The organism is Nocardia sp. IBHARD005, from assembly GCF_052814245.1.
Genome location: NZ_CP199935.1, coordinates 3492461 through 3606634, shown reverse-complemented (window position 1 = coordinate 3606634; position 114174 = coordinate 3492461). Strand labels below are relative to the sequence as shown.

At 67.4% G+C, this 114174-nt stretch carries 112 protein-coding genes and 1 pseudogene (2 of these 113 only partly in view); 32 read left to right on the top strand and 81 right to left on the bottom strand.

Going from position 1 to position 114174, the window contains the following annotated elements:
• Positions 1 to 374, bottom strand: partial view of an aa3-type cytochrome oxidase subunit II gene (ctaC, locus tag ACTWPB_RS16815; RefSeq protein WP_446226372.1) — the 5' portion only. 616 nt of this gene lie to the left of the window's left edge; the window shows 374 of its 990 coding nt (coding positions 1-374); it begins with the start codon at positions 372 to 374; its stop codon lies beyond the left edge, outside the window.
• A gap of 482 nt (positions 375 to 856) precedes the next feature.
• Here ctaC and asnB point away from each other — a divergent pair, with 482 nt between their 5' ends.
• Entirely contained in the window at positions 857 to 2800 is a 1944-nt protein-coding gene (gene asnB, locus ACTWPB_RS16810; protein WP_446226371.1) for an asparagine synthase (glutamine-hydrolyzing), read from the top strand.
• A 130-nt stretch (positions 2801 to 2930) separates the two neighbouring features.
• On the opposite strand, the gene ACTWPB_RS16805 is transcribed toward asnB, so the two are convergent.
• On the bottom strand, positions 2931 to 3857 hold the full coding sequence (locus ACTWPB_RS16805; RefSeq protein ID WP_446226370.1) for a carbohydrate kinase family protein: 927 nt from the start codon (positions 3855 to 3857) through the stop codon (positions 2931 to 2933).
• Positions 3858 to 4089: 232 nt separating this feature from the next.
• Positions 4090 to 4446 carry a HesB/IscA family protein gene (locus tag ACTWPB_RS16800; RefSeq protein ID WP_446221592.1) on the bottom strand — a complete coding sequence of 119 codons (357 nt, stop codon included), beginning with the start codon at positions 4444 to 4446 and terminating at the stop codon, positions 4090 to 4092.
• Positions 4447 to 4761: 315 nt separating this feature from the next.
• Here ACTWPB_RS16800 and ACTWPB_RS16795 point away from each other — a divergent pair, with 315 nt between their 5' ends.
• Entirely contained in the window at positions 4762 to 5361 is a 600-nt protein-coding gene (locus ACTWPB_RS16795) for a DUF3043 domain-containing protein (RefSeq protein ID WP_446226369.1), read from the top strand.
• A gap of 204 nt (positions 5362 to 5565) precedes the next feature.
• Here ACTWPB_RS16795 and ACTWPB_RS16790 read toward each other — a convergent pair whose 3' ends face one another.
• Complete coding sequence (locus ACTWPB_RS16790; RefSeq protein WP_446221591.1) at positions 5566 to 5733, bottom strand: hypothetical protein; 168 nt, start codon at positions 5731 to 5733, stop codon at positions 5566 to 5568.
• A gap of 85 nt (positions 5734 to 5818) precedes the next feature.
• On the opposite strand from ACTWPB_RS16790, the gene ACTWPB_RS16785 reads away from it, so the two are divergent.
• On the top strand, positions 5819 to 6772 hold the full coding sequence (locus tag ACTWPB_RS16785) for a helix-turn-helix domain-containing protein (protein WP_446221590.1): 954 nt from the start codon (positions 5819 to 5821) through the stop codon (positions 6770 to 6772).
• A gap of 150 nt (positions 6773 to 6922) precedes the next feature.
• Here the strand turns inward: ACTWPB_RS16785 and ACTWPB_RS16780 are convergent, their stop codons facing one another.
• Complete coding sequence (locus tag ACTWPB_RS16780) at positions 6923 to 7177, bottom strand: hypothetical protein (RefSeq protein WP_446221589.1); 255 nt, start codon at positions 7175 to 7177, stop codon at positions 6923 to 6925.
• A gap of 259 nt (positions 7178 to 7436) precedes the next feature.
• Here ACTWPB_RS16780 and ACTWPB_RS16775 point away from each other — a divergent pair, with 259 nt between their 5' ends.
• The 5 genes from ACTWPB_RS16775 (at position 7437) to ACTWPB_RS16755 (ending at position 11743) form a co-directional block, all read left to right on the top strand.
• Positions 7437 to 8291 (top strand): alpha/beta hydrolase, encoded by an 855-nt coding sequence (locus ACTWPB_RS16775; RefSeq protein ID WP_446221588.1) that lies wholly within the window; start codon positions 7437 to 7439, stop codon positions 8289 to 8291.
• A 102-nt stretch (positions 8292 to 8393) separates the two neighbouring features.
• Complete coding sequence (locus ACTWPB_RS16770) at positions 8394 to 8930, top strand: bifunctional adenosylcobinamide kinase/adenosylcobinamide-phosphate guanylyltransferase (protein ID WP_446221587.1); 537 nt, start codon at positions 8394 to 8396, stop codon at positions 8928 to 8930.
• A 39-nt stretch (positions 8931 to 8969) separates the two neighbouring features.
• Positions 8970 to 10085 carry a nicotinate-nucleotide--dimethylbenzimidazole phosphoribosyltransferase gene (gene cobT, locus ACTWPB_RS16765; protein WP_446221586.1) on the top strand — a complete coding sequence of 372 codons (1116 nt, stop codon included), beginning with the start codon at positions 8970 to 8972 and terminating at the stop codon, positions 10083 to 10085.
• Between the two features lie 61 nt (positions 10086 to 10146).
• A complete protein-coding gene (locus tag ACTWPB_RS16760) occupies positions 10147 to 10893 on the top strand; it encodes an adenosylcobinamide-GDP ribazoletransferase (RefSeq protein ID WP_446221585.1) in 747 nt (248 codons plus the stop codon).
• Between the two features lie 136 nt (positions 10894 to 11029).
• On the top strand, positions 11030 to 11743 hold the full coding sequence (locus ACTWPB_RS16755) for an MBL fold metallo-hydrolase (protein ID WP_446221584.1): 714 nt from the start codon (positions 11030 to 11032) through the stop codon (positions 11741 to 11743).
• A gap of 80 nt (positions 11744 to 11823) precedes the next feature.
• On the opposite strand, the gene ACTWPB_RS16750 is transcribed toward ACTWPB_RS16755, so the two are convergent.
• The 4 genes from ACTWPB_RS16750 to mqo form a co-directional block, all read right to left on the bottom strand.
• Positions 11824 to 13158: an IS4 family transposase gene (locus tag ACTWPB_RS16750; RefSeq protein ID WP_446221583.1), complete on the bottom strand. Its 1335-nt coding sequence runs from the start codon at positions 13156 to 13158 to the stop codon at positions 11824 to 11826.
• A gap of 184 nt (positions 13159 to 13342) precedes the next feature.
• Positions 13343 to 14998, bottom strand: a complete 1656-nt coding sequence (locus ACTWPB_RS16745) for an ISAzo13 family transposase (RefSeq protein WP_446221582.1) — start codon at positions 14996 to 14998, stop codon at positions 13343 to 13345.
• Positions 14999 to 15269: 271 nt separating this feature from the next.
• Complete coding sequence (locus ACTWPB_RS16740) at positions 15270 to 15731, bottom strand: GNAT family N-acetyltransferase (protein ID WP_446221581.1); 462 nt, start codon at positions 15729 to 15731, stop codon at positions 15270 to 15272.
• Positions 15728 to 17338 carry a malate dehydrogenase (quinone) gene (gene mqo, locus ACTWPB_RS16735; RefSeq protein ID WP_446221580.1) on the bottom strand — a complete coding sequence of 537 codons (1611 nt, stop codon included), beginning with the start codon at positions 17336 to 17338 and terminating at the stop codon, positions 15728 to 15730. The genes ACTWPB_RS16740 and mqo overlap by 4 nt, the downstream gene beginning before the upstream one ends.
• Positions 17339 to 17491: 153 nt before the next feature.
• Between mqo and ACTWPB_RS16730 the strand changes: the two genes are divergently transcribed.
• Positions 17492 to 18514, top strand: coding sequence for an alpha/beta hydrolase (locus ACTWPB_RS16730; protein WP_446221579.1), 1023 nt, complete (start codon positions 17492 to 17494; stop codon positions 18512 to 18514).
• 83 nt (positions 18515 to 18597) lie between these two features.
• Here the strand turns inward: ACTWPB_RS16730 and ACTWPB_RS16725 are convergent, their stop codons facing one another.
• The 7 genes from ACTWPB_RS16725 to ACTWPB_RS16695 form a co-directional block, all read right to left on the bottom strand.
• Positions 18598 to 19161: an alpha/beta hydrolase gene (locus ACTWPB_RS16725; protein WP_446221578.1), complete on the bottom strand. Its 564-nt coding sequence runs from the start codon at positions 19159 to 19161 to the stop codon at positions 18598 to 18600.
• Between the two features lie 205 nt (positions 19162 to 19366).
• A complete protein-coding gene (locus tag ACTWPB_RS16720; protein WP_446221577.1) occupies positions 19367 to 20965 on the bottom strand; it encodes a cobyric acid synthase in 1599 nt (532 codons plus the stop codon).
• A 154-nt stretch (positions 20966 to 21119) separates the two neighbouring features.
• Positions 21120 to 21983, bottom strand: coding sequence for a type I methionyl aminopeptidase (gene map / locus ACTWPB_RS16715; RefSeq protein ID WP_446221576.1), 864 nt, complete (start codon positions 21981 to 21983; stop codon positions 21120 to 21122).
• 77 nt (positions 21984 to 22060) lie between these two features.
• Positions 22061 to 24337 carry an FdhF/YdeP family oxidoreductase gene (locus tag ACTWPB_RS16710; protein ID WP_446221575.1) on the bottom strand — a complete coding sequence of 759 codons (2277 nt, stop codon included), beginning with the start codon at positions 24335 to 24337 and terminating at the stop codon, positions 22061 to 22063.
• Between the two features lie 144 nt (positions 24338 to 24481).
• Complete coding sequence (locus ACTWPB_RS16705; protein WP_446221574.1) at positions 24482 to 25453, bottom strand: AAA family ATPase; 972 nt, start codon at positions 25451 to 25453, stop codon at positions 24482 to 24484.
• Between the two features lie 4 nt (positions 25454 to 25457).
• On the bottom strand, positions 25458 to 25883 hold the full coding sequence (locus ACTWPB_RS16700) for a ribulose bisphosphate carboxylase small subunit (RefSeq protein ID WP_446221573.1): 426 nt from the start codon (positions 25881 to 25883) through the stop codon (positions 25458 to 25460).
• Positions 25884 to 25896: 13 nt separating this feature from the next.
• Complete coding sequence (locus ACTWPB_RS16695; RefSeq protein WP_446221572.1) at positions 25897 to 27360, bottom strand: form I ribulose bisphosphate carboxylase large subunit; 1464 nt, start codon at positions 27358 to 27360, stop codon at positions 25897 to 25899.
• A 103-nt stretch (positions 27361 to 27463) separates the two neighbouring features.
• Between ACTWPB_RS16695 and ACTWPB_RS16690 the strand changes: the two genes are divergently transcribed.
• Both ACTWPB_RS16690 and ACTWPB_RS16685 read left to right on the top strand, forming a co-directional pair.
• Positions 27464 to 28378: a LysR family transcriptional regulator gene (locus ACTWPB_RS16690; RefSeq protein WP_446221571.1), complete on the top strand. Its 915-nt coding sequence runs from the start codon at positions 27464 to 27466 to the stop codon at positions 28376 to 28378.
• 35 nt (positions 28379 to 28413) lie between these two features.
• Positions 28414 to 29409 (top strand): class I fructose-bisphosphate aldolase, encoded by a 996-nt coding sequence (locus ACTWPB_RS16685; protein ID WP_446221570.1) that lies wholly within the window; start codon positions 28414 to 28416, stop codon positions 29407 to 29409.
• Between the two features lie 109 nt (positions 29410 to 29518).
• Here the strand turns inward: ACTWPB_RS16685 and ACTWPB_RS16680 are convergent, their stop codons facing one another.
• Both ACTWPB_RS16680 and ACTWPB_RS16675 read right to left on the bottom strand, forming a co-directional pair.
• A complete protein-coding gene (locus ACTWPB_RS16680; protein ID WP_446221569.1) occupies positions 29519 to 30691 on the bottom strand; it encodes a GAF domain-containing sensor histidine kinase in 1173 nt (390 codons plus the stop codon).
• Positions 30688 to 31356 carry a response regulator gene (locus ACTWPB_RS16675; RefSeq protein ID WP_446221568.1) on the bottom strand — a complete coding sequence of 223 codons (669 nt, stop codon included), beginning with the start codon at positions 31354 to 31356 and terminating at the stop codon, positions 30688 to 30690. Before ACTWPB_RS16675 ends, ACTWPB_RS16680 begins: the two co-directional genes overlap by 4 nt.
• Before the next feature lie 106 nt (positions 31357 to 31462).
• On the opposite strand from ACTWPB_RS16675, the gene tkt reads away from it, so the two are divergent.
• Positions 31463 to 33574 carry a transketolase gene (gene tkt / locus ACTWPB_RS16670; protein ID WP_446221567.1) on the top strand — a complete coding sequence of 704 codons (2112 nt, stop codon included), beginning with the start codon at positions 31463 to 31465 and terminating at the stop codon, positions 33572 to 33574.
• The gene (locus tag ACTWPB_RS16665) at positions 33571 to 34260 is read left to right on the top strand and encodes an HAD-IA family hydrolase (RefSeq protein WP_446221566.1); all 690 of its coding nucleotides are present in this window, start codon (positions 33571 to 33573) and stop codon (positions 34258 to 34260) included. The genes tkt and ACTWPB_RS16665 overlap by 4 nt, the downstream gene beginning before the upstream one ends.
• Before the next feature lie 19 nt (positions 34261 to 34279).
• On the opposite strand, the gene ACTWPB_RS16660 is transcribed toward ACTWPB_RS16665, so the two are convergent.
• The 3 genes from ACTWPB_RS16660 to ACTWPB_RS16650 form a co-directional block, all read right to left on the bottom strand.
• Positions 34280 to 35155 carry a phosphoribulokinase gene (locus ACTWPB_RS16660; protein ID WP_446221565.1) on the bottom strand — a complete coding sequence of 292 codons (876 nt, stop codon included), beginning with the start codon at positions 35153 to 35155 and terminating at the stop codon, positions 34280 to 34282.
• Positions 35156 to 35166: 11 nt separating this feature from the next.
• Complete coding sequence (locus ACTWPB_RS16655; RefSeq protein WP_446221564.1) at positions 35167 to 36243, bottom strand: class 1 fructose-bisphosphatase; 1077 nt, start codon at positions 36241 to 36243, stop codon at positions 35167 to 35169.
• A gap of 82 nt (positions 36244 to 36325) precedes the next feature.
• Positions 36326 to 36796: a hypothetical protein gene (locus ACTWPB_RS16650; RefSeq protein ID WP_446221563.1), complete on the bottom strand. Its 471-nt coding sequence runs from the start codon at positions 36794 to 36796 to the stop codon at positions 36326 to 36328.
• Positions 36797 to 37026: 230 nt separating this feature from the next.
• On the opposite strand from ACTWPB_RS16650, the gene ACTWPB_RS16645 reads away from it, so the two are divergent.
• Positions 37027 to 38037, top strand: coding sequence for an LLM class flavin-dependent oxidoreductase (locus tag ACTWPB_RS16645; protein WP_446221562.1), 1011 nt, complete (start codon positions 37027 to 37029; stop codon positions 38035 to 38037).
• Positions 38038 to 38050: 13 nt separating this feature from the next.
• Here ACTWPB_RS16645 and ACTWPB_RS16640 read toward each other — a convergent pair whose 3' ends face one another.
• A complete protein-coding gene (locus ACTWPB_RS16640; protein WP_446221561.1) occupies positions 38051 to 38659 on the bottom strand; it encodes a DUF4126 domain-containing protein in 609 nt (202 codons plus the stop codon).
• A gap of 278 nt (positions 38660 to 38937) precedes the next feature.
• On the opposite strand from ACTWPB_RS16640, the gene ACTWPB_RS16635 reads away from it, so the two are divergent.
• Positions 38938 to 39621: a hypothetical protein gene (locus tag ACTWPB_RS16635; RefSeq protein ID WP_446221560.1), complete on the top strand. Its 684-nt coding sequence runs from the start codon at positions 38938 to 38940 to the stop codon at positions 39619 to 39621.
• Positions 39622 to 39749: 128 nt separating this feature from the next.
• Here ACTWPB_RS16635 and ACTWPB_RS16630 read toward each other — a convergent pair whose 3' ends face one another.
• The gene (locus tag ACTWPB_RS16630) at positions 39750 to 40184 is read right to left on the bottom strand and encodes a hypothetical protein (protein ID WP_446221559.1); all 435 of its coding nucleotides are present in this window, start codon (positions 40182 to 40184) and stop codon (positions 39750 to 39752) included.
• Between the two features lie 411 nt (positions 40185 to 40595).
• On the opposite strand from ACTWPB_RS16630, the gene ACTWPB_RS16625 reads away from it, so the two are divergent.
• Complete coding sequence (locus ACTWPB_RS16625; protein ID WP_446221558.1) at positions 40596 to 41783, top strand: esterase/lipase family protein; 1188 nt, start codon at positions 40596 to 40598, stop codon at positions 41781 to 41783.
• 7 nt (positions 41784 to 41790) lie between these two features.
• Positions 41791 to 42069, top strand: a complete 279-nt coding sequence (locus tag ACTWPB_RS16620) for a hypothetical protein (RefSeq protein ID WP_446221557.1) — start codon at positions 41791 to 41793, stop codon at positions 42067 to 42069.
• Positions 42070 to 42386: 317 nt separating this feature from the next.
• Here the strand turns inward: ACTWPB_RS16620 and ACTWPB_RS16615 are convergent, their stop codons facing one another.
• On the bottom strand, positions 42387 to 42851 hold the full coding sequence (locus ACTWPB_RS16615) for a hypothetical protein (protein ID WP_446226552.1): 465 nt from the start codon (positions 42849 to 42851) through the stop codon (positions 42387 to 42389).
• Between ACTWPB_RS16615 and ACTWPB_RS16610 the strand changes: the two genes are divergently transcribed.
• Entirely contained in the window at positions 42803 to 43480 is a 678-nt protein-coding gene (locus tag ACTWPB_RS16610; RefSeq protein ID WP_446221556.1) for a GntR family transcriptional regulator, read from the top strand. The two genes, ACTWPB_RS16615 and ACTWPB_RS16610, sit on opposite strands and share 49 nt — an antisense overlap.
• Before the next feature lie 4 nt (positions 43481 to 43484).
• Here ACTWPB_RS16610 and ACTWPB_RS16605 read toward each other — a convergent pair whose 3' ends face one another.
• Positions 43485 to 43844, bottom strand: a complete 360-nt coding sequence (locus ACTWPB_RS16605) for a DUF4254 domain-containing protein (RefSeq protein ID WP_101468584.1) — start codon at positions 43842 to 43844, stop codon at positions 43485 to 43487.
• A gap of 397 nt (positions 43845 to 44241) precedes the next feature.
• Between ACTWPB_RS16605 and ACTWPB_RS16600 the strand changes: the two genes are divergently transcribed.
• Positions 44242 to 45120, top strand: a complete 879-nt coding sequence (locus ACTWPB_RS16600; RefSeq protein ID WP_446221555.1) for a helix-turn-helix domain-containing protein — start codon at positions 44242 to 44244, stop codon at positions 45118 to 45120.
• A 51-nt stretch (positions 45121 to 45171) separates the two neighbouring features.
• On the opposite strand, the gene ACTWPB_RS16595 is transcribed toward ACTWPB_RS16600, so the two are convergent.
• The 3 genes from ACTWPB_RS16595 to ACTWPB_RS16585 form a co-directional block, all read right to left on the bottom strand.
• Positions 45172 to 46083 carry a thioesterase domain-containing protein gene (locus tag ACTWPB_RS16595; protein WP_446221554.1) on the bottom strand — a complete coding sequence of 304 codons (912 nt, stop codon included), beginning with the start codon at positions 46081 to 46083 and terminating at the stop codon, positions 45172 to 45174.
• A gap of 66 nt (positions 46084 to 46149) precedes the next feature.
• Complete coding sequence (locus ACTWPB_RS16590) at positions 46150 to 46626, bottom strand: hypothetical protein (RefSeq protein WP_446221553.1); 477 nt, start codon at positions 46624 to 46626, stop codon at positions 46150 to 46152.
• Between the two features lie 302 nt (positions 46627 to 46928).
• A complete protein-coding gene (locus tag ACTWPB_RS16585; protein WP_446221552.1) occupies positions 46929 to 48275 on the bottom strand; it encodes a TIGR03118 family protein in 1347 nt (448 codons plus the stop codon).
• Between the two features lie 115 nt (positions 48276 to 48390).
• On the opposite strand from ACTWPB_RS16585, the gene ACTWPB_RS16580 reads away from it, so the two are divergent.
• Complete coding sequence (locus ACTWPB_RS16580; protein WP_446221551.1) at positions 48391 to 48888, top strand: peroxynitrite isomerase; 498 nt, start codon at positions 48391 to 48393, stop codon at positions 48886 to 48888.
• A 264-nt stretch (positions 48889 to 49152) separates the two neighbouring features.
• Complete coding sequence (locus ACTWPB_RS16575; protein ID WP_446221550.1) at positions 49153 to 49356, top strand: hypothetical protein; 204 nt, start codon at positions 49153 to 49155, stop codon at positions 49354 to 49356.
• On the opposite strand, the gene ACTWPB_RS16570 is transcribed toward ACTWPB_RS16575, so the two are convergent.
• The 5 genes from ACTWPB_RS16570 to dxr form a co-directional block, all read right to left on the bottom strand.
• Positions 49350 to 51140 (bottom strand): penicillin-binding transpeptidase domain-containing protein, encoded by a 1791-nt coding sequence (locus ACTWPB_RS16570; RefSeq protein WP_446221549.1) that lies wholly within the window; start codon positions 51138 to 51140, stop codon positions 49350 to 49352. The two genes, ACTWPB_RS16575 and ACTWPB_RS16570, sit on opposite strands and share 7 nt — an antisense overlap.
• 56 nt (positions 51141 to 51196) lie before the next feature.
• Positions 51197 to 52051, bottom strand: coding sequence for a GNAT family N-acetyltransferase (locus ACTWPB_RS16565; protein WP_446226368.1), 855 nt, complete (start codon positions 52049 to 52051; stop codon positions 51197 to 51199).
• Positions 52052 to 52125: 74 nt separating this feature from the next.
• Positions 52126 to 53280 carry a flavodoxin-dependent (E)-4-hydroxy-3-methylbut-2-enyl-diphosphate synthase gene (ispG, locus tag ACTWPB_RS16560; RefSeq protein WP_446221548.1) on the bottom strand — a complete coding sequence of 385 codons (1155 nt, stop codon included), beginning with the start codon at positions 53278 to 53280 and terminating at the stop codon, positions 52126 to 52128.
• A 225-nt stretch (positions 53281 to 53505) separates the two neighbouring features.
• Positions 53506 to 54702, bottom strand: coding sequence for a M50 family metallopeptidase (locus tag ACTWPB_RS16555; RefSeq protein ID WP_446221547.1), 1197 nt, complete (start codon positions 54700 to 54702; stop codon positions 53506 to 53508).
• A gap of 248 nt (positions 54703 to 54950) precedes the next feature.
• Positions 54951 to 56144, bottom strand: a complete 1194-nt coding sequence (gene dxr / locus ACTWPB_RS16550; protein WP_446221546.1) for a 1-deoxy-D-xylulose-5-phosphate reductoisomerase — start codon at positions 56142 to 56144, stop codon at positions 54951 to 54953.
• A 95-nt stretch (positions 56145 to 56239) separates the two neighbouring features.
• On the opposite strand from dxr, the gene ACTWPB_RS16545 reads away from it, so the two are divergent.
• On the top strand, positions 56240 to 56509 hold the full coding sequence (locus ACTWPB_RS16545) for a DUF2631 domain-containing protein (protein WP_378912383.1): 270 nt from the start codon (positions 56240 to 56242) through the stop codon (positions 56507 to 56509).
• Between the two features lie 67 nt (positions 56510 to 56576).
• Here ACTWPB_RS16545 and ACTWPB_RS16540 read toward each other — a convergent pair whose 3' ends face one another.
• The 4 genes from ACTWPB_RS16540 to ACTWPB_RS16525 form a co-directional block, all read right to left on the bottom strand.
• Entirely contained in the window at positions 56577 to 57539 is a 963-nt protein-coding gene (locus ACTWPB_RS16540) for a LysR family transcriptional regulator (RefSeq protein ID WP_446221545.1), read from the bottom strand.
• A 43-nt stretch (positions 57540 to 57582) separates the two neighbouring features.
• Positions 57583 to 58740 (bottom strand): protein kinase domain-containing protein, encoded by a 1158-nt coding sequence (locus ACTWPB_RS16535; RefSeq protein ID WP_446221544.1) that lies wholly within the window; start codon positions 58738 to 58740, stop codon positions 57583 to 57585.
• 127 nt (positions 58741 to 58867) lie between these two features.
• On the bottom strand, positions 58868 to 60523 hold the full coding sequence (locus ACTWPB_RS16530) for a serine/threonine-protein kinase (protein WP_446221543.1): 1656 nt from the start codon (positions 60521 to 60523) through the stop codon (positions 58868 to 58870).
• Positions 60524 to 60784: 261 nt separating this feature from the next.
• Positions 60785 to 61207: an uL11 family ribosomal protein gene (locus ACTWPB_RS16525; RefSeq protein WP_446221542.1), complete on the bottom strand. Its 423-nt coding sequence runs from the start codon at positions 61205 to 61207 to the stop codon at positions 60785 to 60787.
• 115 nt (positions 61208 to 61322) lie between these two features.
• Between ACTWPB_RS16525 and ACTWPB_RS16520 the strand changes: the two genes are divergently transcribed.
• Entirely contained in the window at positions 61323 to 62126 is an 804-nt protein-coding gene (locus ACTWPB_RS16520; protein WP_446221541.1) for a transglutaminase-like domain-containing protein, read from the top strand.
• A 42-nt stretch (positions 62127 to 62168) separates the two neighbouring features.
• Here the strand turns inward: ACTWPB_RS16520 and rlmN are convergent, their stop codons facing one another.
• Positions 62169 to 63278 carry a 23S rRNA (adenine(2503)-C(2))-methyltransferase RlmN gene (rlmN, locus tag ACTWPB_RS16515; protein WP_446221540.1) on the bottom strand — a complete coding sequence of 370 codons (1110 nt, stop codon included), beginning with the start codon at positions 63276 to 63278 and terminating at the stop codon, positions 62169 to 62171.
• Positions 63279 to 63379: 101 nt separating this feature from the next.
• Between rlmN and ACTWPB_RS16510 the strand changes: the two genes are divergently transcribed.
• Complete coding sequence (locus tag ACTWPB_RS16510) at positions 63380 to 63757, top strand: LapA family protein (protein ID WP_446221539.1); 378 nt, start codon at positions 63380 to 63382, stop codon at positions 63755 to 63757.
• A 3-nt stretch (positions 63758 to 63760) separates the two neighbouring features.
• Here the strand turns inward: ACTWPB_RS16510 and ACTWPB_RS16505 are convergent, their stop codons facing one another.
• The 5 genes from ACTWPB_RS16505 to rpsB all read right to left on the bottom strand — a co-directional run bounded on the left by ACTWPB_RS16505 (position 63761) and on the right by rpsB (position 68226).
• Positions 63761 to 64699 carry a phosphatidate cytidylyltransferase gene (locus ACTWPB_RS16505; RefSeq protein ID WP_446221538.1) on the bottom strand — a complete coding sequence of 313 codons (939 nt, stop codon included), beginning with the start codon at positions 64697 to 64699 and terminating at the stop codon, positions 63761 to 63763.
• Between the two features lie 51 nt (positions 64700 to 64750).
• Entirely contained in the window at positions 64751 to 65308 is a 558-nt protein-coding gene (gene frr / locus ACTWPB_RS16500; RefSeq protein WP_378912390.1) for a ribosome recycling factor, read from the bottom strand.
• A 49-nt stretch (positions 65309 to 65357) separates the two neighbouring features.
• Positions 65358 to 66086 carry a UMP kinase gene (pyrH, locus tag ACTWPB_RS16495; protein ID WP_378607015.1) on the bottom strand — a complete coding sequence of 243 codons (729 nt, stop codon included), beginning with the start codon at positions 66084 to 66086 and terminating at the stop codon, positions 65358 to 65360.
• A 167-nt stretch (positions 66087 to 66253) separates the two neighbouring features.
• Entirely contained in the window at positions 66254 to 67078 is an 825-nt protein-coding gene (gene tsf, locus ACTWPB_RS16490) for a translation elongation factor Ts (RefSeq protein WP_446221537.1), read from the bottom strand.
• Positions 67079 to 67356: 278 nt separating this feature from the next.
• Positions 67357 to 68226 carry a 30S ribosomal protein S2 gene (gene rpsB, locus ACTWPB_RS16485; RefSeq protein ID WP_378928507.1) on the bottom strand — a complete coding sequence of 290 codons (870 nt, stop codon included), beginning with the start codon at positions 68224 to 68226 and terminating at the stop codon, positions 67357 to 67359.
• 415 nt (positions 68227 to 68641) lie between these two features.
• Between rpsB and ACTWPB_RS16480 the strand changes: the two genes are divergently transcribed.
• The 3 genes from ACTWPB_RS16480 (at position 68642) to ACTWPB_RS16470 (ending at position 70487) form a co-directional block, all read left to right on the top strand.
• A complete protein-coding gene (locus ACTWPB_RS16480) occupies positions 68642 to 69241 on the top strand; it encodes a hypothetical protein (protein WP_446221536.1) in 600 nt (199 codons plus the stop codon).
• 198 nt (positions 69242 to 69439) lie between these two features.
• Positions 69440 to 69913, top strand: a complete 474-nt coding sequence (locus ACTWPB_RS16475) for a M23 family metallopeptidase (RefSeq protein ID WP_446226367.1) — start codon at positions 69440 to 69442, stop codon at positions 69911 to 69913.
• Between the two features lie 61 nt (positions 69914 to 69974).
• Positions 69975 to 70487, top strand: a complete 513-nt coding sequence (locus ACTWPB_RS16470; protein WP_446221535.1) for a DUF1990 family protein — start codon at positions 69975 to 69977, stop codon at positions 70485 to 70487.
• 185 nt (positions 70488 to 70672) lie between these two features.
• Here the strand turns inward: ACTWPB_RS16470 and ACTWPB_RS16465 are convergent, their stop codons facing one another.
• The 19 genes and pseudogenes from ACTWPB_RS16465 to ACTWPB_RS16375 all read right to left on the bottom strand — a co-directional run bounded on the left by ACTWPB_RS16465 (position 70673) and on the right by ACTWPB_RS16375 (position 89742).
• On the bottom strand, positions 70673 to 71014 hold the full coding sequence (locus tag ACTWPB_RS16465) for a hypothetical protein (protein ID WP_446221534.1): 342 nt from the start codon (positions 71012 to 71014) through the stop codon (positions 70673 to 70675).
• Positions 71015 to 71321: 307 nt separating this feature from the next.
• Positions 71322 to 71621, bottom strand: coding sequence for a DUF202 domain-containing protein (locus ACTWPB_RS16460; protein ID WP_446221533.1), 300 nt, complete (start codon positions 71619 to 71621; stop codon positions 71322 to 71324).
• Complete coding sequence (locus ACTWPB_RS16455; RefSeq protein WP_446221532.1) at positions 71618 to 71983, bottom strand: YidH family protein; 366 nt, start codon at positions 71981 to 71983, stop codon at positions 71618 to 71620. Before ACTWPB_RS16455 ends, ACTWPB_RS16460 begins: the two co-directional genes overlap by 4 nt.
• A gap of 347 nt (positions 71984 to 72330) precedes the next feature.
• Positions 72331 to 73254 (bottom strand): tyrosine recombinase XerC, encoded by a 924-nt coding sequence (locus ACTWPB_RS16450; protein ID WP_446221531.1) that lies wholly within the window; start codon positions 73252 to 73254, stop codon positions 72331 to 72333.
• Between the two features lie 155 nt (positions 73255 to 73409).
• A complete protein-coding gene (gene dprA / locus ACTWPB_RS16445) occupies positions 73410 to 74591 on the bottom strand; it encodes a DNA-processing protein DprA (protein WP_446221530.1) in 1182 nt (393 codons plus the stop codon).
• Positions 74588 to 76096, bottom strand: a complete 1509-nt coding sequence (locus ACTWPB_RS16440) for a YifB family Mg chelatase-like AAA ATPase (RefSeq protein ID WP_446221529.1) — start codon at positions 76094 to 76096, stop codon at positions 74588 to 74590. Before ACTWPB_RS16440 ends, dprA begins: the two co-directional genes overlap by 4 nt.
• Positions 76096 to 76428 carry a YraN family protein gene (locus tag ACTWPB_RS16435; RefSeq protein WP_446221528.1) on the bottom strand — a complete coding sequence of 111 codons (333 nt, stop codon included), beginning with the start codon at positions 76426 to 76428 and terminating at the stop codon, positions 76096 to 76098. The genes ACTWPB_RS16440 and ACTWPB_RS16435 overlap by 1 nt, the downstream gene beginning before the upstream one ends.
• Positions 76425 to 78755 carry an XRE family transcriptional regulator gene (locus tag ACTWPB_RS16430; RefSeq protein WP_446221527.1) on the bottom strand — a complete coding sequence of 777 codons (2331 nt, stop codon included), beginning with the start codon at positions 78753 to 78755 and terminating at the stop codon, positions 76425 to 76427. Before ACTWPB_RS16430 ends, ACTWPB_RS16435 begins: the two co-directional genes overlap by 4 nt.
• Entirely contained in the window at positions 78752 to 79078 is a 327-nt protein-coding gene (locus tag ACTWPB_RS16425) for a helix-turn-helix domain-containing protein (protein ID WP_446221526.1), read from the bottom strand. The genes ACTWPB_RS16430 and ACTWPB_RS16425 overlap by 4 nt, the downstream gene beginning before the upstream one ends.
• Positions 79075 to 80103 carry a tyrosine-type recombinase/integrase gene (locus ACTWPB_RS16420; RefSeq protein ID WP_446226366.1) on the bottom strand — a complete coding sequence of 343 codons (1029 nt, stop codon included), beginning with the start codon at positions 80101 to 80103 and terminating at the stop codon, positions 79075 to 79077. Before ACTWPB_RS16420 ends, ACTWPB_RS16425 begins: the two co-directional genes overlap by 4 nt.
• Before the next feature lie 245 nt (positions 80104 to 80348).
• Positions 80349 to 80480, bottom strand: a pseudogene (locus ACTWPB_RS16415) (YraN family protein); the annotation flags it as partial.
• A gap of 91 nt (positions 80481 to 80571) precedes the next feature.
• Positions 80572 to 80877 (bottom strand): DUF2469 domain-containing protein, encoded by a 306-nt coding sequence (locus ACTWPB_RS16410; protein WP_011210678.1) that lies wholly within the window; start codon positions 80875 to 80877, stop codon positions 80572 to 80574.
• Positions 80878 to 80923: 46 nt separating this feature from the next.
• Complete coding sequence (locus ACTWPB_RS16405; RefSeq protein WP_446221525.1) at positions 80924 to 81628, bottom strand: ribonuclease HII; 705 nt, start codon at positions 81626 to 81628, stop codon at positions 80924 to 80926.
• 131 nt (positions 81629 to 81759) lie between these two features.
• Entirely contained in the window at positions 81760 to 82524 is a 765-nt protein-coding gene (lepB, locus tag ACTWPB_RS16400; RefSeq protein WP_446221524.1) for a signal peptidase I, read from the bottom strand.
• 86 nt (positions 82525 to 82610) lie between these two features.
• The gene (gene rplS / locus ACTWPB_RS16395; protein WP_062986944.1) at positions 82611 to 82952 is read right to left on the bottom strand and encodes a 50S ribosomal protein L19; all 342 of its coding nucleotides are present in this window, start codon (positions 82950 to 82952) and stop codon (positions 82611 to 82613) included.
• A 157-nt stretch (positions 82953 to 83109) separates the two neighbouring features.
• A complete protein-coding gene (locus ACTWPB_RS16390; RefSeq protein WP_446221523.1) occupies positions 83110 to 84000 on the bottom strand; it encodes a hypothetical protein in 891 nt (296 codons plus the stop codon).
• Positions 84001 to 84024: 24 nt separating this feature from the next.
• Complete coding sequence (locus ACTWPB_RS16385; protein WP_446221522.1) at positions 84025 to 86409, bottom strand: Tex family protein; 2385 nt, start codon at positions 86407 to 86409, stop codon at positions 84025 to 84027.
• 61 nt (positions 86410 to 86470) lie between these two features.
• Positions 86471 to 88129: an AMP-binding protein gene (locus ACTWPB_RS16380; RefSeq protein WP_446221521.1), complete on the bottom strand. Its 1659-nt coding sequence runs from the start codon at positions 88127 to 88129 to the stop codon at positions 86471 to 86473.
• Positions 88129 to 89742 carry an AMP-binding protein gene (locus ACTWPB_RS16375; protein ID WP_446221520.1) on the bottom strand — a complete coding sequence of 538 codons (1614 nt, stop codon included), beginning with the start codon at positions 89740 to 89742 and terminating at the stop codon, positions 88129 to 88131. Before ACTWPB_RS16375 ends, ACTWPB_RS16380 begins: the two co-directional genes overlap by 1 nt.
• Before the next feature lie 96 nt (positions 89743 to 89838).
• On the opposite strand from ACTWPB_RS16375, the gene ACTWPB_RS16370 reads away from it, so the two are divergent.
• On the top strand, positions 89839 to 90684 hold the full coding sequence (locus ACTWPB_RS16370) for a LuxR C-terminal-related transcriptional regulator (protein WP_446221519.1): 846 nt from the start codon (positions 89839 to 89841) through the stop codon (positions 90682 to 90684).
• 398 nt (positions 90685 to 91082) lie between these two features.
• Entirely contained in the window at positions 91083 to 91451 is a 369-nt protein-coding gene (locus tag ACTWPB_RS16365) for a VOC family protein (RefSeq protein ID WP_446221518.1), read from the top strand.
• 1 nt (position 91452) lies between these two features.
• On the opposite strand, the gene trmD is transcribed toward ACTWPB_RS16365, so the two are convergent.
• The 8 genes from trmD to ACTWPB_RS16325 all read right to left on the bottom strand — a co-directional run bounded on the left by trmD (position 91453) and on the right by ACTWPB_RS16325 (position 97246).
• The gene (gene trmD / locus ACTWPB_RS16360) at positions 91453 to 92130 is read right to left on the bottom strand and encodes a tRNA (guanosine(37)-N1)-methyltransferase TrmD (RefSeq protein ID WP_446221517.1); all 678 of its coding nucleotides are present in this window, start codon (positions 92128 to 92130) and stop codon (positions 91453 to 91455) included.
• A 3-nt stretch (positions 92131 to 92133) separates the two neighbouring features.
• Positions 92134 to 92658, bottom strand: coding sequence for a ribosome maturation factor RimM (rimM, locus tag ACTWPB_RS16355; protein WP_446221516.1), 525 nt, complete (start codon positions 92656 to 92658; stop codon positions 92134 to 92136).
• Positions 92659 to 92901 (bottom strand): RNA-binding protein, encoded by a 243-nt coding sequence (locus ACTWPB_RS16350; RefSeq protein ID WP_056811833.1) that lies wholly within the window; start codon positions 92899 to 92901, stop codon positions 92659 to 92661.
• On the bottom strand, positions 92901 to 93338 hold the full coding sequence (gene rpsP, locus ACTWPB_RS16345; protein ID WP_427903323.1) for a 30S ribosomal protein S16: 438 nt from the start codon (positions 93336 to 93338) through the stop codon (positions 92901 to 92903). Before rpsP ends, ACTWPB_RS16350 begins: the two co-directional genes overlap by 1 nt.
• A 202-nt stretch (positions 93339 to 93540) precedes the next feature.
• A complete protein-coding gene (locus ACTWPB_RS16340; RefSeq protein WP_446221515.1) occupies positions 93541 to 94182 on the bottom strand; it encodes a Uma2 family endonuclease in 642 nt (213 codons plus the stop codon).
• Positions 94183 to 94270: 88 nt separating this feature from the next.
• Entirely contained in the window at positions 94271 to 95365 is a 1095-nt protein-coding gene (locus tag ACTWPB_RS16335; RefSeq protein WP_446221514.1) for a metal-dependent hydrolase family protein, read from the bottom strand.
• Positions 95366 to 95459: 94 nt separating this feature from the next.
• A complete protein-coding gene (locus ACTWPB_RS16330) occupies positions 95460 to 96278 on the bottom strand; it encodes a DoxX family protein (RefSeq protein ID WP_446221513.1) in 819 nt (272 codons plus the stop codon).
• 98 nt (positions 96279 to 96376) lie between these two features.
• On the bottom strand, positions 96377 to 97246 hold the full coding sequence (locus tag ACTWPB_RS16325; RefSeq protein ID WP_446221512.1) for a sigma-70 family RNA polymerase sigma factor: 870 nt from the start codon (positions 97244 to 97246) through the stop codon (positions 96377 to 96379).
• Between the two features lie 84 nt (positions 97247 to 97330).
• On the opposite strand from ACTWPB_RS16325, the gene ACTWPB_RS16320 reads away from it, so the two are divergent.
• Complete coding sequence (locus tag ACTWPB_RS16320; RefSeq protein WP_446221511.1) at positions 97331 to 97795, top strand: DoxX family protein; 465 nt, start codon at positions 97331 to 97333, stop codon at positions 97793 to 97795.
• Between the two features lie 22 nt (positions 97796 to 97817).
• Here the strand turns inward: ACTWPB_RS16320 and ACTWPB_RS16315 are convergent, their stop codons facing one another.
• On the bottom strand, positions 97818 to 98636 hold the full coding sequence (locus ACTWPB_RS16315) for a nuclear transport factor 2 family protein (RefSeq protein ID WP_446221510.1): 819 nt from the start codon (positions 98634 to 98636) through the stop codon (positions 97818 to 97820).
• A gap of 104 nt (positions 98637 to 98740) precedes the next feature.
• On the opposite strand from ACTWPB_RS16315, the gene ACTWPB_RS16310 reads away from it, so the two are divergent.
• Entirely contained in the window at positions 98741 to 99532 is a 792-nt protein-coding gene (locus ACTWPB_RS16310; RefSeq protein ID WP_446221509.1) for a 3-oxo-5-alpha-steroid 4-dehydrogenase, read from the top strand.
• Between the two features lie 169 nt (positions 99533 to 99701).
• Here ACTWPB_RS16310 and ACTWPB_RS16305 read toward each other — a convergent pair whose 3' ends face one another.
• The 6 genes from ACTWPB_RS16305 to ftsY all read right to left on the bottom strand — a co-directional run bounded on the left by ACTWPB_RS16305 (position 99702) and on the right by ftsY (position 107988).
• Complete coding sequence (locus tag ACTWPB_RS16305; RefSeq protein WP_446221508.1) at positions 99702 to 101342, bottom strand: signal recognition particle protein; 1641 nt, start codon at positions 101340 to 101342, stop codon at positions 99702 to 99704.
• 80 nt (positions 101343 to 101422) lie between these two features.
• The gene (locus tag ACTWPB_RS16300) at positions 101423 to 101737 is read right to left on the bottom strand and encodes a hypothetical protein (RefSeq protein ID WP_446221507.1); all 315 of its coding nucleotides are present in this window, start codon (positions 101735 to 101737) and stop codon (positions 101423 to 101425) included.
• A gap of 132 nt (positions 101738 to 101869) precedes the next feature.
• A complete protein-coding gene (locus ACTWPB_RS16295) occupies positions 101870 to 104314 on the bottom strand; it encodes a [protein-PII] uridylyltransferase (RefSeq protein ID WP_446221506.1) in 2445 nt (814 codons plus the stop codon).
• Between the two features lie 92 nt (positions 104315 to 104406).
• Positions 104407 to 104745, bottom strand: a complete 339-nt coding sequence (locus ACTWPB_RS16290) for a P-II family nitrogen regulator (protein WP_110036141.1) — start codon at positions 104743 to 104745, stop codon at positions 104407 to 104409.
• Between the two features lie 5 nt (positions 104746 to 104750).
• On the bottom strand, positions 104751 to 106067 hold the full coding sequence (locus ACTWPB_RS16285; protein ID WP_446226365.1) for an ammonium transporter: 1317 nt from the start codon (positions 106065 to 106067) through the stop codon (positions 104751 to 104753).
• A gap of 364 nt (positions 106068 to 106431) precedes the next feature.
• On the bottom strand, positions 106432 to 107988 hold the full coding sequence (gene ftsY, locus ACTWPB_RS16280) for a signal recognition particle-docking protein FtsY (protein ID WP_446221505.1): 1557 nt from the start codon (positions 107986 to 107988) through the stop codon (positions 106432 to 106434).
• Between the two features lie 154 nt (positions 107989 to 108142).
• On the opposite strand from ftsY, the gene ACTWPB_RS16275 reads away from it, so the two are divergent.
• Positions 108143 to 108532 carry a DUF2237 family protein gene (locus ACTWPB_RS16275; RefSeq protein ID WP_120041702.1) on the top strand — a complete coding sequence of 130 codons (390 nt, stop codon included), beginning with the start codon at positions 108143 to 108145 and terminating at the stop codon, positions 108530 to 108532.
• A 196-nt stretch (positions 108533 to 108728) separates the two neighbouring features.
• On the opposite strand, the gene smc is transcribed toward ACTWPB_RS16275, so the two are convergent.
• From smc to ACTWPB_RS16255, 4 genes are all read right to left on the bottom strand, one after another.
• On the bottom strand, positions 108729 to 112355 hold the full coding sequence (smc, locus tag ACTWPB_RS16270; RefSeq protein ID WP_446221504.1) for a chromosome segregation protein SMC: 3627 nt from the start codon (positions 112353 to 112355) through the stop codon (positions 108729 to 108731).
• Positions 112356 to 112588: 233 nt separating this feature from the next.
• Positions 112589 to 113032: a DUF1707 SHOCT-like domain-containing protein gene (locus ACTWPB_RS16265; protein ID WP_446221503.1), complete on the bottom strand. Its 444-nt coding sequence runs from the start codon at positions 113030 to 113032 to the stop codon at positions 112589 to 112591.
• Positions 113033 to 113120: 88 nt separating this feature from the next.
• Positions 113121 to 113576: a DUF350 domain-containing protein gene (locus ACTWPB_RS16260; RefSeq protein WP_446221502.1), complete on the bottom strand. Its 456-nt coding sequence runs from the start codon at positions 113574 to 113576 to the stop codon at positions 113121 to 113123.
• 35 nt (positions 113577 to 113611) lie between these two features.
• On the bottom strand, positions 113612 to 114174 hold the final stretch of the coding sequence (locus tag ACTWPB_RS16255) for a glutathionylspermidine synthase family protein (RefSeq protein WP_446221501.1). Its footprint extends 601 nt past the window's final position; only the last 563 of its 1164 coding nucleotides appear in the window; its start codon lies beyond the right edge, outside the window; it ends in the stop codon at positions 113612 to 113614.

The window sequence follows — 114174 nt, the reverse complement described above, 5'->3', positions numbered from 1 at the left end:
CCGAACTTCCAGTTCCACTGGAAGGCGGTCACGTCGACGGTGACATCCGGATTGTCGACCTTCTCGTGCACGTAGTTCTGCACGACGACGGTGAAGTAGAACAGCACCGCGATGATCACGAACGGGATCGCCGTGTAGGTCAGCTCCAGCGACACGTTGTACCCGGTCTGGCGCGGGAACTCCGGGGAGTTCTTGCGCTTGCGGTGGAAGATGACCGTCCAGAAGGTCAGACCCCAGACCAGCACGCCCATGGCGAGCGCGGCCAGCACCGACCAGGTCCACAGCTCACGCATCCGGGTGGCCTGCGGGGTGATACCCGACGGCCAGCCGAACCGGAGCCAAACATTGTCGATCGAGCAGCCCGAGACGAGCATCGCGGTGATCCCCAAGGACACCGCCAGCCCGGCCCGCCGAAGGATCCGGCCCTGCCGACCCTTCTCGGGTCGTGCCCCGATCTCTTCGCTCGCCTTGTGCGCCACGCTCACGCCTTCCTGGTCGCCACACATTCCGACACATTGCGTCGTCCGGGCGGCGATTCGCCCGTTCCGACACCTCTTCACAGCAGTTTCAGGCCTGGTCGAAGTATTGCCGCTGTGACGCCTGCACACCTGAGAAGGACCTGAGTACTACGCAGCGTAGACCAAAGGGGGCACTGTCTTGTCGCGGGGTCACTTTCGACACTCCGCCGTGACGGCACCGATCATCGCGACCTGCGGTTTGATCGCCGCCTGGTCGCTACGCACCCCGCGCGAGCGGGCGAGCGCGGCGTGTCGGGCAGCTGTGCGGCATACTCGGACACAGCGTTTCGGCCCGTTGTGGCCACCCATCATCGAACGAGAGAAGGTTGGGCGACACCGTGTGCGGACTGCTCGGATTCCTGACAGCTGATTCCGCGACGACCGCGGTGGTCGATCAGGTGTACGACGCGCTGCACTGCCAGCGGCATCGTGGGCCTGATGAGTTGGGCACCTGGCACGACGATCACATGATCTTCGGGTTCAATCGCCTGTCCATCATCGATATCGAGCACTCGCACCAGCCGCTGCGCTGGGGCCCCGCGGACAACCCGCAGCGCTACGCGATGACCTTCAACGGCGAGATCTACAACTATCTCGAGCTGCGCGAGCAGTTGGCCACCGAACACGGCGCCGAATTCCCCGATGCCAAGATCTTCGCCACCGACGGTGACGGCGAGGCCATCGTGGCCGCCTTCCACTTCTGGGGCCCCGAGGCCGTGCGCAAGCTGCGCGGCATGTTCGCCTTCGCGATCTGGGACACCGAGACCTCGGAACTGTTCCTGGCGCGCGATCCGTTCGGCATCAAGCCGCTGTTCATCGCGACCGGCACCGGCGGCACCGCCTTCGCCAGCGAGAAGAAGAGCCTGCTGGAACTGCTGAGCCCGCTCGAGCTGTCCGATGAGCTCGACCCGCGCGCGCTCGAGCACTACACGGTGCTGCAGTACGTGCCGGAGCCCGAATCACTGCACCGCAACATCCGCCGCCTCGAATCCGGCACCTACGCCACGGTGAAGCTCGGCCAGGAGCCGGTCACAACCCGCTACTTCCGGCCCGACTTCCGGGTTCGCCCGTTCGCGCAGGGTTCGGAGAAGGCCCGCTACGCCGAGATCGCCGCCGCGCTGGAGGACTCGGTCGCCAAGCACATGCGCGCCGACGTCACCGTTGGTTCGTTCCTGTCCGGCGGCATCGACTCCACCGCCATCGCCGCGCTGGCCATGCGCCACAACCCGAAGCTGATCACCTTCACCACCGGCTTCGAGCGCGAGGGGTACTCCGAGGTCGACGTGGCCGCCGAGAGCGCCGAGCTGATCGGCGCCCGCCACATCGTCAAGGTGGTCTCCCCCGCCGAGTTCGCCGCCGCGATTCCCGAGATCGTCTGGTACCTCGACGATCCGGTCGCCGACCCCGCCCTTGTCCCGCTGTACTTCGTGGCCAAGGAAGCCCGCAAGCACGTCAAGGTGGTGCTCTCCGGCGAGGGCGCCGACGAGCTGTTCGGCGGCTACACGATCTACCGGGAACCGCTGTCGCTCAAGCCCTTCGAATACCTGCCCGCCGGTGCGCGCAAGCTGCTCGGCAAGCTCGGCGACAAGATCCCCGACGGCAAGCGCGGCAAGTCGCTGCTGCAGCGCGGCTCGCTCAGCCTCGAAGACCGCTACTACGGCAACGCCCGCAGCTTCAACGACGCACAGCTGCGCTCGGTCCTGCGCGATTTCCGCCCCGAGTGGACCCACCAGGACGTGACCGCCCCGATCTACGCCCAGTCCGCCGGCTGGGATCCGGTCGCGCGCATGCAGCACCTCGACCTGTTCACCTGGCTGCGCGGCGACATCCTGGTCAAGGCCGACAAGATGACCATGGCCAACTCACTGGAACTGCGCGTGCCGTTCCTGGACAACGAGGTCATGCGCGTCGCCGAAGGCATCCCCTTCGATCAGAAGATCACCAAGGAAACCTCGAAGTACGCGCTGCGCCAGGCCCTGGACGGGATCGTCCCCGACCACGTCCTCCACCGCGCCAAGCTCGGCTTCCCGGTCCCCCTGCGCCACTGGCTGCGCGGCACCGAACTCTACGACTGGGCCGAAACCCAGATCGCCGAGTCCCAGACCGACCACCTGCTGAACAAGCCGGCCATCCTCCAGATGCTCCGCGACCACAAAGCAGGCCTGTCCGACCACAGCCGCCGCCTCTGGACCGTCCTGGTCTTCATGGTCTGGCACGGCATCTTCGTAGAAGACCGCATCAAGCCCGAAATCCAGGAACCGACCTACCCGGTCTCCCTGTAAACGCACGCGAACGCCCCCTGGACCGAAAGATTCAGGGGGCGTTCGCGTATCGACTTCAAGATCATCAGGCCATGGCGTAGATCGCCTCTCGGGCGATGCCTACGCCATGGCCTGGTGATCAACGGTCCAGCTAGAGCAGCGTGGCCAGTTCGTCGGCGGCGTCGGTGCCGTAGGCCTTGGTGAGGCGCTCGAGGGCGTCTTCGGTGTTGAGGGTCCACTCCTGGGTGCCGGTGGTTTCCAGGATGAGGACGGCGATCAGGGAGCCGAGCTGGGCGGCGCGTTCCAGGCTCAAGCCGGCGCGGTGGGCGGTGAGGAAGCCTGCGCGGAAACCGTCGCCGACACCGGTCGGGTCGACCTTGGCCACCTCGGGCACCACGCCGACGCGGACCTCGGTGCCGTCGGCGTCGACGACGAGCACACCTTCGGAGCCCAGCGTGGTGACCCGGATGCCGACCTTGGCGGTGATGTCGGCTTCGCTCAGCCCGGTCTTCTGCTGCAGCAGCGCCCACTCGTACTTGTTGGTGAACAGGTAGGCGGCGCCGTCGATCAGTTCGCTCGCCTGCTCGCCGTCGAGGCGGGCCAGCTGCTGGGACGGATCGGCGGCGTAGGCGATGCCCTGCGCCTTGGCCTGGCGAGTGTGCGCGACCATCGCCTCCGGATCGTTGGCCCCGACCAGCACCAGGTCGACATCGTGCGCGGCGGCGATCGCGGCGATATCGATATCGCGCGCCTCGCTCATCGCGCCCGGGTAGAACGACGCGATCTGCGCCATCGTCTCATCGGTGGTGCACACGAACCGCGCGGTGTGCGACGTCGTGGAGACGTGCACCGCCGAGCAGTCGACGCCGCTGGCCTCCAGCCACTGCCGGTACTCGGCGAAATCGGCGCCGACGGCACCGACGAGCACCGGACGCTGCTTCAGCAGACCCATCGCATAGGCGATGTTGCCCGCCACTCCGCCACGGCGGATCTGCAGATCGTCGACGAGAAAGCTCAGGGACACATGATCGAGTTGATCAGCGAGCAGCGCATCGGCGAACCGGCCGGGAAAGCGCATGAGGTGGTCGGTGGCAATGGATGCGGACACGGCAACAGACACGAGGCAGGGCCCCTTCGACGCTAGAGGTAGGAAAACAAAGAAGTCCGGGATCACCGGATCCCGGACTTCAACGTTAGCAAGCGCTACCGCCTGTGGTTCACCTGTTCGCTACCTCGCCACGCAACCACAATGTTCGCGGCGGTGGTTTGGCGGGCGAGGTTACGGCGCCGCCAACTCGCGGCGCCGAACATCAGTTGAAGCTATCGCCGCAGGCGCAAGAGCCGGTGGCTTGCGGGTTGTCGATCGTGAAGCCCTGCTTCTCGATGGTGTCGACGAAGTCGATCGAGGCACCGTCGATGTACGGGGCGCTCATGCGGTCGACGGCCAGCTTCACACCGGCGAAGTCCACGACGATGTCACCGTCGAGGATGCGATCGTCGAAGAACAGCTGGTAGCGCAGACCGGCACAGCCACCGGGCTGCACGGCGATCCGCAGGGCCAGATCGTCGCGGCCCTCCTGGTCGAGCAGCGCCTTCGCCTTGATGGCGGCAGCTTCGGTCAGCGTCGCACCGTGGGTCTCGGTGGCGGTCTCGTTCTGCACAGTCATGGACACTCCTAGTTCGACTCAGCCCGTCAACGGACCTCAGGTGCACAGCGCACGACTGAGTTCAACGCTGTCGCAGCAACTGCTATTCCTATTTTGCCACCCTCGGCGCAGCCAGTAGACCCGACCTGGGTGCTTGTGCCCACACTACGCCCTGTGACGGCGTGATCTGCGTCGCAGCCCACCGTGCGGTGAGACCGGGCCCACGGCTGAGCGGACCGCATTTCCCGATGGTCGGCATCATCGAATAGCCTGGTGAACGTGAAATTGTTCCGTCGCGACGAGTCCAGCACCACCGACGAGTCCGTCGACCCGTCGGTGTCCGGCTCCGAACAGGCCGCCGCCGCCACTTCGACCACCCCAGGTAAGGGCAAGCCGACGCCGAAAAGGCGTGAGGCCGAAGGCAAGCGGCGCGGCCCTGTCGCGCCCGCTCCACTGACCGCCAAGGAAGCCCGCGCTCGCCGCAAGGCCGTCAAGGGCACCAAACAGGACCGCAAGGCCGCCGCCGCCGACCGCCGCGCCGCCGTGCAGGACCGCCGCGCCCGCATGCTCGCCGGCGAGGACAAGTACCTGCTGCCCCGCGATCAGGGCCCGGTCCGCGCGTACGTGCGCGACCTGGTGGACGCCCGCCGCAACCTGGTCGGCCTGTTCATGCCGATGGCACTGGTGCTGATCCTGTCGATGTTCGTTGCCCCCGGCCTGCAGACCATTGTGACCCTTGCCATGCTGGTGATGATGGTCTTCATGATCATCGAGGGCTTCGTCCTCGGCAAGATCGTGAACAACCGGGTGATCGAACGCTTCCCCGACACCACCGACACCGGCTTCAAGCTCGGCTGGTACGCCTTCGTCCGCGCCTCCCAGATCCGCAAGATGCGCGCCCCGAAGCCCCGGGTCGGCCCCGGCGACGCGGTGTAGCTGTATTTTTGGCGGCTGGCGCCGCGGGTTTTCGGCCTCGTAACCCCGGATCCGAGGGGCGATACTGCGCCTTCGGCGTTCCGTCTCGCCCCTCGGATCCGGGGCGGCCGAAAACGTGGGGGCTGGGCTGGGAGTCCGTAGGTGGTTATGGAAGGCGCGGCGATTCGCTCGTGAGGGTGGTCTTCCGACGCGGTTGCGCAGTTTTCAGTGATGACTGGGGCGGATGTAGTCGGCATAGCCCGCGATGGCGTTCAGTTCGGCGTTCATGCGCTGGGCGTCGCGGTCGATGATTCCGGTGGATCCGGCGGTGCCGCGGCCGATCAGTACCGCGAGTCCGATGATGGCGGCGAGGACGATCAGAAAAGTAAGCATGGCAGTAATTTTGCGCTCGATGATTTTCAGCCGAAAGTGGCTGTTCTGTCATTGTGCGTAAAGATTCAGCCAGCTACGATGGGGCATGCTCTCGAACGTTGCCGTAGTCCTCAACGACCGGCTCGCCATGTTCGAATTCGGTGTCGTCTGTGAGGTTTTCGGCCTCGACCGCACCGCCGACGGCCTACCCGGCTTCGACTTCCGGGTCTGCGGCGCCGAGCCCGGCAAGCCACTGCGCTCTACCACCCCCGGCATCTCCGTCACCCCCGACTTCGGCCTCGACCAACTCGCGACGGCCGACCTGGTCGCCATCCCCGCCTCCCCGATCGGCAGCTACGACGACCGGGTCCTCGAAGCGGTGCGCAACGCCGCCGATGCGGGCGCGACCGTCCTCACCGTCTGCTCGGGCGCGTTCCTCGCCGGCGCGGCGGGTCTGCTCGACGGCCGCAAGTGCACCACCCACTGGTGTTATGTCGACAAACTCGCCGCGATGTTCCCTGAGGCCACCGTCGACCCCGACGTCCTGTTCGTCGACGAGGGCAACCTGATCACCAGCGCGGGCACCGCCGCGGGCATCGACGCCTGCCTGCACCTGGTCCGCCGCGAGATCGGCACCGCCGCCGCCAACGGCATCGCACGCCGCATGGTCGTTCCACCGCAACGCGACGGCGGCCAGCGCCAGTTCATCGAACAGCCGGTTCCCGAGTGCAGCTCCGCCGGCCTGTCCACCACCCTGGCGTGGCTCACCGAGAACCTCGCCCACCCGCACACTGTCGACGAACTCGCGGCCCGCTCCAGCATGTCCACCCGCACCTTCGCCCGCCGCTTCGCCGCCGAGACCGGCACCACCCCGGTCAAGTGGCTCACCACCCAGCGCGTCCTGTTCGCCAAGCACCTGCTCGAAACCACCGACATGGCCTTGGAGCGGATCGCCGACGAGTCCGGTTTCGGCTCCGGCGCCCTGTTGCGCCACCACTTCCAGCGCCAGGTCGGGATCGCTCCCACCGAATACCGGCGCCGCTTCGGCGCGGCCGGTTGAGCCGGGATTCACTCCGTCGCCCAATCCCGCTTTCCGAAGCGGCCGGTGACCCGGAATCCCTCGCGAGCATTGAGTCACATGAGCACGATATTGGTCGCACCGGCGAGCAATTCCAGCGCCTGCACGCCGTAGAACAGCGGCCCGAACGCATCACGGCCGGCGAGCGAGAGTGATCGCCGAGGGGATCAGCACGAGTAATCCATTCCCCGCGATGAAGGGCATCCGACGCTTTTCGGCGAGAATGCCGAGCATCGCCGCATCCCCCGCCAGCCGGAAGCCGGTGCCGCCGGTGATGGCCGCGATCAACGCGGTGCGCAGTGGACGGGAGCGGTCAATGAGGCTGATCAGCGACCGCCTACCGTCGCGCGGGTCGGCGATGCGCTGAACCAGGCTGTCCCGCTCCATCCGTGTGAGTGTGTGGGCCTACCCGATACCGCACAGGCTCGCATCGGCGAATTCGGCGCGGCAGGCACTATCGGATGCTGTGAAGCCCCACAATCGACTTGACTCGACCGGCGGGAACTGGTCGGCTAGCAAGGTGTTTCGCGCTGGGTGGGGAAGAATTCGTCGGCTGAGCAGAGCTCTCACGATCGTCGCGGCGGCCGTGGTCGTGTCGACCGTCGGCACGTCCGCGGCCGTTGCCATACCGATCACGGCACCGGTGATGCGTACGCCCGCAGGCGGTTTCGAGGAACTGATCGTTCCGTCGAGCATGGGCCCGATCAAGGTTCAGGTGCAGTGGGCGGCGCGCGGGGGCAGCTCCGCGCTGTATCTGCTCGACGGTCTGCGCGCCCCCGCCGACCACAGCCAGTGGACCACCGACACCGACGCGCTGCGCCAATTCGCCGGTGACAACGTCACTCTGGTGTTCCCGATCGGTGGCCACTCCAGTTTCTACACCGACTGGTACCGGCCCAGCAGCACCAACGGCCAGAAGACGACCTACAAGTGGGAAACATTCCTCACCCGTGAACTCCCCGATTTCCTTGCCGGATACGGGGTCTCACGCACCAACAACGCGATCGTCGGCGCGTCCATGGGCGGCAACGCCGCACTGGCCCTCGCCGCCCACCACCGCGACCAGTTCCGCTTCGCCGGTTCGTTCTCCGGCTTCGTCAACCCGACCTATCCGATGTGGAACGAGGCCATGCGCGCCGCCATGCGCGACGAGGGCAACTTCAACGTCGACGACATGTGGGGCCCGGCGAGCGACCCTGCGTGGGCCCGCAACGACGCCACCGTCCAGATCGAGCGCCTGCGCGGTCTGCCCCTCTACGTCACCACCGGCAACGGCATCCCCGGCTCCGCCGACGTCCCCTACGGTCTCGGCAACACCCTCAACGCGATGAGCCTCGAGGCGTTGACCGTGGTCGCCGCGGGCATCTTCCGCGACCGTGCCACCGCCCTCGGCGTCTCCGCCCGCGTCGACATCGTCAACGGCACCCACAACTGGCCGTACTGGCAGCAGGCACTCACCAACGCCCGTCCGATGATCTTGGACGCTCTCGGGGGACGATGACAACTGCGCTGGGCGCACACAATCCGACCATTCGGTGCATATTCTGACCATCGCACCGATCAGTGAGCGCTCAGCGCAGTCACCGATTGCTACCGTCCTCGAATGCCAGCCACGCCCAGACCACCCCGCGTCCTCGTACTCGGTGGTGCCCGCTCCGGTAAGTCCGCCTTCGCCGAGAACCTCCTCACCGAAGCGCCCACAGTCCGCTACCTGGCGACCGCCGTCCTCGATCCCGCCGATCACGACTTCGCCGACCGGATCGCCGTCCACCGCGACCGGCGCCCCGAGCACTGGACGACCGTCGAGAACATCGAGCCCGCAACGGTTCTCGCCACCGGAGCACCCGCGACGCTGCTCGATGACATCGGCACCTGGATCACCGCGCGTCTGGATGCCCGCGAGGCCTGGGACGCGCCGCGCGGCACCGTCGGCCCCGACTGTGATGCGCTCGTCGAGGCCGTCGAGGTCTACCGCGAGCGGTTGGTGATCGTATCGCCCGAGGTGGGAATGGGCGTCATTCCCGCGACCCGCTCGGGGCGGCTTTTCCGCGACGAGATCGGCATGCTGAACCAGCGTCTCGCGCGGGCGTGCGACGAGGCGTATCTCCTTGTCGCCGGGCTGCCGATTCGATTGAAATGAGCCGGGTCGGTCGGCGCCGCGCGCTGTGATCCGGGCAAGATGAGCGTCGAACACCCTGTACCACCTCCGAAAGGCTTGCCAGTGACTCACGGATTCGACCCGGTCGCGGCCCCGGACGCGCAGGTGCGCGCGGCGGCCGAGCAGCGTCAGACGCAGCTCACCAAACCGGCCGGATCGCTGGGACGGCTAGAGGAACTCGGCAACTGGGTCGCCGCGTGCCAGGGCGTGTGCCCGCCCGAGCAGTTCGAACGCGCCAGGGTGGTGCTGTTCGCGGGCGATCACGGGGTGGCTGCGCACGGTGTTTCGGCGTACCCGAGCGAGGTCACCGCGCAGATGGTGGCCAATTTCCTGGCGGGCGGCGCGGCCGTGAACGCACTGGCCGCCGTAGCGGGCGCGACCGTGCGCGTCGTCGATATCGCCGTCGACGGCGACACCGAACCCTCGGTGTCCCAGCACAAGGTGCGCCGGTCGAGCGGTTCCATCGATCGCGAGGACGCCCTCACCGAAGCTGAGGTCACCGCCGCGCTGGCCGCGGGGCGCGCGATCGCCGACGAGGAGATCGACGCGGGCGCCGACCTGCTCATCGCCGGTGACATGGGTATCGGCAACACCACCCCCGCCACCGTCCTGATCGCCGTCCTCACCGGCACCGAACCCGTGGCCGCGGTCGGTCGCGGCACCGGCGTCGACGACCAGGGCTGGATTCGCAAGGTCGCCGCCATCCGTGACGGCATGCGCCGCGCCCGCCCCGTCGCCACCGACCCCGTCGACCTGCTCCGCGTCGCCGCGGGCGCCGACTTCGCCGCCATGGCCGGTTTCCTCGCCCAGGCCGCCATCCGCCGCACCCCTGTTCTGCTCGACGGCGTGGTGGTCACCGCCGCGGCCTTGGTCGCCGAAGACATCGCCGCGGGCGCGAAAGCCTGGTGGCTCCCGGCCCACCGCTCCACCGAACCCGCCCACGACCTGGCCTTGAAGCACCTGCGCTTGACCCCGCTGATCGATCTCGAGATGCGCCTCGGCGAAGGCTCCGGCGCCCTCACCGCCCTCCCGATCCTGCGCGCCGCCGTCGCTACCCTCGCCGAAATGTCGACCTTCGCCGACGCGGGCGTGAGCACGGGCGCCGCGGAATCGGACACCGTCGACCTCGCGAAGTGAGCAAGTTCCGCTGGGCAATCGAGACGCCCGCTCGGAGGCCCGACCCCGCAGAGACCTCGCCATGGACGCCCTGAGACTGGCGGTCTCCTGGCTCTCGGTCATCCCGGTGCCAGGCCCCGCGAAGGTGGACCGGCGGATCGCGGGCCACGCGATCACCCTCGCTCCCCTGATCGGCCTCGCGATGGGAGCGGCGGCGACGGCCGCCCTCTGGCTTCTGGTCAGCGCGGGCCTGACCACGCTTCTCGCCGGTCTGCTCACCGTAGGTCTGCTCGCCCTGCTCACCCGGGGCATGCACCTCGACGGCCTGGCCGACACCGTCGACGGCCTCGGGAGCTACGGCCCACCCGCGCGCGCTCGCGAGATCATGAAGTCCGGCGGCGCGGGCCCGTTCGGCGTCGCCGCCCTCATCTTCGCCATCGCGGTCCAATCGGTTGCCTTCGCGACCCTGGCCGATCAGCAGCGCTGGGTCGCGGTCGTCCTCGCCGTCGCCGCGGGCCGAGTCGCCGTCGTCCTGGCTTGCCGCACCGGCATCCCCGCCGCCCCCGACGCGGGTTTCGGCGCGTTGGTCGCGGGCACTCAGCGCCGCGGCGCTGTGCTGATCTGGTCGGCGCTCGCGGTTGTCACCGCGGTCGCGGCGGTGCCGGCCAACCTCTGGCTCGGCCCCGTTGTGGTGATCGCCGCCCTCGCGCTGACCGTCGCGATCACCCGCCACTGCGTCCGCCGTTTCGAAGGCCTCTCCGGCGATATTCTCGGCACTGTCATAGAGATCACGGTTTCGGTTGCCGCGGTGGGCTTCTCGCTGGCGTGATAGCCGATCGCGCAGTATCCCCACACTCCGACCAGCCACAAGTCCGGGATATCGGCGGTTGTGTGGTCCCACAGACCGTCCGGTCAACGGTACTCGGGTGGGTCGCCAGCACACCGGTGGCAATACAGTGGAGCGCATGTCATCCGAGCGCCTCTACTTCCGCCAGCTGCTGTCCGGCCGGGATTACGCCGTCGGCGATCCGATCGCCACGCAGATGCGCAACTTCGCGTATCTGATCGGCGACCGGGAGACCGGCGAGACCCTGCTGGTCGATCCCGCCTACCAGGCCGCCGACCTGGTCGACGTCGCGGCGGCCGACGGCATGCGCGTGTCCGGCGTACTCGCCACCCATCATCATCCCGACCATGTGGGCGGCACCATGCTCGGTTTCACCCTCGGTGGCGTGGCCGAACTGCTCGAGAAGACCAGCGTCGAAGTGCACGTCAACAAGCTCGAACTGGACTGGGTCGCCCAGACCACCGGCATCGCCCCCAGCGAGCTGACCGGCCACGACCACGGCGACAAGGTGAAGGTCGGCGCCTTCGACATCGAGTTACTACACACGCCCGGCCACACCCCGGGCAGCCAGTGCTTCCTGTTCGACGGTCGCCTCATCTCCGGCGACACCCTGTTCATCGACGGCTGCGGCCGCACCGACTTCCCCGGCGGCGACTCCGACGAGATGTTCCGCAGCCTGCGCCAGCTCGCCGCCCTTGACGGCAACCCCGTCGTCTACCCCGGCCACTGGTACTCCGAAGCCCCGAGCGCCGCACTGACTTCCGTGTGCGACAGCAACTACGTCCTGCGCCCGAAGTCCCTCGGCGAATGGCAGGCGTTGATGCCGGGATAAACAACTCCCGTAAACCCAAGCCCGCCATGACCGCACACCCAGCCACCGCACTCCCGACCCTTAGGGACAATGCCGCGCAGTTAAGGCGCCATGGTCGATGTCAACCCGGGTAACTCACACAAGCTGATCGAGATCGAGACAGACGAGTAGTTGGTGCGATCGAGGGCGCCTTTAGCCCGGTGTTTGGACAATGCCCGTTTCACCACGCGCGGGCATTGGCGTGATCGTCGCGGCGGCAATAGCTCGGCCAAGACCGCCGCGCCGATCTTGCCGACGAGGTCGATGCTCGTTCCAGCCACGACACCGGCCGCGTGAACGAGCTGGTCACGAGCGGTATTGACAGCGATACCGAAACTACCCCGCAACGGTGTGACACCGGGATCGGTGAGAGTGGCATCAGCGATAGCGATCCGTAACGCTTGATAGGCGATCAACAACGCATAGACCTCCTGCTCGACTCCGGCGGGAGTCCGAGCGCGTAGCACCCGACCACCGAGCATGCTCGATTTGAGTTCGGCGTAGGCAGTCTCGATCTCCCACCGCTGGTGGTAAAGCCGCACCAACTCCATCGCTGGATAGCGGCGGTAGTCGGTCAGAGTGGTCAGCAACCGGTACCGCACCGTGCGGGCGGCTCCGCCGGTATCCACGACGATCTCGGCGTCGATGACCCGCACCACGACTGGTCCTTTCACGCTGAGCCATGAACCATCGCTTAACCGCTCGATCATGGGCATCGTGTGTCCTGCTTTTCCACGGATCAGCAGGTCAGCTTTCGTTTCCGCGATCGCCCCGATCAACGCCGCGACCGCGAAGTTCCGGTCGGCCAGCACCACCATGCCCTCGCGTAACGAGGCGAAAAGTCTTGGGGCGTAGGCGATCTCGGAGACACCGAAACTACCGAACACGGCATCGATCACGGTGCGGGTGCCACACGCCACCACGGTCACCAATCGAATCATCAGATATCCCGAATCGAGATCGCCGCTGTGTAGTCGGTAGAAGGCGCCACGGTTGGGGTCGCTGTTGGGGACCGACATGGAGGTGCCGTCGATGGCGCAGACCAGCAATCCCCGCCAGCGTGTCGCGCCCGTGACTGGACCGGCGAGTAGACCGAACAACTCTCGTAGCGGAGTGGGCCCGACTCGGCGTCGGGCCTGAGCCAGCGCCGAGGACCCTGGGTTGGCGACAGTCAGCCCGTCCAGACCCGAGACCATCCGCGCCCATACCTGCGTGTATCCGAGCTCGGCGAACAGTGCTGCGGCGATCAGCAGATAGACCACGACTCGGGAGGGCAGCTCGCGGACTCGGGTGGGGCCGGTCGTGGTCGATTCCAACGCGGCATCGACCATCTCGAAGGGCACGATCTGGGTCAGCTCGCCCACATGTCCGGGCGCGAATGCCCCGGACGCGACCATGGACACAGGATTGATGGCAGACTGAGTAGGCAGCGGAACTCCTGGTGAGTGGTTTGTCTTGGAGGACAAAACCTCTCTACCAGTGGTTCCGCTGTTCTAGTTTGGTGAATGGTCAAGGCTGACAGGGCAACTCGCTTGACAGGTCTATCCATCCGCTAAGGGCCTGTAATTAATTAACCCGAAATTACTCGGATTCGGTTGTGGTGTCGTGGTATTGGATGACCGATTGGGCGTCGGCGAGGGTGATTCCTGTCGGCCCGGTGGTGTGTGCGGCCAGGTCGAGCAGAGGTCGGGTCTGCTGGATCGTTGTGTGGATGGATTGCTGGGTGACGTCGAACAGCACGGCCAGGGCTCGTTGGCGTGTGGCGAACCGCAGGTGAAGTAGGGTGATGGCGACACGATCCTCGAGAGTGAGGACGGATTTGCGGCCGGTTCCGGGCGCGGCCTGGCGGGTGCCTCCGCGTCGCTGATGCAAGTGGAGTTCGCGTTGGGCGTGACGGGTCACGGTCAGTTTGTTGATGAGCGCGTCCCACTGCGGGGGAGTCAGTCCGGTCAGTGCTGGGGTGCGCAGCCAGGCGGTGTCGGGTCGAGTCGGTTGGGGTGCGCTGTCGCCATCAGCCATGATGAGGCGGACGGGTTCGGGGCCGATGGTGTAGTTCCAGTCGCCGTGCCAGTCGTGGCGGGTGATCGACACGGCGGCGAACTGGTCGTCGGTGATCTTCACACCCTTCGGGTACTCGCCCTGGTCGAGTTCGGCGTGAACCCGTAACCCGGTGCGGGTGGTGGTGGCCGCGATCGAGTTGACGACGACCTCGTGGCTCGTTAGTGGTTGTCCCCGCCAGTTCATCGAGATGTGTGAGAACAACCGGTGTTCGATTGTGTTCCATTTGGAGGTGCCGGGCGGGAAATGGCAGACCGTGACCTTCAGGCCGGTCTCGGCCGCGAACCGGGCGAGTTCGGTTTTCCAGGCCCTGGTGCGATAACCGTTGGAGCCCCCGGCGTCGGCCGTGACCAGCAGTTCGGTAGCGCCGGGATAGGCGGCGGCACCGACACCGCGCCACCAGCGGCGCACCGACTCCACGGCGAACGCAGCGGTGTCGTGGTCGGTGCCGACATTGACCCATCCCGTGTTGTTGGTCATGTCATAGACCCCATAGGGCGAGACCTTGCCCGAGTCACCGGGAAAGTCGTGGTCGTTGACCTCGACCGGATGGCCCTTGCGGCGCATCGTCTCACCGGCGTTCTTGTACTGCCCGATCAATTCCTTCTTCTTGGTGTCCACGCTGATGACCGGCTGTCCCGCCGCTTGGCGGGCCTTGACCTGCTCGTTGATGTAACGGAACTGCGCGTCACGATCCGGGCTCTGCTTGCCCTCCAACGTCTTCGCGTTGGCCTGCAAACTGAAACCCAACGCCCGCAACAGATTCCCCACCAAATCTGCCGCCGCCGGATGCCCGCGGGCCGTCAACTCGTCGGCAAGGTTGCGGGTCGACCGGATCGTCCACCGCAACGGCGACATCGGATCCCCCCGCATATCGGGCTCCACCAACTCCAACAACGCCGCGACCAACCCCTCGTCAACCACCGTCGCGGGCTTGCGGCCGCCCCCGACCCGACGAGCCCGCTCCAACGGAGCCTCCCCGGACTCCAACTCCTTCGCCCCCAGCGATACCGTCGCCTCTCGTACCCCGGCCGCACTGGCGACCAACCGGCCCCCACCCCGCCCGAGCATCCGGGCATCCGCACCCAGAAGCAACCGGCGCTGCCGCTCATTCAGGTGCGGAAACAACACCTCATACTTGAACGCGAGGTCATCGACGGTCACCACGAAATCACCCATACCACAACATCTTTCAAAATCTCGGGATGTTACGGGTTGATTAATTACAGGCCCTAACTGCGCGGCATTGCCCCTAGGGACCACGAAGTGGCCGGTCCGCGGCCGGGTCGCCGGTTAGCGCTCGAAAGCGCTGAGCCGAAGGCTCTAGTCTCGAGCGCTAACCGGCGGCCCTCAGGGCCGCGGACACGCGCGCGCCAGCGCGCCAACAAACACAGCGTGGGACTACCGAACCCAGGTTCTGCTCCACCCTTCGCCCCGCCGACCCCACCCATCAGCGCGAAGACGGAACGGTCTCACCGCGCCGCATCGGCACGTGCATGATCCCGTCGTCGTCGTATTCCGGCCCGTCGACGACGAACCCGAACTTCGCATACATGCCGACCAGATGCGACTGAGCATCCAATCGCACAGTGGCCGAACCGGTTTCAGCGAGCGCGGCCTGCATCAGACGGGTGGTGTACCCGTGTTTACGAGCGGACCGCGCCACACACACCCGGCCGATGCGATAACTGCTCACCCCGTCGACGAACTCTTCGAGCAGGCGCACAGTGCCGAGCACAGACCCGTCGTCGAGCCACAGGTGCCGGGTCGTCGGCAGCAGGTCACGCCCGTCCAGTTCCGGATAGGCGCATTCCTGCTCCACGACGAACACCTCAACGCGAAGTCGCAGCAGTCGGTAGAGGGTGGCGGCGTCCAGATCCGCCGCCCACGACCGTCTCAGCTCGACGGTCACACCTGAGCGAAGCTCGGCGCCTGCTCGTGCGCGGGCGCGGTGTTGCGGTCCAGCTTCAGCGACTTGCTGGTCCAGTCCCACACTTCCTGGAACAGGGCCTGGTTCTCCGACAGCTTCTGGCCGAGCGAGGGGATCATCTGCTGCAGCTGCGGGGTCCAGCCCGCGTACTGCTGCGGGAAGCAACGCTGCATCACGTCGAGCATGGCGGTGACACAGGTCGACGCGCCCGGCGACGCACCGAGCAGACCGGCGATGGAGCCGTCCTCGGCGGAGATGACCGCGGTGCCGAACTCGAGCACGCCACCGATGCCCTTGCGACGGATGACCTGCACACGCTGCCCGGCGGTGATCAGCTCCCAGTCGCGGCCCTGCGCGCGCGGCAGGAACTCCCCGAGCACGCCCACCTTGCCGTTCTGCGACTTGAGCAGCTCTTCGACCAGGTACTTGGTCAGACCCAGCTCGGTGAGACCGACACCGACGAGCGAGCCGATGTTGTTCGGCTTGATCGACTTGAACAGGTCGGCGTTGGAGCCGTCCTTGAGGAACTTGGGGGTCCAGCCGGCGTACGGACCGAACAGCAGGCCCTTCTTGCCGTTGATCACGCGGGTGTCGAGGTGCGGCACCGACATGGGCGGCGCGCCGACGGCGGCCTTGCCGTAGACCTTGGCCTCGTGAGCGGCGATCAGCTCGGGGTTGGTGGAGCGAAGGAACTGGCCGCTGATCGGGAAGCCACCGAAGCCCTTGGCCTCTTTGATGCCCGCCTTCTGCAGCAGCGGCAGCGCGCCACCACCGGCGCCGACGAAGACGAACTTCGCGTTGATGGTGCGCGACTGGTAGGTGCGCAGGTTGCGGACGGTGACGTTCCACGACCCGTCGGACTGCTTGTCGAGATTGCGGACCTCGGTGCCGAAGGCGATCTCGCCACCGGAGTAGCCGATGTAGGCGAGCAGCTGCTTGGTGAGCGCGCCGAAGTCGATATCGGTGCCGCCGTCGGACCAGTTCAGCGCGATCGGGTCGCTGAAATCGCGGCCCTTGGCCATCAGCGGCAGCCGCGCGGCGAACTCGTCGGGGGTGTCGATGTACTCCATCCCGCGGAACAGCGGGTGCGGCGACAGCGCCTCGTAGCGCTTGCGCAGGTAGTCGACGTTGTCGGCGCCGTGCACGAAGCTGACGTGCGGGATGGGGTTGATGAAGCCCGCGGGGTCGTCCAGAACGCCGGTGTCGACCGCGGAGGCCCAGAACTGGCGCGAGACCTGGAAGCGCTCGTTGATGTCGACGGCCTTGCTCACGTCGACCGAACCGTCGGCGTTCTGTGGGCTGTAGTTGAGCTCGCACAGCGCCGAGTGGCCGGTACCCGCGTTGTTCCACGGGTCGCTGCTCTCCGCGGCGGCGGCGTCGAGCCGCTCGAACACCGAGATCGTCCAGTCCGGCTGCAGCTGCCGCAGCAGCGCGCCCAGCGTGGCACTCATGATGCCTGCGCCGATGAGAACTACATCGGTCTTTTCACTCTTCGCAGCGTTCGGCACGGGTAGATCGACTTCCTTGTCCTTCTCAGCTACCCACCGGCGGGTGAGTTCGCTTGGCACGGGCGCTTTGGCGGTGTTCATGCGACTCGCGGTGAATCGCCGGGAGGTAGGTTACCCGTCGTTCACCTGATGCCAATTGTGCACCTCAGCCGAGCACACTTCTGCAACGGACCTCCCGAATGTGATGAAAACCAAGCCTGCACGTCATCGCGACCCCGGGATAGATTGAGCAGTGTGACCAACGAAACCCTCGCCGACCGGACCGACGAGCAGTGGCAGCCCGATGTTCTCGGGACCGCCTATCAACAGCGGACCCTCCCACTCGGTGTCGACCCCGACGGTGAGGGCGAGGTGATGGCCACGCTCGTGCGCTATCTGCCCGATGCCGCGGCACCGGCCGTCGAGCCGACCGTGCTCTATGTGCACGGGTTCACCGACTACTTCTTCCAGGAGCACCTGGCCGAGCACTTCGCGGCGCGCGGGCACCGGTTCTATGCGCTCGACCTGCGCAAATGCGGACGTTCGCGGCGGGATGGGCAGAGCGCGCACTACGTCAGCGACCTGGCGTTCTACGACGGCGAGCTGAGCGAGGCGCTGCGGATCGCACGCGAGGAGACCGGCAACGAGGTGCTGATCGTCGCGCATTCGACCGGTGGGTTGATCGTGCCGCTGTGGCTGGACCGGCTCGAGACCGCGGGTGGCAGCGCGGCGGCGGGTGTGGTCGGGGTCGTCCTCAACAGTCCCTGGTTCGACCTGCAAGGACCGTCGTTCTACCGCACCGTCGGCACCCCCGTCATCAACGCGGTGGGCCGGTTCCGCGCCTTCGCCCAGCTGCCCGCCGGTGTCAGCACCGCCTACGGCGACAGCCTGCACCACAGCCGCTCGGGTGAGTGGGATTACAACCTGGACTGGAAGCCGCTCAGCGGTGAACCGGTGCGGCTGGGTTGGCTGCGCGCCATCCGCCGGGGACAAGCGCGCCTGCACCAGGGCCTGACCGTCGGCGTGCCCGCGCTGATCCTGCGCTCACGGATCACCAAGTTCGCCCGCGCGCACTCCCCCGCCGTCGACGTGGCCGATGCCGTGCTCGATGTGAAGCAGATCCAGCGCTGGGCGGGCTGCCTGGGCGAGCGCACCTCGATCGTCCCGATCGAGGGCGCCCGCCACGACGTGTTCCTGTCCTCGGAATCCGTGCGCGCCAACGCTTTCCAGGAAACCGACAACTGGCTCGACTGGTTGGCGGCCTACCGCAAGTCCTGATCTTCGACCCACGTTCACCAGGCTCTCGCCGCATGCATCGCGAGTGGCGATCCGCGCCAGAGCCTGGTGATCTCGGTCCGCGTCTACCAGAGGCTGGTGCGCAGGACGATTTCAGTGGCGAATTCGTGGCCCCCCTCGGTCGCGATGTTGTCGACTTCCAAGGGGACCACCCGGAATTCGCCGTAGACAAAGCGGCCGGACGCGTCGGCGGTGGCGCGGGGCAGGCTCTTGGTCACCAGCATGGTGACAGGCAGCTCCAGCGGCGGGCAGGACGGGTCGGGGACTATGCCGTCGGCGTCGGGAACCGCCGGGTGCCCATGGTCGGCGACGACCAGACTCATGAACCGCCCGAACCGGCCCGCACACACCCGCCACGCCAGCTCCGCGCCCGACCCACGCCCGGCGACATTCACGTAGGGCAGTTCGAGCTCGTCGAGAATCGTGAGCACACCGGCCGGATCGAGCCCCTCGACCGACTCCACGACAATGGTCTGCAAATCGGACTCGTGCAGCCGCGCGCACACCGTGTCGAACACATCGGCAGGGTCGTCCGCATCGGGAAGCAGCAGCACATTGTGCCGCGAAGAGGGCCCGTCGACCCGCACCGTCCAGGCCTGGTCACCGACCGTGATCTGCCGAGATTTCATGCCGGGTTACGGTACACGGCCGGACTGAACAACGCGGCCTGTTCCGGCGCGCCCTGCCGATCGCCCTACCCCCGTGTACTGGCCTTTCACTGCCCGCGATACCGAAATTGCCGAACCTGTCACAACAACGCACCGCGAACTGTGAGGCGAGACGGGCCGCACACCACCGCGCCCGCAGCGACCGGCGCCACGAATCGAACACCGGTCACCTGGCGGTTCGGATGACCGGGATATCGGCCGGGGCACCGTCGCGGATCAGGTGGTCCAGCGCCGCGAGGTCGACGTGTTTCTCGACGAGGTCGGCGAGTAGATCGAGTTGCGTGGATCTGACGGCCGCGACCGAGGTGTCGGGAGCGACGGTGAAACCGGTGCGCCCCGCTCGGGCGGCGACTTCGGTGAGCCAGGTGCGACGGAAGTCGTCCGATTCGAGCAGGCCGTGGACGTGGGTGCCCCAGATCGCTTCTCGCGCACTACCTTCAGCAGCACCGTCGATGGTCAGCCAGGCGAGATCGGCGGTGTGGGTGACTCTGCCGTGGTGGATCTCATAGCCGTGCACGGGAATCGGGCCCGCGATGCCGGTCACCTGGCGGGCGATCTTCGGGTCCGCGAATTCGATGTCGAGATCGAGGAGGCCGAGGCCGTCCACCACACAGGGTCGCGCGCTCGCCGGGATCTCGACACCTGCGCGATCCTGTGCCGGGGTGGGCGCCGGTGATTCCACGGCCCGGTACTCGACGCCGTCGACAATGCGCCTGCCGAGCATCTGGTAGCCACCGCAGATGCCGAGGATGGGGCGGCCTGCCGCGGCGCGGACGCGGAGGGCTTCGCCTATTCCGTTGGCGCGCAGCCACTCCAGATCCGAGATGGTCGCTTTCGAACCCGGCACGACCACCAGGTCGGCGGTGGCCAGCTGGTGGGGGCTGTCGGCCCAGCGGACCGAGACGCCGGGTTCGCAGGCGAGAGCCTCGATATCGGTGGAGTTGGAGATTCGGGGGAGGCGGATCGCGGCGACGGTGAGCCAGTCGGTGCCGTGGGGCGGGCCGGGTCGGCCGACCGGGGCGCCGGAGAGGGTGCCGAGGGAGTCTTCGGCGTCGAGCCAGAGGTCTTCGGCGAAGGGGAGGACACCGAGGGTGGGACGGCCGGTCAGGGTGGCGAGTTGGTCGAGGCCGGGTTGCAGCAGGGACACATCGCCCCGGAATTTGTTGATGAGGAATCCCGAGATGAGTTGCTGGTCTTCGGGTTCCAGGACCGCCACGGTGCCGAACAGGTGGGCGAGGACGCCGCCTCGGTCGATGTCGCCCACCACGAGGACCGGGATATCGGCGGCGCGCGCCAACCCCATGTTCGCGAGATCGGTGGCCCGGAGATTGATTTCGGCCGGTGAGCCCGCCCCCTCACAGATCACCACATCGAATTCGTCACGTAACGAGGCCAATTCGGCCGCGACGACTTCGCGCAATTCCTGCCGACGCGTGAAATAGTCACGCGCGCCGACAGTTCCGACCGCCTTGCCGCGAACCACCAACTGCGATCGGCGATCGCTACCTGGCTTCAACAGCACCGGGTTGAACCGCACACTGGGCTCGAGTCCGCAGGCCCGCGCCTGCAAAGCCTGCGCACGCCCGATCTCCCCGCCGTCGAGGGTGACGACCGAGTTGTTCGACATGTTCTGCGCCTTGAACGGCGCCACGCGCACCCCACGCCGGGCGAGCATGCGGCAAATACCCGCCACTACAACGCTTTTCCCGGCGTCGGAGGTGGTGCCCGCAATCAGAAGCGCCCCGCGCAGGTCCGCGTCGGTCACGATCGGCACCCCACACCGGTCCGATTCGACAGCCCGCCAGAATCGTGCAGCCGCGACGGTCTCACCGAACCGGCCGACAGACTCGCGGCAGCGCCTGGATTTCCACGCTCGTCTCGGTGACGCCCCAACGACGTGAGCCTCGACCCGAGCCGACTCACGGCAGAGTCAGGATTTCCGCGCCTGTCTCGGTGACGACCAGCGTGTGTTCGAACTGCGCGGTCCATTTGCGGTCCTGGGTGACCACGGTCCAGCCGTCGTCCCAGATGTCGTAGTCGATGCCGCCGAGGTTGATCATCGGCTCGATGGTGAAGGTCATGCCGGGCTCGATCACCGACTCGATGTTGGGCTGGTCGTAGTGCAGGACCACCAGACCGCTGTGGAAGGTGGGGCCGACGCCGTGGCCGGTGAAGTCGCGCACGACGCCGTAGCCGAAGCGGTTGGCGTATGCCTCGATGACGCGGCCGACCACGTTCAGGGCACGACCCGGCTTGACCGCCTTGATCGCCCGGTTGGTGGCCTCTTCGGTGCGCTCGACGAGCAGCCGCACCTCCTCGTCGACATCGCCGGCGAGGAAGGTCCTGTTGGTGTCGCCGTGCACGCCGTGGATGAAGGCGGTGACGTCGATATTGACGATGTCACCGTCTTGCACCACCGTCGAGTCGGGGATGCCGTGGCAGATGACCTCGTTGAGCGAGGTGCAGCAGGACTTGGGGAAACCCTTGTAGCCCAGCGTCGACGGGTAGGCGCCGTGGTCGCACATGTACTCGTGGGCGATCCGGTCGAGCTCGTCGGTGGTGACACCGGGCACCACGGCCTTGCCCGCCTCTTCGAGTGCCCGCGCCGCGATCCGGCCCGCGATCCGCATCTTCTCGATGGTCTCGGCGGTCTGCACCCAGGGCTCGTTGCCCTCGTTCGCGGTCTTCTTCCACACGTATTCGGGGCGCTCGATGGAGCGGGGAACTTCCCGGATCGGCGACTGGGTGCCGGGAACTAGTGGCTGACGGGTGCGCACGGACATAGGAGCAGTGTATCTATGCGCCCACATTGCCGTGCGTCACCGCCCGTGCTCTCACATGCCCGGGGAGCAGCTACGCGTCAGACCACCGGCTCCAACCGCACGATGATGCCTTTCGACGTCGGCGTGTTGCTGATGTCGGCTGTGCTGTCGAGCGGAACCAGCACATTGGTCTCCGGGTAGTACGCGGCCGCCGACCCACGGCTGGCCGGATACCCGACGGCGACGAACTTCTCCGCCCGCCGCTCGGTGCCGTCGTGCCAGATGCTCACGATGTCGACCACATCACCGTCGGCGATCCCGCGCTCGGCCAGGTCGTCGGGGTTCACCATCACCACCCGTCGCGCGTTGTGGATGCCCCGGTAGCGGTCGTTGCCGGCGTAGGGAATGGTGTTCCACTGATCGTGAGACCGAAGTGACTGCAGCACAAGGTATCCCGGCGGTGCGTCGATCATGTCGAAGTCGTTGCGGGTGAACTCGGCCTTGCCGCTCGCGGTGCGGTAGATGCCCTGGTTGACCGGATTGACCAGCCGCATCCCGCCCGGCTCGGCGACCCGGTCGTTGAAGTTCTCGAAACCGGGCACGATCCGGGAGATGCGGTCGCGCACGGTGCCGTAGTCGGCGATGAATTCCTCCCACCCGATCGCGGACTCCGCCCCCAGCGTGGCGCGCGCCAGCCGGGCGATGATCGCCACCTCGCTCAGCAGGTCGGGTGAGGCCGGGTCGAGGCGCCCGCGGGAGGCGTGGACTTCGCTCATCGAGTCCTCGACGGTGTAGAACTGCTCGCCGGTGGCTTGGATATCGCGGTCGCTGCGGCCGAGGGTCGGCAGGATCAGCGCCGTCGCGCCACAGACCGTGTGCGAGCGGTTGAGTTTGGTGGAGATCTGCACGGTCAGCGAGCACCGCCGCAGCGCCGCCTCGGTGACCTCACTGTCGGGTGTCGCACGCGCGAAATTGCCTGCGACACCAACGAATACCTTCGCCTTACCGTCGCGCATGGCCCGGATGGAACCGACCGTGTCGAGGCCGTGCTCGGAGGGCGGGGTGAAATCGAATTCCTTACCGAGCGCGTCCATGAACCACTGCGGCATCCGCTCCCAGATACCCATGGTGCGGTCGCCTTGGACATTGCTGTGCCCGCGCACCGGGCATACCCCGGCTCCCCGGCGACCGAGATTGCCGCGCAGCAGCAGGAAGTCGACGATCTCGCGAATGGTCGGAACGCCGTGTTTGTGCTGGGTCAAACCCATCGCCCAGCACACGATGATCTTCTTGCTGCCGAGCACCTGCTGGTGGACGGCCTCGATCTCCTCGCGCGCCAGCCCGGTCGCGGTGAGCGCGTGGTCCCAGCTCACCGTCCTTGCATGCTCGGCGAAGGCGTCGAAACCGGTGGTCCGCGCGGCGATGAACTCGTGGTCGAGCACCGTGCCCGGCGCCGCGTCCTCGGCGTCGAGGAGCAGTTTGTTCAGCATCTGGAACAGGGCGAGGTCGCCACCGGGGCGGATCTTGAGGAAGATATCGGCGATCTCGGTGCCGCGCCCGAGCACCCCGCGCGCCTTCTGCGGATTCTTGAACCGGATCAGCCCGGCCTCGGGCAGCGGGTTCACCGCGACGATCTTGCCGCCGTTGCGTTTGGTCTGCTCCAGCGCCGTCAGCATCCGCGGATGGTTCGTGCCCGGGTTCTGGCCGACGACGAAGATCAGGTCGGCTTCGTAGATGTCATCGAGCGACACGGTGCCTTTGCCGACGCCGATGGTCTGGGTCAGCGCGGAACCGCTCGACTCGTGGCACAGGTTCGAGCAGTCGGGCAGGTTGTTGGTGCCGTAAGCGCGAGCGAACAGTTGCAGCAGGAACGCGGCCTCGTTGTTGAGCCGCCCCGAGGTGTAGAACAGGGCCTCGTCGGGGGTAGCCAGGGCGCGCAGTTCGCGTGCCATCAATGCGAAGGCGTCGTCCCACGCGATGGGCTCGTAGTGGGTGGCGTCGGGGCGCTTCACCATCGGCTCGGTGAGCCTGCCCTGCTGGTTGAGCCAGTAGTCCGACATAGTGTCGAGTTCGGCGACCGGGTGATCGGCGAAGAACTGCCTGGTGACCCGGCGGGTGGTGGCCTCGTCATTGATGTGCTTGGCACCGTTTTCGCAGTACTCGTTCATGACCCGGTGTTTCGGTTCTGGCCACGCGCACCCCGGACAGTCGAAGCCCTTGGTCTGATTGATGTTCAGCAAGGTGAGCGCGGTGCGCACCGGGGAGTTCTGCGAGAGCGAGTACTCGAGCGCGTGCATCACCGCGGGAACGCCGACCGCCCAGGTCTTGGGCGGGGTCACGCTCAGATCGTCTGCTGGGTCCTCGATCGAGGTCATGTATCAGCTTCTTTTCAGTTCTGCGGCACCGCGCGCCGACATCTGTGACAAAAGGCTTCTCACATTCTCCACCCTTGTCAAAGCAGGAAGCCCGATCACCTGAGAGGTCTCGGTCATCGGGCTTCCCGCTCGGCCCGCGAGGACTCAGTCCGGCTCGAACACGCTGCTGCCGTAGACGTCCTCGGCGGTGAGGGTGACGAGGTCGGTTTTGCCCAGTGGCCGGTCGAGCGCGACCAATCGACGGGCTTGGCGCAGTCGGCAACGTTCGATGGCGTTGCGCACGCTGCGTGCGTTGGCGAACCGGGGCTGGCCCATCCGCAGGGTGAGGTACTCGGCGAATGCCTGGTGGGCGTCATCGTCGAAGGCGAATCCTTCCGACTCCACCATCAGGCCCGCGATCTGGGTCAGCTCCGCGTGGTCGTAGTCCTCGAAGGTGAGGTGATGCGGCACCCGGGAGCTGAGGCCCGGGTTGGCGGCGAAGAACGTCGCCATCCGATCGGGGTAGCCGGCGAAGATCACCACCAGATCGCCGCGCTCGTTCTCCATCTCGGTGAGCAGGATCTCGATGACCTCCTGCCCGTAGTCCCGCTCGTTCTCCGGCCGGAACAGGTAATAGGCCTCGTCGATGAACAGCACTCCCCCGGCCGCGCGGGCGATCGCCTCCTTGGTCTTGGGCGCGGTGTGGCCGATGAACTGGCCGACCAGGTCGTCGCGGGTGACGGTGTGCACGCGCGGCGCCCTGATGTAGCCGAGCGCGTGCAGGATGGCCGCCATCCGCAGCGCGACCGTGGTCTTGCCGGTGCCGGGGCCACCGGTGAAGCTCATGTGCAACGTGGGTCGGGTGGTGGTGAGCCCGAACCGGCGCCGCGCCCGGTCGACCTGGAGCAGCGAGGCGATCTCGTGGACACGACGCTTCACCGCGGCCAGCCCGACCAGCTCGGCGTCGAGTGCGGCCAGGGTGTCGCCCACCCTGGCCGCGGCCTCGTCGGCGGAGAGATCGAGCACCTCGTCGTCGCCGAGAATCGCAGGCTCGCGCGTCTGTTCCCCGACTGCCGTGGTCTGTGTCGGGCCGCCAGCCGACGGCCGATGGAACCCGAATCCCTTTGGTGTGTCCATCAGTTCACTCGCCTGCGTACCGATCGCCGGCCGGACGGGTGGTGGCGTAGGGCTTCACCGAGTACCGCTGGGTGCGGTCGGGGCCCTCGACGCGTTCGAGCAGGAATCCGGGTTCTTCGGCCGGGCGCTGGACCAGGAACGACATCGCGGTGGATTGCCTGCCCAGGGTCGCGTCATAGGCCAGCAGCCGGATGTAGTGCTGGGGGAAGGTGGCCCGGCAGGCGTCGAGCTGGGCAAGCACGCCGTCGGGTTCGGCCAGGTCGAACATCGGCAGCCCCCACATCTCCCAGTAGACATTGCGTGGGTGCGGGTCGTCGGTGTACTCCAGCGAGACCGGCCAGCCGTGCTCGAGGGCGTACTTCACCTGGGCCGCGATCTCGTCGTCGGTGAGATCGGGCAGGTAGGAGAAGGTTCCGTAGCGAAGTCTCATCAGGTGCTCCTTGTCAGATCGAAGGCACCGCGGTCGCCACCACATCGGGCGCGTCGGTGCTGGTGTAGTCGAAAGTGACGTCGCCCCAGGTGTTCAGGGCCGCTTCCAAGGGTGTGCAGTGCTTGGCGGCCCTGCGCAGCACGTCGGGCCCTTCGATCAGCAGATCGCGACCTTCGTTGCGCGCCTTGACAACTGCCTCGAGCGCCACCCGATTGGCTTCGGCGCCCGCGGCGATGCCGTACGGGTGGCCGATGGTGCCGCCACCGAACTGCAGGATCACGTCATCGCCGAAAAGATCGAGCAGCTGGTGCATCTGGCCTGCGTGGATGCCACCGGAGGCCACCGGCATCACGCCGGGCATCGAGATCCAGTCCTGGTCGAAGAAGATGCCGTTGCCCAGGTTTCTCGCGACATCGTTGTCGCGCAACGTGTCATAGAAGCCGCGAGTAGTCGCCGGGTCGCCCTCCAGCTTGCCGACGACGGTGCCCGCGTGGACATGGTCGACACCCATCAGCCTGCACCACTTCCCGATCACCCGGAAGCTCACGCCGTGCGTCTTCTGCCGCGTGTAGGTCGAGTGCCCGGCGCGGTGCAGGTGCAGCAGGACGCCGTTCTCGCGGGCCCAGTGCGCCATCGACTGGATGGCGGTGTAGCCGATGGTGAGGTCGATCATCACCACCACGCTGCCGATTTCCTTGGCGAGGTTCGCCCGCCGGTACATCTCCTCCATCGTGCCCGCGGTGACGTTGAGGTAATGGCCCTTGATCTCGCCAGTCTCAGCCATCGCCCGGTTCACCCCCTCCATCGCGTAGAGGAAGCGGTCGCGCCAGCGCATGAAGGGCTGGGAGTTGATGTTCTCGTCGTCCTTGGTGAAGTCCAGCCCGCCGCGACAGGCCTCGTAGACCACGCGCCCGTAGTTGCGGGCCGACAAGCCCAGCTTGGGCTTGATGGTGGCGCCGAGCAGCGGGCGACCGTACTTGTTGAGCATCTCCCGTTCCATGACGATGCCGTGGGCCGGGCCCTGGAAGGTCTTGATGTAGGCCACGGGGATGCGCAAGTCTTCCAGGCGAAGGGCCTTGAGCGGCTTGAAGCCGAAGACGTTGCCGATGATCGAGGAGGTCAGGTTCGCGATGGAACCTTCCTCGAAAAGGTCGATGTCGTAGGCGATGTAGGCGAAGTACTCGCCGGGCCTGCCGGGAACCTCGTCGACCTGATACGCCTTGGCCTGGTAGTGGCTGTTGGCGGTGAGCCGGTCGGTCCACACGACAGTCCAGGTGGCGGTGGACGATTCGCCCGCGACGGCGGCCGCGGCCTCGATGGGGTCGACGCCCTCCTGCGGGGTGACCCGGAAGACGGCGAGAACGTCGGTGTCCTTGGGGACGTAATCGGGGTTCCAGTAACCCATCCCGGCGTAGCTCTGTACGCCCGGATCCCAACGCTCTTTGGTCGCCGCGCCGTCGTTGTCGATCGTCGTCATCGCCGTTCCTTTCGGGTCACGCCTATGAAGCTCTCTCAGTGTGTGGGCGAAAACCGTTCAGCGACAATGGAATCTTTCCTGATTACTGTTAAGACATAATTGAATGATGTTCGCCAGCCCGGACCTGCCCGCCGCCGCCACCTGGGGTCGGCTGCGCACCTTCCTCGCCGTGTACGAGACCGGCAGTGTGCGGGCCGCAGCCGAGACGTTGCACGTGACGCCGCCCGCGGTGTCGGCGGCCATCGCGGCGCTGGAAGACGCGCTGGGCACCCGGCTGTTCGGGAAATCCGGCCGTGGCATCGTGGCGACGGATTCGGGCGAGATATTCGCCGGATACGTGCGGAAATTGCTCGGGTTGCTCGCCGAAGCGGCCGGGGCGGTGCACGATGCCGACCGTGGGCGGGTGCGGATCGGCGCGGTCGCGACGGCCAGTGAATACGTGCTCCCGGTGCTGATGGCCACGTTCGCGCACGCTCATCCGCAGGTCGAACTGTCGCTGTCGGTACTGACGCGCGGCGAGCTGTTCGCCCGCGCCGCCGACCATGTCTTCGATATCGCCCTGGCCGGTCGACCGCCGCGGGGGTCCGGGCTGGTCACCGCCGCCCAGCGGGCGAACCGGCTGCTGCTGGTCGGACGGCCGGGACTGGTCGCCGACCCGCTCACCACGCCCTGGCTCCTCACCGGGATCGGCTCCGGCACCCGCGATACCACGCTGTCGTTGCTGAGCCGGTTGCAGGCCGCACCGCCGCTGCTCACCCTCGGCACCTCGGGCGCCGCCGTGGCCGCCGCACGGGAGGGGCTCGGGGTCACGCTGGTGCACGAGGAAGCGGCGCGCGAACAACTCGCCTCGGGGGAACTGGTCTCCTACGGCGTGCCGGGCACACCTCTCGACCGGCCGTGGCACGTCTGCACGACCCAGGAACCCACCTCGGCGACCCGGTTGTTCGTGGCCCACCTGTGCGATCCGGAGCAGGTGGGCGCGGCCGCATTTCACACCCGCTCTCGCCCGAAGGGGTGAGGACGGCGCGTGCGGGGGCTCGCATGCTGTTGGTCATGACGACACTCCCCGCCACCGCCCTCGCCGACGTCGCCCAGCAGCTCACCCGCGGCGGCCGCGGCATTCTCGCCGCCGACGAGTCGATCACAACCATGTCATCGCGTCTGGAACTGGAGGGGGTGCCGGCGAGCGCGACCACCCGTCGCGACTATCGCGAACTGCTGCTCACCGCGGACGGCCTGTCGGAGTGGATCAGCGGAATCATCCTGTGCGACGAGACATTCGGCCAGGATCTCGCCGACGGGCGCCCGTTCCCGATCGCGGCCCGCGAACTCGGCATCCTGCCCGGCATCAAGGTCGACACCGGCACCGCCGCGCTGCCCGGCCAGGGTGGTGCGCTGATCACCGAAGGGCTCGACGGACTCGGCGCGCGGCTGGCCGCCTACGCCGATCGCGGTGCCGCGTTCGCCAAGTGGCGTGCGGTGTTCGACGTGCACACGATCACCCCCTACGCCGCCGACGCCAACGGGCACGCGCTGGCTCGCTATGCGGCGCTGTGTCAGCAGCACGGCATCGTCGCGATCGTCGAGCCCGAGGTGCTGTGCACCGGCGAGCACGACCTGGGGGCCTCGGAGAAGGCGACGCGCCTGGCCCTGAGCGCGTTGTTCACCGAACTCGTCGATGCCGGGGTGGATCTCACCGGCATCGTGCTCAAGCCGAACTTCGTCACCCCCGGCCTGGATGCCGCGCCGGTCCCGCCCGCCGAGGTCGCGGCCGGCACCTTCGCGGTATTGCGTGACCTGGTGCCCGCCGAGGTGGCGGGGATCGCGTTCCTGTCCGGTGGGCATCCGACGGCACGGGTGTGCGAATTCCTGAGCGAGCTCGCCACCATCGACGAGCGGCCGTGGCCTGTGACATTCTCCTTCGGACGTGCACTCGTGAGCGCGGCACTGCACACTTGGGGTGGATCAGACTCCGAAGTTGCCGCAGCACAACAGGTTCTGCTCGAGAACTGCCGCAACGCCGCCGATGCCACCGGGCACACCGTCTAGGCGCGATGTGCCCGGCAGCGCCTCGGTGAGCGCGGCGGCAACACGCAGCAGCGGCGCCACCCCTCGGGCACCGCTGCTGCGTTCGTTGGACGGTGCCCGCCGGCAGCGGCTACCTCAGCGGTAGGTCCACCAGCACGGTGGTTCCGCGTCCCTGCATCGACTCCACGCGCAGCGAGGCTTCGATGATGGCGCAGCGTTCGGCGATCGAGGTGAGGCCGAAGTGCTGTTCGCCGTCGGTGTCGGCGGCGCGGTTGGCGCGACGCTGGGCCGGGTCGAAACCCTCACCGTCGTCGGAACATCCGAGTATCAGCGAGTCGCCGACCCGGCGCAGCGAGAGCACAATCCGCTGTGCCCCAGCGTGTTTCACGGCATTGGCGAGGGATTCCTGCGCGATTCGGTACAGGGTGGCCGCGGCATGGTCGGGGATGTCGGCGATGGCGGCGGCGTGGTCGACGAGGAACTCGATCGCCGGCGGCCCGTCGCTGGTCACCGTGCGCACCAGCGATTCGATGGCGGCGACAAGGCCGAGGTCGTCGAGGACGAGGCTGTGCAGGCCCGAGATCGCCGCCCTGGTCGCGTTGTAGGCGAAATCGGCCAGCTCGCGGGCGCTGACGAGTTCGGCGCGGGCCCTGGCGAGGTCGCGCAGGCTGGCCTCGTCGGTGACGTCGATGTGGGCGAGGAGTTCGGAGACGGTGAGGTCGGCGGCGGACAGGTGGAACGACATCGAGGCCAGTGCGGTGGTGACGCCGTCGTGCAGGTCGAAGGCGATGCGCCTGCGTTCGGCTTCCTGGGCGGTGATCGCCTGCTCGACCAGGCGATCACGCTCGGTGCGCTGCCGGTTGACGGTGCGGAACAAGCGCTGCGCGTGCAGCCACAGCCCGAGCACGGCGGCGTGCTGTTGCGCGTCGTCGAGGTCTTGCTGCCCGAACGGGTTCCGTGGCGCACGGTGCGCGGCGAGCACGCCGACCACCTCACCTTCCAGCCCCGGCAGCGGCAGGCACATCCGCGCGACCGTCTGCTGGGCTTCCAAGCGTAAGAGTCTGCGGTGCAGGGTGTTACGTGGCGAGTCGTTGTCGAGTAGCACCGGTTTGCGGGTGCGGGCGACCAGCCCGGTCACCCCGAATCCGACCTGTAGTCGCAGCGAGCTCGCCGAGGGATGCGCGGGCCACATATCCACGATGCTCAGATCCTGGCCGTCGATGGCGTAGAGCAGCACGCCGTCGGCGCCGAGCAGTGGGGCGAGCTCGGCCGCCGTGCGGACCGCGCCGCCCGCGATGCTCATCGAAACAGCCCCTCGCGCAACGCGACCGCGATCGCCGCGCTGCGATCGGCGACCCCCAGCTTGCGATACAGACCGCGAATATGGGTTTTCACGGTGTCCTCGCTGACCACCAGCTTGCTCGCGACCGCTCGATTGGAGTGACCGGATACCAACAGCCCCAGCACTTCTGATTCACGCTGGGTCAGTCCCAGATGCGCGCCGGACCAGAACTGGCCCGCGCTGAGCCGGGCCGCGGCCAGCGCCACCCGCCCGGCCAATGCGGCGTCGACCACCGTCTCACCCTCGCGGACCCGGCGCAGCTGGGCGACGAGCTCGCGCCCGTCGACCCGCTTGAGAATGTAACCCGACGCCCCGACGCGCAACGCCTGGTACAGGTAGTGCTCGTCGTCGTACACGGTGAGCAAGACGACCTTGGTATCGGGATATTGCACGGTGATCTGCCGGCACAGGTCGAGCCCGCTGGCCTTGCCGATACGCACATCGCACAAGACGATATCGGGCCGATGTTCGGCCACCATCCGCAGCGCGGCGGTGTCGGTGGTGGATTGGCCGACGATCACGACCTCGTCGGGAAAGTGACCGAGCATGGCGTCGAGCCCGTGCAGCACCATCTCGTGATCGTCGACGAGCGCAAGCCTCAACGGGGTCGGAGGCAACTCCGGCATCCCTCCACCCTACGGCGACCCGCACCCGGGTTACCGGCATTGACGAGATCTCACCCGGGTCCCCCACCCCCGAGGGGGAGTGCGGCAAGGGCGCTGATGGGGTCCGATGAACGGACCCGATCAGAAAGGCCGCGCCATGCCGGAGTCCTCAGTTCGTCGGCCGCTCACCGTGCCCGCCGATTCAGCGAGCGCGAGCCTGCTGACCGACGTCGCGCCACCGGCTTTCGTGCCGTCGGCGGAGACCGACCTGCTCGCCGTCGACACCCTGCGCTTCCTCGCGGCCGACATGGTGGAGGCCGCGCAGTCGGGCCACCCCGGCATGCCGATGGGGGCGGCGCCGATGGCGTGGACGCTGTGGAGCAGACACCTTCGCCATGATCCGGCCGACCCCGAGTGGGCTGATCGGGACCGGTTCGTCCTCTCGGCCGGGCACGGCTCCGCGCTGCTGTACGGGCTGTTGCACCTGTTCGGGTACGACCTGCCCGTCGAGGAGTTGCGGCGGTTCCGGCAGTTGGGGTCGCGGACCCCGGGTCATCCCGAGTTCGGTGACACGCCCGGCGTGGAGTGCACCACCGGGCCGTTGGGTCAGGGGCTGGCGATGGCGGTGGGGATGGCCTTGGCCGAACGGATGACCGCAGCCCGGTACCCGGAGATCACCGGTCATCGCACATACGCGATCGTCGGCGACGGATGTTTGATGGAGGGTGTCAGTCACGAAGCCGCCTCGTTCGCGGGACATGTGCGGCTCGGCGGGTTGGTCGTGCTCTGGGACGACAACGAGATCACCATCGACGGTGCCGTGGGGCGTTCGTGCAGTGACGATCAGGTGGCACGGTTCGCGGCCTACGGGTGGCATACCGAGGTGGTGGCCGATGGGACCGACATCGAGACGATCGACGCCGCGCTCAGCCGGGCGAAGGGTGATCCTCGGCCGAGTTTTCTCGCGGTGCGCACGGTGATCGGTCATGGCGCGCCCGGTGTCGCCGGAACCTCGAAGGCGCATGGCTCTCCGCTGGGCGCCGAACGGCTCGCACAGGCCAAAGAGCTCGCGGGATGGACTCTTCCGCCGTTCGCGGTGCCGGAGCGGGTCGGCGCGGCGTGTGCCGTGCTTGCCGCGATCGGTAGCGAGCAGCATGCGATCTGGCTCGAGGAATTCGCGGCGTTCGACGCTGTCGCGCCCGAGCGTGCCGCCGAGTTCCGGCGTGCCCGTGCGCGACTGCTGCCCGCGGGTCTAGCGGATGCGCTCGAAGCCGTTGTAGCGCAGGCACCCCGAGCCACCCGGCAGTCATCGCAAGCGTGTTTGACCGCGGCTCTGTCGACCATGCCGGAATTGGTTGGCGGGTCGGCTGACCTTGCCGGATCGACCGGCACGGTCGGTGGCGAGGTGGTGAGCCGAGATGACTTCACCGCCAGCGCTATCGCTTTCGGCATCCGCGAGTTCGGGATGGCCGCGATCCTGAACGGGATGAGCCTGCACGGCGGGTTCCGGGTTTTCGGCAGTACGTTTCTGGTGTTCGCCGACTATCTGCGACCGGCCCTGCGGTTGTCGGCGTTGATGGGACAGCCGGTGATCTATGTGCTGACCCACGATTCGATCGCGGTCGGTGAGGACGGGCCAACGCATCAGCCCGTCGAGCACATCGAGTCGCTGCGAGTGATTCCCGGAGTGCAGGTGTTGCGGCCCGCGAATGACGCGGAAACCGCTCTCGCTTGGGAACTCGCGCTGACCCGCGTCGATGGGCCGACCGCGCTGATTCTGTCCCGGCAGTCACTCCCCCAGCTCGACACCGCGATGGGCGCCATCGGCGCACGAATCACCGGGGAGGGTGGTGCGGCGGCCGGCTCCTCCCCTGCGGCACGGGCGCTCGGTGCGATGGCGCGCGAAACACCGTCTGCCACCGCGCGGCCGATCGAAATCGTCGCTACCGGTTCAGAAGTCGCGCTGGCAGCGGCGACCGCTGATCGATTGCGCGACGTCGGGTACGACGTGCGGGTGGTATCGGCACTGGATCGTTCGCGGTTCACCGCGGACTCATCGGCGCACACCGTCAGCATCGAGGCGGGCAGTACCGCGGGCTGGGCTGGGCTGGTCGACCTGGCGATCGGTATCGACGAGTTCGGGCACAGCGGGCCCGGCGACGCGGTGCTGGCCCAGCACGGGTTCACCGTGGACGCCGTGCTCGACCGGATCCGCGAATACCTCGACGGCACACGATGACTCGGCTCCACGCGGTGATCTTCGATGTCGACGGCACCCTCGTCGACAGCGAGCGAGACGGCCATCGGGTGGCCTTCAACACGGCATTCGCCGAGGCGAGGCTGCCCGACCGCTGGGATGTCGAGGAATACGGGCGGCTACTGAAGGTCGCCGGTGGCGCGCAGCGGCTGGCGTTCTGGTTCGAACAGCACGCCATGCCCGCCGAGGAAGCGCGCGAACTCGCGCGCAAGGTGCACCGCGGCAAGACTCGCATCATGCGGCAGATGGCCTCGGACGGGCAGATTCGTGCCCGTCCGGGCGCGCTGGAGCTGATCGAACGGCTCCGGTCGCGAGGTGTTCGGTTGCATGTGGCGACCACCGGCACCCGTGCATGGGTCGAGCCATTGCTGAAGCACGCGTTCGGCGAGCCGTTCGACACCGTGACCACCGGAACCGAAGTGCCCGTGCTGAAACCGAGCCCCGCGGTGTACCTGGATGTGCTGATCCACACCGGACTGTCCGCCGATCAGGCAGTGGCCGTGGAGGATTCGGCGAACGGCGTGCGGTCCGCGGTGGCCGCCGGGCTGCGGTGTGTCGCCGCGCAGAACGCCTACACGCGCACCGACGACCTCTCGGCAGCGGTGCTCGTCGCCGATGGGCTCGACGATCCGGAGCTGGTGACATGGTTCGACGACCACCTCGCGTGAGGTGGTCGTCGAATCCGGCTCAGCGTGTGCGGCCGCGACGTTCCATGAGCCGCAACAGCATCGGCGTGAAGATCAGCTGCATCGCCAGGTCCATCTTCCCGCCCGGACACACGATCGTGTTCGGGCGGGACATGAACGAATCGTGCAGCATCGACAGCAGATACGGGAAGTCGATGCCGTGCGGGTCGGCGAAGCGGATCACCAGCATCGACTCATCCGGGGTCGGAATCGTGCGAGCGACAAACGGATTCGACGTATCCACCACGGGAACCCGCTGGAAGTTCACGTGGGTGCGGGAGAACTGCGGGCACATGAAGTTCACGTAGTCGTGCATGCGACGCAGGATCGTCTCGGTCACCGCCTCGGTGGAGTAGCCGCGTTTGTCCTTGTCGCGGTGCAACTTCTGGGTCCACTCGAGGTTGATCACCGGCACCACCCCGATGAGCAGGTCGGCGTACTGCGCCACGTCGACCCGGTCGTTGGCCACCGCGCCGTGCAGGCCTTCGTAGAACAGCAGGTCGGTGCCGGACGGGATCTCCTCCCATGGCGTGAACGTGCCGGGGTCCTGATCGTAGGGAGCGGCTTCTTCCTTGTCGTGCAGGTACTTTCGCACCCGGCCCGTTCCCGTCTCACCGTAGCCACGGAACAGCTTCTCCAGCTCTTCGAAGAGGTTTGCCTGCGGCCCGAAATGGCTGAAGGTGTGGTCGCCGTCCGACAGTGCCCGCGCCAGCTCCTCCTTCATGCCGGTCCGGTCGAACTTGTGGAAGCTGTCGCCCTCGACGTACGCGGCATCGATGCCTTCCCTGCGGAAGATCTGATCGAACGTGCGCATCACCGAAGTTGTTCCGGCACCGGATGATCCGGTGATGGCGACGACGGGGTGCTTGGCGGACATGAATCTCCTCCTCAGGTGGTGGACCGGTAGAGACCGCGTAGACCGAACAGCGGACTCCACGGGCCGTCGGGCTCCTCGGCCGCTTCGGCGTGGTAACTCACGATGCGCGCTACCTCGTCGCGGGAACCGAAAATGAACGCGATCCGCTGATGCAGCTCGGTGGGGGCGACCTCGAGGATCCGGTCACGGCCGGTCGAGGCGAGCCCCCCGGCCTGCTCGATCAGCAACGCGATGGGATTGGCCTCGTAGAGCAGGCGCAACCTGCCCGCTGTGGCCGGGTCCTTCGAGTCGCGCGGGTACAGGAACACGCCGCCGCGGGTCAGGATGCGGTGGGTTTCGACCACCAGCGACGCCACCCAGCGCATATTGAAATCCTTCTCGCGCGGGCCCGTCGCGCCCGCCAGGCATTCATCGATGTAGCGCCGCACGGCCGGTTCCCAGAAGCGGCGGTTGGAACTGTTGACCGCGTACTCCGACGTGGATTCCGGCAGTCGCAGATTCTGTCCGGTCAGGAAGAACTCGCCGAGCTCGGGATCGAGGGTGAAGGCGTGCACGCCGGTACCGACGGTGAGCACGAGTTGCGTCGCGGGGCCGTAGATCGCGTACCCCGCGGCGACCTGCTCGGTGCCGGGCTGGAGGAAGTCCGCCGTCGTCGCCTGCCCGCCGGGGGCCGGTGCGCGCAGGATCGAGAAGATGCTGCCCACAGCGACATTGACGTCGATATTGGACGAGCCGTCGAGCGGATCGAAGGCCAGCAGGTATTTGCCGCGCGGGTAGTCCGGCGGGATCGGATAGGGGTTGTCGAGTTCCTCCGACACCATGCCCGCCAGTTGACCGCCCCATTCGTTGGCCCGGAGGAAGAGGTCGTTGGCGACCACATCGAGCTTCTGCTGCTGCTCGCCCTGCACGTTCACCACTCCGGCGCCGCCGAGGACGCCGGTGAGCGCACCCGAGGCGATGCGCTTGGAGATCGCCTTGCAGGCCAGCGCGACGTCGAGGATCAGGGAATTGAGTTCACCGCTGGAACCGGGATGGCGGCGGCGCTCTTCGATGAGGAATTTGGTCAACGTCGTGCGATCGGTCAGCATCCTCCGAGGACACCACCGAACCCCCGGGCCGACATCCACCCGGGGGGTGAATCGCAGGGGTAGTTCCCGGCGATTCGTCACGTCAGAGGACCGGAACCGCCTGCGCTACCGGTGCGTCCTCGGACGTGTGCTGCCTGCGCAGCACGGTGGCGCTGATGACAAGGGCCGCGGCGAGCAGTCCGTGACCATCGTCGACCCGGCGGTAGCCGAAGACGTGCGCGCCGACAAGGCGCGAGCCGCCAGGTTCGTCGCGGGCTGCGCCGAACGAATGGCACAGCTGTACACCGGATCGCGGGGACCGCACGAGGAGCGCGGCGCTGACCTCGACATGTTCGTCCGGGCGGTGGACGCCTTGTGGGCCGACGACGCGACGGCAGCCGATTTCGCGATGTTCAGCGACGCCATCGAGCGGCTCCCCGAGCTCGCCGCGGAGGATGACGATCCGCCCGTCGACCCCTCGGACATAGCGGCGACCCTCGCGGTCGTCGCGCTCGTGCACGCGACCCGATACCGGGCGACCGGCGACGTCGAGCAAGCAGTGGCATGCGGACACGTGTGCCTGACACCTGATCGACCAGAACATCCCGGGCTCTCATCTGCGCGCAGACGAGGACGGGTTCCAGTCGCGCGCCATCAGGCCGGAGGAGACCGACTCGGTCCGACGGCGCGCGACCGATCTCGAGATCAGCCGCACCCGGCTGGCCGTGACACTGTCGAGAACCCGGGAATGAGTTCGGACTGCGGTCCGTTTACTGAGTGAACATCACCCGAAGAGAGGTTCACATGGAACTGGGGCTCACCACCTTCGCCGAGCTGTACCCCACCGGCGACCGGCCTGCGCCGACCGCTGCCGAGCGGCTGCGTCAGGTGATCGACGAGGCCGTCGCGACCGAGGCGGCGGGGCTCGATGTGTACGGCGTCGGCGAACATCACCGCCAGGATTTCGCCGCGTCCTCCCCCGCCGTCGTGCTCGCCGCTGCTGCCGCTCGGACCGAGCGCATCCAGTTGACCAGCGCGGTAACGGTACTCAGCTCCGACGATCCGGTACGGGTGTACCAGGACTTCGCGACGCTGGACGGGTTGTCGAACGGGCGCGCGGAGTTGATGGCGGGGCGCGGGTCGTTCACGGAGTCTTTCCCCCTGTTCGGGTACGACCTGGCCGATTACGACGCGCTGTTCGAGGAGAAGCTGGCACTGCTGCTGCGTGTCCGCGAGGAAGGCCCGGTTACTTGGACGGGCCGATTCCGGGCGCCGCTGCACGACGCGACGGTGTATCCGCGCACCGACGATCGCCCGCTGCCGGTGTGGATCGCGGTCGGCGGCAGCCCTGAATCGGTGATTCGCGCCGGCCTGCTCGGTCTGCCGCTCGCCCTCGCGATCATCGGCGGTGAGCCCGCACGGTTCAAGCCGCTGGTCGAGCTGTATCACCGGGCGCTCGCCGAGGGCGGTCATGAGAAGCAGCCGGTGGCGGTGCACGCGCACGGCTATCTCGCCGACACCGACGCACAGGCCGTTGCCGAGTTCTACGAGCCGTACGCCCTGGCGATGTCGACCATCGGCCGGGAACGCGGCTGGGGCCCGATGACACGCGAACAGTTCGACGCCCTGCGCTCGCAGCGTGGTTCGCTGTTCGTCGGCACCCCCGATGACGTGGCGGGCAAGATCGCCGAGGTCCGCGACACCCTCGGCCTCGACCGCTTCATGCTGCACACCAGCGTGGGGACGCTGCCGCCGCAGCAGGTGCTGCACAGCATCGACCTGCTCGGGACGAAGGTGGCGCCGCAGGTGCGGTGAGGTCGGCGGAGTTCTATTCGAGCGCTGAGTCGATGCCGGCGGTTTGTGCGGCGCGGCGTTCTCGCCGCCGTCGGAGATAGCGGCGGATTCGGCTGGCGCACAGGTAGACCACCCACAGGCCGATCGCCAAGAGGATCGCGGCGATCACCGCCGCCAGCACCGGGAAGAACACCGCCAGGGTGATGACACCGCCGACGGTGACGTCTTCGGCGGTACTCATCGCGATATTGGTGACCGGTTCCGGGGAGGTATTGATCGCCATCCGCGTGCCCGCTTTGACAATGTGACTCAGCAACGCGGTTGTTCCGCCGACTGCCGCCGCGAACATCGTTGGCAGCGAATCATCCTGGCCCGCGATCAGGGCCGAGACGATCGCGCCGGAGGCAGGCCGCACCACCGTGTGCACCGCATCCCAGAACGAGTCCAGATACGGGATCTTGTCCGCGACCGCCTCGATCAGGAACAACACACCGGCAGCGACGAGCACATCGGTGCGTTGCAGCCCCGGTGGCACGTCACCGGCCCAGCCGATGCGCCCGAACAACCCGAGCAGAAACACCACCGCGTACGCGTTGATCCCGCTGGCCCAGCCCGCGGTGAAGATCAGAGGTAGTACCGACACTCGCTCAGCCTAAGCCCGCACACCAAAACCGCCCGGGAACCGCCGCCCCACACGTCAATGGCCGGTTAGCCGGTCGCCGACATCAGGCGCAACGGCGTTCGCGGTGCGGTGGCAGCATTGCTCCCGAATCGCAGGCTGTGCTGTCACCGATCGGTCGAGGTCGGCGTCGGCGGTCCGCCCGCCGACAATTCGGAGTTACCGGTCATCAGTGACATCCGTTGCAGGCGGCGGGGAGTCGCCGCGCGCCGGGCCGGTTGATACGTGCCCGGCGCGCGGCCGTGATTGCTACTACAAAGTCGTCGGGCTTCGCCTTCTATCGACGGCGAGTCCGCAGGACTTGCGGCGTCCTATCCGACTCCGCCACCGCCTTCAGCGCCACCGCTTTCAGCGCCACCGCCTTCAGCGCCACCACCTTTAGCGTCGCCATCATCGGCGTTACTATCCGCAGCGTCGCCATCTTCGGCGTTACTATCCTCAGCGTCGACCGCTTGGGCGCTACCATCCACAGCGCCGCTATCCACAGCGCCACCATTCTCAGCGCCGCCACCAGCTTCAGCGGGGCCACCATCATCATCGCCTTCGGCTTGGGCGGCCATCAGCGCGGTAGCACCGGACTGCGCGCCGGTGTCCGCCACTACCGGGCCGACGCCGAACAGCCCGAGGGCTGTTGGGGCGGCGAGCGCGGCCATAAGGGTGGTTTTGATCGTGTGATGCATCTGTATCCCTTCTCGAAGTGGAAGTGGTACGTGCTGATCAACATTGACGATTTTGACCGCCGCGGCACTCGCAATCCAGGAAAAAGAACATTCGGTGTGCAAATGTTACCGACCACTATTGCGCAGTTCGATCCTATCCAGGCTTTCCCGAACACTGGATTACGAACTATTCGATGCGGCAGGATAAGCGCTTCCAGCGGCAAAACAGCAATACTTTCGCGGGTGATCGGCGCCGTCGGAGGATGAAAAAGTAAAGGGCGCATCGGGGTTGATTTCGTTTCGATCGGTTTGTGCCGCGTCGCTGCCGGATTCACCGATGTGACCGCGGAATTCACCGAGGGAATTGCCGTTTGGACAGACATACGCGGCGCCGCTCACAGGAGTCGACGCACGGCCTCGACGATCGCGCGGCGGCGGTCATCGGCGCTCTCGGCCTCGGACGAGGAGGCGGGAATGCTGGTGACGTTGCTCGGGTTCCACGCGAGAGCGATGCTCAGGACGAGGGTCAGCAGCGTCGTGGGTGAGAATCCGGAGCCGATACCGTCCTCTTTCTGTGCCGCGGCAAGTGCGTCCAGTTCGGCGTCGCGCGCAGGTGCCGCGAAGGCTGGGTCGCCACGCTCCAGGCGGTGCCAGGTGGCCAGCCGGATGACTTCGGGGTTCCGGCGGCAGTAGTCGAACAGCCGTCCGGCGTACTCGGGGAGGTCGCCGGGGGTGAAGGGGGACCGAATCCAGGCCGTGGGGTGACGTGTGCGTCGAAGACCGCGTCGAAGACACACCGACGGGGTGCTCGGCGAGCTGGCGGCCGGCAAGTATCTGCTCCTCACCACGTTCCGCCGAGACGGCAGGGCGGTCCCCACACCCGTCTGGGTTTGCACGGAGGCTCCGAGCGCATGGTGGGCATCCGTATCCGGCTGGACGGTTGAGCGGGCGAACTGCTCGGCGAGATCTGCGGCCACGGGCGAGGTCCCGGTTTTCAGCCAGGGCGAACAACCTCGCTCGTCCGCAGGCGCCCCTGGCAAATTCGGGGTTTGGCGTGGGCTACAAGGTCGTGTCTGCCGACTCTGGACGTCAGTGCAGTGACGGCGCATACCGATCGGTACAGACTTTTCCTTGCCGCCACCACGTAGCGATGCGCATCACAGTATCGCTCGATTATGGCTTGAGTCACTGAGGTAGGTGGTGTGCGGTCGATCAGAGAGGAATTGTTGAAGATGCTTGCAATGAAGCAGCACATGCGCCGGTCCGTGGTGGCCGCCGCGCTCATCGTGGGAGTCGCCGTCGGGCACGGACTCGCAGCCACGTCCGCCGGCGCGGAGCCCGTCACCCCCTCGGACTTGCAGTCGCTCGCCGAGACGATCACCGATGGGCTGAGGCCTTCGCCGGACGGCAGGCAACCCGAGGCGATCGTCGACTCGGGCGGTAGCTCGGGAAGCGGATCCGGCGGTAGTTCAGGTAGCGCCGCGGGCAGCAGCTCCGGGTATGGACACAGCACGGCCGCTGTCCCTGTCGGCCAAGGCCCGGAACTTACCGCCCCGCTGGCCGCATTCGCCTATGGGCTCGCCAGTCCGGACATCGCCCCCGGCGGTGCGAACAGATGGGATTGCCGACCGAGCGCTGAGCATCCCAACCCGGTGGTCCTGCTGCACGGCACCTGGCTCAACGCCTTCGACACCTTCAGTTACCTCTCACCGCAGCTCGCCCGCGCCGGATTCTGCGTGTTCGCCCTCAATTTCGGTCGCTCCGGACTCCTCGAGGGTGGTGGGCTCGGTGCCGTGCTGCCCGGGCGCTACGGCGTCGGCCCGATGGAGGAATCGTCGCGCCAGGTCGCCGATTTCATCGAGCGGGTGCGCACGACTACCGGTGCCGCCAAGGTCGACATCGTGGGTCACTCGCAGGGCGGCACGATCGCGAACCACTACCTGAAGTTCGAAGGCGGCGCGGGCAAGGTCGAGAAGGTGGTGACCTACGGTGCCACCCACCACGGCACCACCCTGATGGGCATCGCCACGCTGGGCCGGGCCATCAACAACCTCGGCATCGACATCCTCGGTTTCAACGAACCGATCGTCGGAATATCGAACATCCAGCAGGCGGTCGGGTCCCCGTTCTACGCCACGCTGAACGCTGCGGGCGACACCGTCCCCGGCGTCGACTACACCGCGGTGGCATCGCGCTACGACGAGGTCACCAACCCCTATGACTGGACGTTCCTGCGCGCGGGCGACGGCGCGACGGTCCGCAACATCACCCTCCAGGAAGGGTGCGAACAGGACCTGTCCGATCACCTGACCCTCATGTACTCACCGCGCGCGGCCTCCATCGCCCTCAACGCCCTCGACCCCGTCAACCACCCGGCCCTGAACTGCACGTTCAACCCGTGGTTGATCGGTGGCGGCGGCAAACTGTGAGCTCTCGATGACCGGCCACACCGAAGTCGGGCTCGCGCGGGCGACCGACCGTATCGCGCACAAGATTCTCGAGACCATCCCGCGCCGTAGCCGACGAGGAAACGTGTTGCGAGAGAAGATCAGCGCCGTCGTCGCCGATTGTCTGACGCTGGTGTCCGACGCGGAGCGGACACACCGCGGCGCCCGGATGCCGCGCATTCGTCCGACCGCTGCGCGCTGGGCGAGCATCGGGGTACCGATCGACACCGTGCAGCACCATGTTCACGCGGGGTTCCGGCCATCCTGAACGGAATGATGCGAGCGACCCGGTCGCCGGCACCAGATCCGGAGCCGATCGAGAACTCGAAGCCGGGCGAACAAGATTCGCGAATGAGCCACTGACACTGACTGTCTGACAAGCAGGAAGGAGACGGTGTTGAGCGTTGACCGCCTGACCGACCACGGTCACGCGAGGATCATCGCGATATACCACGCATTGGACTTGACCCGAGCTCCAGCGCGGCACGACGGCGCATTTGCACCACGGCATCGTGCATCCGGAACCCGCGGCGGAAAGAGCAGTTCTACAAAACCGGACAAGTACGGATAGCGTCGGGAGCCGTGTCACCAGAAAATGTAGCGCAGTCCAGCCGTATCACCGCCGCCGTCCGGGTGGTGGCAGGTCTGCTCGTGCTCGCGTCGATCGCCGAGGTGGCGCGGCACCGCTAGCCCGAGTACCGTCCCGATCGCGGAGGGCAGTCCGAAGCGCACCGCGAGCCCCGGCAGCGATGCGTTGTCCACCCAGCCCGGCACCGGCGCGGAGAAGCAGCCCGCGGTCGCGCACACCGCGATGGAAACGGTGCGCCACAACGCTTCCCGGAACGCCTCGGACCCGAGTACCGAGGTCCACACCTCGGTGCCACGGCCGGTCGGTGTCCGCGTGGACTCGGTGAGCACCCGAAGAATCGGATAGCCCGCGATCCCGAGCACCGCGAGCACGGGCGGCAAGGTCCACAGGATCGGCAACCACGACCGACGCGGTGCCCGCGACGGCGGCGATACGTCGGGCCGATCGACGACAGCACTCACGACAGCACCTCGCTGATATCCCGCTCGCACGTGCTCGGTCCGATGCGGTGTCGGCCGACCGTGGCCGGCGCGGAAGCGGGGAGGGCAGGATTCGGCGACAGGGCCGCGGCACGGTGATCTCCCGGCCCAAACTCACCCAGCCACTGTCGCTGCACTCCTATACCGAGGGCGCGATCAGCCTCGGGCGTACCCCTGGCCGCATCCTCGTCGCATGGGAAGACGTCGCCGCCGACGCGGCGACGGCCACCGACCTCGAAGTAGAGCTGGGCACCGAGGTGATGCACCTGGAACGGGTCCTGCTCGCCGACGGTGAACGCGTGGGACTGGAGAGCACCTACCTGCCGCTGCACCGCTTCGCGGCCCTGCGCGGCAGCTATGACCCCACCACTTCGCTGTACGCCGCGATCCGCGCCACCGGCGTCGAACTCGCCGGTGCGCGCGAACGCATCGAAACCGTGCTCGCCGCCCCGCGAGAAGCGGGTCTGCTCGAATGCACCACCGCACTACCGATGTTGCTGCTGCACCGGCGCAGTGTCGACGCCGATGGCGCACCCGTCGAACGGGTGCGCTCGCTCTACCGAGGTGACCGCATCGCCGTCGAGGCGAGGCTGTCACCGGAGCCGGCGTAACCCCTTACTGCTCGGGCAGCCTTCGCCGTCCGCCTGCCACATCGGTGACCAGATCTGTGTAACCATCCACAAGCTCGGCCAGGTGGTACCAGTGCTTGTGGGTGTTGTCGCTTCGCGCGCCGTCGATGTCGATGGCCTGGTTGGCATCCACCCAGCTACGCGCCATCCGATCGACGACCGCACCGAGACTTTCGGTGTGCAGCGAGGCGCCGTTGCGGTGCAACGGGATCTCCTGGACACACCAGTCGTTGATGTCGTCGACGAGTTCACTTCGACGGCAATCGATCTCGGCGATCAATGCCGTGTCACGCACCTGCCCCCGCCGTTCGTGCAGTTCAGCGAGTGCGTGTGCTGATCGCAACAATTCGCGATCTTGAAATCGCCGCCCCTGAAATGCACACAACAATTGCGGAGCGGTCGGCAGTATCCCCATCACCGGCGCGCTCATCGCAAGGCCCCGAATTCACCCGACACCCAAGATTTGTCTACCAACATGATTGGCTCTCGATTCGGTTGTCCCGGTCATCTGTTCGGATTGTTCGCAACCAGGCTATCTGGATCATGCTCGCTCAGAAGACGAAACGCAAGATTGCGTTATCACTCCTGCAGTAAAGCCGCCCTGACAGAACCCGCAGTCACATCCGCAGTGCGGCACAGCCTTCCGGCGCGGCTCGCAGACGCGCCGAACACCATGACAACCCGACGTCGCCTTCTTCACCGATCGCGTGACATCGCGGCCGCGCAGCGCAATAATGCGATTCATGGCAGGCAAGCGAACGACCCTGACCGTCCGGCTTCGCCGACTCGCAGCCATGTTGCGCGAGTTGCGGGAAAGTGCCCAGCTGACAAAGGAAGACGTCAGCGCGCGAACCGGTATCAACGTCACCACGCTGTACCGGATCGAAATGGCTCAGGCGCGCCCACAACGCCGCACTCTCGGGGCCATGCTCGACCTGTATCAGGTGGACGACAAAATGCGCGAGGAAGCACTCAGTTTGCTGACCGACGCGCTGAAACCCGGCATGTCGCGCCCTTACGAAGGCGCTGTGTCCGAGGTGTATGCGAATTACATCAACTTCGAGGCGGAAGCATTGTCGGCCAGGCAGTACCAGACCTCGACGGTGCCCGGCCTGCTGCAGACCTTCGAGTACGCCGCCGCCGTGATCGACACCTCGATGCCACGCCTGGACGCCTCGGTGATGGAGAGCAGGGCGCAGGCGCGCATGGATCGCGCCATCAACCTGACCAAGGACGACCCACTGGAATTGTGGGTGGTAATGGACGAGGCGGCGATCCGCAGGGTGGTCGGCGGGCCCGCGACGATGGCGGGCCAGCTCGACCGGCTGCTCGACGAGACCAAACGCAAGAACGTGATCCTGCAGGTACTTCCGTTCGACGCGGGCGCGCACCCCGGCATGGCAGGCTCGTTCACGCTGCTCGACTTCCGCAATCCGGTCGACCCCGAACTGGTGTACGTGGAGAGCATGTCGGTGCACGACCTGGTGGAGGGGCACTCCGAGATCCGCCGGTTCGGCGTGATCTTCGATCAGCTCCGGGCGATGGCGTTGAGCCCTCGTGACTCGGCGAAACTGATCACCGAAGCACGCGACGCGATCACCCAGTCCGCGACCGCTCAGTAGCGGCCGGCGCGGCAGTACCGATCACCGCGCGATGGGCGCTGGAGAACTCGGTCAGAGTGTCGTGCGCGCCGAGAAGGGGGTTCTCGCCAGGATCTGGGCGATCTCTGGAAGAAGGTCGGGTGCGGTGAGTTCGTCCGGGGTCGCGTCGAGAACGAAGCCGGTGAGCGCACCGTCGACATAAGGGCGCCAATTGCGCACCGTGGCACCAGGATCGAGGCGATCGGTGCCGTCGAGTGCGCGGCCCGCGACGCACACGGTGAGGTCACCGGGGAGCCGCGAGGGTCGGTGGCCGGTCACCATGTCCGCGGCCGCGGCGCTCACCTCGGCGATGCGGTCGAAATCGCTGCCGGTGAGGTCGATCGTTCCCGCCAGTGCGGCGTTGATCGCCGCGGCGATCGAGGTGGACGTTGTCGCGCCCGCGCCGGCGCGTGCCCCGAAGGATGGGGTGTCGATGTCGGCGCCGAGCACTGCGGCGAATCGGTCGGCGGACAGCGGCGCGGGCGTGAGCGCCGTGGGGTCGGTTGCGAGTAGGACGACGCTGACGTGTTCGCCTGCCGCGCGGAGTCGCACCGCGACTTCGTGAGCGACGAAACCGCCTGCAGACCAACCGAGGAGCTGGTACGGGCCGTGCGGGGCGATGCGACGGATTTCGGCGAGGTAGCGGGTAACGTATTCGCCGATCGTGCGCGGTTCACTGCCGGCCTGCAGACCGTAGATCGGGACGCGGGGGTCGAGGTGGGCGACGAGGTCCACATAGTTCCAGGCCAGGACCGCTTCACCGGCCAGGCAGAACAGGGGCGCACCGTCGACAGAGGTGGTGCGTGGGCGGATCGGCAACACGATAGCCGTCGCCACGGACTCCGCGCGCTCGTCGACGGCGGATTCCGCCGGACAGGAATCGGGCCGGTCGGCCGTCCACCGGCAGGTGGACGGCATGGCGACCGGATCATCGCGAGTGCTCACAACAAATGATACGTCGTACGAAACCTCCAGCAGCCCAATACTTTCGGGGGCCTGCGGCCGTCGGGATCAGTAACTGTTCGACGGCAGGCTGCGGGCACCTGACCACAGGTCGTCGATCAGGCGCTCGTAGCTGTCGGCGAGGTCGTGGAGGCGGACCCACTCGTCGTAGAAGACCGATTCGGGGGCACCGGCCGAGCCGACGAAAGTCTGGGAGCAGTGTTTGGCGAGGCGGTCGACCAGGTCGCCGAGAGTTTCGCAGTGTTCGTCGGCCGCGGCGGGCGGCACGGGGGCGGCGAGGATGACCCAGCGATCGATCGCGCGCATCAACTGGCCGCGGCGGCGATCGATGCGCTCGGACTCGCTCTGTGGGGTCCGCTCGCGCAACTGGTGCAGCAGCGCCAGCTCGCCCGCGGCGTCGAGGATGGGGTGGTCATCGTGTGGCAAACCGCGGAAGGCCGCCAGGAGCACGTCCCGGCCGGGCAGCATCGCCCCTCGTCCCGAATGGCGCATGTCACCGCTCTCCCGCCGAGCCGACGACGTCAACGCACGAAACCTTCATCTGGCACACCTCCGGCTCGGGCACGACACCCCGGTGGGAGTGTCATCGCGTGCGGATGGAACTCGCCGAGCAGACGCGGATCGCGCCCACTCGGCAACCATTCCGCCACCACTGTCCCTTACAACGCCCGGTCGGCGGAAGCGAATCGACACCGGACATCCAAATTGTCCCCCCCGCCTCTCCGCGAATTCAAGCCAGGCGTGGGAGCGTGGTCGACCAGGCGGGCGACCGGCGGCGGTGTTGTCGGCCTGGTCCGCCCGTACCCGGTGAGTTACCCATGTGCTTGCTACTGCACGCGCAAGCTTCCGAACAGGCCGTCCTTCTCGTCCTCCGGGCCCGCGGTGAAGTACAGGGCGTTCGCGTCGCCAAGGCTTTCGCCGTTGCCGAACATCAGTGCCCACAGGCCCGCGATCTCGACCGGCTTCGCCTCACCGTCGCGCAGGTAGTCGACGAAGGTGCCGGTGGTGTCGTCGTAGGCGAGGACGCGGCCGAGGCCACCGAAGTTGCCGATCAGCAGCTTGCCCGAGAGCGCACCGAAATTCGACGGCGCGATCGCCACGCCCCATGGCGCGTTGAGCCTGCCGCCGTCGTCGATGATGCGCACCAGCTTGCCCGCGCCGTCGAACTCGGCGACCTTGCCCTTGTCGGGCTTGCCGTGGGAGTCCTTGTCCTGGTCGGCATCGAGTGAGGCTTCCTCGGCCTTGTCGAAGGCTTTCGGATCGTCCTCGTCGGGCTTGGTCACGGCGTAGGACACGAATACTCGGCTACCGAGGGTGGTGATGTTGAACGGCGCAGGGTCGCCGGGCACGGCCTTGCGGCCCTTCTCGGGCGAGGAGGCATCGATCACCTCGCCGGTGGCGAACGGGTTGGCGAAACCGCTGGTCGCGACCGGCTGCCAGTTCTTGTCGAAGGTGCGGACCTGCGGGTCGGTGCCGAAATCGGCGGCCAGCAGCTTGTCCCCCGAGGGCGCCAGCGCGATACCGAAGAAGGCCATGCCCGCGGCGGTTCCGTCGAATACCTGGTTCGCACCGCCGTCGCGCCGCACGATCGCGCCGTCGGGGGCCTGCTCGGTCCAGGCCGAGATCTTGCCCGAATCGGTGGCGAAGATGAAGCGCGAGGAACCGCCGAGCGGGACCGGCGTACCGTCCACATCGACCCACTGGTCTCGCACCACGAACAGATCCGAGGTGATCGGCGCCGGATTGAACACCACGCCGGTGGCCTTGCCGATGCTCTTGTCGGAGGTGTCGGCGTCGGCGCCGGGGATGGCGACGAGTTTGAGCTGGTCCTGGGTCAGCTTCTGCAGCTTGGGATCCGAGGACGACTGCACATCACCGAGGAACTGGAACGACTTTCCGCCCGCGCCGACCCAGAAATGCCCGCCCGCGCCCTTCGGCCGATCGGCCAGGCCCCAGGCGTTGACCATGCCGGGCAGCGTGAACTGGGCGTGATAGGAGTCCTTGTCGGCGGCCAGGTTGGTCTGGCTGTAGCGGTTGCCGTCCAGCGCGGCCACGTCGTCGGTCGAGGGCTCGGTGTTCGAGCACGCCGCGGCGAGCAACACTGCCGCGCCGAGTACCGCACCACGTACCAGCCCGGACCGCACCCCGCGGGCACCCCTCACATGTCCGTTCACGTTCTTTTCCTTTCGACCTTCCGCCGGACGGCATTCAGGCGTGGCTGACCTTATCGTGGCCGATGCGGTGGTGTGCCCTGACTGTCGCAGGAAGCACAGGGCTACGCTGTCGGCCGTGGTCGAACCTTCCCCCAACATCGCCCCGCATCCCGACATCGCCGCCCTTGCACCGCTACTCGGTACCTGGCGCGGCCGGGGCAGGGGCGAATACCCGACCATCGAATCCTTCGACTACGTCGAGGAGATCACCTTCGGGCACGTGGGCAAACCGTTCCTCACCTACCAGCAGCGGACCAAGGCGGGCTCCGACGGCAGGCCACTGCACGCGGAGACCGGATACCTGCGCAGCCCGGCGCCCGGCCGGGTCGAGCTCATCCTTGCCCATCCGACCGGAATCACCGAGATCTGCGAGGGCACGATCACCGAAACGGTTGACGGAATTCGTCTGGAATTGAACTCCACGAATATCGGCCTGAGCGAATCGGCAAAGCCGGTTACCGCGGTCGGCCGCTCATTCCATGTCACCGGCGACACCATCGAGTACACGTTGCGGATGGCGGCAGTTGGCGAATCTTTGCAGCACCACCTAGCGGCAACTCTGCAACGCGGCTGAGTCACGTGTAATTCGGTAATTTACCCGAACATGACCCTTGATCAGCGCATTTGCGCGATCGAAACCGGTAGTTCAGCTTTTCATCACGGCCCGATAGCGGTTGTGTTCGAACACGCCCGCACATAGGGCAACAATTGTGTGTCGCTTGCTGCCGTCGCCTGTTGCCGAAGTAACCGCCGTTCTACGGTTGTGCATCAGCTAATCCTCAGACAATCGAACTCTGCCCCGCGAACACGTCGAAACCCTGAATGAGGGAGACGAACTATGAGGCGTTCCACTCTGATCTTGACCACTGCGGGGATGATCCTCGGCGGCGCGGCCGCCATCGATGTCCTCGACGGCGCGGCCACGGGGGCAGCACCCGAGCCCGTTGTCAGCTACAACGTGCTGCACGACACGGCGTCATCGCATACCGAGAGCACCTCGCTCGCGGTGCTGCGGGGTCTGCTGGCGACCGAGAATCAGTAGCCGGCGGGCAGTGCGGCGAACATATCCCGGGTGACGGCGACCGCATTGTCGGAGCTGCCACCCTTGACCAGCAATGTCGCGAACGCGATATCCCCGCGATAGCCGATGAACCACGAGTGCGATCCACCGTCGACTTCGGCTTCGCCGGTCTTGCCGTAGACCTCGCCCTGATCCCGGATGCGTTCGGCTGTGCCGCCGGTGACCACCATGCGCATCATCGAACGCAGCCCCTTCACCACCTCGGGCGCGATCGCGGGCCGGTCACCGATGACCTCGGTCGGCCTGCCCGCGATCAGATACGGCACCGGCGCGGCACCGTGGGCGACGGTCGCGGCCATCACCGCCATCCCGAACGGGCTCACCACCACGCGCCCCTGCCCGATACCGTCCTCGGCACGCTGCACGAGCCCCTCAGCTTTCGGCACCGAACCCGACATCGTCGGCAATCCTTCGACCCGGTAGTCCTGGCCGACGCCGAGACGCGCCGCCGCCTGCGTGAGCGCGTCGGGTTCGAGCTTGCTGGCCAGCCTCGCGAAGGTGGTGTTGCACGAACGCTCGTAGGCAGTGGCCATCGGCACCTCACCGACGGTGAACATGTTGTAGTTGGGGATGGTGCGTTCGCCGATGATAGTGCTGCTCGGACAGGAGAGCACTGTCTCGGGCGTGGCCAGACCGGAGGCCATCGCCGCCGACGCCGTGACCGTCTTGAAGATCGAGCCCGGCGGGTACTGACCACTGGTGGCCACCGGACCGTCGCGGTCGGCGAACTTGTTCTGGGCCACCGCGAGAATCGCACCGGTCGACGGGCGCAGCACCACCATCATGGTCTGCTCGGTGCGCAGATCCACGGCGTGCTGGGCGGAATTCTGCACGAACCGATCGATACTCAGCGCGAACGACGGTGCTGGTTCGGCCGCTTCCTCGTGCAGCACATCCAGATCGGCGCCGTCGGCATTGCGGGTGACCACACTCCAGCCCGCCTTCCCGTCGACCTCGGCGATCACCGTTTTGCGGACCTGAGTGAGCAGGTCGGGCGCGAATGTGCGGTCGGTGGGCACCATGTCCCACTCCTGGGTCAGGGTGACGCCGGGCAGACCGATCAGCTCGCCACCGATCGTCTCGGCCTCGTCTTCGTTGAGCAGGATCACGGTGTGCGCGCCGTCGGTCTTGCGCGCCGCGGTGAGGATGGTCTGTGGGGCGTAGGCGACGGGGTCGATGCGGCTCAGCGCGGCGGCGAGCGCACCGGCGACGCGACTCGGGTCGGGGGCATCGGCCACGGTGAACTTCACGCGCGAGACCTTGCCGGGGACCAGCACGTCGCTGCCCGCCGCCTCGTTCACCCTGGCGCGCGGCGCGGGGCGAGTGCGCAATTCCATGCTCTGGGTGTCACCGAGTTTGGGGTGGATGTCGGCGGAGCTCCAGCGGACCAGCCAGCGCCCGTCGCTGCGGCCCATCTGCAATTCGCCGGAATAGGTCCACAGGCGCCCTTTGGGCAGCGTCCACTCGTAGGTGTAGTCGACCGTCGCGGTGTCACCGTTGACGCGCGCGTCGCCGGTGCGGATCGACAACTTCTCCGCCTGCAACGCCTGCCACGTCGAAGTCAGTGCCGCCGTTGCCCTCTCGGGCGCGGTGGTGAGCGCCGCGGCCGCGGAGAGATCGTGTTCGGCGAACGCCGCGGCGAAGGCATCGGCGGCGGGCACCGGCCCCTGGGCACCGGAAGAACAGGCGGTCGCCGCAACGGCGAGGGCGGCCACCGCACAAGTGGTGAGCATCCGTGTCCTCATCGGCACCGATGGTAGCGGCGAACAGGCCGCTGACCTCGGCGCCACGCGCCGAAGTTTCAGTCAACCAATACGGTTGCGAAGGTGGCGATCTGGCGGAAACCTACTCGGCTGTAGGCGCGGCGGGCGATGCGGTTGTAGTCGTTGACATAGAGGCTCGCTGTACGGCCTGTTGCCACAACAGCATTGGCGACGGAGGCGGTGCCCGCGGTGCCCACACCGGCGCCCCGGTATTCGGGATGTACCCACACGCCCTGGATCTGGCCGGTGCGCCGCGACAGGGCGCCGATCTCGGCCTTGTAGATGACCTCGCCGTCTTCGAAACGTGCCCAGGCCCTGCCGGATTCGATGAGGCTCTTGATCCGCCGCCGATAGCCGCGACCGCCGTCGCCGGTGCGCGGGTCGATGCCGACCTCTTCGATGAACATGGCGATCGCGGCAGTCAGGTAGCGGTCGATCTCGTCGGGTCGCACGCGGCGCACTCCCCCGTCGGCGCGCGCGACGGCGGGCCGGGCGAGCGCCAGCAGGGGTTGATCGGCACGTAACTCCCTGGCCGGACCCCAGGACGGGAGCAGCATTTCCCACAGCGGGAGGGCGAGCTCCTGCCTGCCGACCACCGAGGAACACACCCGTGGCCAGCGACCTGCCCGATCGGCGAACGCGCGCAGGGCCTGCTGGTCACCGCGCAGCGGAACCAGGTTGGCGCCGGAGAAACACAGCGAGTCGGCCGGTCCGCCGCGGCTCCACAGTTCACCGACACCGCTGCGGGAGTCGAGCCCGAATTCCTGCACGCGGGCGGCGATCATGCACGAAGCCACCGGGTCGGTATCGAGGACACGCAGCACTTCGCCCAGATCTCGCACGGCCACCGGACGCGCGGGAGCGGTTTTGGACCGTCGCGTCGGCTCCAGCAGACTCCGCACGGGACCAGCCTGCCACGAAAGCACGCCGAGCGGTACGAGTCCGCCGAATATCGGGGAGGCGGGAGTCAGCTCACGGTGACAACGGGCTCGGCGCCCGGCTGCTCGCCCATCTGCTCGGCGATGCGCATCGCCTCTTCGATCAGGGTCTCCACGATCAGATGCTCGGGCACGGTCTTGATGACCTCACCCTTGACGAAGATCTGGCCCTTGCCGTTGCCGGAGGCGACACCGAGGTCGGCCTCGCGTGCCTCGCCCGGTCCGTTCACGACACAGCCCATCACCGCCACGCGCAGCGGCACTTCCAGGCCGTCCAGACCGGCGGCGACAGCGTCGGCCAGGGTGTACACGTCCACCTGGGCGCGCCCACACGACGGGCACGACACGATCTCGAGCTTGCGCGGGCGCAGGTTCAGCGACTGCAGGATCTGGTCGCCGACCTTGATCTCCTCGGCGGGCGGGGCCGAGAGCGACACCCGGATCGTGTCGCCGATGCCCTCGCTGAGCAGCGCACCGAAGGCCACCGCTGACTTGATCGTGCCCTGGAACGCCGGACCCGCCTCGGTGACGCCGAGATGCAGCGGGTAGTCGCTGCGCGCCGCGAGCTGGCGGTAGGCCTCGACCATGATCACCGGGTCGTTGTGCTTGACCGAGATCTTGATGTCGCCGAAGCCGTGCTCCTCGAACAGGCTCGCCTCCCACAGCGCCGACTCGACCAGCGCCTCGGGTGTGGCCTTGCCGTACTTCTCCAGCATCCGCTTGTCCAGCGAACCCGCGTTGACGCCGATGCGGATCGGGATGCCCGCGGCGCCCGCGGCCTTGGCCACCTCGCCGACGCGGCCGTCGAATTCCTTGATGTTGCCCGGGTTGACGCGCACCGCGGCGCAGCCCGCGTCGATCGCGGCAAAGATGTAGCGCGGCTGGAAGTGGATGTCGGCGATCACCGGGATCTGCGACTTCTTCGCGATCGTGGCGAGCGCGTCGGCGTCTTCCTGGCGCGGACAGGCCACCCGCACGATGTCACAGCCCGAGGCGGTGAGCTCGGCGATCTGCTGCAGCGTGGCGTTGATGTCGTGGGTCTTGGTGGTGGTCATCGACTGCACCGAAATCGGCGAATCGCTACCGACGCCGACATTGCCGACCATCAGCTGGCGGGTCTTGCGCCGGGGTGCGAGAACAGCAGCGGGGGCGGTGGGCATCCCCAATCCGATTGTGCTGGTCACGTTCGGCTGCCTTCTTTCGTACGGTTCGCGGAATGACCGGGCTTGTTGTTGCCGAGCTTAGTCGCGCAGGGTGACCCGCCGCCCTGTGAGGGCCACGACAGTGAACACATCGCAGGGTTTCGGCTACCTCGATCCGGACTGACCGGAGGGTGCGACGGTGGAGTGCCCGTAGGGCGGGAAGGTCGAGGTCAATAGGTCCAAATCCCGCGGCGCCAGCCGCGAATATTACCGCAAGGTGATCGGGTTGACGATGTCGGCAGCCAGGGTGAGCAGCATGAACGCACCACCGATCACTACTGCCACATACGTCAGCGGCAGTAACTTGAGGTAATCGACCGGGCCGGCAGGGGTCTTGCCGAACCAGCCTCGGATCGTGTTGCGGACCTTCTCGTAGAGCACCACTGCGATGTGACCGCCGTCGAGCGGCAGCAACGGCAGCAGGTTGAACGCGCCGAGGAAGAAGTTCAGGCTGGCCAGGATCAGGATGAACATGCCCCACAGGCCACGCTCGGCGGTCTCGCCACCGAGGCGGCTGGCACCGTAGACGCTGACCGGGGTCTCCGGGTCGCGCTCGCCGCCGGTGACCGCTTCCCACAGCGCCGACACCTTCTGCGGCATCTTGGCCAGCGACTTCACCGTTTCGACGAAGAAATCACCGGTGAACGAGAGGGTGGCCGGGATCGCGGCGATCGGGCCGTACTGCTTCGGCTCGGCGAAGTCGGGACCGACGCCGACCGCGCTCACCTCACGACTCGGGCCTTCCTTGGGCGAGCGCATGACTCGCTCCGGGGTGACCGGGACGGTCAGCCTGTTGCCGTCGCGTTCGATCGTGTAGGTGAACGTGCCGGTCTGCTTCTGGGTTTCGGCCTGGAATTGCGCCCAGGTGCTCACCTCGACGCCGTTCACGGCCTTCACCACGTCACCACGCTGCAACCCGGCGCGCTGGGCGGGCCCGTCGCCCGCGCAGGGGGCGAGGGTCTTCTCCGGTGTCTCCTGCGCGACGCAGCTCATGGTGCCCAGCGCGGTAGCCGGGGGCTGCTCGAGCTGCGGCAGACCCCAGCCGATCGCCAGGACCACCAACAGGATGAACCCGAGCAGGAAGTTCATGCCGATGCCGCCGAACATCACGACCAGGCGCTTCCAGGTCGACTGGCGATACATCGCCCGGTCGACTTCCTCCGGCTCGAGCTCGTCGAGGGCCGTCATGCCCGCGATATCGCAGAAACCGCCGAGTGGCAGCGCCTTGAGTCCGTACTCGGTCTCACCGCGGCGGAACGAGAACACCTTCGGTCCGAAGCCGATGAAGTAGCGGCGCACCTTCATGCCGGTGGCCTGCGCGGTCCACATGTGCCCGCACTCGTGCAGCGCGATCGAAATCGTGATGCCGAGGGCGAACAGTGCGAACCCCAGCGCGAAAACCATGTGACTCCTGTGTTCTTGGCGGCTGGCGCCGCGTGTTTTCGGCCTCGTCACCCCGAATCCGAGGGGCGATACTGCGCCTTCGGCGTTCCGTCTCGCCCCTCGGATCCGGGGCGGCCGAAAACGTGGTGATCAGGTTGGGAGTCCGTAGGTGGGCTCGCCAGGTGCGGCGTTTCACTCGCGACAGTGGTACTTGGTTCTGTGTTGTCAGCGGGGGATGCTGCGGGGGTTTCGGCCTCGAGGCTGTTGGGTCAGGGGGGGGTGTCGGCGTTGATCATCTTTGCGGCGTACTCCCTGGCCCAGCGGTCGGCCGCGAGGACGTCGTCCAGGGTATCGGGTTCGGCGTGCCAGCGGTCGGCGGCCTCTACCGCGCGTGTGACGGTGCGCACAATCGCGGGGAAGGTGATCTTGCCATCGAGGAAAGCTTGGACGGCGACCTCGTTGGCGGCGTTGTAGACCGCGGTGACGCTGCCACCCGCTTCGCCCGCCTGCCGGGCCAGTCGCACGGCGGGGAAGACCTCGTCGTCGACCGGCTCGAAGGTCCAGGTGGCGGCGGTGCCGAAATCGCAGGCCGCGGCGGCGCCGGGGATGCGGTCTGGCCAGCCCAGTGCCAGGGCGATGGGCAGTTTCATGTCCGGCGGGCTGGCTTGGGCCAGGGTCGAGCCATCGGTGAAGGTGACCATCGAGTGCACGATCGACTGGGGGTGCACGGTCACGTCGATGCGGTCGTAGGGCACGCCGAAGAGCAGGTGGGTCTCGATCACCTCCAGGCCCTTGTTGACCAGCGAGGCCGAGTTCAGGGTGTTCATCGGGCCCATCGACCAGGTCGGGTGGGTCTTCGCCTCGGCGGGGTTCACCGATTCGAGCATCTCGGTGGTCCAGCCGCGGAACGGTCCGCCCGACGCGGTGAGAACGAGACGGTCGACCTCCTCGGCGCGGCCACCGCGCAGGCACTGGGCCAGCGCCGAGTGCTCGGAGTCGACGGGCACGATCTGCCCGGGTGCGGCCGCGCGCGTCACCAGGGAGCCGCCCGCCACCAGCGATTCCTTGTTCGCCAGCGCCAGGCGGGTGCCTGCGTGCAGGGTGGCCAGGGTGGGTTCCAGCCCCAGCGAACCGACCAGGGCATTGAGCACGACATCGGCTTCGGTGCGGCGGACCAGTTCGGTCACGGCATCCGGGCCGCCGAGTTCGAGATCGAGCGCCTGGGCGGCGGTGGGATCGGCGACGGCGACATTGCGGGTGCCGGTGGCCGCCATCTGCTCGGCGAGCAGGGCCTGATTGCCGCCGCGCGCCGCCAGACCGACCACCTCGAAGCGATCGGGATTGGCGGCGATCACCTCGAGCGCCTGAGTACCGATCGAACCGGTACTGCCGAGAAGCAGCACCTTCACCCGATCGGTGGACGGGGAACTGTCGTGCGCGGCACGCGTTGCGGGGTGGGACACGGCCCCATTGTGGCAGGGCTGCTGGCTACGACGTACGGTCGTATGCCACGATATGCTCACTCGCCCAACCAGAACTCGAGCCCTAAGGAGCGATCGTGGCAGCCACGGACCTCGATAAAGCCAGCACCGAGCGCGCCGTCGCCACCAGCGTCGACCCCGCCGAGGTGCCCTCGGCAGCATGGGGCTGGAGCGGTGAGTCGCGCAAGACCTTCCGCATCGCGGGTTGGGTCGTCGTCGTCGCCCTGCTCGCGATGACCATCGGCAACCACCAGGGTCACGTCGAAGACATCTTCCTCGTCGGCCTGGCCGGCCTGATGGCGCTCATGATGGTCGTCGACTCGCTCACCCAGCGCATGCCGAAGTAACCCTTCAGCTCGAAAAACGTCCACGCCTGCGGCAGCGATCACCTTGCGCCGCAGGCGTTTTCGCGTGTCAGCGGCCGCGCCGGGCCGGTTTGCGGCCATGCGCGACCGGCTTCTTCGGTGCCGGTTTCCTGGCTGCGGGTTTCTTCGCGGCGGGCTTGCGAGCCGGAGCCGCGGCGCGCTGTTCCGGTTCCGCCACGCCACCGCGCGAGCTGTTGGCCGAACGGCCGCGCACGATGCCGACGAACTCCTCGAGCAGATCGCTGTCGGTCCCGGCGGGCCAGGCCAGCGCGATCTCGGTGAACTCGGTGTCGCTGACCGGGCGGTAGACCAGGTCGCGGCGGTGATGCAGGCGGGCGATCGACTGCGGCATGATCGCCGCGCCACCGACCGCGGCGACGAGGGCGAGCGTGTCGACGGCCTGATCGAGATCGGCGCTGTCCTGGATCGTTTCGCCGGCCAGATCCGCTGGGCTGATCGACTCGAGCAGCGACAGCGCGTCGTCCTTCTGCACGACCGCGACCGGCGTCTCCTGCCACAGCGAGATAGCGTTCGTCGCGGTCCGGTCGATGGGCAGCCGGACGAAGCACAGGTCGATGCGGCCCTCGCGCAGCGCCGACTCCTGCTCACCCTGTGCGACACCAACGACCTCGAGTGGATGGTCCGGTAGCCGCTCGCCCCAGATCCGCGCCCACTTCGACACCGTCACCCCCGGCACGAACCCCACCCGCAGGCTCGCGGGCGCGTCGGGCTTGTGCTCCCGTTCGGCCTGCTCCCGCGCCCGGATCAGGTCCCTGGCACGCGCGAGCAGGGCGTTGCCGTCGTCGGTGAGCTGGGTGGGCGAGGCGCCGGGCACGAAGACACGGGTGCCGAGTTCTTCCTCCAACTCGATCACGGTGGCGCTCAGAGCCTGCCGTGGGATCCGCAGGGCCTTGGCCGCGCGCGCGAAGTGCAACTCCTCGGCGACCGCGACGAAACGACGCAACCGGTCGAGGTCGATGGAGTCGGCGGTGGTGACGTCGAAGTCGCTCATTCTGACCAGAATATGGCACCCGCCGATCGGGTCGGCGGGCCGATCAGAGGTTGGCCAGCAGCGCGATCACTCCGGCGATCACGATGACCACGACCAGCAGGACCGCGTAGGTGCCCAGCGCCGATCCCCAGCCACCGCGTTGCGGTGGCGGATTCGGTATCCGGGCCGGTTGCGGCTGCCAGTACTGCGGCGTGGGCGCGTACTGCGGCGTGGGCGCGTACTGCGGCTGCGGCGCCCGCGGGGGCATCGGCGTGGGGTTGTACTGCGGGATGGGAGTGCCCGTCGAGCTCACCGGGCGCATGGGCTGCATGCCGACGAACGGCTGAGCGTGCGCACCCGAGGTCGGGCGGGCGAGCGGGCGGGCACCGGTTGTTCCGGTACGCACTGCCCGCGCAGCGGCGTCGACGAACTCCTCGCACGAAGCGAACCTGTCGGCGGGTCGCTTGGCCAGCGCGCGAGCCATCACGGCGTCGAGCACCTGCGGCAGACCCGCGCGACGCGGACTCACCGGGGGCGGCGGTGCTTGCAGATGGCCGGTGATCACCGCGGCCGGACTGGTCGATTCGTAGGGTGCGCTGCCGGTCAGCAGCGTGTACAGCGTGCACGCCAGGGAGTACTGGTCGGCGCGGTGATCCAGTGCGGCGCCGGTGAGCTGCTCGGGCGCGGCGTAGGCCAGGGTGGCGGTGAACGACCCGGTCTCGGTCAGGTGACCCGAATCGTCGCGCAGGCGGGCGATCCCGAAGTCGGTGAGATACACCCGCTCCTGGCTGCTGGAACGGGCCAGCAGGATATTGGCCGGCTTGACGTCGCGGTGCAGCACACCCGCGCGATGCGCGTAGTCGAGCGCGGCGGCGGTCTCGCCGATGATCTGCAGCGCCCGGTCCGGCGGCAGGGTGTGCGGGTCGAGCGAGGAGGCGTCGATCCCGTCGATGTACTGCATGCTGATCCACAGCTGATCGCCCTCGACCCCGCGATCGAACACGGTCACGATATTGGGGTGATCGAGCTGGGCGACCAGATCGGCTTCCCGCTCGAACCTGGCCCGGATCTCGGAGTCGGAGAACAGCTCTCGATTGAGCAGCTTCAGCGCCGTCCACCGGGGCAGACGCGGATGCCTGGCCAGATACACCGACCCCATCCCGCCCTGACCCAGCTGCCGGTCGATCGTGTAGCCGGCGAACACCGTCCCGCCAGAAACCACTCTGACCCCCGAATCTCGCTCAACGTCCGACGGCCTGGACCCTACCAAAGCGCAGTTCGCGGCGTGGCGGGCGACGGTAGAGCGACTGTGAGCGAGCAACCTGGCGTTCGGCGTCATCAGCCTGTGGTCAGTGGAGTGGAAAGACGACGAAGTCCTTCAACAGCGCGGAAAGGTCCTCGCCGGGCTTCGACGAACTGCGAGACGACACCATCACCCAGCGTTGGCGACCTGGATCGTCGAAGGTGGAAACCACAGCCGAAAGCACGTACTGGTTGCCGGAGAACAATGCCCGGTGATCGTCGCTGCGCGTGCCGGACTTCCCACTGCCCACATCCCGCGTTTGCCGCGCGAAATCGGCGATAGCTGTGGTCGCGGCCTCCGCGGTCGGAAACGTGTAGAAGGCGAAGTGCGTACTGGCGAGGTCAGCGGTTTCGCAGGACCACTTGGCGCGTGCGGCCTGGAACGTCAACTCCCACTGCATCTCGCCGCGAGTCGTCGTGTTGACGTATGCCCTGCATGTGCGGCCACCGAAACCGGTGCCGTCGATATAGGGATTCCCGAGTTCGAGACCGCTGACCTCCCCCGGCGGCAGCAGCTGCGGGAAGGCCGCCGATATCGCGGCGATGTCCCTGTGGGCCTGCGAGCGATTCAGAATTTCTGACACGAAGGTGCTCTGGTCCTGCCAGCCCCAGTACCCCACGCCTACGACGACGGCCAGTACCACTAGCAGTACCGCAGGAGCAATGCCTCGCGAAGTGCGTCTCCCCCGGATGGGAACGGACCGCACGGCATTCGCGGCGGGGCGCGTGCTGCCCGGAGGCGGCTGCCACACCGGCGCTCCGACTGATCCCTGCGGCAGGCGCGGATGCCGCCCATTGTGGGGCTGCGCGCGCATGTACGGATTCGCCTGCTGGAACTGCGGCATCGATTGCGCGGCGAAGACGGTCGGCTGTGCGCCGGTGCCGCTCAGCGCCCGGCGAGCGGCGGCGGCGAATTCCGCGCAGGAGTCGAAGCGGTCTGCGGCGCGTTTCGACAAAGCCCGCGCGAGGACAGCGTCGAGGGCTGCTGGGAGATCTGGCCGGCGGCGGCGCAGCGACGGCGGCGGCGACTGGAGGTGTCCCTGGATGACCTGCACGGGATTGGTGGCTTCGAACGGAGCTACGCCGGTCAGGAGCGAGTACAGGGTGCAGGCCAACGAGTACTGATCGGCGCGGTGGTCGAGGTGGGCGCCGGTGAGTTGTTCGGGGGCGGCGTAGGCGAGGGTGGCGGTGAACGAGCCGGTTTGGGTGAGGTGGTGGACGTCGTCGCGGGGGCGGGCGATGCCGAAGTCGGTGAGTAGGACTCGTTCTTTGCCGTCGGTGTCGGCGAGCAGGATGTTGGCGGGCTTCACGTCGCGGTGCAGGACACCGTTGCGGTGGGCGTGGTCAAGGGCTGCCGCGGTGGCCTCGATGATGTGCAGGGCGCGGTCGGCGCGGACGGGGTGTTCGATGGTGGCCGCGTCGACGCCGTCGACGAATTGCATGCTGATCCAGAGGCGACCGTCGTCGACTCCACGGTCGTACACCGTGACGATGTTCGGGTGCTCGAGTTGCGCGGCGAGGTCGGCTTCCCGTTCGAACCTGGCCCGAATTTCGTTGTCGGCGAACAGTTCCTGGTTCAGCAGCTTGAGCGCGGTCTGCCGTGGGAGGCGCGGATGCCGGGCCAGATACACCGACCCCATCCCGCCACGTCCGAGCTGACGCTCGATCGCGTACCCGGCGAAGACATCACCCGTTGTCAGCATGGTCCCCCGTTGTCCGATCGAATCGGTCCCCGGCCGACTGCGATGTCGACCCCGACAAACCTAACGCCTACAGACGACGGCGGCGCGGATGGCCCGCCGCCGGCAATCACGACCGGCCGCGCATGTCGTGCGACCTCGCCATCGAAAGGTTTCATCGGCCGGATCTCGGCTGGCGCCACATCACCCCGCGGTCGGCACCGGCGCCCAGCAGGCACACAGCCCAGTGGACGTATCAGGACCCCCGTGTTCGCAGCGCCGCGGTCAGGTCTCGACCCGCACGCCCATCGACCGCGCGGTGCCGGCCACGATGCGCATCGCCGCCTCCACATCGGTGGTGTTGAGGTCGGGCAGTTTCCGAATAGCGATGCGGCGCAGTTGCTCCCGGCTGATCGACCCGACCGGCTTGTGGCCGGGTTGCGGGGAGCCCGGTTGGCCGAGAGCCTTGCGGATCAAAGAGGCGGTGGGTGGGGTCTTGAGCCGCATCGTCCAGCGCTTGCGGGCGTCGATCGTGATGACGACGGGAATGATCTCGCCGCGCTGGTCGGCTGTCGCGGCGTCGTAGCGCCGTTTGACCTCGAAGGGCGGGACGCCGGTGGGACCGAGCATCTTGCCGAGGATCATCAGCGAGGCATTTCCGGCTTCGAGCTCGAGAGTGACTGTGACAGAGGCTGTTTCGCGCGCCATAGTCAACGATCTCGGACGCACGCGTCGATCCGGTCCCGCGACGGTAACGCCTGGGCCGCAACCCACTCGAGCGGTTCGGTTGGCCTGATCCCGGTTCGCCTGTCAGTCTGTGGGCGTGAAACGGGACGTTTCCGCTCGCCTGGAGGTCGCGGTCCATGCTGATTCGGTGCTGCAGTGTCAGATCGCTGTCGCCCGCAGGCCCGGACTCGACCTGATCGAGTCCATGACCTGCTCGCTCGACGGCGAGTTCCTCACGCCGCGCGAAGTGGTCGGTGCGCACGGTTCCCGGATTCACGTGCTCGACGTGCGTGCGGGCACCCTCCGAGTCGACTATCAGGCGACCGTCCTTGGCACCGCCTTCCTCGAGCCGCCCTCCGACTACGACCTCGCGCTGTACCGGCGCCCGAGCCGCTACGCGGAGTCGGACAAGCTGCTCGGCTTCGCGGCGGCCGAATTCGGTTACGGCATAGCCGATCCCGAGGTAGCCAACCGCGTCGCGTCGTGGATCGGCCGACGGATCACCTACGTCTCAGGTAGCAGCACGCCCATCGACGGCGCGGTGGAGACGCTGATGTCAGGCACCGGTGTCTGCCGCGACTTCTCGCACCTGATGGTCGCGCTGCTGCGCGCCGTCGGCGTCCCCGCCCGGGTTGCCGCGGTTTACGCGCCGGGCTGCGCGCCGATGGACTTCCACGCCGTCTGCGAGGCCTACATCGACGGCGCGTGGCGCACCTACGACCCGACAGGTCTGGCACCGCGCTCCAGCCTGGTGCGCATCGCCACCGGTCGCGACGCCTCCGATATCGCCTTCCTGGACAACCACGGCGGCGACATCACCCTGAACTTCATGTCGGTCAACGCCTTCGTCGCGGGCCCACTCCCCTACGACGACTTCATCGCACCGACCAGCATCGTCTGAGCTCGGACATGTCCCCCGAGCTCGGCACGGCGGCGAGGGGCCCTAGCCCTCTGCGGCGAGCTGACCGCAGGCGGCGGCGATCTCCTGGCCGCGGGTGTCGCGCACCGTGCACGACACGCCCTGGGCGATCACGCGGCGCACGAACTCCTTCTCGACCGGCTTGGGGCTGGCATCCCACTCGCTACCCGGTGTGGGGTTGAGCGGGATCAGGTTCACATGCACGAGCGGGCCGAGCGCCTTGTGCAGTTTCTTGCCGAGCAGATCCGCCCGCCACGGCTGATCGTTGATATCGCGGATCAGCGCGTATTCGATCGATACGCGGCGCCCGGACTTGTCGGCGTAATACCGTGCGGCGTCGAGCACTTCGGCGATCGACCAACGATTGTTCACCGGCACCAGGGTGTCGCGCAGTTCGTCGTCGGGGGTGTGCAGCGACACCGCCAAGCGCACCGACATGTCCTCGTCGGCCAGCTTGCGGATCGCGGGCGCCAGGCCGACGGTCGATACCGTCACCGACCGCTGCGAAATGCCGAGCCCGTCGGGAGCGGGCGAGGTGATCCGGCGAACCGCGTTCACCACCCGCTTGTAGTTGGCCAGCGGCTCGCCCATCCCCATGAACACGATGTTGGACAGCCGCCCAGGACCACCGTGCACCTCACCGTCGCGCAGTGACGCCGCGGCGGCGCGCACCTGGTCGACGATCTCCGCGGTCGACAGGTTGCGGGTGAGCCCCGCCTGCCCGGTCGCGCAGAACGGACAGGCCATACCGCAGCCCGCCTGGCTGGAAATGCACAGCGTATTGCGGTCGGGATAGCGCATGAGCACGCTCTCGAGCAGCGTCCCGTCGTGCGCGCGCCACAGTGTTTTGCGGGTATCGCCCTCATCGCAGGCGATATTGCGCACCACCGACAGCAGCGGCGGGAACAGCGTTTCGCCGACCTTCGCGCGCACCTCGGCGGGCAGATCGGTCATCAGCGCCGGATCGGACTGCAGGCGGCCGTAGTACTGACGGGCCAGCTGGTCGGCCCGGAACTTCGGCAATCCCAGCTCCTGCACCGCGGCCTTGCGTTCGTCCGAATCGAGATCGGCGAGGTGACGCGGCGGCATGCCGCGGCGCGGGGCATCGAACACGAGGGGCAGGGAGATGGCCATAGTTTCACCATTGTCCCAAACGCGGCCTCGGGGTTGCCACGCCGGGCAACGTTATCGACAAGATGCGTGCGCGAGCCATAGCAGTCGGCAATGATCGAACCATGAGTACATCCGCAGAATCAGGTGCGTCACCGGCCGAGCACGACCCGCCGCCGACCGATCTGACCGGCAAGTACAGCAAGCCCGCCGAACCGGCGGAGCCTGCCACCAGGCCGGTATCGGTCCCACGCGACGCCGTGCACGGGTCGCGCACCGGCTACACCTGGATCGCCTTGCTGGCCGCCGCCCTGCTCGGCATCGTGCTGCTGATCTTCATCATCCAGAATCTCGACAAGGTCCGCACCAACCTGCTGTTCTGGCATTTCGAACTGCCGCTCGGCATCACCGTGTTGCTGTCGCTGATCGCGGGGGCGCTGGTGATGGGCCTGGTCGGCGGAGTGCGCATCCTGCAACTGCGGCAAGCCGCCAAGCGGCCATGACGCTCAGATCAGCGCGCTCAGTACCAGCCAGGAGACGAACGCCGAGGGCAGCATCGAGTCGAGACGATCCATGATTCCGCCGTGCCCCGGCAGCAGCGTCCCCATGTCCTTGATGCCGAGTTCCCGCTTGATCTGCGACTCGATCAGGTCACCGATGGTCGCCACGGCCACCAGACCGACACCGAGCACCACACCGATCATCGAGTTCGCCTCGAGCAGCAGCGTGACGGTCAGCAGACCGCCGATCACGCTGAACACCAGCGACCCGCAGAACCCCTCCCACGACTTCTTCGGGCTGATCGCGGGCACCATCGGATGCCTGCCGAACAGCACTCCGGCGACATAGCCGCCGACATCGGAGCACACCACCAGGATCATGAACGTGAGAACCCGCAGATTGCCGTCGGGTTCGAGCAGCAGCAGCGTGGAGAACGCGGCCAGCAGTGGGATCCAGGTGAGGGTGAACACGGCGATCGCGGTATCACGCAGGAAGTTCTTCGGCGCGGTACTGAGGCCGTGATCGAACAGGCGCCACACCATGCACACCAGCGCGGTGGCCGCGAACGCGCCGAGCACCCCACCGGCACCCCACGGCCAACCCAGCCAGAACACCGCCTGACCGCCCACCAGCAGCGGAATCCGCGGTACCAGCACATCGGCTTCGCGCAGCCGCTTGGTGACCTCCCAGGTCGCCACGCCGACGCCGATGCCCGCGACCGCGATGAACACCTTCGGGACGAACAACAGGATCGCGATCAGCGACAGCCCGAGCGTCAGCCCCACTGCCAGTGCCGCAGGCAGATTGCGCCCGGCCCGTGAGGTCGGGGCGGGCGGCTGCTCGTCCTGCGGCGCGGCCGCGGTCTCCTCGACCTCGTCCGGCTTGGGATCCGGTGCCGCCCCGGTGGCGGCGGCGTCTTCGGCCACGATTGTCCCGTCGCTCAACTCGTCGTTCCGTTCATCCCCCGCACGAGCGGGACTGGCGAGATCTGGCGCTCAGACCTCGAGCAGTTCGGCTTCCTTGTGCTTGACCAGCTCGTCGACCTGGGCCACATATTTGGCGGTGGTCTTGTCGAGCTCCTTCTCGGCGCGCCCGACCTCATCCTCGCCCGCTTCGCCATCCTTCTGGATGCGGCCGAGTTCGTCCATCGCCTTGCGGCGGACGTTGCGAATCGAGACCTTGGCGTCCTCACCCTTGCCCTTGGCCATCTTGACCATCTCGCGGCGACGTTCCTCGGTGAGCTGCGGCACCGAGATGCGCAGGATGTCACCGTTGTTGGTCGGGTTCACGCCGAGGTCGGAGTTGCGGATGGCGTTCTCGATCAGGCCGAGCGAGCTCTGCTCGTAGGGCTTGATCACGACCATGCGCGGCTCGGGCACGGTGATGCTCGAGACCTGGGTGATCGGCGTCAGCGAGCCGTAGTACTCGATCAGCACCCGGGTGAACATGCCCGGGTTGGCGCGGCCGGTACGAATGCTGCCCAGGTCGTCCTTCGCCACCGTGACGGCCTTGTCCATCTTCTCCTCGGCATCGAAGAGCGCTTCATCAATCACGACCGAATCCTCCACAGCATCGTCATCGTCATCGTCCGCGGATGCGGGGTCACGACCGAACCAGGGTGCCGATGGGTTCACCGGCGACCGCGCGGGCAATATTGCCCTTGATCAACAAATTGAACACCAGCATCGGCATCTGGTTGTCCATGCAGAGACTGAACGCGGTGGCATCGGCCACCTTCAGGCCCTTTTCGATCACTTCCTTGTGGGTGATCTCGGTGAACATGCTCGCATTCGGGTCGACGCGCGGGTCGGCGTCGAAAACGCCGTCGACCGCCTTGGCCATCAACACCACGTCGGCACCGATCTCCAGCGCGCGCTGGGCCGCCGTGGTGTCGGTGGAGAAGTAGGGCATGCCCATGCCCGCGCCGAAGATCACGACACGGCCCTTCTCGAGGTGGCGCTTGGCGCGCAGCGGCAGATAGGGCTCGGCGACCTGGCCCATCGTGATGGCGGTCTGCACTCGGGTGTCCACGCCCTGCTGCTGAAGGAAATCCTGGAGGGCAAGGCTGTTCATCACGGTGCCGAGCATGCCCATATAGTCGGAGCGGGCCCGCTCCATGCCGCGCTCCTCGAGCTCGGCGCCGCGGAAGAAGTTGCCACCGCCGATCACCACGGCCACCTGGACGCCGGTCTCGACGATCTCGGCGATCTGCTCGGCCACCGTCTGCACGACATCGGGGTCGAGGCCGACCCCACCACCACCGAACATCTCCCCACCCAGCTTGAGCAGCACCCGGTTGTATCCAGGGCGGTCGTTACCCGGGTCGGTCATGGGTGTTGGTCTCCTTCGGCGAGGTCGAGAGCAAGGCGAGCAGGCGGCATCTATCCTGCCCTATCAGGTTGCGATCACCCAGAAGTGGGGTCGGTCGATCCACGAGTAAAGCCTCTCCAGCGCGGCATCACACCGCGCCGAAGAGGCTTTTTTCGTCTTCAGGCGGATCAGGCCTGGCCGACCTCGAAACGAGCGAAACGCTTCACGTTCACGCCCGCCTCTTCCAGAAGCGCCTTCACGGTCTTCTTGGAGTCGGTGACGGCGGACTGCTCGAGCAGCACGACGTCCTTGAAGAAGCCGTTGACGCGGCCTTCGGTGATCTTCGACAGCGCGGCTTCGGGCTTGCCCTCTTCGCGCGCGGTCTCCTCGGCGATGCGACGCTCGGCGTCGACGACGTCGGCGGGCACCTCCTCGCGGGTCAGGTACTTGGCCTTGAGCGCGGCGACCTGCATGCCTGCGGCACGCGCGGCGTCGGCAGCGGCGTCGCCGGTGCCCTCGTACTCCACCAGCACGCCGACGGCGGGCGGCAGGTCCGAAGCACGCTTGTGCAGGTAGGTGGCGACCGGGCCGTCGAAGGACACGACGCGACGCAGTTCCAGCTTCTCGCCGATCTTGGCCGACAGCGCCTGCACGGCGTCGTCAACGGTGCCGTCGGCGAGCTTCAGCGCCTTGAGGGCGTCCAGGTCGGCCGGCTTGCCCGCGGCGGCCGCGGTCACAATGGCGTCGGCCAGCTGCTGGAACTCGGCGTTCTTGGCGACGAAGTCGGTCTCGCAGTTGATCTCGACCATGACGCCGTCCTTGGCGATGACCAGACCCTCGGCGGTCGCACGCTCGGCGCGCTTGCCGACGTCCTTGGCGCCCTTGATGCGCAGCACCTCGACGGCCTTGTCGAAATCGCCGTCGGAGTCGGCCAGCGCGTTCTTGCAGTCCATCATGCCGGAGCCGGTGAGCTCCCGGAGCCGCTTCACATCAGCAGCGGTGTAGTTCGCCATCGGGGCGAGCCTCCTGTGTCTCTTGGAGCGCTGGCGCGCTCGAGTTCTCGGCCCTGTGGGCCTCGATCTTCCCTCCCTACGGGCACTCCTTCGTCGCGCCCATCGGTCAGTCCAGATCGAGGCGGCCGAGAACGGTAAAGACTTCAACGGCGATGCCGTGGAGTGAGGTCCGTTCTCGGTCTCTCAGGCCATGCGGGTTGTTCGGGTATTACGCCACCTTGCCGACCGCATCTGAATTCAGACGGGCCGGCAAGGTGAACAGTGTGCTACCGGTCAGCTCAGAAGTCGGCCGGGGTGTGCTGTGCCGGGTCGGCCTTGACCTCGGCCTCGGCCTCAGCCGGGGTCTCGACGGCTTCGGCTGCCTCGGCGGCCGGGGTCGCCGAGGACAGGAGCTCCTGCTCCCACTCGGCCAGCGGCTCGCCTGCGCCGGCTTCGGGCTTCGCGTCGCCGGAAGCCTGGCCCGCGCGGGCCTGCACGCCCTCGGCCACCGCGGAAGCGACGACCTTGGTGAGCAGTGCGGCGGAACGGATCGCGTCGTCGTTACCCGGGATCGGGTAGTCGACCAGGTCGGGGTCGCAGTTGGTATCCAGGATCGCGATGACCGGGATGTTCAGCTTGCGCGCCTCGCCGACGGCGATGTGCTCCTTGTTGGTATCGACGATCCAGATGGCCGAGGGAACCTTGGCCATGTCACGGATACCACCGAGGGTGCGGTCCAGCTTGGTCATCTCACGCGTGAGCATGAGGATTTCCTTCTTGGTGCGACCCTCGAAGCCACCGGTCTGCTCCATCGCCTCGAGTTCTTTGAGGCGCTGCAGGCGCTTGTGCACGGTGGAGAAGTTGGTGAGCATGCCACCCAGCCAGCGCTGGTTGACGTAGGGCATTCCGACGCGCAGCGCCTCGGAAGCGATCGACTCCTGGGCCTGCTTCTTGGTGCCGACGAAGAGAACGGTGCCACCGTGGGCGACAGTCTCCTTGACGAACTCGTAGGCCTTGTCGATGAAGGTCAGCGTCTGCTGCAGATCGATGATGTAGATGCCGTTGCGGTCGGTGAAGATGAACCGCTTCATCTTCGGGTTCCACCGACGAGTCTGGTGACCGAAGTGCGCGCCGCTGTCGAGCAGCTGCTTCATAGTTACGACAGGCATAGCCTTCGTATCCTCTTTCGTTGCCGGTTGTCGCGGTCGATCGGCGATCGACTGCCCTGGCGCCACCGAAACCGCCGGACCCGATTCGAAGAATCCGGGACCAGCCGACGATTTCCCTGTTCATCCGTTGGAGAACTCGCGCTGACATGCCCTCGCGGACCGTCTGCATTGCGAGCGACGACCGGATGGACGAGCACGGGTGGCGCGCGAAGTCGGTCCGTACCGTGCACACGCACTGGCTGCTGAGCACAAACCGCTTGCTCAGTCTACGCGGACCTGGGTCAGGTCCGAAATCGCCCCTGCGCAATGACCGCCCATTTCGTCGATGAAGTAGGCGATATCCACATGTGGGGAAGTTGTCCACAATCCCGAAATCGTTGTCCCGGCGGGGTTGTCCGGCGCCCAGAGTTGGGGCATGAACACATTGACACGCACCCTGATCACTACGTTTCCGCTGCTCTGCGTGGCCGGAGTCGCCGCGGCACCGGCGGCGGCTCACCCTACTTCGGGCGATGCCGCGACACCGTCGGTGTCTCGGCCCGCCGAGACGACGCCCCCAGCCGGTCTGTCGTCGACATGCGCCGGCGGCGACGGTGCTGTTGTCCTCGCGCGGCCACCCGCGCGAAGGATCGGCGAACCGATTTTCCCACCGCAACATGCGGCCGCGCCGGGCACGGTCCCGGTAGCGCCTGCGGTACCGCACCGGAAGGACACGCCACCCGAGACAGCGGGTTCCTGCGGGCGGGCGCCGGTCGTGGTGCCGGTGATCGTCGTGCCGCGGCGAGAGCTTGTTCCCGCACCGGCTCCGGTGCGGGTGACGATCCACGACCTCGGTTCCGTTCCCGCCCGTCCGCGAAGCGTGGATCAGAGTGCGGGGGCACGGTCGGAGATCGAGATCGTGGTGCGAGCCGGGGGTGGAAGTGGATCGGCGGCGGAGCTTCCCTCGGTTCTGCGGGAGATGTTGCGAACGCTGGGGGGCCAGCAGCGGGTCCCGACACCGCGACAGCACCGCTGACACCGGGCGATGTTCGACAAACCCGATGCCGGACAGAAGATGCGGGCTCCCCTGTGCGGTCGCGATCGTCCCGCTGTGAGGCGAGCCGCCGTGGCCGACGGCGACGAGTGGCCTCCCGACCCCGGGAATTTACGTCGTGCGGTGCGCCGGGTGCGGTCGGTACTCGGGCGGGTACTCGGTGTCGTGTGCCTGGTGGCGATCGTGCTCAGTGGTGCGGTACCCGCCGATGCGGCCGAGTCGGGGCCGTTCGGTTGGCCGTTGCGGCCGCGGCCCACGGTGGAGCGCGAGTTCGACAAACCGGAGCGGAATTGGTTGCCGGGGCATCGGGGCGTGGATCTGGCGGGCACGGCCGGGCAGACGGTGCTGGCGGCGGGTGAGGGCATCGTGGTGTTCGCGGGGGAAGTTGCGGACAAACCGGTGGTGTCCATCGATCATCCTGGCGGCTTGCGCACCACCTACGAACCGGTGCGGGCACTGGTGAGGGCGGGGAGCCGGGTGAGCAGGGGTGCGCCGATCGGCACCCTGGTGGCCGGACATGAGGGGTGTCCGGCCACCGCCTGCCTGCACTGGGGTGCCCGCCGCGAGTCCGGTGCGCACAACCGGCGCGAATATGTCGACCCGCTCGGGCTCTTGCACGAGGTGCCGGTCCGCCTGAAACCGTTGAAGCCATGACGTGACGAACCACTCCACGACCCGACCCCCACGGCGATCGGCGGCGGACGAGAATCGAGAGGTGCCCGAAAAAACAGCGCCGTTCACCTACCCCGAGGTCGGTGCCACCCGCACCACCATGCCCGGCGGATACCACCGGTTCCGGCTACGACAGCCGATCGGTCACGGCCGCGATCTGTTCGACCGCGCGGCCACCCACATCCTCGAGTACGGAATACAGAAAGGCTCCGGCGTCTTCCAGAGCGCCGACACCGAAACTGCCCAGCCAGGAACCGCATTGACGGTATTCCTCGGGATCGGCCGGCTCGGCATCACCGCACCCTGTCGCGTCGTCTACGTCCTCGACGAACCCGACCGCCGAGGCTTCGCCTACGGGACCCTCCCCGGGCACCCCGAGGTCGGTGAAGAACTGTTCGCCGTCGAGTACGACCCCACCGACGACACCGTCTACGGGCTGGTCACCGCCTTCTCCAAGCCGGGCACCTGGTACGTCCGCCTCGGTGGCCCCGTCGTCCGTCTGATCCAGCGCCGGTTCGCCCACCGCTACCTGAATACCTTGCCCACCAACGACTGACGACGTGCCCGACCGGCGCGGGTGCAGGCGGGGATCAGCGCCTTCTTCGGTGTCCGTGCCGCGCTACCCATCTCACCGACGCGCTCGATGTCGGCGCTTCGAGACTTGCCGGTGCCGAAGGCCTCGCGGACGCGGTGGCCGTCACTCGCGGACGCGGTGGCCGTCACTCGCGGACTCGGTGGCCGTCAGAGGAGTGCGGCCAGCTCGTCTGCCTCCGCGGTCAGGCGATCGCGGCGGTCGATCGCGCCGAGGTGCTCGTATTCGGTTGCCGCGAACCGTCTTTCGTCGATCTCACGGCGAACGATCGCTTCGATCTCGACGTCGGTGAGGTCGCGGCGACTGGCCTCGGCCGCGCCGAGACCGACTGGGCTGTCTTCCATCGCACCGGCTCTCATCTCACCGACATCGATCGCCTCCGCGTTGTCGATCGCCGCCAGCGCCGAACGTAGCGCCGACACGGCACCGAGGTCGCGGGCCTTCATCGCAGGTTTCAGCGCGGCACGCAGCCGCTCGCGCAGGGAAGTCACGCCAACCACACTATTTTCCGGTGCCGCGATCGTCGATCGAGATCCGTCTCGGCGGGGCTTGCGGCCCCACCGTCGCGGCCACTGCGAACGGACCCCCCCGAACCCCTGCGGTTACACGCTGCTGAACGGCCAGGTCGATCCCAGCCGAGCGGACTGACAGGTCACGGCGAGTCCGTCAGGAGCACGGCTGACAGGTCACGGCGAGTCCGTCAGGAGCACGGCTGACAGGTCACGGCGAGTCCGCAGTATCGGCACGACCCGGAACATCGGTTGAACAGCACACCAACGAGGAACCGAGGCGGCTCCGCTAGCTGTTGAGCAGCACGGTGACGACGGCAATCAGGGATACGGTCGCGACGGCGAGAGTGGTGGTCGCGACGAATCGGTGACCGGTGCCCGCACGTCCGCGATCGAGCGCCCGGCCACGGGACCAGCCCATACCGGCCACGAGCAGCGCCACCGTGGCCGCGGCGAGTGGGAGCACCCAGGTCGGCCGACCGTCGGTAGTTGCCTCGTGGACGAGGAGCAGGGCGCAGGCGGCCGCGCCGAGGGATGTGCGCCGCCAAGCCAGGGCGGTGCGCTCCATCGCAAGAGTCGGTGCGGTCACGACAGCACTACCGCAATGCAGGCAAGTGCGGCCACCACCGCTACGCCGACCGAGAGAACGGGAACCAGGACCGTTCCCGGCAGTGGTCCCCCGGCGCGCATCGCGACGTTCACCCGACGCCAGTGCCGGAAGGCGGCGAGCGCGACGACCAGCCCCATGATCAGGCAGATCAACGAGATGACACCGGCGAATCCGGCCAGCCGAGTCGGTTGGACGAGGGTGTGCACCGCGACACCGCCGGCGAGCAGACCGAGCGCAGTCCTCATCCACGCCAGGAACGTGCGTTCATTGGCGAGGGTGAACCGGTAGTCGACCTCCTCCTCGCCGTCCTCGGATTCGGCCCCGACCTCGGGCAATGTCACCACCACCACCTCCTGTCCCCATCATGCGCCACCGTGATCCATCCGCTCGTGACCGTTGCGAGCGCGTCAACCGCCATGTCATCGCCGCTGATCCCCGCGGCGCTATGCCGCTCACCGTCGGTCGTTCAACCCTCGATGATGACGCGCTACGGCCTTCTCTCGCCGAACTGCTCACAGGCGCGGTGCCGACCGGTACCGGACTCGTTCCGCGGCGGTCAAGCGCGGAAGTGGGCTTGGTCGTGGACTCGTTCCGCGGCGGTCAAGCGCGGGAGTGGGCTTGGTCGTGGACTCGTTCCGCGGCGGTCAGGCGCGGGAGTGGGCTTGGTCGTGGGCTCGTTCCGCGGCGGTCAGGCGCGGGGGTGGGCTTGGTCGTGGACTCGTTTGAGGCGTTCGACGGAGACATGGGTGTAGAGCTGGGTGGTCGCCAGGCTGGCGTGGCCGAGCAGCTCCTGGACAACGCGGAGGTCGGCGCCGCCTTCGAGGAGGTGGGTGGCGGCGGTATGGCGTAGACCGTGGGGGCCCATGTCGGGTGCGCCGGGGATCGCGGCGATGACCTCGTGGACGACGGAGCGGGCTTGACGTTGGTCGAGTCGACGACCACGTTGACCGAGGAACAGGGCGCGGCCCGAGCGGTCGTTGACCAGGGACGGGCGGCCGGCGCGGAGCCAAGCGTCGAGCGCCGTGTCGGCGGGACCACCAAAGGGCACCGAGCGTTCCTTGTTGCCCTTACCGAGAACGCGCACGAGGCATCGCTCCCGATCGATGTCATCGATATCGAGACCGCACAGCTCGCTGACGCGAATTCCGGTGGCGTACAACATCTCCACGATCAGCCGATCCCGCAATGCCATCGGATCCTGCTGCGCCGCCCCGGATTCCGCCGCATCCATGGCGTGTTCGGCTTGATAGCGGCCGAGGACCGCAGGCAGCACGCGATGCGCTCTCGGGGCCTGCAGACGCAACCCGGGATCGACACCGAGCCGCCCGGTCTCGGTCAACCATGCGGTGAAAGTCCTTGCCGCCGAGGCCCGCCGGGCCAAGGTCGTCCGCGCCACCCCTGCCGCCGCGAGGTCGGCCAGCCACGACCGCAACAACGGCAGATCCAGCTCCCGCACCGCCGAATCCGCCGACCGCGCGTACAGATGCTCGAGCAACGACCGCACATCCCCCAGGTACGCCCGCACCGTATGCGCCGACCGATTCCGCCCCAATCGCAGATGCCGACCGAACTCGGTGAGCAATGCGGTCAGATCATCAGGCAACACATCCATGACCCAACCGTCACTCTTCCCCGTCCCCCGCGCAACCCACCACGCCGCCCCCGGGATGCGAGCCGCCCGCAGGGCCGACCACCGGTTCTACCTGCCGAACCGTCCAGTCGCTCGCCCGGGGCCGACAACCGCGCTTCAACTGCATGCTTCACCCCTCAGCCCGCCCGTCGGCTGGAGGTCCGAAACCATCCGTCGGAGTCGCAGCCGACCAAATCGGCTAGTTCCAGGCTCGGAAGGACTGCTCGGACGGTGGCCAGGTCCAGGCCGGACTGTTGAGATAATTCTCGAGGAAGGCGGGAACCGATGGTGGGTAGAGCCGCATAGATTTCGGCTTCGGCGCCGCGGAGGTGGGCGGCGGGGTCGAACGGGTTGCCTTCGGCGACGGGAAGGCGGAGGGGGCCTGCTTCGTCGATTATGTCCTCGGCGCGGGTTACCAGGAGGGCTTCGCCGTCTCTGATCATTCGGTGGCAGCCTGCCGAGGAGGCCGAGCCGATGGGTCCCGGGACAGCCATGGCCGGTCTGCCCAGCCTGCGGGCCCATTTCACGGTGTTGCGGGCACCGCTGCGTACACCCGCTTCGACCACCAGGACACCGTCCCCGAGTGTCGCGATCAGTCGATTCCGGGCGAGGAACTGGTGTTTCTGGGCCGAGATGCCCGGCGGGTATTCGCTGACGACGAGACCACTTTCGGCGATGGCGGCGAGCAGGCGATCGTGCTGAGCCGGATACGGGCGATCGACACCGCAGGCCAGCACCGCCACGGTGGTCCCGCCGACGGCCAGCGCCGCCCGATGGGCCGCGGCATCGATGCCGAAGGCCGCTCCGGAGACGATCGTCCAGCCCCGACCGGACAGGTCGCACGCGATCTCACTGGCCACCTGCAACCCGTATCCGCTGCTACACCGCGAACCGACTACCGCGACAGCACGTTCGGATGCGGCATGGAGCGAGAGCGGGCCACGCGCCCACAGCACCAGCGGGACCGCCGCCTCGCGGTCGCGTTCGGTGTCGAGCTGGTCGAGTCCGAGCATCCGCCAGCCGGGCCATTCCTCGTCATCGGGAGTGATGACGCGTCCACCCAGGTGTGTGATTGTGTCGAGATCCTTTGCCGCTGAGTCGATTTCACGCCGCATGGCGGTAGGTCCACGCAGTGCGGCAGGCAACTCGTGCTCGCGGACGGCTCGAGCGGCCTCACACACCCCGACCGAGGCGATCAGTGCCGACAGCGGTGCGCACGGCCCCTGCACCACCCGCGACAGATACACCCAGGCGAGCCTGCGTTCGTCAGGATCACCGTCGATATCCACCGCATCGCCGACCGTACGCAACTCGCTCATTGCGCACCCCGCTGCCGGAAGTTCAATGACGACATCACATCCTGCACGGTGGGCAACTCCCCTTCGCGCAGATCGCAGACCGTCCAGGCGACCCGGATCGCCCGGTCGGCGCCACGAGCCGACATTCGCCCCAGCCGTAAGGCCGTCTCGATCGGCGCGATCGATTCCCGTGGCAGCTTGAACCGCTTTCGCAGGACATGGCCTGGCACTTCGGCATTGGTCGCCCACCCGTCCTCGCTCCACCGCTGCGCGGCGCGGACTCTGGCTCGGGCAACGCGCGCTGCCACGGTGGTGCTGCTCTCGGACTGCTCGGCGCTGAACGTCGCGCCTGCCTGCCCGTGCATCTGTACCCAGATATCGATGCGATCGAGCAGTGGTCCCGATAGTTTTCCCAGGTAGCGACGCCGAGCCAGTGGCGCGCAGATGCAGTCGACGTCGCGCGCCGGTGCACACGGGCAGGGATTGGCCGCCAGCACGAGTTGGAAGCGGGCCGGGTATCGGGCGACACCATCGCGCCGGGCTATGCGCACTTCGCCCTCTTCGAGCGGAGTCCGCAGTGCCTCCAGCACTTTGGTGCCGATCTCGGCGCATTCGTCGAGGAACAGCACCCCGCGATGCGCCCGGCTCACGGCGCCGGGACGAGCCATACCGGAACCGCCGCCGATCATGGCGGTTACCGACGTCGAATGATGCGGGGCGACAAAGGGAGCCCGCGTGAGCAACGGCTGCTCCGCCGAGAGTGATCCCGCCATCGAGTGGATCGCGGTCACCTCCAAGGATTCCGCTTCCGACAGCGGGGGCAACAATCCTGGAAGGCGCTGCGCCAGCATCGTTTTGCCGATTCCGGGCGGTCCGGTGAGCAACAAGTGATGCCCGCCCGCCGCCGCGACCTCCAACGCCCAGCGCGCCTCGTCCTGACCCACGACATCGCTGAGGTCACCGCACGGGGTCTGCGTCCCCGGCACGACACCGTCGGGTTCGAGCAGCTTGCCCTCCCCGCGCAGCCACGCCACCACTGCTCGCAGGCTCGTCGCGCCGAGTACCTCGATCCCCTCGACCAGCCCCGCTTCGGCAACCGCTTCGGCGGGCACGACCACGGTGGGCAGCCCGGCCGCCCGCGCCGCGATCACGGCGGGCAACACCCCACGCACCCGCCGAACCCGACCGTCGAGCGCCAACTCCCCCAGCAGCACCGTCTTCACCAGCCGCTCGCCGGGCACCGCACCGGAGGCGTCGAGCACGGAAACGGCCAGCGCCAGGTCATAAACGCTGCCTACCTTCGGAAGGGTTGCCGGCGAGAGTGCCAGGATCACCCGACCATCCGGCCACTTCTCCCCCGTATTGGCCACCGCGGAACGCACTCGATTGCGTGATTCCTGCAGCGCGGTATCGGGGAGACCGACGAGATTCACCGACGGCAGGCCCTGACCGATATCGGCCTCGATCTCCACCAGCTGTCCGTCGACTCCGGTTACCGCCACCGACAGCGCCCGTCCGAGTGCCATCAGAAGGCCGCGGTCAGATGATCGATGACCGGCCCGCGCCCCTGCGGGACCAGCACCGACACGACGTCGAAGCGAATCCGCCGCCACGGCCCGTCCTGCTCGGCCAGCCACAGCAGTGCCAGCCGCCGAATCCGCTGCTGCTTGCTGAAGGTGACGGCCTCGGCGGGAGTGCCGAATCCCAGCCCCGACCTCGTCTTGACCTCGACGAAGACGGTGACCGACGGGACTGGTGGAGGGTCGGTATTTGGAGTATGCGCTATTCCTCCCTGAGTCGGTTCGAAGCTGGACGGTAGTGCGGTTCCTGTGTGCAGGATCGGGATTGACTCGATCATCGCAGCACCGCCGTCGTCGGCTCCGCGAATTGGCGGTCGGCTGTCGCGTGTGCGAGGTATTCGGCCCAGCTGGTTTGGGCGAGGCGCGCCCATCCGTGCGCGGTGCTGGGAGAGACCCCGAACAGGTCGCTGACGACGACGGCGTCCATGTCGGTGATGTTGGCCAGCATGGCCGAGTTGCGGGCGGCGATCGTGGGCAGCTGATGATCACTCAGCGACTTCGCCAGCTGCGAGACGCTGCGGGGGCGATTGGCCGGCCTGCCCGGGAACAGGAACGTCGGTGTGCCAACGGATGTCGCAGGGACCATCGTGTCCGGTCCTCCGGTGCGGATCAACTGATCGATGAGGAAGGCCAGCGACGGTGGGACGACTACCGAGTTCTTGTCGATGATCAGGTGCGCGTCGTCGCCGTCCTGGCTGAACCGATCGGTCGTAAGTTCAACGATCCGAACCAACGGCAGTCCGTAGAGTCTGATCAGCGCGCCGGCGACGCGCAGGTCCAGCGGCAAGGTGTTGTCGGTGAGGCATCTCCGAAGCTGTTCGTCGAAGTCTTCCCGAACCATGAACCGTTGCGGCAGAGCATATTTGCGTCGGGGGATCTCGATCTCGCCGATCAGCCGTCGTTGTTTCAACCAGACGAGGAACCCGACGACGCGGTGCCGTTGGGACGGTTCGGCGTCGAACCATTCATCGATGTGGTGCTGGTTCAAGTCGTGCGGATCGATTCCGGCGGTGTCGAGCCAGTTCAGCAGTTTGATGGCGGCGCGGATCCGCGCGCGGGCGGCGACCGCGGCGCCTCGCCGGAACGGACCGCGCGCGGCTCGGCGGCGGGCTCGTCGAACGACGTGCCACTCGGCGTAGGGCGCGATCAAGCGCTGGTGGTGTGGCGGTAGTTGAGCGGCGGTGCGGCCCGACCAGAGTGCGAGCTGGGCGAGCGGCTCGTTGCGATGCGGGAGAACTCCAGTCGAGACCAACAACCCTCGGATGTAGAAGGTCTTGTTGCCCTGCGGGAGTTCGTCGAGCGCTTCGTGGGTGATCGCGGCATCGTTGGCGACGAGGTCGGCGAGCATTTGCGAGGATGCGCGTCGTTTCAGCCAGCCGAGGACAGTGCCTGGATTCGCGGCGATGAGAGCCTGGGCCAGCGGCTGCAACGCCGGGATGGGGACTCCGTCGGGCCCGCTGAGCATGGTGTTCACCTGGTCGATGACAACGCATTGCTCGCAACTGCCATCGATGTAGCCGCGGCCGTCCTCACCGCAGGTTCGGCAGGCGTAGTCGAGATCAGAACCCGCGCAACGAGCGCAGATGTTGCCGGTCGTCGCGACGGCGACCAGGACGCGCCGGTTCCCGCAGTCGCTGCATGGTTCGGGATAGCGGGTGCGCAGTTCCCAGCATGATCGGCAAACGTCGCCGACCGGCCAGATCGCGCGGATGATTCCTGGCCGAGCGCAGATTGCGCAGTCCCGCGGTGTGCGGGGCGCGCAGGTGTTGCAGTGGAACGGTCCGCCGCGGAACTTCCCGCCAGCGCGGCGGCGACCGCAGACGACGCAGTCGCCGATGTTGCGATAGCAGGCGCGGCAGATATCTGGGCGGCCCTCGCCATCACCACGCCTCTGGATCTGTCCCATCTGCCCGCAAATCCCGCAGAGCCGAGCGGGGCTCTGGTGGCAGTTGCGGCAGACCGGCCCCTTCGCCGTGTTCGCGTGTGGCGGGCCGACCTTGCCGCAATGAGAACATGCCTTTTGCGGTCTGCCGTAACAGGTTTGGCAGCGTGCGGTGCCGTCGTCGACGCGACTGGCCGGTGCTCGCACCCGGCCGCAGCGACCGCACTCGGCCAGGAACTCGGGGTCTTTGCGGTAGCAACGGCGGCAGATGACACCTTCGGGTCGGCGGGCGCCCGGATGACCATCGGTGTGGCATCGAGCGCATCGACGAAGTTCGGTGCGGCCGACGCACCATGCGCAGCACCGGCCCTCCGGCGCGAGCCGGTCCAACGCCAGATCGGTGCGGCCGCAACGCGCGCAACCGAGCAATGTGATCGCCTCGCCGAATCCGTTGGCGTCGAGGAGTTTCAGAACTCGGAACAGGTGTGCGGGGCTGTGTGGAGACGGGGCGATGAATGCGTCGGGATGATCGTCAAGGTGCTCGCTCAACGGGTAGGCGCCCTGCCCGTTCCATGCCTTGGCCTCGACGAGCAGGTCCTCGGCCAGCTGCGCGGTGAGGCTGTGCCCGACGGCGGCCTGCATGAATTCGATCAACCGCGCCCGTGCTGCTTGCAGCTCGCCGGGACGGTGTTTGATTCGGGGCGTTCTCGCGGGCCGACTCATTTGTCTCCCGGCCTGCGGATGGTGGTTCGGCGCACGGTGATCGGCGTCGCGCCGGTCTGGCCGTCGGCAGTCTTGCGGATCTGCTGGTTGACGATCTGGGGTTCGATGAGGTCGTTCGGAGTGCAGGCGAGGATGTCGCAGAGTGCGACCAGGGTGTCCATGCTCAACCGCTGGGGCGGTTGAGTCACGAGCCGGAAGACTTGTTCCCGAGACAGGGTGATGCCGCGCTCGGCGAGAAGCGGAACCAGTTCGGTGGTCTGGAACATCTGCTGGTCGGCCATCAGATCCCTCAGCCGCCAGCGGTAGCCCATCTTCTTGTTCATGCCCTCACATCCCAGTCGTTGCCGAGGCGGCCCTTCAACGAGGCCACCAGCAAGGTGTTGCGGAACTCGTTGGACACGCCCATGTAGATCGAGGTGGTCGACGCGTGCGCGTGACCGGCCTGCTCCTGGACAAACCTTGGCGGATAACCGAACTCGGTCCAATGCGTCACCGCGCTGTGGCGCAGACAGTGGACATCGAGGTTCTCGTCGAGATCGGCATCTCGTCGGATGGCCACGAAGGCTTCGTTGATCGAGCGGCGCGAGAGCCGGCCCCGCCGTTCGGTGACCCATAGCGCTGGGTGCTTTCCCGGCGAGAATCGAGGGCGGATGTCTGAGATCCACTCGTCCAAAACATCGACAGCCCAATCCATTTCCGGAACGAGCAGCACCGACCGCCGTTTCGGCGGAGATCCCTTGGATGCTTTGCCGTAGCGGACCAGCATCTTGCCGCAGCGCCCGAGCTGAGGCATCGCGGGGTTCTGCTGGACATCAGCAAGGTCCGTCCGCGACGCCTCGCCCCGGCGAAGGCCGAACGCGTAGATGGTCTTCACCACCGCAGCGTCCCGGGCCGCGCCCAGGCCGCCCTTCACGCCCCTGCCCCTGATCTTGCTGGGCCGCGCCTCGGCCGCAGCGAACAGCGCCTGGATCTCGTCGTAGGTAAACGGGCGCCGCGTCGGGTCGCCCTCGTAGTCCACGCGATGAACGACCGAGTTTCCCTCGTGGAAGATCAGCTGGGGCGTCTCGCCGAACCGTTCCTCGCACGCCTTGGCCCACCCGTAACGGGAGTCGAGCAAGAACTCCAGGAACAGGTTCAGGTCGACCTCGTAGCTACGAGCGGTCGAGACCTTCCGTGGTGGGTTCATCGAACGCAGGTGGTCGATGAACGCCTCCCCCTCGACCGGCGTCCACTGCCACGGATACAACCCTGTGAACTCCACCACACGACGAATCAACCGCAGCCGCGGCGCGATGCACGACGTCGTCAGGAACCGCGCGGACTGATGTCGCCGCCACCCCTCCAACATCGCCTCGAACACCGCTGGCGCGGGATCGAGATGCACAACATTGCCCGCCAGTTGGAGGTGCGCCGAGCCAGGTGGTTGCGTCACCCCACGGTTGTAACCAACGCAACATTGATGTGCCGCGTGTCGCGGTGCAGTTGGGAGGGTCTGGACAATCACGACAGACCCAGCCGATCAGCCTCTGACCAGCTAGTATGAGCGTTCCGTCGCGTGGAGGAATGTTGCATTGGATGCAATTCCGCCTATTTGTCCTGGACGATCAGATCCAGCTCACCGTATCGGCACCGCCAATTGCGGGCGACGATCTCCATCCCGGTCTCGCAGAGATACTGCGCGGCCAGCTTCTCCCCGTAGGCGCCGAGCGCTTGTTTGTGTGCCATGAGCGAAAGCATGGCCACAGGCCCTCGCGTGGCTGACCCGCGCGAGCTGGGCAAACAGAAAACCTGTGGATAACCGCGCCCCTGTGGACAACTACTCGGGCAGGCGCAGGTCCGGCTTCTCCAGCTCCTCGATGTTCACGTCCTTGAACGTGATCACCCGAACATGCTTGACGAACCGGGCGGGGCGGTACATATCCCACACCCACGCATCGCTCATCCGCACTTCGAAATACACCTCGCCGTCGGCGTTCTGCGGGCGCAGTTCGACAGAATTGGCCAGGTAGAAGCGCCGTTCGGTCTCCACCACGTACGAGAACTGACCGACGATGTCCTTGTACTCGCGGTACAACGACAGTTCCATCTCGGTTTCGTACTTCTCGAGGTCCTCAGCACTCATCGGGTGGGACGTCCTCCTGCTAGCAGCGCCGCGTTCATTGCTGACATCATCGCGCATGTGCCGCCGGAGTAGCCACTCGGCTACCTCCGGGCACCGCGAGCTCGCGCACATTACGCCAGGAACGACGGTGCTCGGTGCTGGGTCCGAGCTGCCGCAGGGCCGCGGTGTGCTCGGGCGTGTTGTAGCCCTTGTGCGCGGCGAAACCGTAGCCGGGCAGCTGCGCGTCGAGCTCGACCATCATCCGGTCCCTGGTCACTTTCGCCAGGATGCTCGCGGCCGCGATGCAGGCCGCGGTGCCGTCGCCGCCGATCACCGGCAGCGACGGGGCGGGCAGGCCGGGGACCTTGAATCCATCGGTCAGGATGTAGCCGGGTGTGCGGCCGAGGCCTGCGACGGCTCGGCGCATGCCCTCGATATTGGCGACGTGGATGCCGATCGAGTCGATCTCCCACGCGGGCACCACGACGACGCTCCAGGCCAGCGCCAAACGCTGAACCACCGGGAACAGCTCCTCACGGGCCGCCTCCGTGAGTTTCTTGGAGTCGTCGAGCCCGGCCAGCTTGTCGTAGGCCTTGGGCGCCAGCAGGCACGCGGCGACTACCAGCGGGCCCGCGCAGGGTCCGCGCCCCGCCTCGTCGACACCGGCCACCGGCGCGAGGCCACCGCGCACGAGCGCCGCCTCGAGCGTGCGTAGGCCGCCCGCCCGGCGCATCACCATCCGCGGCGGCCAGCTGGTCCGATCCTGCCCCACAGTTCGATTGTCCCGTCGCGTCAGTTCTCCTGGGCGTTCCGGGTGCACTCGACCCGCAACGCCCGTCCTCAACGTGTCAGTTCTCTTGCGCGTTGTGCGTCTTGACTGGGCACAGACCCGTCCTCAACGTGTCAGTTCTCTTGCGCGTTTTGCGTCTTGACTGGGCCCATTCGGTTCGGCGGCCAGATCTTGAACACCGTCTTACCGCGGACGTTGTCCACCGGCACCGTGCCCTGCAGCTCGTCGCTGACGTGGGCGCGCGAATCAGCCGACTCGTTGCGGTTGTCACCCATCACCCACAGATTGCCCTCCGGCACCTTCACCGGACCGAACACCCGGCCCGCCGGGTACACGGCATTGGGACGGTCGGTGAACCAGGGGTAATCCTTCTTGATGTACGGCTCGTCGAGCGGATTGCCGTCGACCATGACGCGGCCCTGCGGATCGCAGCACTGCACGGTCTGCCCGCCGACCGCGATGACGCGCTTGACCAGATCGTTCTCGTCCGGCGGGACCAGCCCGAAGTAGGACAGGAAGTTCTGCAGCCCGCGCACGACGGTGTTGTCCGAACGCACCGATTTGTAGTGCCCGTTCCACGACGGCGGTCCGACGAAGACCACCACGTCGCCCGGCCCGGGCTCGGAGCCGTAGTAGCTGATCTTCTGGACGTAGATGCGATCACCGATCTGCAGCGTGTTCTCCATCGACTGCGAGGGGATCACATACGGCCGGCCGACGAAAGTCACCATCAGCGCGGCGATCACCGCCGCGATCACGACCAGTATCGGCAGCTCCTGCCAGAACGGGCGCTGCTTCTTGTCGTCGCGCTTTTTTCTGCGCCGTCCACCTTCGTCACCCGAATCGGGCACCGACACCGACCCACTTTCGTCTGCCACGCCGAACAGAGTAGCCCGGCACCCCGACGTGAGTCGGGTACCGGGCTACCTGAAAAATTCTGGTACTGCGAAGTGCTACTGCGAGATCAGCGCTTTTCCTTGATCTTGGCAGCCTTGCCGCGCAGATCGCGCAGGTAGTACAGCTTGGCGCGACGCACGTCACCGCGGGTCACGACATCGATGTGGTCGATGTTGGGGCTGTGCACGGGGAAGGTGCGCTCGACACCGACACCGAAGGACACCTTGCGGACCGTGAAGGTCTCGCCGATGCCGCCGCCGTGACGCCGGATGACGACGCCCTTGAAGACCTGGATGCGCTCCTTCGAGCCTTCGATGACCTTCACGTGCACGTTCAGGGTGTCGCCCGGACGGAAGTTGGGGACATCGCTACGCAGCGACTTCTCGTCGACGAAATCAAGGGTGTTCATTTTCCACCTTTTCGGATTCTTCGCGTGAACAGAGGAACCTGGCGGCACTCGCGCGCTCGACCGGTTCATGCTCAGAACAGGAGTGCTCTCGGACATGACTCGTCCAAGGCAACCGGTTCATTGTGCCAGACCGGGTAGCCCCGCCTGAAATCGGGCCTCACTCGTGGCTTGACTGGTCGGGCACGGTATCGGTCCGGCGGCGCGGCAGCAGATGCGGGTGCGGCGGCGGGGCGGACGGCGCGGGAACGACCGTGCGAGCCAACACGGCCTCGGCCGCGGTGCGCGCGTGCTCGACATCGGGTTTGCCCGCGATCAGGTCCTGGACGAAGATCTTCGCGCGGATGACCGGGCGGCGATACCGCCGCTCCCGCTCGATCGCCCGATTCATGGTCTTGGGCCGGTGACCGTAGCGCCAGCGCGCCCACGGCGCACCTGGCCTGCTCAACCGCATGGCGCCGACCAGCAGCAGCGGGGTGAAGAACATGCCGAACAGCCCGGTCCAGATCTTGCCCTTGGCGATCACCACCGCGGCGAGCAGCAGGTTCACCACGGTCGTGACGGCCACGCCCACGCGCACCCCGACACCACGCGACGACCGGAAATCGTCGTAGTCCAGAAACGTCGCAGGCTGCACGCCGAGCAGCAGCAGGCCGGTCACCGCGAGCGCGACGAATACCGCGTCCACCGAGGTGCGGCCCTGTTCGGACCAGTAGACGTCACGCAGATAGAAGATCAGCGCGAACTCGTCGAGTACCAGCGCGGCGCCGATCCCGAACAGCGCCGACAGCACGCTCGAGGTGACCTGGGTGGAGTCCTCGGCGGTGGCGATCAGCCCGATGCCCGACAGCAGCACCGTGATCACACCGAACACCATGTGATGGATATGGGTGTCGCCTGCCTTCACATTGCCCGGCCACCAGCGCACCTTGGCCCGGATCATCCGCACGCTGACCCGGATCACCACGAAGCCGAGGATGAACCCCAGCAGGAAACAGAGCAGGGGCAGGCGGCCGTGCGCGATCACCTCGTGTTCGAGCCACCGTCCCATGCCGCCTGCCCTGTCGTCGAGTGCCTACTTGTTGCCGAAACCGGCCTTGCGCAGCGCGTCGGCCATCGATCCCGTCGGTGCGGCAGCCGGCTTGCGCTGGTTGCCGCCACCGTTCCCATTGCCCTGACGAGCCTGTCCTTGATTGCGAGCAGGTGCCTGGCCGCGACCGCCCTGTCCACGACCCTGACCGCGCGGTGCACCACCACCACGATTGTCCCCGTGCGCGGGCTTGCCGGGCTCGTCGTCGAGACGCAGGGTGAGTCCGATCCGCTGACGTGCGACGTCGACCTCGAGGACCTTCACCTTCACCACGTCACCGGACTTCACCACTTCGCGTGGATCCTTGACGAAGTTGTGCGACAGCGCCGACACGTGCACGAGACCGTCCTGATGCACGCCGACATCGACGAAAGCGCCGAACGCGGCCACATTCGTGACGACGCCTTCGAGCACCATCCCCGGCACCAGGTCGGCGACCTTCTCGATGCCCGCGGCGAATTCGGCGGTCTTGAATTCCGGACGCGGGTCGAGGCCCGGCTTCTCCAGCTCGGCGATGATGTCGCTGACCGTGGGCACACCGAACTTCTCGTCGGTGAAGTCGCCCGGCTTCAGCGCGCGCAGGGTGCTGGTGTTGCCGATGACCTCGGCCATCTCCCGGCCGGTGTGTTCGAGAATGCGACGCACCACCGGGTAGGCCTCGGGGTGCACCGCGGAGGTGTCGAGCGGGTCGGCACCGCCGCGAATGCGCAGGAAGCCCGCGCACTGCTCGAAGGCCTTCGGGCCGAGGCGCGGTACCTCGAGCAGGGCGGTACGGCTGCGGAACGGCCCGTTCTGATCACGGTGGGCCACAATGCTTTCCGCCACGGACCCGGACACACCCGACACACGCGAGAGCAGCGGCACCGAGGCGGTGTTCACGTCGACACCGACCGCGTTCACCGCGTCTTCGACGACGGCGCCCAGCGAGCGCGCCAGCAGTGTCTCGGACACGTCGTGCTGGTACTGGCCGACACCGATCGACTTGGGATCGATCTTCACCAGTTCGGCGAGCGGGTCTTGCAGACGCCGGGCGATGGAGACCGCGCCGCGCAGCGACACGTCCATGTCGGGCAGTTCGGCCGAAGCGTAGGCCGACGCGGAATACACCGAAGCGCCCGCCTCCGACACCACGATCTTGGTCGGCTGGTTCTCCGGGATCCGCGAGATCAGTTCCACCGCAAGGGCATCGGTCTCGCGCGAGGCGGTGCCGTTGCCGATCGCGATGAGCTCCACGTTGAAGCGGGCGACGAGGGCGGCCAGCACGGCGAGGGACTTTTCGGTCTGCCCCTGCGGCTTGTGCGGGTAGATGACCTCGGTCGCGACGGCCTTACCGGTGGCGTCGACGACGGCGACCTTCACACCGGTGCGGTAACCGGGGTCGAGGCCCATAGTGGTGCGGGTGCCCGCGGGCGCGGCGAGCAGCAGGTCGCGCAGATTCGCGGCGAACACGTCGACCGCGTCCTTCTCCGCCGCCTGACGCAACCGCATCCTGGTGTCGATACCCAGGCTCACAGCCAGTTTGGTGCGCCAGGCCCAGCGGACGGTGTCGAGCAGCCAGGAATCGGCCGGGCGGCCCTTGTCGGCGATGCCGAAGGCGACCGCGATGCGGCCCTCGTAGATCGTGCGCTCGCCGGGTACGGGTTCTTCGGTGTCGGCTTCGAGGTGCAGCGTGAGCATCTCTTCCTTCTCCCCGCGCAGCAGCGCCAGGATCCGGTGCGAGGGCAGTTTCTGGAAAGGCTCGCTGAACTCGAAGTAGTCGGAGAACTTGGCCCCCGCCTCCTCTTTGCCCGCGCGCACCGTCGAGGTGACCTGGCCGCGATTCCACATCAGCTCGCGCAGCTCACCGACCAGGTCGGCGTCCTCGGCGAAGCGTTCGACGAGGATCGAGCGGGCACCGTCGAGCTGTTCGGCGGTGTATCCGGCCGGATCGGTGTTCGGGTCGCCGATCAGCGCGTCGGCCACCGGCTCGTGTCCGGCCTCGCGCGCGATCTGAGCCTTGGTGCGGCGCTTGGGTTTGTACGGCAGGTAGATGTCTTCCAGGCGCGCCTTGGTCTCGGCGAGCATGAGCTGCGAGTGCAGGGCGGGATCGAGTTTGCCTTGGCCGCGGATGGATTCGATGATCGCGCCGCGGCGCTCGTCGAGCTCACGCAGATAGCCGAGCCGTTCCTCGAGCTGACGCAGCTGGGCGTCGTCGAGGCCGTCGGTGACCTCCTTGCGGTACCGCGCGATGAACGGAACCGTCGAACCGCCATCGAGCAGTTCGACGGCGGCGCGGACCTGGGTCTCGCGTACCCCCAGTTCATCGGCGATCCGCCTGCCTACGCTGGCGATGGTGGTCGTGCTGTCGGCGATCTCAGGCGCTGTCGTCACAGCCGCAGAGACTACAGCTCCACACCGACACCCCGCTGGCACCCAGGTCAGCGGATTGTCGTCACCTCGGTTCGGTCACCGGGCGATCCAGCACAGTGTCGGTGCGATCGCGCAGGATGAGTTCGGCCAGCTCGCGCATCTCCGCCTTGCGAACCTTGCCGGTGACCGTCATCGGGAACTCGTCGACGACGTGCACATAGCGCGGGATCTTGTAGTGGGCCAGGCGGCCGGTGCAGAAGGCGCGGATCGCGGCGGCGTCGAGCAGGGCCGCGCCATCGCGCAAGCGCAGCCAGACCATGAGTTCTTCGCCGTATTTGGCGTCGGGGACACCGATGACCTGGGCGTCGACGATATCGGGGTGCGTGTAGAGGAACTCCTCGATTTCGCGGGGATAGATGTTCTCGCCGCCGCGGATGACCATGTCCTTGATCCGGCCGGTGACCGAGAGGTAGCCGTCGTCGTCCATCACGCCGATGTCGCCGGTGTGCATCCAGCGGGCGGCGTCGATCGCCTCGGCGGTCTTGCCGGGCTGTTCCCAGTAGCCGAGCATCACCGAGTAGCCGCGGGTGCACAGTTCACCCGGTTCGCCGCGTGGCACGGTGCGCCCGGTCTCCGGGTCGACCACCTTGACCTCGAGGTGGGGGCCGACCCGGCCGACGGTGGCGGTGCGGCGGTCGATGCTGTCGTCGCGACGGGTCTGCGTGGAGACCGGTGAGGTCTCGGTCATGCCGTAGCAGATCGCGACCTCGGCCATGCCGAGCCGGTCGATCACTCGTTTCATCACCTCCACCGGGCACGGCGAGCCCGCCATGATGCCGGTGCGCAGGCTGGACAGCTCCGGTGCGGCGCCGCTGTCGAGTTCGGCCAGCATCGCGATGAACATCGTCGGCACCCCATAGAGCGAGGTGCAGCGTTCGGCGGCGACGACGGCCAGCGTCGCGGCCGGATCGAACGACGGCGCCGGAATCACCACGGCCGCGCCGTGTGAGGTGACCGCGAGATTGCCCATCACCATGCCGAAGCAGTGGTAGTAGGGAACCGGGATGCAGACCCGGTCGGCTTCGGTGTATCCGCACAGCTCGCCGACGAAGAACCCGTTGTTGAGGATGTTGTGGTGACTGAGCGTGGCACCCTTCGGGAAACCCGTTGTGCCCGAGGTGTACTGGATATTGATCGGATCGTCGGCCGACAGCGTCTCGGCGATCGCGGCCAACTGTCCGGCGTCGGGCACCGTCTCGGCCACCTGCTGCCACTGCTCGGTGCCGAGGATCAGCACCTGTTCCAGGGCGGGACAGTTCGGCCGGACCTGCTCGATCATCGCGACGTAGTCCGAGGTCTTGAACTCCGGTGCGGCGATCAGCAAGCGCACCCCGGCCTGGACGAGAACGTATTCGAGTTCGCTGGTGCGATAGGCGGGATTGATAGTGACCAGAATCGCGCCGATCTTCGCGGTGGCGTACTGCACGAGAAACCATTCCGCGCAGTTGGGCGCCCAGATGCCGACCCGGTCACCGGGGCCGATGCCGTGCGTGGTGAGGCCGCTCGCGACGGCATCGACCGCGGCGCCGAGCTCGCGGTAGGTCCAGCGGCGCCCGGTCGGGCAGTCGATGAGCGCGTCGCGCATCGGGTGGGCCGCGACGGTGCGGTCGAGGTTCGCGCCGATGGTGTCGCCGAGCAGCGGGGTCTCGGCGGGACCGCAGGTGTAGCTGAGTTCGGTCATTACCGGCTCTCCTTGCCGCGCAGCAGGAATCGCTGCACCTTGCCGCTCGGGGTCTTGGGCAGACTGTCCACGAAGTGAACCCTTCTCGGATAGGCGTGGGCGGCGAACTTGTCCTTGACGAGTTGCTGCAGTTCGGCGGTCAGCTCGGCGCTGCCCTCGGTGCCCGTGCGGGGCACCACGAAGGCCTCCAGTACCTCGCCGCGGAGTTCGTCGGGCATCCCGACCACGGCGGCCTCGGCGACCTGATCGTGCAGGACCAGCACGCTCTCGACCTCGAACGGGCCGATGCGGTAGCCCGCCATGATGATCACGTCGTCGTCGCGGGCACTGAAGCGGAAGCAGCCGTCGGCGTCGCGGGCGCCGACGTCACCGGTCAGATACCAGCGGCCGTCGGCGGTGAATCGGCTCGCGGTGCGATCCGGATCGTCGAGGTAGCCGAGGAACCAGAGCAGCGGGCTGTGGACGGTGTCGATGGCGACCCGGCCGACCTCGCCGGGTGCTGCCTCGATGTCGGCGTCCTCGGCCAGGACCGCACAGGACCACCCGGGTAGCTGTCTGCCCATCGAACCGAGCGGGGCGGCGACATCGAGGGCGGGATGCCACGCGTGGCAGATGACCATGCCGTGCTCGGTCTGGCCGTAGTGATCACGCACCGCCACACCGAGGGTCCGCTGCGACCACGCCACCACGGCCGGGGTCAACGGCTCCCCCGCCGACGACGCCCTGCGCAGGGCGAAGCCGTCCGGGACCGGACCGCTGTCGGCGCGCAACGCCCGGTAGACGGTCGGTGCCGCGGCGAAGTTGGTAACGCCGAAGCGCTGCAGCACGTCCCAGGTGAGTGGCGCCGAGAAACCCGCGTGCAGCAGCACGCTGCGCACGCCGGTGGCCAGCGGACCCAGGATCGCGTAGTAGAGGCCGTAGGCCCAGCCCGGGTCGGCCGCGTTCCAGAAGACGTCCTCGGGGCGAACGTCAAGGGCGAATTCCTGGTAGGCGTGGAAGGACGCCAGCGCGCGGACCGGGATCGGTACACCCTTGGGGGTTCCGGTGGTGCCGCTGGTGAACAACTGGACCAGCAGACCGTCTCCGCCGACCGTCACCGGCCGCGCGCGCGGATCGTCGGGCCGGTGCCGGGCGAGCAGATCGTCGAAGCGCAGCGCGCCGGGGATCTCGGCGTCGCCGACAATGATCGTCCGGTAGTCGGTCGTGGCGAGTTTCGGTGCCTGGTCGGCGTCGGCGACAACGACTTTCGCGTGGCTCGCGCTCAGCCGGAACTCGATGGCGGGTGCGGCGAACGCGGTGAACAGCGGGACGTGCACCGCGCCGCGGCGCCAGATGCCGAGCAGGGCCACCACGAGCTCGGCGGACTTCCCCATCAGCGTCGCCACCCGGTCGCCGGGTTCGACGCCGAGTTCGGCCAGCGCGGCGGCGAACCGGGCCGAGCGCTCCCGAAGCTCACCGTAGGTCAGCTCGTGCGCGCTCAGATCGCCTTCGACCACGGTGAACGCGATCTGCTCGGCCGGGTGCCGATCGCAGAGCAGCTCGGCCGCGCAGGCCCCGGGTCCGTCGTAGTCGTCGAGCAGGGCGCGCACCCGCGCGTCCAGGTCGGTAGTCATCGCAGCTTCTCCTCAACACCCGGGCAACGGCCGCCGGGTCTGCCTTAGAATGTGGCATAGCTCACGTCGACCACTACCCCCGAAAAGGGGTGACTCATGACTTCCCTGTTGCGCCCGCGCGACGGTGACGCGCTGCGCGCCGAGATCCGCTGGGTGGCGCGCCGGGCGGGCGTCCCCGTGGTCTTCGGCGGCGCAGTGGACGAGGACACCCTGCTGCTCACCGAGTTCGCGGGCACCGTCACCACGGGACTGCGCGGGCTGTCGGTGCTGCGCACCTCCGGGCTCGGCGGACAGGCGATGGAGTACCGCAGGCCCGCGTCGGTGGCCGACTATCGGGGCGCGTCCACCATCACCCACCACTACGACGCCGCGGTGGTCGGCGAGGGGCTGCGATCGGTACTCGCCGTGCCCGTCCTGGTCGCCGACCGACCGCGCGCGGTGCTCTACGCGGCCACGCGTGGCGCGACCCCCCTCGGCGACCGCACCGCCGAGGTGATCCTGCAGGCGAGTCGGCGGCTGGCCGCCGAGATCGCCGTCCGCGATGAGGTGGACCGGCGGGTCCGGCTACTCGACGTCGCGACGCCGCTGCCCGCGTCCACGCCCGCGGTGACCGAGGAGCTGCGCGAGATCCACGCCGAACTGCGTGCCCTCGCTACCGAGACCGGCGATCTCGCACTGCGCGACCGGCTTTCCGGGGTGTGCGAACGATTGACCGCGGTGTTGACCGGCGGGCCCGGCGGTGACGCGCCACGACTGTCGCGGCGTGAGCTCGATGTGCTCGCTCAGATCGCGCTCGGCTGCACGAATCAGGAAGCGGCGCTTCGGCTCTCGCTCGGCACCGAAACCGTGAAGAGTTATCTGCGGCAGGCGATGAGCAAGCTCGATGCCAGCACTCGACACGAGGCCGTGGCGCTGGCACGGCGGCACGGCTTGCTGCCCTGAACCGCCGTCAACCTTCCCACTCACGCACCATCCGGTATGTGCGGTATATCACTTTTATTCGGCCGCCATGAGTGTTCCAATGCCCTGGAACAGTCGCGCGGGCGGACTCGATCGCCCGCGGCGGCGCGACACCGGCATCGAAACTCGCACCACACGCACGTCGGCAACGGCCGATCATCCACGGACGCAATGCCTGTACTGGGAACATCGGCGCACAGCCCGTTCGGATTCACCGCGCCGGACCCGATCCAGCCGAAAGACGCAGGTGCCGAACCTATTCCGGATGGAACCAGCAAGTCTCAAGTTGGACGATCGCACAACGCATGACCGCAATGGATACCCAACCGTCTTTGGGCAAAACAATCTCGGCGCGCATCCGGCCCGGTACCGTCGGTCCGATGACGGAGCCTTTTCAACTGGCCGGCCTCTCACTGGACTGTGACGACCCCGAGTCCCTCGCCCGCTTCTATCTCGGGCTGCTCGGTGGCCGTGTCCTGTGGAACGACGCGCACAGCGTCGGGATCCGAATCCCGTCGGGACTGACGGTCGCCGCGCAACGCGTCGAGGACTATTATCCGCCGCAGTGGCCCGGCACAGCCGCGGTTCACCTGGACCTCGCCGCCGACGCCGACCTGGATCTGTGCGAACAGCACGCCCTCGTGATCGGCGCGAAACCCGCACCGGTGCAACCGGATCCGCGCTGGCGCGTGTTACTCGACCCCGCCGGGCACCCGTTCTGCATCACCACCCGCGTGATCGCGGGATAGTTCAGGGCAGCAGATCGGGACGACGCCGCGCGGTCCGTTCCAGTGACTGTTCGTGGCGCCACGCAGCAACCTTGGCGTGGTCGCCCGAGAGCAGGATCGGGGGCACATCGAGGCCCCGCCACGACACCGGCCGGGTGTAGCTGGGGCCTTCGAGGAGTCCGTCGGAGAACGAATCCTCCTGGTGGGACTGCTGATTGCCGAGCACGCCGGGGATCAGGCGCACCACAGCCTCGGTCATCACGAGCACCGCGGCCTCGCCGCCGATGAGCACGTAGTCGCCGATGCTCACCTCTTCCACGCGCACGCGGCGGGCGGCGTCGTCGAACACGCGCTGATCGATGCCCTCGTAGCGCCCGCAGGCGAACACGAGGTGTTTCTCGGTGGCCCAGCGCTGCGCGGTGGCCTGGGTGAACGGCACACCGGCCGGGGTGGGGACGACGAGCAACGCGTCGTCGGGGCACAGCTCGTCCAAGGCGTCGCCCCAGACGGTGGGCTTCATGACCATGCCGGGACCACCGCCGTAGGGCGAGTCGTCGACCGACTTGTGCACGTCGTGCGTCCACTGGCGCAGGTCGTGTACACCCACCGAGATCAAGCCCTTGTCGACGGCCTTGCCGAGCAGCGCGGTGCGCAGCGGCTCGAGATACTCCGGGAAGATCGTGACGACGTCGAGTTGCACGAATTACTCCGGATCGAGCAGGCCCTCGGGCGGTGTGATGACCACCAGTCCATCGGCGAGCGAAACCGTCGGCACGATGGCGGTGACAAAGGGAATGAGAATTTCGCGACCGTCGTCGGCGGCACGCACCGACAGCAGTTCGCCCGCGGCCGAATGCAGCACCTCGGTGACCGTGCCGACGAGGGTGCCGTCGGTGAACTCGACCCGAAGGCCTTCGAGTTCGTGGTCGTAGAAGGCGTCGTCATCGTCCGAGGGCGGCAGCGACTCACTGTCGACGACGAACAAGGTGCCACGCAGGGCGTCGGCGGCGGTGCGGTCGTCGATCCCGTCGACGAATACCAGAAGCCGGCCCGAGTGCTCTCGGGCCGACTTCACGGTGTAGTCGCGGGTCGCCGAGGACTTCGGCATCCTGCCGCGCAGTGTGACACCCGGCGCGAACCGGACGTCCGGCTCGTCGGTGCGCACATCGACGACGAGTTCGCCGCGTACGCCGTGCGATTTGGCGACCCGACCTACGACGAGTTCCATCTAGGCGTCGGTATCGACCACGTCGACCCGGATCCCACGGCCGCCGATGCCGGCGACCAGGGTGCGCAGCGCGGTCGCGGTACGACCACCGCGCCCGATCACCTTGCCCAGATCTTCAGGATGGACGTGTACCTCGACGGTGCGTCCCCGACGTCCGGTGAGCAACTCGACACGGACGTCGTCAGGGTTGGCGACGATGCCGCGAACCAGATGTTCGACGGCATCGGCAACAACAGCAGTCATTACTCGGCAGCCTCGGTGGCGGCTTCCTCAGCGGCAGCCTCGTCCTTCTTGGCGGCCTTCTTCTTCGGGGTGACGGCCTCGGTGGTGGGCGCGTTGTCGGCGGCGGCCAGCGCGGCGTTGAACAGGTCCAGTTTGGAGGTCTTCGGGGCCTTGACCTTCAGGGTGCCCTCGGTGCCCGGCAGGCCCTTGAACTTCTGCCAGTCGCCGGTGATCTCGAGCAGACGCTGCACCGACTCGGTGGGCTGCGCGCCGACGGACAGCCAGTACGCGACGCGCTCGGCGTCGATCTGGATCAGCGAAGGCTCTTCCTTCGGGTGGTACAGGCCGATGGACTCGATGGCCCGGCCGTCACGACGGGTGCGGGCATCGGCGACGACGACGCGGTACTGCGGGTTGCGGATCTTGCCGAGACGAGTGAGCTTGATCTTGACAGCCATGCTGGTCAGTCTTCTTTCAGTAGTTTGGTCACCACGCGATTCGGCGACCCGCATGGTCTGCGGGTCCGGTTTCGCGCATGTGTGCGTGACCGCCGCGCGGTACGTAACCGGAGACGGGCTGACACTGTCCAGGAAGGACGATGGTTCATTCTGCCAGACGGTCCGCGTCACCCGAAATCGGCTCCGCACAGTGCGTGCTACCTCACCGCAACTGTCCGGTATCGACCACCACCGGCACGGGGCCGGGGGCCTTCACGGTCTCTCCATCTCCCGCGAATACTTCCTGGCGGTAACCCGTCTCCCCCAGGGTGAATCCCCAGAATTTCGCCGGTCGCCCAGCAGGCAACTCGACGATCCACAGATAGGGCACGCGAGCGGAGGCGTACGCCGCGATCTTCGTATCGCGTTCCGCGCGGGTGTTGCCTGTCGACCAAACCTCCACGGCCAAGACGAGCTCGTCGGCTCCGAAGTTGACGCGATCCGGTGCGACACTCACCACCGCGACATCGGGAATGACACCGATCCGAAACGGTGTGCTGATCCGTACCCCCACGGCGGGAAGCGCTGTGAGATCCGTGCGACCCGCGGCGCGAACAGCAGCGCGCAATTCGGCGAACAACTCTCCGGCGGCGTACTGATGTGGACCACCAGGCGGCGGCGTCATGTGCAGGTACCCCCAGATGAGTTCGAGTCGCGATCCGTCGTCCGGCTGCTCTTCGGCGAGCCAGTCTTCCAAAGTCTTCGGGCCCAACGGGTGGAACATGGAAACCTCGGCGCTCATCGTCATCCCGTCCGATCTCCCCTCGCGCACCAGCATCGGATGATTCGGACTCAACCCCGTCATGGGGCGCCCGCCTGCCGGGCGATCTCGAGTACAGCAAACTATACCGGGTAGAGCTCATTCGACCAGGTAATCCTCGCAGCCGAGCCGGTCAGCGGTGGCCGGTGACCGGGTCGGGAACCTTCACCACCAGGCCACGCAGCACAACCCATTGCGGGTCGGTGAGCGAATGGGGGTTCCTGCGGGGGTCGTCGGCGTAGACGACGAAGTCGGCCGGGGCGCCCTCGTCGATGCTCGGGCGGCCGAGCCAGGTGCGGGCGTTCCAGGACGCGGCGCCGAGGGCCTCGTGGGGTGACAGGCCCGCCCCGGACAGGGCGGTGATCTCGTCGGCGATGCGGCCGTGGCGGATGGAACCGCCCGCGTCGGTGCCCGCGTAGATCGGGACGCCTGCTTCGTGGGCTTTGCCAACGGTGTCGCGGACGCGGCGGTGCAGATCGCGCATGTGGGCGGCGTAGACCGGGAACTTCGTGGCACTGTCGGCGATGCCGGGGAAGGTGTCGATATTGATCAGAGTCGGGACCAGGGCGGTGCCGTTGGCGACCATCAGCTCGATGGTGTCGTCGGTGATGCCGGTGCCGTGTTCGAGGCAGTCGATGCCCGCGTTGATCAGACCGGGCAGCGCGTCCTCACCGAACACGTGCGCGGTGACCCGAGCCCCGTTCGCGTGGGCCGCGTCGATGGCCTGCTTCAGGATGTCGTCACTCCACAGCGGCCGCAGGTCGCCGACCGAACGGTCGATCCAGTCGCCGACGATCTTCACCCAGCCGTCGCCGAAGCGGGCCTGCTCGGCGACGATCTCGGGCAGGTCGCGTTCGTCGTCGAGTTCGATGCCGAGTTCTCGGATGTAGCGCTTGGGGCGGGCGATGTGGCGACCCGCGCGGATGATCCGTGGCAGCTCGGTGTGCTCGTCGATGAAACGGGTGTCGATCGGTGAGCCCGCGTCGCGCAGGAGCAGCGCGCCCACCTCGCGTTCGGTCTCGGCCTGCTCGATCGCGCCCTCGTGGGTCTCGTCGCCGCCGCCGTAGCGGATACCGACATGACAGTGGGCGTCGACCAGGCCAGGCACGATCCAGCCCGTCCGGCACAGCGTGTCCGCGCCCGCGACCGGCTCGAAGGTCACATGGCCGTCGACGACCCACAGGTCGCGCTCCTCGTCACCAGGCAGAACCACCCCGCGGATGTGCATGAAGAATCTCCTTGCCGTCGACGCCAACCTACCGCCGACCACACCGCGCCGTCGCCGGTTGCTCCGCCCTCGGCACGGCGAAGATGTTGTCCGGCTAGGACGGCTGTTCGAGGCTTCGGGAGGCGGGGCGCAGCGCCCACGAGACCAACACGCACAGCGCGAAAGCTGCAGTCCACAGCAGATGATCGACGCCGGAATCGGACGCGAGGTGGGACGCGAACGCACCGGTGAAGTTGTAGAAGGCCCCGGCATAGGCCCATTCCTTCGATCGCCGGAGTCCGGGCGCCAGAATCACGATCGTCCCCAATATCTTCCAGACGCCCAGCATGGTGACGAAATAGGTGGGGTAACCCAGGTCGAGCATGCCCGCGACCGTCGAATCCCGGCCGAGGAGATCGGGGACACCCCCGCTACCGAGGACCGCCACGACAATGCCGGTTGCGACCCAGAACACGACGGTCACCGCACGCCCCCACCCGAGCCGCGTGCGCAGCCGCCCCAAAGTCCACGCGCCCGCGCCGACAGATCTGCGCTGCTCGGGCCTGGTTGCCCACGACAGGCATGCCATCGTCGCGAAACCCAGTGGGCCGAGGGCGGCGGGGTCGCCGTGAACGGTCAGCGAGACCGCCACACCCAGGTAGATGAACAGCACACCGGCATATACCCACTCCTTCAACCGGGGCAGGCCGGGCGCCAGCAGCACGAGCGCACCGGGGATCTTGGCGATGCCGAGGATCACCAGGACGTAGGCGGGATATCCGAGCTGGTCGACGGCCACGTCGCGCACGATGCCGATGCGCAGGATGTCCCAGACCCCACCCATCGCGGATTCGACGGCGACGATCACCGTGGTTATCCAATAGACGATGCTCCGGTAGCGGCTGTTGTCGGCGATGCGCAGAAGTTCGGTCATGACTGATCCTCGAGTCGGTGGCCGCCGATCGCGGCGACTTCGGTTGACACCGACCTGACCGGGCAACCGATCCCGATGTGACAGCAGTGGACATGGCGTCAGTGCTCGTCGAGAACCAGCGTTTCGAGCCGATGTGGGTCGCCGATCATCTCGATGCCCACGATCTTGTCGTCGAGGATCGTGAACACGAACACGATCCGAGGGCGACCACCGACCGACCAGACCGCACCGGGTTCGCGGTCGATCGTGGCGAGCCGGGCACCCTGCGCGCGGCCGGAAAACGTCCGGGCGACGGCGTCGGCACCCGAGACCTCGCCGCTGGCACCTGCCGCGACAACCGTGTCGTCCGCACGAAGCACCACCTCGGGGTGGAGCAGTTCGAGTAGCGCTTCGAAGCGTCCGGCGCGCGCCGCCTGCAAGAACGCGTCGACGATCTCGCGGCGCCGGTCCGCATCGACCGCCGCAGGCTCGTCGGCGCCATCGACTCGTCGGCGTGCTCGGCTCGCGAGCTGCCGTGTCGCCGCGGTGGAACGCCCGAGGATGGCGGCGATCTCGTCGAACGGGACTGCGAACAGGTCGTGCAGTACGAAGGCGAGCCGTTCGGCCGGGCCGAGGGTGTCGAGGACGACCATCAGCGCAGCACCGACCGAGTCGGCCATCAGCATTTCTTGTTCCGGCGCCAGCGCGCCCGCGCGTTCTGCCCCGTCGTCGACGAGTTCGGTTCCGTAGAGGTGTTCGCGCAGGTTGTTGCGGCGTTGCAGGATGTTGAGCGCCACGCGCGACACGACGGTGGTCAGCCAGCCCGCCAGGTTGTCGACCTCAGAGACGTCGGTTCGGCTCAACCGGATCCAGGTCTCCTGGACGGCGTCCTCGGCGTCCGTGGTCGAGCCGAGCATCCGGTATGCCACGGCCCGCAGGTGCGCTCTGTTGTCCTCGAATTCGCGGACTAACCACTGCGTGTGGTCCATGTGTCACATACCTCCTCGGGGATCGGTCAGTAGTTATGACCGGCCGACACGCGCCGGTGTGACAACGCACTACCCAGGAGACCCATGAGCGCACCAGCGAAGACCCTGATCCACCCGGTGACGATGGTTACTCACCGCATACCCGCCTGGTTGCGCACGGGCCTCTACTGGTTTGTGGCCTTCGAGTTCTTCGTGGGCTTCCTCACCAAATTCTGGCCGGGTGAGACCTTCTTCGGACCGGCCTACGCCGAGAAATTCGCCGACTGGGGTTTCGACCCGAACATGCGCTACGCGGTCGGCGCGATCGAACTGGTCTGCGCGATCCTGCTGGTCATTCCCCGGAAGCAGGCACGATTTCTCGGCGCCGCCACACTGGTGCTGCTGCTGACAGGCGCGGTGACCACGCATGTCATCGATGACGCGCCGGTCTACGAGGAGGTCTCGGCGCCACTGCACCTGGTGATCATGCTGTGCGTCGCTATCGCGAACTGGCCCACCGACGTGCGGCAACTGCTGCGGTGGGGGCCTCGCGAGCGGCGGACGATATGACTGCCGCGTCGGCGTCGAGACGCTAGCTTCCCGACGGATCCCCGTCGAGAAGGACTGTCACCCTGGCGATACGCGCTGAGTCGGCCGCGAAGTCGACGAACGCGACGCCGTGCGCCGCGCCGACCCGCACGCTCACACTGACCGTGCGCCCGGCGGCGATCATCTTGTCCCACTCCATGCCTCGCGCACGATCGGCGAAATCCGCCACCGAGATCGGGTGCCCGGCGGGCAGCTCGACCACCGTCCGCTCATCGAGCAGCGCCCGCACGCCACCCGAGTCGCCGGATGCGGCCGCGGCGAACAGCCGGCCGACGATTCGCTTGCCGGACCCACCCACCCCGCGCAGCGCCCGCATCATACCCATGGCACCGCCGACGCCGAGCTCGGCGACCAGTTGCGGCCCGAGCTTCGCGCCCGCGAGCAGTCCGGACGGCCCCGTGCGCAGCAGTCGCGCGATCATCACCCCCAGCTCCCAGTGCGCGGCGAGCCGGGCGATTCGCCAGCCACCATCGGTGCCGACCAGGTCGTAGCGCAGATGCATCGGCACGGTGACGGTGGCGCCGGTCGACATCGTGGTCTCGATGTGCAGGTCACGCACCACCGTGTGGCCGGCCACGAGGTCGCGGTCGATGCGGAAGGCGATGGAGTTCGGCGCGATGAAGACGTTGTAGAAACGCGAGATCGCGTCCGGGCCGATGTGCTCGCGCGAGCCGTACGGGTCGTGCACTGCGGCCTGCTCGGTGAACAGCGCTACCCACGCGGTCTTGTCGTGCGCCGCTACGGCCTGCGGTGACGCGCGCACCGCGGCCAAGAGATCTTCGGCGGTCCGATCCAACGGCATTGAGGTCCTCCATATTCACGCTCCCCCTGCGCGATCCATGATAGAACGTGTTCTAGTTTTGCGTCGGCGATCGTGCCCGGCGCCTGTTGGACAAGAGGATCTCGATGGACTGGTACACCGGGAACACCACCTACGACACCGTGCTGACCATCGCGTTCGCCTTCGCCGCGTTCGTGATCGTCGGCGGACTGTTCGCGCAGAGCCCCTACGGCCGCTTCGCCTCGAACGCGGTCGGCTTCAATCTCAATCCGAAGCTGGGCTGGTGGCTGATGGAGCTGCCCGCGACCGTAGTGTTCGCGGTGTTCTATCTCAGCGGCCCCGATCGGTTCGAGCCGGTGCCGCTGGTACTGGCCGCAATCTGGCTGCTGCACTACGGCAATCGCGGCTGGTTCTTCCCGCTCTCCATCCGGCAGGTACCGGGCAAGAAGAGCAGTTTCAATGTCTCGGTAGTCGGGGCGGGCGTGTTCGTGACGGCCCTGCACGGCTACCTCAACGGCGCGTTCTTCAGCAACGACTACAACAACCAGTACGGCACCGCCTGGCTCACCGATCCGCGTTTCCTGATCGGGCTGGTCGTGTACCTGTGCGGATTCGGGCTGCTGGTGCGGTCCGAGGCGATCGTGCGCAATCTGCGGGACAAGAACAATCCCGGCGCCGCCGAGTACCGCGTCCCGCACGGCGCGGGCTTCCGCTTCGTCAGCAGCCCGGCCTACCTGGGCGAGCTGATCGCCTGGGCCGGGTTCGCCCTGCTCACCTGGTCGCTGGCCGGTGTCGTGATCTTCTTGATCACCGCGGGAAACCTGGTGCCGCGCGCCTTCGCGACCCACCGGTGGTACCGGGAGAAGTTCGCCGACTACCCGGCCAACCGGAAAGCCTTGATCCCCGGCGTGATCTGACACACCAACCAGTACCCGCGACCTTTAGGGAGCGGCGGCCACGAAGTGGCCGGTCCGCGGCCGGGTCGCCGGTCAGGCGCCGGTGCGTAGGCGACGAAGGAGCAAGCACCGGTACCTGACCGGCGGCCCCTTGGGGCCGCGGACACGCGCGCGCCAGCGCGCCGATAACTCAGTTCTTGGGGAACTTCAGCTGTGACAGATCGATCCCGTCCAGGCCGGGGGGCAGCTGATCGAGACCGGGCGGCATGTTCGACAGGTCCATGCCCGGCGGCAGCCCCGGCATTCCGGCGGGCATCCCGGGGAACCCACCACGCATCTTCGGCGGGGTAGGCCCACGCCCACCCTTCTTGCCCTTCTTACCGCCCTTTTTGGTGCTGCTGCGACGTGCGCCCGGCATCCCCATCTGCCGACCCATCATCGCCATCATCTTCTTGGCTTCGAAGAACCGGTCGACGAGCTGGTTGACCTCCGACACCTGCACCCCGGAACCATTGGCGATGCGCAGGCGCCGCGAGGCGTTGATGATCTTGGGGTTGTCCCGCTCGGCACGCGTCATGCCGCGGATGATCGCCTGCACCCGATCGAGCTGCTTGTCGTCGACCGCGGCGAGGGCTTCCTTCATCTGACCCGCACCGGGCAGCATCCCGAGCAGGTTGCCGATCGGGCCCATCTTGCGGATGGCCAGCATCTGGTCGAGGAAGTCCTCGAGGGTGAGTTCGCCGCTGCCGATCTTGCGCGCGGTCTCCTCGGCCTGCTCGGCGTCGTAGACCTGTTCGGCCTGCTCGATGAGGGTGAGCACATCGCCCATGCCGAGGATGCGCGAGGCCATCCGGTCGGGATGGAAGACGTCGAAGTCCTCGAGTTTCTCACCGGTGGAGGCGAACATGATCGGCGCGCCGGTGACATTGCGCACCGACAGCGCCGCACCACCGCGGGCGTCACCGTCGAGCTTGGTCAGCACGACACCGGTGAACCCGACACCGTCGCGGAAGGCTTCGGCGGTGCTGACCGCGTCCTGACCGATCATCGCGTCGAGCACGAACAGCGTCTCGTCGGGCTGCACGGCATCGCGGATACCCGCGGCCTGGCGCATCAGCTCGGCGTCGATACCGAGGCGACCGGCGGTATCGACGATGACCACGTCGTACTGCTTGGCCTTGGCCTCGTCGATACCGGCCGCGGCGACGGCGACCGGGTCGGCCGCGGTGATCCCGAGCGGGTTCTCGCCGCCGCCGCCGAAGGCACCGGTGACAGGCCCGGAGGCGGCAGCCTGCGTAACCACGGAGGGCCCGCCGGTGCCTTCCTTCGCGATTGTGGTGCCGCCGTGCGGGGCGAACACGGGCACGCCCGCGCGCTCACCGACGACCTGCAGCTGGGTGACCGCGCCGGGACGCTGCAGGTCACAGGCCACCAGCAACGGCTGGTGCCCCTGACCCTTGAGCCATTTGGCCAGCTTGCCCGCGAGGGTGGTCTTACCCGCGCCCTGCAGACCGGCCAGCATGATGACCGTCGGCGGGTTCTTGGCGAGGTTGATGCGCCGGGTCTCGCCACCGAGGATCGCGACGAGTTCCTCGTTGACGATCTTGACGACCTGCTGCGCGGGATTGAGCGCGCCGGAGACCTCCGCGCCCTTGGCGCGTTCTTTGACGTTGGCGATGAAGCCGCGCACCACGGGCAGCGCGACGTCGGCCTCGAGGAGTGCGAGGCGGATCTCGCGCGCGGTGGCGTCGATGTCGGCCGGTGACAGACGCCCCTTACCGCGCAGATCCTGCAGTGCACCGGTAAGCCGGTCGGACAGGGATTCGAACACCGATCGCGCTCCTGATCTGAAAGGGTCTCAGATCGTCTGACCGAAGTCGGACGTCTATTGCCCTCCCAGGGTAATGGAGGTTATTCGGTATGCCGCACGTGCGGTGGCGCGGTGCGGCGTAACTCGTGGGATTCGATGTTCACCAGATACACCGCTTCTCTGCCGGTGAGGCCGAGTTCCCGCGAGAGCGCCTCGATCCGGAGCCACTCGGAATCGGCGCTGTCGGCGTGGTGGGCGGTGGTCGAGGCGATGGTCATCGCGGCCAGCGCCTGCGCACCACTGAGGGTGCGACCCGGCAACCACGAAACCACCCACAGGTCACCACCGACGCAGCGCGCGATGTGCGCGGTCGCGTCGCTGGTCATCATTGACGCGGAAACGACTTCGATAGCCACGGATCAGCTCCCCTCGTACGAGTGACAGCCGGACCAGGGAAATGCTATAGGTCCTATCTCGACTTATCGGACCGCGAGCACGCTGTGTAGCAACCTGATAGCAATCAGTGAGTAAACCGTGTCCTTACAATGTCAAGCGGTGTCGCCGGATTCGGTCGGCGGCGGGGCGGGCGCGGGACGGGGAACCACGTCTAGGACGGCCTTTTCGATGCGGTCGCGCAGCGCGGGGCTGTCGGCGTCGCCCAGTTCGAGGGAGAAGGCGTCGACGACGGCCGAGCCCATCGTGACCACCTTCGCCCACCGGACGTTCGCTCCCGTCGCGGCGAAGGCACCGGCCAGCCTGCTCAGCAAACCGACCCGATCGTCGGCGCGCAGCTCCAGGATCACCTGTCCGGGTGTGCTGACAGATGACCAGATCAGGCGCGGCGCGGCACGTGCGTGCCGGCCAGGCCCCGTCCCGGCTGCTTCGGCTTCGCGTTTGGCCAGCACTTCCGGCAGGTTGAGCGCGCCGGTGGTGGCCCGGATGAGTTCCTGACGCAGCAGACCCGCGTCCGGTGGGTCGCCGAATTTCGGCATCACCACGAAGGTGTTGATCGCCGCGTCCCCCGCACTGCCCAGCGAAGCCGAGAGCACGCGCAGGGCATGCAGCGCCAGGACACCGGCGGCGTCGGAGAGCAGGCCGGGCTCGTCGGGGGCGATCACCGTCACCGCGAAGGTGTGTTTGCCGTCGCCGGGCACGAGGGTCACGTGCACGCCGCCCGCCGCGGCCTTGTCCAAGAGCTCCGGGTCGATCGGTTCCGGTTGCGGCAGTGGCTCGCCCGCCATGACGAGCCGGCAGCGGCGCACCAGTTCGCCGATCAGCGAGGCCTTCCAGTCGCCCCAGACGCCGGGGCCGGTGGCCATCGAGTCGGCCTCGGCCAGCGTGTGCAGCAGTTCGAGCAGGCCCACGTCACCGCCGAGCGCGTCGGCGACGTGCTGCACGGTCGCCGGATCGTCGAGGTCGCGCCGGGTAGCGGTGTCGGGCAGCAGCAGGTGGTGGCGCACGATCGCGCTGAGGGTGCGCACGTCCGAGGGCCACAGACCGAGCCTGCGGCCGATGTGGGTGGCCAGTTCGGCACCGACGATGCTGTGGTCGCCCGTTCGGCCCTTACCGATGTCGTGCAGCAGCGCGCCGAGGGCGAGCAGGTCGGGCCGGGCGACCCTGGTGCTCAGCCCACTCGCGAAGGCGACCGTCTCCATCAGGTGCCGATCGACGGTCCAGGTGTGCAGTGCGTCGCGCGGCGGTAGATCGCGGACCGCGCCCCATTCGGGAAAGAGCCTGCCCCACAAGCCCGTTCGATCGAGTGCCTCGACCGCGTCGATGCTGCCGCGGCCCGCGCCGAGCAGCACGAGCAGATCGTTGAGCGCGTCCTTCGGCCACGGTTCGCGCAGTTCGGGCGCGTCCTCGGACAGGCGGTTGAGCGTGGTCGCCGACATCGGCAGCCCGGTCTGCGCCGACGCCGCGGCCACCCGCAGGATCAGCCCGGGATCGCGTTGCGGGCGGGCGTCTCTGGCCAGCACCACCTCGCCGGAGTGCTCGACCACCCCCTCATCGAGTGGTCGGCGCACCGGCATCCGGCGCAGTCTGGCCAGGCCGCGCCGCGGTAGCGCGTTGGCGGCCGTGCGCAGACCGACGTCGCACGAATAGCTCACCGTACGCGCCGAATCGGTCAATGTCCGGGCGAGATCGAAGCGGTCACCGATGCGCAGCGCGGCGCCGATCTCGTCGGCGTCCTGGGCGCGCAGTTGATCACGGGCCCGGCCCGCGACCCGGTGCAGTTCGGTGCGGACGTCGAGGAGTCGGCGGTGTGCCTGTTTCAGGCCGCCGCCGGGGACCTCGGGGCCCAATCCCGGCATGGCGTCGGTCAGCTGGGCGATCGAGAGCGCGTCGAGCAGCTGGATATCGCGCAGCCCGCCGCGACCGTTCTTGAGATCGGGTTCGGCGCGGTGGGCGATCTCGCCACTGCGCTGCCAGCGTGCGCTGGTCTGGGCGATGAGATCATCGAAGCGGGACCGGATTCCGGTGCGCCATTCCCGGCGCACGCCGCCGATGAGCAGATTGCTGAGATCTTCGTCGCCGACGATGTGGCGGGCTTCGAGCAGGCCGAGCGCGGCGATCATGTCGTCGGCGGCCACCCGCAGCGCCTGCGGCACGGTGCGCACGCTGTGGTCGAGCTTGATGTGGGCGTCCCAGAGGGGATACCAGAGTTGATCGGCGACCTCGGAGACCACCTTGGGGTCGACGTCGTCGTGCAGCAGCACGAGGTCGAGATCGGAGTACGGCAGCATCTCGCGGCGGCCGAGTCCGCCGACCGCCACGACCGCGAGGCCGCTGTCGGCGGTGATGCCGAGTTCGTTGCCCTTGCTGGTGAGCCACAGTTCGAACAGGTCGACCAGGGCCTCACGCAGCGATTCCGGATCGAGCCGTGGATTGCGGGTGCCCGCTCCGTCGAGCAGTTGCGCCCTGGCCTTGACCAGATCCGCCGCTCCGTTGTTCTGAGTACCGCCGTTCCGCTGTGCCACAGCCCACACCACCATTTCATGCGGGCGGCCCCGCCCCGACCGGTTGAATTCTCACCGGTGGGAGCGGGGCCGCCACTCGATCGATTCCTCGTGCGTGCCCTACCGAATTACAGTGCGTCGCTTCCGCGTTCGCCGGTGCGGACGCGGATGATGGTGTCCACCGGGGTCACCCACACCTTGCCGTCACCGATCTTGCCGGTCCGCGAGGCTTCGACGATCACCTCGACGACCTTCTCGACCGACGCATCGTCCACGACGACCTCGACCCGGACCTTGGGAACGAAATCCACCGAGTACTCGGCACCGCGGTAGACCTCGGTGTGGCCCTTCTGCCTGCCGTATCCCTGGACCTCGCTGACGGTCATGCCGAGCACGCCTGCCTGCTCCAGCCCGGTCTTCACATCTTCGAGCGTGAACGGTTTGACGATTGCCGTAACCAGTTTCATGTTCGTCATGCCTCCTTGACGAGCGAGCGTGCCGTGCCACCCACAGCAGCGAAATCGTATGCGGTTTCCGCGTGCTCGGCCTCGTCAAGGCCCGCAGCCTCGGACTCTTCACTGGCGCGCAGGCCGATCGTGAACTTGATCGCGTACGCGATGATGGCCGTGGCGACCAGCGAGTAGGCCAAGACGACGAAAGCACCGACAGCCTGCAGCTTCAACTGCTCGACTCCACCACCGTAGAACAAGCCGGTGACGCCCGCCGGAGCTTCGCTCGCAGCGACCAAACCGACCATCAAGGTGCCGACCAGACCACCGACCAGGTGGACGCCGACCACGTCGAGCGAATCGTCGAAGCCGAAACGGAACTTCAGGCCGACGGCCAGGGCGCACAGCGCACCGGCGACCACACCGATGGCCAGGGCACCGACCACGTTCACCGAGGAACAAGCCGGGGTGATGGCGACCAGACCGGCGACGATGCCCGAGGCAGCGCCGAGCGAGGTCGGGTGACCGTCGCGGATCTTCTCCACGAGCAGCCAGGCCATCATCGCGGCGGCGGTGGCGATGGTGGTGGTGAGGAAGGTGGCACCGGCGATCCCGTTGGCGCCGAGCGCCGAACCGGCGTTGAAGCCGTACCAGCCGAACCACAGCAGACCGGCGCCGAGCATCACGAACGGCAGGTTGTGCGGACGGAACGGCGTCTTCGGCCAGCCCTTGCGCTTGCCGAGGATGAGGCACAGGACCAGACCGGCGGCGCCGGCGTTGATGTGGACCGCGGTGCCACCGGCGAAGTCGATCGCCTTGAGGTTGTTGGCGATCCAGCCACCGGCCTCAGCGGTGTAACCGTCGAAGGCGAAGACCCAGTGCGCGACGGGGAAGTAGACGACCGTGACCCAGATTCCGGCAAATACGAGCCACGAGCCGAACTTCAGGCGGTCAGCGACCGCGCCCGAGATGAGTGCGACCGTGATGATCGCGAACATGAGCTGGAAGGCGACGAAGACCGTCAGCGGGATACCCGCGGTGATCGGGGCCGTCGGGTCCTCCGGGGTCGCCGTGAACAGCGGGATGCCCGCCGAATCCGCGGCGGTGCCACCGAAGATGCTCTTCAGACCGAAGTACTGGAGAGGATCACCGATCAGGTTGCCCTTGTCCTCGCCGAACGTCATCGAGAAGCCGTATAGACACCACAGGATGGTGACCAGGCCCATCGCGGAGACGCTCATCATGATCATGTTCAGCACGTTCTTGCCACGGACCATGCCGCCGTAGAAGAACGCCAAACCCGGCGTCATCAACAGCACGAGCGCTGCCGACGCCAGCATCCAAGCGGTATCACCGGTATCCGGTGTACCGATCAGTGGAAATGCCACCTTGTCTTCCTCCTCATCTCGGGCCTCGCCGATGACGGCAAAAGGACCTGTACAGAAGGGTCGCCACTCGGTGTTTCATCCGTTGAGCTGTGGTGTTTCGCCTGAGTGAACGGATAGCGCTGTTGTGTTGCATCCACGTTTCGCGTGGTTGACATGAGCCTGTCAGCTCACGGTGAGGTTGGTACGGAGGTGGGATTCGCCGCGAGTTCGCGCGGCGATTCGCCTGGCGTGGCTTTCCCGGAAAACAGTGTTGTCAGCCCCGGAAAACAGCGATGCCCGCCCGATCGCTGGATCGGGCGGGCATCGTCTGGAATCGCTAGGCGGTACCACCGAGCAGGGCATCGACGAACGCACCGGGCTCGAACGGGGCCAGATCGTCGGCACCCTCGCCGAGGCCGACGAGTTTCACCGGCACGCCGAGTTCGTGCTGCACCTGGAACACGATGCCGCCCTTGGCGGTGCCGTCGAGCTTGGTGAGGACCACGCCGGTGATGTCGACGACGTCGGCGAACACCCGCGCCTGCATCAGGCCGTTCTGGCCGACGGTCGCGTCGAGGACCAGCAGCACCTCGTCGACCTCACCCTTCTTCTCCACAACCCGCTTGACCTTGCCCAGCTCGTCCATCAGGCCGGTCTTGGTGTGCAGGCGGCCCGCGGTGTCGATGAGGACCGCGTCGACACCACCGTCGATACCCGCGGTGACCGCGTCGAAGGCGACGGCGGCCGGGTCGGCGGCCTCTTTACCGCGCACGGTCTCCGCGCCCACCCGTTCGCCCCAGGTCTGCAGCTGATCGGCGGCGGCGGCGCGGAAGGTGTCGGCGGCGCCGAGCAGCACGCGGCGTCCGTCGGCGACGAGCACGCGGGCCAGTTTGCCGGTGGTGGTGGTCTTACCGGTGCCGTTGACGCCGACAACGAGCAGGATCGCGGGCTTGTCGCCGTGCGGGAGGGCATGGATGGAACGGTCGAGTTCGGGGCGCAGTGCCTCGATGAGCACGTCACGCAGGGCGGTGCGGGCCTGCTCGGGAGTGCGCACGCTGCGCGAGGCCATCTCTTCGCGCAGGCGTTCGACGATCTTCGCGGTGCTCGCGGTGCCGATATCGGCCAGCACCAGGGTGTCTTCGATCTCCTCCCACGAATCCTCGTCGAGGTCGCCGCCGCCGAGCAGACCGAGCAGACTCTTGCCGACCGCGTTCTGGGAACGAGCCAGACGGCCGCGCAGGCGGACGAGGCGGCCGGTGGTGGGGTCGATCTCTTCGATCGCGGTGGTGGTCGCGTCGACCTCGGCCGGGGCGGTCTCGGCAGCTGGTGCGGGCTCGGTGGTCGGTACGGCGGGAGCCTTGGTGAGCGGCTCGCTGGGAGCCTCGGTCGACGCCGTGCCTGCGGGCGCGGCCTTGGTGGCAGCGGTGTCGGACGGCGCGGCCTTCGGCGGTGCCGTGTCGGTGGGCGCGGAATCGGTAGCCGCGGGCTCGGTGTCCGGTTCGGCCGGTGCGACGGTGTCGAGACCGGACGCGTCGTCGGGGACCACCACGGTCTCGTCGAGAGCGACATCGCCCTCGGGCAGCCGAACATCGGTGATGCCACGACGCGGGGCGTCCCGCGGGATCGCGGCGTCGTCGCCGACGTGCGGTTGGCCGTCGGTGTCGGTGCGCTCCGGGATGGGCTCGGGCTTCGGCAACGTGGCCGTCGAGCCGCCCTGGCTGAAGTTGAACCCACCGGACGCGGTGTAACCACCGGAGCGGTCCGTCAACTCCTTGTCCGGTTCGGGCGGTGCCAGCGAAATCTGGCGTCGCTTGTACAGGACGAAACCCGCGACGAGCGCCACCAACAGGACGGCGGCGATCGCGGCGATCAGGATCCACGCTTGCGAACTCACCCGGCGAGTCTATTCGTGCGGGGAGTTACCGCACGTCGGCGGCATCTGCGGGGCAGGTCGGCGAGCCGTACCCGGGCGCGTCGCGGTGTGGCGGAAACACTACAGATTCGTTGTCCTGCGGAACTTCTGGCGCTTGCCCCATAGGATCGGCGGAGTGACCGATCGAAACGTGCTTGGGGGGCCGCTGGAAGAGTGCGGCACCGATCCTCTCACGGGCTTCTACCGGGACGGCTGCTGCAGCACCGGTCCGGAGGATCTCGGCAGCCACACCGTGTGCACCGTCGTGACGGCGGAATTCCTGGAGCATCAGGCCTCCATCGGCAACGACCTCAGCACCCCCCGCCCAGAGAACAATTTCCCCGGCCTGCAACCGGGCGACCGCTGGTGTGTGGTGGCGGTCCGCTGGTTGCACGCCCACGAGGACGGCGTCGCCGCTCCCGTGGTGCTGGCCGCGACCCACGAGAACGCGCTGGAGGTCATCTCGGTGGACATCCTGCGCAAATACGCCGTCGACGTCCCCGACGACGTCAGCGACCTCTTGTAGGAGCGCGCCCGCCTCCCCTCGAATTCTGCGTGTCGTGGGGGGTCTGTCATTTCCGTGTCGGGCCGGCGGTGGGGAGCAGGTGGCGTATCAGCGGTCCGGCTCTTCACGAGTCGGCCTCGCTGACAGCGAATTTCAGCCGCGAGTTGCCGGAGGGCGACTTCGGGACAGCGCTGCCGCCCGGGTGCCGCCCCCGGCCTCAGACAGCGGCCGATACCGGGTCGGGGTCGGTGGCCTCGGCTCGGTTCAGCCGCTGGGAAATCACCTGGGTGATGCCGTCGCCGCGCATGCTCACGCCGTAGAGGGCGTCGGCGATCTCCATGGTCGGCTTCTGGTGGGTGATGACGATCAGCTGACTCTTCTCGCGCAGCTGCTCGAACAGGCCGATGAGGCGGCGCAGGTTGGTGTCGTCCAGAGCGGCTTCGACCTCGTCCATCACGTAGAACGGGGAGGGGCGGGCGCGGAAGATCGCGACGAGCAAAGCCACTGCGGTGAGCGACTTTTCGCCGCCGGAGAGCAACGAGAGACGTTTGACCTTCTTGCCCGGCGGGCGGGCCTCGACCTCGATGCCGGTGGTGAGCATGTCCGACGGGTCGGTGAGCACCAGCCTGCCCTCGCCGCCGGGGAACAGTTTCCCGAACACGCCGACGAATTCGCGTTCCACGTCGGCATAGGCCTCGGTGAACACCTGAAGGATGCGCGCGTCGACCTCGGCGACCACGTCGAGCAGGTCCTTACGCGCGTTCTTGACGTCTTCGAGCTGGGTGGCGAGGAAGGTGTAGCGCTCCTCGAGTGCCGCGAACTCTTCCAGCGCAAGGGGGTTCACCTTGCCGAGAGTGGTGAGGTCCTTCTCGGCGCGCTTGGCGCGGCGCTCCTGGGTGGGCCGGTCATAGGGCATCGGTTGCGGTGCGCTGACCTGTTCGCCGCGTTCCTTGGCCTGCTCGTATTCGTGTATCTCCAGCGCCGAGGGCGGCAGCACCACGTCGGGCCCGTATTCGGCGACGAGGTCGGCGAGTGCGATGCCGAACTGTTCGGCGATGGTCGTCTCGAGCTGTTCGATGCGCAGTGCCGCTTGGGCTTTGGCGACTTCGTCGCGGTGCACGGCATCGGTGAGCTGGGCCAGCTGGGTATTCAGCGCGCGTGCGCGCTCCTTCACCTGTTCCAGTGCCGCGGCGCATTCGCCACGGCGACGGACCAATTCGTCACGTCGCGCCGCGGCGGTGGCCACCACCTGCTCGAGTTGGTGCTTGATCTCGGTACCCGATTCGGCGACCGCCGCGGCCACGGCGGCCGCTTGGCGCCGAGCGGCCTGCGCGCGTTCGGCGCGTGCCCTGGCCTCCCGTTCACCACGGGCGGCCCTGCGCAGCGAATCCGCTTTGCCACGAACGGATTCCGCGCGTTCCTCCGAGGTGCGCACGGACAGGCGCGCTTCGACCTCCATGGTCCGGGCTTCGGCCAGCGCGGCGGCGGCTTCTTCGCGGGCGTACCCCGCGGTCTCGGTGCTCGCGGCGCCGACACTGTCGTCGCTACCGTCGTGTTCGATCTCGGCGTGCCGCAACCGGTCCTCGAGTTCGGCCAGTGCGGCCAGCGACTTCTCCCGCGCCGCTTCGGCTTCCGCGCGCTGGGTGGCCAGCCGCTCCCCCTCGGTCTGCGCGGCGCGCGCACTGTGCCCGACGCGGGCCAGCCGGTCGTAGATCGCCAGCAGCGCCTGATCGGATTCGTGCAGCGCCATCAGCGCGTGGTCGGCGGCGTCCTTGCGGTCGGCCTGTTCGGCCAGCGCTCCGGCCAGCGCCGCCTCCAGCTCCTCGGCCCGTCGTTGCGCGGCCGCCAATTCCGCTGTGGCGGTGTCGATCTCGGCCTGGACCTCGAGCTGGCTCGGCATCCGCTCCGAACCGCCGACGATCCAGCCCGCACCGGCCAGATCACCGTCACGGGTGACCACCCGAAGCTCCGGGCGCGGGCCGACGAGCTCGGTGGCGGTCGCCAGATCGTCGACGACCACGACGTCGGCGGTGAGCGCCGCCAGCGCGGGCCGCACCTGCTCGTCGCCCTCGAGCACGTCGGCGAGCCACTGCGCACCAGCGGGCAACGCGGAACGCCCGGCCGGAATCGTTGCGCCGCTCGCGAAGACGAACGCCACCCGGCCACCGTCACCGCTGCGCAATTCCCGCACCGCCGAGTCGGCGGTCGTCGCGGTATCGGCCGTGATGGCATCGGCGAGCGGACCGAGCAGCGCGGCGACAGCGGCCTCGAATCCGGGCTGCACGTGCAACAGGCCGGACAGCCGTCCGCCGAGCCCGCTCACTCCGTGTTCGAGCAGCCAGGCCGCACCGTCCTTGCGGGCCAGGTTCATGCCCAACGCTTCGATGCGGGCACCGAGCCGGGCGACGAGCTTGCTCGCCTCACGGTCGAGTTCACGCAGTTCCCGCACCCGCTCGTCGGCCAGTCCCTGCGCGGCGACGGCGTGTTCGTGCTGGGCGTCGAGTCCCTTTTCCCCGGCGTCGAGTTCGCCGAGTTCGTCCTGCACCGAGTCGTATTCGACCTGCGCGGTCTCACCACGGTGGCGGGCGTCGGCGATGGCCACGGACAGGCGCGCGATCTCGGCGTCCACGGACTGGGCGCGGGTGCGCAACGTGTCGACCTGGCCGGACAGCCGGGCCAGCCCTTCGCGCCGGTCGGCGATCGCGCGCACGGCCGCCAGGTGTGCCTGCTCGGCGGCCTTGGCGGCGTGCTCACGCTCGGCGAGGGCTTCACGCGCGGCTTCGAGGGTCTCGGTGGCCATCTCGACCGCGTACCGCAGTTCGGCCTCTTCGGCTTCGATCCGGTCGGCCTCGGCCTCGAGCTGCTCCGGGTCGCGTCCGGTGCCGACCGGCGCCTCGGTGTGCAGGTGCCTGGCCCGGTCACTGGCGATGCGGATGGTGGCGTTCACCCGTTCGGCCAGCGCCGAGAGCTGGAACCAGGTCTGCGCTGCGGCCTCGGCACTGGGGCTCAGCCGGGAGAGCTGGAACTCCTGCTGCGCGAGCGCGGCGTTGGCGGCGTCGAGTTCGGTCTGCACCGTGATCTGCTGTTCGCGGGCGTAGGCCTCTTTGCTGAGCTGGGATTCCAGTTCGCCACGGCGGGTGACCAGATCGTCGGCGGCCAGGCGCAGCCGGGCGTCGCGCAGGTCGGCCTGCACGGTCTGCGCGCGGCGGGCGACCTCGGCCTGGCGGCTGAGCGGTTTGAGCTGGCGGCGCAGTTCGGTGGTGAGGTCGGTGAGCCGGGCGAGGTTGGCCTGCATCGCGTCGAGCTTGCGGACCGCTTTCTCCTTGCGCCTGCGGTGCTTGAGCACGCCCGCGGCCTCTTCGACGAACGCGCGCCGGTCCTCCGGCCGCGATTCCAGGATCGCCGACAGCCTGCCCTGCCCCACGATGACGTGCATTTCGCGCCCGATGCCGGAGTCCGACAGCAGTTCCTGCACATCCATCAGCCGGCAGGTGCTGCCGTTGATCTCGTACTCGCCCGCGCCGTCGCGGAACATACGCCGGGTGATCGACACCTCGGCATAGTCGATGGGCAGCGCACCGTCGGAGTTGTCGATGGTCAGCGTCACCTCGGCACGCCCGAGCGGTGCCCGCCCGACGGTCCCGGCGAAGATGACGTCCTGCATCTTCCCGCCCCGCAACGCTTTGGCACCCTGCTCACCCATCACCCAGGAGAGCGCGTCGACGACATTGGATTTACCGGACCCGTTCGGCCCGACGACGCAGGTAATGCCCGGTTCGAAGCGCAAAGTGGTCGCAGACGCGAAGGACTTGAACCCCTTCAACGTGAGACTCTTCAAATGCAAGCTAGCCCGCCTCTCCGGGAATTCAAGCCAGACCTAGGTGCGAGGAGACACGAGACGCGGCCGACGGATGTGCAGTTGGCTCGGGTAGCCGGTGCCCGGTGAGTTACCCATGTGCTCACGAGAGCCTATCGGAAAGATGACCGCACCTTTCGCGAGTACATGGGTAACTCACCGGGCACCGGCTGACACAGCCCGATTCACAACCGCCGGCCGCCTGCCGAGGTACCTCGCACCTAGTTCTGGCCAGAATCCCGGAGAGGCGGATCAGCTTCCCAGCCGGTGATCACGCGGAAGACCAGGACTGCACCCCACGGGCCGATCACCCACATCGGCCAGAAGTAGGTGAGCTCTCCCGCGGTCAGCGAGATCAGGCCCCAGATGACCAGCACGATCACGCTGACACCGAGCCAGCTACCCGCTTCGATGCGCTGCCAGATCGGGAAGCGCGTACCGGACTTGCGTTCGGCGGGCGCCGCGGCCTGCTGCTGTTTCGTGAGCGGCGGCAGATCGGACAGGACGACGGCTAGTTCGTCGCGCGTGGTGGTCGCGTAGACCTTGGCCACGCGCTGGTCGTATTCGCCCAGGTCGAGCCTGCCGTCGGCCAGATGCGTACCCAGCTGGGCGACGATGGCGTTGCGTTCGGCGTCGGACGCGCGCGTACCCGGGGTGATATCCATGCCGACGTCCTCTCGGTCAACATCCACGATGGAGTGCTGGTTTCCAGCGTCCACCCTCCACAGTGCGATGTCAACCGCTCACCCTCGATCAGAGGATGGCGAAAGCCACCACGAGACCGAGCGCGAAGTGCGCGGCGGCGACGACGAGGACCTCGGGGGTGTAGGTCTCGGCGTGCAGCGTGCGGCCGATGTCGACGCCGGTGACCTTCTCGATCACCCGCACCGAGATCACCTGCGCGATGATGCCTACCAGGCCGAACACGATCGCCGCGATCAGCCCTTCCGACAGCTTGCCGCTGCCGCCGGTGGCCAGCACCGCGAACACGACGATGAACGCCATGCTGATCATTCCGGCCGCCGAGACGATGATCGCGTTCGGCTTGCCCGCCACCACCAGGTCGCGCAGCTTGCCGGGCGTGGTCAGATCGATGGCGAAGAAGCCGATCAGCATCAGCACGAGGCCGATCAGGCAGTACAGGATGATGGCGCCGACGCCTTCACCGAGCGCACTCCAATAACCCGATTCCAGGGCGAGGGCGGTCATCGTGGTCCTTTCGAACTGTGTTGTGAGGTCAGGTGTCAGTCGACGATGCGGTGCGGCACGAACGCGGCGCCGTCATCGGTGATCAGGCCGGCGGTCTCGCGAATGCCGAGCCCGGCCGCGGTGTCACCCACGACCCAGGCGCCGAGCACCGGGCGCATCCCGTCGAATTCCGGTAGCGGGTCGAGCAATTGGTAGACGAAACCCTCGGCGCCGTAGACGCCGCCGGTCGCGGTCTCCATGCCGGGGCCGACGATGGTCATGTTCGCGCCCTCGCGGCCGAGCTTGGGTTTGCGAATGTATTCGGTGAGCTCGTGCGGGTTGTCGAGGTAGGCGGGCAACAGATTCGGGTGGCCGGGATACATCTCCCACAGGATCGCCAGGATCGCCTTGTTGCTCAGCAGCGTGGTCCACAGCGGTTCGATCCACGCGGTCGCGGGCAGGCTACCGACGACGCGCTTGCCGAAATCGTCGTCGACGATCCACTCCCACGGATACAGCTTGAACATCGCCTCGATCGGCGCCTCGGCCAGATCGACGAACCGGTTCAGCTCGGTATCGAAACCGACTTCCTCGATCGGCAGCGCGACCGTGTCGAAAC

Bases quoted from the DNA above. Each gene is read 5' to 3' on its own strand.
- ACTWPB_RS16540 (WP_446221545.1), bottom strand. From the start codon at position 57,539: ATGAGCGACTTCGACGTCACCACCGCCGACTCCATCGACCTCGACCGG.
- rpsB (WP_378928507.1), bottom strand. From the start codon at position 68,226: ATGCCTGTCGTAACTATGAAGCAGCTGCTCGACAGCGGCGCGCACTTC.
- ACTWPB_RS16760 (WP_446221585.1), top strand. From the start codon at position 10,147: ATGGACGCCCTGAGACTGGCGGTCTCCTGGCTCTCGGTCATCCCGGTG.
- ACTWPB_RS16790 (WP_446221591.1), bottom strand. From the start codon at position 5,733: ATGCTTACTTTTCTGATCGTCCTCGCCGCCATCATCGGACTCGCGGTA.
- ACTWPB_RS16285 (WP_446226365.1), bottom strand. From the start codon at position 106,067: ATGCTGGCGTCGGCAGCGCTCGTGCTGTTGATGACGCCGGGTTTGGCG.
- ACTWPB_RS16410 (WP_011210678.1), bottom strand. From the start codon at position 80,877: ATGAGTGCTGAGGACCTCGAGAAGTACGAAACCGAGATGGAACTGTCG.
- ACTWPB_RS16310 (WP_446221509.1), top strand. From the start codon at position 98,741: ATGGACTGGTACACCGGGAACACCACCTACGACACCGTGCTGACCATC.
- ACTWPB_RS16745 (WP_446221582.1), bottom strand. From the start codon at position 14,998: ATGGGTGATTTCGTGGTGACCGTCGATGACCTCGCGTTCAAGTATGAG.
- ACTWPB_RS16530 (WP_446221543.1), bottom strand. From the start codon at position 60,523: ATGCTGACAACGGGTGATGTCTTCGCCGGGTACGCGATCGAGCGTCAG.
- ACTWPB_RS16710 (WP_446221575.1), bottom strand. From the start codon at position 24,337: ATGACCTCGATCGAGGACCCAGCAGACGATCTGAGCGTGACCCCGCCC.
- ACTWPB_RS16430 (WP_446221527.1), bottom strand. From the start codon at position 78,755: ATGAGTCGGCCCGCGAGAACGCCCCGAATCAAACACCGTCCCGGCGAG.
- ACTWPB_RS16370 (WP_446221519.1), top strand. From the start codon at position 89,839: ATGACTTCCCTGTTGCGCCCGCGCGACGGTGACGCGCTGCGCGCCGAG.
- ACTWPB_RS16755 (WP_446221584.1), top strand. From the start codon at position 11,030: ATGTCATCCGAGCGCCTCTACTTCCGCCAGCTGCTGTCCGGCCGGGAT.
- ACTWPB_RS16575 (WP_446221550.1), top strand. From the start codon at position 49,153: ATGAGGCGTTCCACTCTGATCTTGACCACTGCGGGGATGATCCTCGGC.
- ACTWPB_RS16375 (WP_446221520.1), bottom strand. From the start codon at position 89,742: ATGACTACCGACCTGGACGCGCGGGTGCGCGCCCTGCTCGACGACTAC.
- ACTWPB_RS16660 (WP_446221565.1), bottom strand. From the start codon at position 35,155: ATGTCCGCCAAGCACCCCGTCGTCGCCATCACCGGATCATCCGGTGCC.
- ACTWPB_RS16450 (WP_446221531.1), bottom strand. From the start codon at position 73,254: ATGGATGTGTTGCCTGATGATCTGACCGCATTGCTCACCGAGTTCGGT.
- ACTWPB_RS16680 (WP_446221569.1), bottom strand. From the start codon at position 30,691: ATGAGCATCGCGGGCGGCGCGGTCCGCACGGCGGCCGAGCTCGCCCCA.
- ACTWPB_RS16770 (WP_446221587.1), top strand. From the start codon at position 8,394: ATGCCAGCCACGCCCAGACCACCCCGCGTCCTCGTACTCGGTGGTGCC.
- ACTWPB_RS16525 (WP_446221542.1), bottom strand. From the start codon at position 61,207: ATGGCGCGCGAAACAGCCTCTGTCACAGTCACTCTCGAGCTCGAAGCC.
- rpsP (WP_427903323.1), bottom strand. From the start codon at position 93,338: ATGGCTGTCAAGATCAAGCTCACTCGTCTCGGCAAGATCCGCAACCCG.
- ACTWPB_RS16645 (WP_446221562.1), top strand. From the start codon at position 37,027: ATGGAACTGGGGCTCACCACCTTCGCCGAGCTGTACCCCACCGGCGAC.
- rlmN (WP_446221540.1), bottom strand. From the start codon at position 63,278: ATGGCCATCTCCCTGCCCCTCGTGTTCGATGCCCCGCGCCGCGGCATG.
- cobT (WP_446221586.1), top strand. From the start codon at position 8,970: ATGAGCGTCGAACACCCTGTACCACCTCCGAAAGGCTTGCCAGTGACT.
- ACTWPB_RS16425 (WP_446221526.1), bottom strand. From the start codon at position 79,078: ATGAACAAGAAGATGGGCTACCGCTGGCGGCTGAGGGATCTGATGGCC.
- ACTWPB_RS16600 (WP_446221555.1), top strand. From the start codon at position 44,242: ATGGCAGGCAAGCGAACGACCCTGACCGTCCGGCTTCGCCGACTCGCA.
- ACTWPB_RS16315 (WP_446221510.1), bottom strand. From the start codon at position 98,636: ATGCCGTTGGATCGGACCGCCGAAGATCTCTTGGCCGCGGTGCGCGCG.
- ACTWPB_RS16365 (WP_446221518.1), top strand. From the start codon at position 91,083: ATGACGGAGCCTTTTCAACTGGCCGGCCTCTCACTGGACTGTGACGAC.
- ACTWPB_RS16260 (WP_446221502.1), bottom strand. From the start codon at position 113,576: ATGACCGCCCTCGCCCTGGAATCGGGTTATTGGAGTGCGCTCGGTGAA.
- ACTWPB_RS16555 (WP_446221547.1), bottom strand. From the start codon at position 54,702: ATGGTTTTCGCGCTGGGGTTCGCACTGTTCGCCCTCGGCATCACGATT.
- ACTWPB_RS16750 (WP_446221583.1), bottom strand. From the start codon at position 13,158: ATGGTCGCGTCCGGGGCATTCGCGCCCGGACATGTGGGCGAGCTGACC.
- ACTWPB_RS16780 (WP_446221589.1), bottom strand. From the start codon at position 7,177: ATGGAGCGGGACAGCCTGGTTCAGCGCATCGCCGACCCGCGCGACGGT.
- ACTWPB_RS16325 (WP_446221512.1), bottom strand. From the start codon at position 97,246: ATGGACCACACGCAGTGGTTAGTCCGCGAATTCGAGGACAACAGAGCG.
- ACTWPB_RS16295 (WP_446221506.1), bottom strand. From the start codon at position 104,314: ATGGTGGTGTGGGCTGTGGCACAGCGGAACGGCGGTACTCAGAACAAC.
- ACTWPB_RS16620 (WP_446221557.1), top strand. From the start codon at position 41,791: ATGACCGGCCACACCGAAGTCGGGCTCGCGCGGGCGACCGACCGTATC.
- ACTWPB_RS16785 (WP_446221590.1), top strand. From the start codon at position 5,819: ATGCTCTCGAACGTTGCCGTAGTCCTCAACGACCGGCTCGCCATGTTC.
- dprA (WP_446221530.1), bottom strand. From the start codon at position 74,591: ATGAGCGAGTTGCGTACGGTCGGCGATGCGGTGGATATCGACGGTGAT.
- pyrH (WP_378607015.1), bottom strand. From the start codon at position 66,086: ATGACCGACCCGGGTAACGACCGCCCTGGATACAACCGGGTGCTGCTC.
- ACTWPB_RS16390 (WP_446221523.1), bottom strand. From the start codon at position 84,000: ATGGGACGGTGGCTCGAACACGAGGTGATCGCGCACGGCCGCCTGCCC.
- ACTWPB_RS16665 (WP_446221566.1), top strand. From the start codon at position 33,571: ATGACTCGGCTCCACGCGGTGATCTTCGATGTCGACGGCACCCTCGTC.
- tsf (WP_446221537.1), bottom strand. From the start codon at position 67,078: ATGGCGAACTACACCGCTGCTGATGTGAAGCGGCTCCGGGAGCTCACC.
- mqo (WP_446221580.1), bottom strand. From the start codon at position 17,338: ATGAACACCGCCAAAGCGCCCGTGCCAAGCGAACTCACCCGCCGGTGG.
- rplS (WP_062986944.1), bottom strand. From the start codon at position 82,952: ATGAACACCCTTGATTTCGTCGACGAGAAGTCGCTGCGTAGCGATGTC.
- ACTWPB_RS16480 (WP_446221536.1), top strand. From the start codon at position 68,642: ATGAACACATTGACACGCACCCTGATCACTACGTTTCCGCTGCTCTGC.
- ACTWPB_RS16655 (WP_446221564.1), bottom strand. From the start codon at position 36,243: ATGCTGACCGATCGCACGACGTTGACCAAATTCCTCATCGAAGAGCGC.
- ACTWPB_RS16350 (WP_056811833.1), bottom strand. From the start codon at position 92,901: ATGACTGCTGTTGTTGCCGATGCCGTCGAACATCTGGTTCGCGGCATC.
- ACTWPB_RS16380 (WP_446221521.1), bottom strand. From the start codon at position 88,129: ATGACCGAACTCAGCTACACCTGCGGTCCCGCCGAGACCCCGCTGCTC.
- rimM (WP_446221516.1), bottom strand. From the start codon at position 92,658: ATGGAACTCGTCGTAGGTCGGGTCGCCAAATCGCACGGCGTACGCGGC.
- ACTWPB_RS16800 (WP_446221592.1), bottom strand. From the start codon at position 4,446: ATGACTGTGCAGAACGAGACCGCCACCGAGACCCACGGTGCGACGCTG.
- ACTWPB_RS16435 (WP_446221528.1), bottom strand. From the start codon at position 76,428: ATGATCGAGTCAATCCCGATCCTGCACACAGGAACCGCACTACCGTCC.
- ACTWPB_RS16805 (WP_446226370.1), bottom strand. From the start codon at position 3,857: ATGCGCTTTCCCGGCCGGTTCGCCGATGCGCTGCTCGCTGATCAACTC.
- map (WP_446221576.1), bottom strand. From the start codon at position 21,983: ATGTCCGTGCGCACCCGTCAGCCACTAGTTCCCGGCACCCAGTCGCCG.
- ACTWPB_RS16675 (WP_446221568.1), bottom strand. From the start codon at position 31,356: ATGCCGGAGTTGCCTCCGACCCCGTTGAGGCTTGCGCTCGTCGACGAT.
- tkt (WP_446221567.1), top strand. From the start codon at position 31,463: ATGAACGGACCCGATCAGAAAGGCCGCGCCATGCCGGAGTCCTCAGTT.
- ACTWPB_RS16705 (WP_446221574.1), bottom strand. From the start codon at position 25,453: ATGGACACACCAAAGGGATTCGGGTTCCATCGGCCGTCGGCTGGCGGC.
- ACTWPB_RS16420 (WP_446226366.1), bottom strand. From the start codon at position 80,103: ATGTTGGAGGGGTGGCGGCGACATCAGTCCGCGCGGTTCCTGACGACG.
- ACTWPB_RS16265 (WP_446221503.1), bottom strand. From the start codon at position 113,032: ATGGATATCACCCCGGGTACGCGCGCGTCCGACGCCGAACGCAACGCC.
- ACTWPB_RS16685 (WP_446221570.1), top strand. From the start codon at position 28,414: ATGACGACACTCCCCGCCACCGCCCTCGCCGACGTCGCCCAGCAGCTC.
- ACTWPB_RS16340 (WP_446221515.1), bottom strand. From the start codon at position 94,182: ATGACGGGGTTGAGTCCGAATCATCCGATGCTGGTGCGCGAGGGGAGA.
- ACTWPB_RS16510 (WP_446221539.1), top strand. From the start codon at position 63,380: ATGAGTACATCCGCAGAATCAGGTGCGTCACCGGCCGAGCACGACCCG.
- ACTWPB_RS16330 (WP_446221513.1), bottom strand. From the start codon at position 96,278: ATGACCGAACTTCTGCGCATCGCCGACAACAGCCGCTACCGGAGCATC.
- ACTWPB_RS16690 (WP_446221571.1), top strand. From the start codon at position 27,464: ATGATGTTCGCCAGCCCGGACCTGCCCGCCGCCGCCACCTGGGGTCGG.
- ACTWPB_RS16695 (WP_446221572.1), bottom strand. From the start codon at position 27,360: ATGACGACGATCGACAACGACGGCGCGGCGACCAAAGAGCGTTGGGAT.
- ACTWPB_RS16775 (WP_446221588.1), top strand. From the start codon at position 7,437: ATGCGTACGCCCGCAGGCGGTTTCGAGGAACTGATCGTTCCGTCGAGC.
- ACTWPB_RS16440 (WP_446221529.1), bottom strand. From the start codon at position 76,096: ATGGCACTCGGACGGGCGCTGTCGGTGGCGGTAACCGGAGTCGACGGA.
- ACTWPB_RS16320 (WP_446221511.1), top strand. From the start codon at position 97,331: ATGAGCGCACCAGCGAAGACCCTGATCCACCCGGTGACGATGGTTACT.
- ACTWPB_RS16335 (WP_446221514.1), bottom strand. From the start codon at position 95,365: ATGCACATCCGCGGGGTGGTTCTGCCTGGTGACGAGGAGCGCGACCTG.
- ACTWPB_RS16290 (WP_110036141.1), bottom strand. From the start codon at position 104,745: ATGAAACTGGTTACGGCAATCGTCAAACCGTTCACGCTCGAAGATGTG.
- ACTWPB_RS16625 (WP_446221558.1), top strand. From the start codon at position 40,596: ATGAAGCAGCACATGCGCCGGTCCGTGGTGGCCGCCGCGCTCATCGTG.
- ACTWPB_RS16725 (WP_446221578.1), bottom strand. From the start codon at position 19,161: ATGAAATCTCGGCAGATCACGGTCGGTGACCAGGCCTGGACGGTGCGG.
- ACTWPB_RS16570 (WP_446221549.1), bottom strand. From the start codon at position 51,140: ATGAGGACACGGATGCTCACCACTTGTGCGGTGGCCGCCCTCGCCGTT.
- ACTWPB_RS16700 (WP_446221573.1), bottom strand. From the start codon at position 25,883: ATGAGACTTCGCTACGGAACCTTCTCCTACCTGCCCGATCTCACCGAC.